This window comes from Idiomarina sp. ST10R2A5, assembly GCF_051842325.1.
Lineage (GTDB): Bacteria > Pseudomonadota > Gammaproteobacteria > Enterobacterales > Alteromonadaceae > Idiomarina > Idiomarina abyssalis.
In genome coordinates, this window is sequence record NZ_JBNIEX010000001.1 from 403,701 (window position 1) to 519,043 (window position 115,343).

General features: G+C 45.9%; 107 protein-coding genes, 1 tRNA gene and 1 riboswitch (2 of these 109 cut by a window edge). Of the genes, 41 read left to right on the forward strand and 67 right to left on the reverse strand.

Translation table 11 applies throughout. From position 1 onward, the window contains the following. The 3 genes in view from ACP7FG_RS02025 to rluC are tightly spaced (at most 15 nt apart) and all read right to left on the reverse strand, a layout consistent with a single transcriptional unit that may run on beyond the window. A protein-coding gene (locus ACP7FG_RS02025; protein ID WP_439225360.1) for a Maf family protein crosses the window boundary here: on the reverse strand, positions 1-589 show its 5' portion. The gene continues 8 nt to the left of window position 1, outside the view; only the first 589 of its 597 coding nucleotides appear in the window; it begins with the start codon at positions 587-589; its stop codon lies beyond the left edge, outside the window. Further along, on the reverse strand, positions 586-1,248 hold the full coding sequence (locus ACP7FG_RS02030) for an HAD-IA family hydrolase (RefSeq protein WP_439225361.1): 663 nt from the start codon (positions 1,246-1,248) through the stop codon (positions 586-588). Before ACP7FG_RS02030 ends, ACP7FG_RS02025 begins: the two co-directional genes overlap by 4 nt. A 15-nt stretch (positions 1,249-1,263) precedes the next feature. Continuing rightward, positions 1,264-2,211, reverse strand: a complete 948-nt coding sequence (gene rluC / locus ACP7FG_RS02035; RefSeq protein WP_439225362.1) for a 23S rRNA pseudouridine(955/2504/2580) synthase RluC — start codon at positions 2,209-2,211, stop codon at positions 1,264-1,266. A gap of 452 nt (positions 2,212-2,663) precedes the next feature. Between rluC and rne the strand changes: the two genes are divergently transcribed. Beyond that, complete coding sequence (gene rne, locus ACP7FG_RS02040) at positions 2,664-5,561, forward strand: ribonuclease E (RefSeq protein WP_439225363.1); 2,898 nt, start codon at positions 2,664-2,666, stop codon at positions 5,559-5,561. Between the two features lie 72 nt (positions 5,562-5,633). On the opposite strand, the gene ACP7FG_RS02045 is transcribed toward rne, so the two are convergent. The 11 genes from ACP7FG_RS02045 to gyrA form a co-directional block, all read right to left on the reverse strand. After that, positions 5,634-5,954 (reverse strand): ComEA family DNA-binding protein, encoded by a 321-nt coding sequence (locus tag ACP7FG_RS02045; RefSeq protein WP_439225364.1) that lies wholly within the window; start codon positions 5,952-5,954, stop codon positions 5,634-5,636. A gap of 108 nt (positions 5,955-6,062) precedes the next feature. Further along, on the reverse strand, positions 6,063-6,758 hold the full coding sequence (gene pyrF / locus ACP7FG_RS02050) for an orotidine-5'-phosphate decarboxylase (protein WP_439225365.1): 696 nt from the start codon (positions 6,756-6,758) through the stop codon (positions 6,063-6,065). Positions 6,759-6,761: 3 nt separating this feature from the next. Continuing rightward, positions 6,762-7,919, reverse strand: coding sequence for a lipopolysaccharide assembly protein LapB (gene lapB, locus ACP7FG_RS02055; RefSeq protein WP_439225366.1), 1,158 nt, complete (start codon positions 7,917-7,919; stop codon positions 6,762-6,764). A gap of 6 nt (positions 7,920-7,925) precedes the next feature. Beyond that, a complete protein-coding gene (locus ACP7FG_RS02060; RefSeq protein WP_054487637.1) occupies positions 7,926-8,186 on the reverse strand; it encodes a lipopolysaccharide assembly protein LapA domain-containing protein in 261 nt (86 codons plus the stop codon). A gap of 74 nt (positions 8,187-8,260) precedes the next feature. Continuing rightward, a complete protein-coding gene (locus ACP7FG_RS02065) occupies positions 8,261-8,542 on the reverse strand; it encodes an integration host factor subunit beta (RefSeq protein ID WP_054487634.1) in 282 nt (93 codons plus the stop codon). 37 nt (positions 8,543-8,579) lie between these two features. Then, positions 8,580-10,259 carry a 30S ribosomal protein S1 gene (gene rpsA, locus ACP7FG_RS02070; RefSeq protein WP_054487632.1) on the reverse strand — a complete coding sequence of 560 codons (1,680 nt, stop codon included), beginning with the start codon at positions 10,257-10,259 and terminating at the stop codon, positions 8,580-8,582. Positions 10,260-10,373: 114 nt separating this feature from the next. Further along, positions 10,374-11,066 carry a (d)CMP kinase gene (cmk, locus tag ACP7FG_RS02075; RefSeq protein WP_054488516.1) on the reverse strand — a complete coding sequence of 231 codons (693 nt, stop codon included), beginning with the start codon at positions 11,064-11,066 and terminating at the stop codon, positions 10,374-10,376. Positions 11,067-11,163: 97 nt separating this feature from the next. Beyond that, positions 11,164-12,453: a 3-phosphoshikimate 1-carboxyvinyltransferase gene (gene aroA, locus ACP7FG_RS02080; RefSeq protein ID WP_439225367.1), complete on the reverse strand. Its 1,290-nt coding sequence runs from the start codon at positions 12,451-12,453 to the stop codon at positions 11,164-11,166. Continuing rightward, the gene (hisC, locus tag ACP7FG_RS02085) at positions 12,446-13,549 is read right to left on the reverse strand and encodes a histidinol-phosphate transaminase (RefSeq protein ID WP_439225368.1); all 1,104 of its coding nucleotides are present in this window, start codon (positions 13,547-13,549) and stop codon (positions 12,446-12,448) included. The genes aroA and hisC overlap by 8 nt, the downstream gene beginning before the upstream one ends. Positions 13,550-13,580: 31 nt before the next feature. Continuing rightward, positions 13,581-14,666 carry a 3-phosphoserine/phosphohydroxythreonine transaminase gene (gene serC / locus ACP7FG_RS02090; protein ID WP_439225369.1) on the reverse strand — a complete coding sequence of 362 codons (1,086 nt, stop codon included), beginning with the start codon at positions 14,664-14,666 and terminating at the stop codon, positions 13,581-13,583. Continuing rightward, positions 14,663-17,302 (reverse strand): DNA gyrase subunit A, encoded by a 2,640-nt coding sequence (gene gyrA, locus ACP7FG_RS02095; RefSeq protein ID WP_222236935.1) that lies wholly within the window; start codon positions 17,300-17,302, stop codon positions 14,663-14,665. The genes serC and gyrA overlap by 4 nt, the downstream gene beginning before the upstream one ends. A 149-nt stretch (positions 17,303-17,451) precedes the next feature. Here gyrA and ubiG point away from each other — a divergent pair, with 149 nt between their 5' ends. From ubiG to ACP7FG_RS02125, 6 genes are all read left to right on the forward strand, one after another. Next, positions 17,452-18,180 (forward strand): bifunctional 2-polyprenyl-6-hydroxyphenol methylase/3-demethylubiquinol 3-O-methyltransferase UbiG, encoded by a 729-nt coding sequence (ubiG, locus tag ACP7FG_RS02100; RefSeq protein ID WP_439225370.1) that lies wholly within the window; start codon positions 17,452-17,454, stop codon positions 18,178-18,180. 3 nt (positions 18,181-18,183) lie between these two features. Then, on the forward strand, positions 18,184-18,867 hold the full coding sequence (gene gph / locus ACP7FG_RS02105; protein ID WP_054487618.1) for a phosphoglycolate phosphatase: 684 nt from the start codon (positions 18,184-18,186) through the stop codon (positions 18,865-18,867). A 271-nt stretch (positions 18,868-19,138) separates the two neighbouring features. Further along, positions 19,139-21,469 carry a class 1a ribonucleoside-diphosphate reductase subunit alpha gene (gene nrdA, locus ACP7FG_RS02110; protein ID WP_054487616.1) on the forward strand — a complete coding sequence of 777 codons (2,331 nt, stop codon included), beginning with the start codon at positions 19,139-19,141 and terminating at the stop codon, positions 21,467-21,469. A gap of 18 nt (positions 21,470-21,487) precedes the next feature. After that, a complete protein-coding gene (gene nrdB, locus ACP7FG_RS02115; RefSeq protein WP_199495148.1) occupies positions 21,488-22,621 on the forward strand; it encodes a class Ia ribonucleoside-diphosphate reductase subunit beta in 1,134 nt (377 codons plus the stop codon). A 3-nt stretch (positions 22,622-22,624) separates the two neighbouring features. Beyond that, positions 22,625-22,885, forward strand: a complete 261-nt coding sequence (gene yfaE / locus ACP7FG_RS02120; protein WP_278354976.1) for a class I ribonucleotide reductase maintenance protein YfaE — start codon at positions 22,625-22,627, stop codon at positions 22,883-22,885. 102 nt (positions 22,886-22,987) lie between these two features. Continuing rightward, entirely contained in the window at positions 22,988-23,254 is a 267-nt protein-coding gene (locus ACP7FG_RS02125) for a GrxA family glutaredoxin (protein ID WP_054487610.1), read from the forward strand. Between the two features lie 31 nt (positions 23,255-23,285). On the opposite strand, the gene hrpA is transcribed toward ACP7FG_RS02125, so the two are convergent. Further along, positions 23,286-27,203, reverse strand: a complete 3,918-nt coding sequence (gene hrpA / locus ACP7FG_RS02130) for an ATP-dependent RNA helicase HrpA (protein ID WP_439225371.1) — start codon at positions 27,201-27,203, stop codon at positions 23,286-23,288. A gap of 11 nt (positions 27,204-27,214) precedes the next feature. After that, positions 27,215-28,249: an isoaspartyl peptidase/L-asparaginase family protein gene (locus ACP7FG_RS02135; RefSeq protein ID WP_439225372.1), complete on the reverse strand. Its 1,035-nt coding sequence runs from the start codon at positions 28,247-28,249 to the stop codon at positions 27,215-27,217. A gap of 89 nt (positions 28,250-28,338) precedes the next feature. Between ACP7FG_RS02135 and ACP7FG_RS02140 the strand changes: the two genes are divergently transcribed. From ACP7FG_RS02140 to ACP7FG_RS02150, 3 genes are all read left to right on the forward strand, one after another. Further along, positions 28,339-28,575, forward strand: a complete 237-nt coding sequence (locus ACP7FG_RS02140; RefSeq protein ID WP_439225373.1) for a hypothetical protein — start codon at positions 28,339-28,341, stop codon at positions 28,573-28,575. Between the two features lie 62 nt (positions 28,576-28,637). After that, on the forward strand, positions 28,638-30,077 hold the full coding sequence (gene sbcB, locus ACP7FG_RS02145; protein ID WP_439225374.1) for an exodeoxyribonuclease I: 1,440 nt from the start codon (positions 28,638-28,640) through the stop codon (positions 30,075-30,077). Next, a complete protein-coding gene (locus ACP7FG_RS02150; RefSeq protein ID WP_439225375.1) occupies positions 30,055-31,686 on the forward strand; it encodes a GMC family oxidoreductase in 1,632 nt (543 codons plus the stop codon). The genes sbcB and ACP7FG_RS02150 overlap by 23 nt, the downstream gene beginning before the upstream one ends. 32 nt (positions 31,687-31,718) lie before the next feature. Here ACP7FG_RS02150 and ACP7FG_RS02155 read toward each other — a convergent pair whose 3' ends face one another. Together ACP7FG_RS02155 and ACP7FG_RS02160 are read right to left on the reverse strand one after the other, a co-directional pair. Beyond that, complete coding sequence (locus tag ACP7FG_RS02155; RefSeq protein WP_439225376.1) at positions 31,719-34,049, reverse strand: efflux RND transporter permease subunit; 2,331 nt, start codon at positions 34,047-34,049, stop codon at positions 31,719-31,721. Further along, positions 34,050-35,222 carry a WD40/YVTN/BNR-like repeat-containing protein gene (locus tag ACP7FG_RS02160; protein WP_439225377.1) on the reverse strand — a complete coding sequence of 391 codons (1,173 nt, stop codon included), beginning with the start codon at positions 35,220-35,222 and terminating at the stop codon, positions 34,050-34,052. Positions 35,223-35,384: 162 nt separating this feature from the next. On the opposite strand from ACP7FG_RS02160, the gene ACP7FG_RS02165 reads away from it, so the two are divergent. Beyond that, positions 35,385-36,734 (forward strand): DUF1329 domain-containing protein, encoded by a 1,350-nt coding sequence (locus ACP7FG_RS02165; protein ID WP_439225378.1) that lies wholly within the window; start codon positions 35,385-35,387, stop codon positions 36,732-36,734. 66 nt (positions 36,735-36,800) lie between these two features. Here the strand turns inward: ACP7FG_RS02165 and ACP7FG_RS02170 are convergent, their stop codons facing one another. Genes ACP7FG_RS02170 through ACP7FG_RS02180 form a run of 3 tightly spaced genes read right to left on the reverse strand, consistent with a single transcriptional unit; the run spans position 36,801 to position 39,235 of the window. Continuing rightward, complete coding sequence (locus tag ACP7FG_RS02170; RefSeq protein ID WP_439225379.1) at positions 36,801-37,670, reverse strand: NAD(P)-dependent oxidoreductase; 870 nt, start codon at positions 37,668-37,670, stop codon at positions 36,801-36,803. 2 nt (positions 37,671-37,672) lie between these two features. Next, the gene (locus ACP7FG_RS02175) at positions 37,673-38,461 is read right to left on the reverse strand and encodes a methyltransferase domain-containing protein (RefSeq protein ID WP_439225380.1); all 789 of its coding nucleotides are present in this window, start codon (positions 38,459-38,461) and stop codon (positions 37,673-37,675) included. Positions 38,462-38,473: 12 nt separating this feature from the next. Then, the gene (locus ACP7FG_RS02180; RefSeq protein WP_439225381.1) at positions 38,474-39,235 is read right to left on the reverse strand and encodes a Nif3-like dinuclear metal center hexameric protein; all 762 of its coding nucleotides are present in this window, start codon (positions 39,233-39,235) and stop codon (positions 38,474-38,476) included. A gap of 140 nt (positions 39,236-39,375) precedes the next feature. On the opposite strand from ACP7FG_RS02180, the gene ACP7FG_RS02185 reads away from it, so the two are divergent. Next, complete coding sequence (locus ACP7FG_RS02185; protein ID WP_439225382.1) at positions 39,376-39,795, forward strand: hypothetical protein; 420 nt, start codon at positions 39,376-39,378, stop codon at positions 39,793-39,795. A 60-nt stretch (positions 39,796-39,855) separates the two neighbouring features. Here the strand turns inward: ACP7FG_RS02185 and ACP7FG_RS02190 are convergent, their stop codons facing one another. The 11 genes from ACP7FG_RS02190 to ACP7FG_RS02240 form a co-directional block, all read right to left on the reverse strand. Continuing rightward, positions 39,856-40,113, reverse strand: coding sequence for a DUF3912 family protein (locus tag ACP7FG_RS02190; protein WP_054487590.1), 258 nt, complete (start codon positions 40,111-40,113; stop codon positions 39,856-39,858). An 84-nt stretch (positions 40,114-40,197) separates the two neighbouring features. Further along, positions 40,198-40,725, reverse strand: coding sequence for a DUF3833 domain-containing protein (locus tag ACP7FG_RS02195; protein WP_439225383.1), 528 nt, complete (start codon positions 40,723-40,725; stop codon positions 40,198-40,200). 1 nt (position 40,726) lies between these two features. Continuing rightward, entirely contained in the window at positions 40,727-41,233 is a 507-nt protein-coding gene (locus ACP7FG_RS02200) for a chalcone isomerase family protein (RefSeq protein ID WP_439225384.1), read from the reverse strand. 4 nt (positions 41,234-41,237) lie between these two features. Continuing rightward, complete coding sequence (locus ACP7FG_RS02205; RefSeq protein WP_439225385.1) at positions 41,238-41,738, reverse strand: DUF2878 domain-containing protein; 501 nt, start codon at positions 41,736-41,738, stop codon at positions 41,238-41,240. Beyond that, the gene (locus tag ACP7FG_RS02210) at positions 41,738-42,976 is read right to left on the reverse strand and encodes a class I SAM-dependent methyltransferase (protein WP_439225386.1); all 1,239 of its coding nucleotides are present in this window, start codon (positions 42,974-42,976) and stop codon (positions 41,738-41,740) included. Before ACP7FG_RS02210 ends, ACP7FG_RS02205 begins: the two co-directional genes overlap by 1 nt. A 21-nt stretch (positions 42,977-42,997) precedes the next feature. Next, positions 42,998-43,720, reverse strand: coding sequence for a DUF1365 domain-containing protein (locus ACP7FG_RS02215; RefSeq protein ID WP_278354964.1), 723 nt, complete (start codon positions 43,718-43,720; stop codon positions 42,998-43,000). Beyond that, the gene (locus tag ACP7FG_RS02220) at positions 43,717-44,991 is read right to left on the reverse strand and encodes an NAD(P)/FAD-dependent oxidoreductase (RefSeq protein WP_439225387.1); all 1,275 of its coding nucleotides are present in this window, start codon (positions 44,989-44,991) and stop codon (positions 43,717-43,719) included. The genes ACP7FG_RS02215 and ACP7FG_RS02220 overlap by 4 nt, the downstream gene beginning before the upstream one ends. Next, complete coding sequence (locus tag ACP7FG_RS02225) at positions 44,991-45,719, reverse strand: SDR family NAD(P)-dependent oxidoreductase (RefSeq protein WP_199494692.1); 729 nt, start codon at positions 45,717-45,719, stop codon at positions 44,991-44,993. Before ACP7FG_RS02225 ends, ACP7FG_RS02220 begins: the two co-directional genes overlap by 1 nt. Then, positions 45,716-46,150: a nuclear transport factor 2 family protein gene (locus tag ACP7FG_RS02230; RefSeq protein WP_054487575.1), complete on the reverse strand. Its 435-nt coding sequence runs from the start codon at positions 46,148-46,150 to the stop codon at positions 45,716-45,718. Before ACP7FG_RS02230 ends, ACP7FG_RS02225 begins: the two co-directional genes overlap by 4 nt. After that, positions 46,143-47,549 carry a deoxyribodipyrimidine photo-lyase gene (phrB, locus tag ACP7FG_RS02235; protein WP_439225388.1) on the reverse strand — a complete coding sequence of 469 codons (1,407 nt, stop codon included), beginning with the start codon at positions 47,547-47,549 and terminating at the stop codon, positions 46,143-46,145. The genes ACP7FG_RS02230 and phrB overlap by 8 nt, the downstream gene beginning before the upstream one ends. A gap of 2 nt (positions 47,550-47,551) precedes the next feature. Next, entirely contained in the window at positions 47,552-48,487 is a 936-nt protein-coding gene (locus ACP7FG_RS02240) for a YbgA family protein (RefSeq protein ID WP_439225451.1), read from the reverse strand. 145 nt (positions 48,488-48,632) lie between these two features. Between ACP7FG_RS02240 and ACP7FG_RS02245 the strand changes: the two genes are divergently transcribed. The 3 genes from ACP7FG_RS02245 (at position 48,633) to ACP7FG_RS02255 (ending at position 50,587) form a co-directional block, all read left to right on the forward strand. After that, positions 48,633-49,211 carry an LON peptidase substrate-binding domain-containing protein gene (locus tag ACP7FG_RS02245; RefSeq protein ID WP_054487571.1) on the forward strand — a complete coding sequence of 193 codons (579 nt, stop codon included), beginning with the start codon at positions 48,633-48,635 and terminating at the stop codon, positions 49,209-49,211. Between the two features lie 88 nt (positions 49,212-49,299). Next, the gene (locus ACP7FG_RS02250; RefSeq protein WP_439225389.1) at positions 49,300-49,920 is read left to right on the forward strand and encodes a sigma-70 family RNA polymerase sigma factor; all 621 of its coding nucleotides are present in this window, start codon (positions 49,300-49,302) and stop codon (positions 49,918-49,920) included. After that, complete coding sequence (locus tag ACP7FG_RS02255; protein WP_222236908.1) at positions 49,910-50,587, forward strand: ChrR family anti-sigma-E factor; 678 nt, start codon at positions 49,910-49,912, stop codon at positions 50,585-50,587. The genes ACP7FG_RS02250 and ACP7FG_RS02255 overlap by 11 nt, the downstream gene beginning before the upstream one ends. 45 nt (positions 50,588-50,632) lie before the next feature. Here the strand turns inward: ACP7FG_RS02255 and ACP7FG_RS02260 are convergent, their stop codons facing one another. The 7 genes from ACP7FG_RS02260 to thrS all read right to left on the reverse strand — a co-directional run bounded on the left by ACP7FG_RS02260 (position 50,633) and on the right by thrS (position 57,557). Continuing rightward, positions 50,633-50,929: an integration host factor subunit alpha gene (locus ACP7FG_RS02260; RefSeq protein ID WP_054487565.1), complete on the reverse strand. Its 297-nt coding sequence runs from the start codon at positions 50,927-50,929 to the stop codon at positions 50,633-50,635. 3 nt (positions 50,930-50,932) lie between these two features. Then, complete coding sequence (gene pheT / locus ACP7FG_RS02265; RefSeq protein WP_439225390.1) at positions 50,933-53,320, reverse strand: phenylalanine--tRNA ligase subunit beta; 2,388 nt, start codon at positions 53,318-53,320, stop codon at positions 50,933-50,935. A 13-nt stretch (positions 53,321-53,333) separates the two neighbouring features. Continuing rightward, on the reverse strand, positions 53,334-54,314 hold the full coding sequence (gene pheS / locus ACP7FG_RS02270) for a phenylalanine--tRNA ligase subunit alpha (RefSeq protein WP_011234641.1): 981 nt from the start codon (positions 54,312-54,314) through the stop codon (positions 53,334-53,336). Positions 54,315-54,437: 123 nt separating this feature from the next. After that, positions 54,438-54,791, reverse strand: a complete 354-nt coding sequence (gene rplT, locus ACP7FG_RS02275) for a 50S ribosomal protein L20 (protein ID WP_011234642.1) — start codon at positions 54,789-54,791, stop codon at positions 54,438-54,440. A 13-nt stretch (positions 54,792-54,804) separates the two neighbouring features. Next, complete coding sequence (gene rpmI / locus ACP7FG_RS02280) at positions 54,805-55,002, reverse strand: 50S ribosomal protein L35 (protein ID WP_054487561.1); 198 nt, start codon at positions 55,000-55,002, stop codon at positions 54,805-54,807. Positions 55,003-55,075: 73 nt separating this feature from the next. Continuing rightward, on the reverse strand, positions 55,076-55,621 hold the full coding sequence (gene infC / locus ACP7FG_RS02285; RefSeq protein ID WP_011234644.1) for a translation initiation factor IF-3: 546 nt from the start codon (positions 55,619-55,621) through the stop codon (positions 55,076-55,078). 19 nt (positions 55,622-55,640) lie between these two features. Further along, complete coding sequence (gene thrS, locus ACP7FG_RS02290) at positions 55,641-57,557, reverse strand: threonine--tRNA ligase (protein ID WP_439225391.1); 1,917 nt, start codon at positions 57,555-57,557, stop codon at positions 55,641-55,643. A gap of 168 nt (positions 57,558-57,725) precedes the next feature. On the opposite strand from thrS, the gene ACP7FG_RS02295 reads away from it, so the two are divergent. Further along, entirely contained in the window at positions 57,726-58,619 is an 894-nt protein-coding gene (locus ACP7FG_RS02295) for a DMT family transporter (RefSeq protein ID WP_439225392.1), read from the forward strand. Positions 58,620-58,688: 69 nt separating this feature from the next. Then, positions 58,689-58,898 carry a CPXCG motif-containing cysteine-rich protein gene (locus tag ACP7FG_RS02300; RefSeq protein WP_054487553.1) on the forward strand — a complete coding sequence of 70 codons (210 nt, stop codon included), beginning with the start codon at positions 58,689-58,691 and terminating at the stop codon, positions 58,896-58,898. Here the strand turns inward: ACP7FG_RS02300 and ACP7FG_RS02305 are convergent. Next, on the reverse strand, positions 58,892-59,500 hold the full coding sequence (locus ACP7FG_RS02305) for a riboflavin synthase subunit alpha (protein ID WP_439225393.1): 609 nt from the start codon (positions 59,498-59,500) through the stop codon (positions 58,892-58,894). The two genes, ACP7FG_RS02300 and ACP7FG_RS02305, sit on opposite strands and share 7 nt — an antisense overlap. Positions 59,501-59,530: 30 nt before the next feature. Here ACP7FG_RS02305 and ACP7FG_RS02310 point away from each other — a divergent pair, with 30 nt between their 5' ends. Continuing rightward, on the forward strand, positions 59,531-60,565 hold the full coding sequence (locus ACP7FG_RS02310) for a DUF3080 domain-containing protein (RefSeq protein ID WP_439225394.1): 1,035 nt from the start codon (positions 59,531-59,533) through the stop codon (positions 60,563-60,565). Between the two features lie 37 nt (positions 60,566-60,602). On the opposite strand, the gene ACP7FG_RS02315 is transcribed toward ACP7FG_RS02310, so the two are convergent. Next, positions 60,603-60,866, reverse strand: coding sequence for a hypothetical protein (locus ACP7FG_RS02315; RefSeq protein WP_054487548.1), 264 nt, complete (start codon positions 60,864-60,866; stop codon positions 60,603-60,605). A 214-nt stretch (positions 60,867-61,080) separates the two neighbouring features. On the opposite strand from ACP7FG_RS02315, the gene ACP7FG_RS02320 reads away from it, so the two are divergent. The 3 genes from ACP7FG_RS02320 to dbpA all read left to right on the forward strand — a co-directional run bounded on the left by ACP7FG_RS02320 (position 61,081) and on the right by dbpA (position 63,592). Further along, positions 61,081-61,157: transfer RNA gene (locus ACP7FG_RS02320), tRNA-Val, on the forward strand. A gap of 77 nt (positions 61,158-61,234) precedes the next feature. Further along, positions 61,235-62,116, forward strand: a complete 882-nt coding sequence (locus ACP7FG_RS02325; RefSeq protein ID WP_439225395.1) for a DMT family transporter — start codon at positions 61,235-61,237, stop codon at positions 62,114-62,116. 75 nt (positions 62,117-62,191) lie between these two features. Beyond that, complete coding sequence (gene dbpA / locus ACP7FG_RS02330) at positions 62,192-63,592, forward strand: ATP-dependent RNA helicase DbpA (protein WP_439225396.1); 1,401 nt, start codon at positions 62,192-62,194, stop codon at positions 63,590-63,592. 77 nt (positions 63,593-63,669) lie between these two features. Here the strand turns inward: dbpA and katG are convergent, their stop codons facing one another. Further along, positions 63,670-65,925 (reverse strand): catalase/peroxidase HPI, encoded by a 2,256-nt coding sequence (gene katG / locus ACP7FG_RS02335; RefSeq protein ID WP_439225397.1) that lies wholly within the window; start codon positions 65,923-65,925, stop codon positions 63,670-63,672. A gap of 233 nt (positions 65,926-66,158) precedes the next feature. On the opposite strand from katG, the gene ACP7FG_RS02340 reads away from it, so the two are divergent. The 7 genes from ACP7FG_RS02340 to ACP7FG_RS02370 all read left to right on the forward strand — a co-directional run bounded on the left by ACP7FG_RS02340 (position 66,159) and on the right by ACP7FG_RS02370 (position 76,185). Then, positions 66,159-68,984 (forward strand): TonB-dependent receptor domain-containing protein, encoded by a 2,826-nt coding sequence (locus tag ACP7FG_RS02340; protein WP_439225398.1) that lies wholly within the window; start codon positions 66,159-66,161, stop codon positions 68,982-68,984. 8 nt (positions 68,985-68,992) lie between these two features. Next, positions 68,993-70,162, forward strand: coding sequence for a M14 family metallopeptidase (locus ACP7FG_RS02345; protein WP_439225399.1), 1,170 nt, complete (start codon positions 68,993-68,995; stop codon positions 70,160-70,162). 105 nt (positions 70,163-70,267) lie between these two features. After that, entirely contained in the window at positions 70,268-70,876 is a 609-nt protein-coding gene (locus ACP7FG_RS02350; protein WP_439225400.1) for an outer membrane protein, read from the forward strand. A gap of 218 nt (positions 70,877-71,094) precedes the next feature. After that, positions 71,095-72,789 (forward strand): BCCT family transporter, encoded by a 1,695-nt coding sequence (locus tag ACP7FG_RS02355; protein WP_222236900.1) that lies wholly within the window; start codon positions 71,095-71,097, stop codon positions 72,787-72,789. A gap of 50 nt (positions 72,790-72,839) precedes the next feature. Continuing rightward, positions 72,840-74,696 carry a DUF294 nucleotidyltransferase-like domain-containing protein gene (locus ACP7FG_RS02360; protein WP_439225401.1) on the forward strand — a complete coding sequence of 619 codons (1,857 nt, stop codon included), beginning with the start codon at positions 72,840-72,842 and terminating at the stop codon, positions 74,694-74,696. Between the two features lie 2 nt (positions 74,697-74,698). Beyond that, entirely contained in the window at positions 74,699-75,436 is a 738-nt protein-coding gene (locus ACP7FG_RS02365) for a 3'-5' exonuclease (RefSeq protein WP_439225402.1), read from the forward strand. A gap of 140 nt (positions 75,437-75,576) precedes the next feature. Next, positions 75,577-76,185 carry a hypothetical protein gene (locus ACP7FG_RS02370; protein WP_224797497.1) on the forward strand — a complete coding sequence of 203 codons (609 nt, stop codon included), beginning with the start codon at positions 75,577-75,579 and terminating at the stop codon, positions 76,183-76,185. Here the strand turns inward: ACP7FG_RS02370 and ACP7FG_RS02375 are convergent. From ACP7FG_RS02375 to ACP7FG_RS02400, 6 genes are all read right to left on the reverse strand, one after another. Further along, entirely contained in the window at positions 76,182-76,442 is a 261-nt protein-coding gene (locus tag ACP7FG_RS02375) for a hypothetical protein (RefSeq protein WP_222236895.1), read from the reverse strand. The two genes, ACP7FG_RS02370 and ACP7FG_RS02375, sit on opposite strands and share 4 nt — an antisense overlap. After that, positions 76,443-77,618, reverse strand: coding sequence for a 2-methylaconitate cis-trans isomerase PrpF (prpF, locus tag ACP7FG_RS02380; protein ID WP_439225403.1), 1,176 nt, complete (start codon positions 77,616-77,618; stop codon positions 76,443-76,445). Between the two features lie 14 nt (positions 77,619-77,632). After that, complete coding sequence (gene acnD, locus ACP7FG_RS02385; RefSeq protein WP_224797499.1) at positions 77,633-80,227, reverse strand: Fe/S-dependent 2-methylisocitrate dehydratase AcnD; 2,595 nt, start codon at positions 80,225-80,227, stop codon at positions 77,633-77,635. Positions 80,228-80,308: 81 nt separating this feature from the next. After that, positions 80,309-81,433: a bifunctional 2-methylcitrate synthase/citrate synthase gene (prpC, locus tag ACP7FG_RS02390; protein ID WP_054487520.1), complete on the reverse strand. Its 1,125-nt coding sequence runs from the start codon at positions 81,431-81,433 to the stop codon at positions 80,309-80,311. Between the two features lie 78 nt (positions 81,434-81,511). Then, on the reverse strand, positions 81,512-82,390 hold the full coding sequence (gene prpB, locus ACP7FG_RS02395) for a methylisocitrate lyase (RefSeq protein ID WP_199494667.1): 879 nt from the start codon (positions 82,388-82,390) through the stop codon (positions 81,512-81,514). Then, positions 82,387-83,076 (reverse strand): GntR family transcriptional regulator, encoded by a 690-nt coding sequence (locus ACP7FG_RS02400; RefSeq protein WP_417435207.1) that lies wholly within the window; start codon positions 83,074-83,076, stop codon positions 82,387-82,389. Before ACP7FG_RS02400 ends, prpB begins: the two co-directional genes overlap by 4 nt. 307 nt (positions 83,077-83,383) lie before the next feature. Between ACP7FG_RS02400 and ACP7FG_RS02405 the strand changes: the two genes are divergently transcribed. Then, positions 83,384-84,937 carry a peptide MFS transporter gene (locus ACP7FG_RS02405; protein WP_439225404.1) on the forward strand — a complete coding sequence of 518 codons (1,554 nt, stop codon included), beginning with the start codon at positions 83,384-83,386 and terminating at the stop codon, positions 84,935-84,937. Positions 84,938-85,004: 67 nt separating this feature from the next. After that, entirely contained in the window at positions 85,005-86,321 is a 1,317-nt protein-coding gene (locus tag ACP7FG_RS02410; protein WP_439225405.1) for a M24 family metallopeptidase, read from the forward strand. Here ACP7FG_RS02410 and ACP7FG_RS02415 read toward each other — a convergent pair. From ACP7FG_RS02415 to ACP7FG_RS02425, 3 genes are all read right to left on the reverse strand, one after another. After that, on the reverse strand, positions 86,311-86,787 hold the full coding sequence (locus ACP7FG_RS02415) for a hotdog fold domain-containing protein (RefSeq protein WP_439225406.1): 477 nt from the start codon (positions 86,785-86,787) through the stop codon (positions 86,311-86,313). The two genes, ACP7FG_RS02410 and ACP7FG_RS02415, sit on opposite strands and share 11 nt — an antisense overlap. 92 nt (positions 86,788-86,879) lie before the next feature. Further along, complete coding sequence (locus ACP7FG_RS02420; protein WP_439225407.1) at positions 86,880-89,105, reverse strand: NADP-dependent isocitrate dehydrogenase; 2,226 nt, start codon at positions 89,103-89,105, stop codon at positions 86,880-86,882. An 89-nt stretch (positions 89,106-89,194) separates the two neighbouring features. Continuing rightward, complete coding sequence (locus tag ACP7FG_RS02425; protein ID WP_439225408.1) at positions 89,195-89,635, reverse strand: VOC family protein; 441 nt, start codon at positions 89,633-89,635, stop codon at positions 89,195-89,197. A 204-nt stretch (positions 89,636-89,839) separates the two neighbouring features. Here ACP7FG_RS02425 and ACP7FG_RS02430 point away from each other — a divergent pair, with 204 nt between their 5' ends. Then, on the forward strand, positions 89,840-90,061 hold the full coding sequence (locus tag ACP7FG_RS02430) for a hypothetical protein (protein WP_054487507.1): 222 nt from the start codon (positions 89,840-89,842) through the stop codon (positions 90,059-90,061). On the opposite strand, the gene ACP7FG_RS02435 is transcribed toward ACP7FG_RS02430, so the two are convergent. The 6 genes from ACP7FG_RS02435 to ACP7FG_RS02460 all read right to left on the reverse strand — a co-directional run bounded on the left by ACP7FG_RS02435 (position 90,054) and on the right by ACP7FG_RS02460 (position 95,644). After that, positions 90,054-90,770 carry a M48 family metallopeptidase gene (locus ACP7FG_RS02435; protein WP_439225409.1) on the reverse strand — a complete coding sequence of 239 codons (717 nt, stop codon included), beginning with the start codon at positions 90,768-90,770 and terminating at the stop codon, positions 90,054-90,056. The two genes, ACP7FG_RS02430 and ACP7FG_RS02435, sit on opposite strands and share 8 nt — an antisense overlap. Then, positions 90,754-91,581 (reverse strand): ion transporter, encoded by an 828-nt coding sequence (locus tag ACP7FG_RS02440; protein WP_439225410.1) that lies wholly within the window; start codon positions 91,579-91,581, stop codon positions 90,754-90,756. The genes ACP7FG_RS02435 and ACP7FG_RS02440 overlap by 17 nt, the downstream gene beginning before the upstream one ends. A gap of 11 nt (positions 91,582-91,592) precedes the next feature. Then, complete coding sequence (locus ACP7FG_RS02445) at positions 91,593-92,390, reverse strand: undecaprenyl-diphosphate phosphatase (RefSeq protein ID WP_439225411.1); 798 nt, start codon at positions 92,388-92,390, stop codon at positions 91,593-91,595. Positions 92,391-92,475: 85 nt separating this feature from the next. Continuing rightward, positions 92,476-92,856, reverse strand: coding sequence for an HvfA family oxazolone/thioamide-modified RiPP metallophore (locus ACP7FG_RS02450; RefSeq protein ID WP_054487499.1), 381 nt, complete (start codon positions 92,854-92,856; stop codon positions 92,476-92,478). Positions 92,857-92,937: 81 nt separating this feature from the next. Then, positions 92,938-94,278, reverse strand: coding sequence for a lysine-sensitive aspartokinase 3 (lysC, locus tag ACP7FG_RS02455; RefSeq protein WP_439225412.1), 1,341 nt, complete (start codon positions 94,276-94,278; stop codon positions 92,938-92,940). 95 nt (positions 94,279-94,373) lie between these two features. Beyond that, a riboswitch (Lysine riboswitch) is annotated at positions 94,374-94,550 on the reverse strand. Between the two features lie 44 nt (positions 94,551-94,594). After that, positions 94,595-95,644 (reverse strand): NAD(P)-dependent alcohol dehydrogenase, encoded by a 1,050-nt coding sequence (locus ACP7FG_RS02460; protein ID WP_439225413.1) that lies wholly within the window; start codon positions 95,642-95,644, stop codon positions 94,595-94,597. A gap of 136 nt (positions 95,645-95,780) precedes the next feature. Here ACP7FG_RS02460 and ACP7FG_RS02465 point away from each other — a divergent pair, with 136 nt between their 5' ends. Genes ACP7FG_RS02465 through ACP7FG_RS02475 form a run of 3 tightly spaced genes read left to right on the forward strand, consistent with a single transcriptional unit; the run spans position 95,781 to position 101,399 of the window. Next, the gene (locus ACP7FG_RS02465; RefSeq protein ID WP_439225414.1) at positions 95,781-98,693 is read left to right on the forward strand and encodes a diguanylate cyclase; all 2,913 of its coding nucleotides are present in this window, start codon (positions 95,781-95,783) and stop codon (positions 98,691-98,693) included. Continuing rightward, complete coding sequence (locus tag ACP7FG_RS02470) at positions 98,690-99,565, forward strand: MBL fold metallo-hydrolase (RefSeq protein WP_273022861.1); 876 nt, start codon at positions 98,690-98,692, stop codon at positions 99,563-99,565. Before ACP7FG_RS02465 ends, ACP7FG_RS02470 begins: the two co-directional genes overlap by 4 nt. A 19-nt stretch (positions 99,566-99,584) precedes the next feature. Further along, the gene (locus ACP7FG_RS02475) at positions 99,585-101,399 is read left to right on the forward strand and encodes a DUF885 domain-containing protein (RefSeq protein WP_439225415.1); all 1,815 of its coding nucleotides are present in this window, start codon (positions 99,585-99,587) and stop codon (positions 101,397-101,399) included. A gap of 1 nt (position 101,400) precedes the next feature. Here the strand turns inward: ACP7FG_RS02475 and ACP7FG_RS02480 are convergent, their stop codons facing one another. From ACP7FG_RS02480 to ACP7FG_RS02495, 4 genes are all read right to left on the reverse strand, one after another. Beyond that, the gene (locus ACP7FG_RS02480; RefSeq protein ID WP_439225416.1) at positions 101,401-102,795 is read right to left on the reverse strand and encodes a phospholipase D family protein; all 1,395 of its coding nucleotides are present in this window, start codon (positions 102,793-102,795) and stop codon (positions 101,401-101,403) included. After that, positions 102,792-103,961, reverse strand: coding sequence for a vWA domain-containing protein (locus ACP7FG_RS02485; RefSeq protein ID WP_439225417.1), 1,170 nt, complete (start codon positions 103,959-103,961; stop codon positions 102,792-102,794). The genes ACP7FG_RS02480 and ACP7FG_RS02485 overlap by 4 nt, the downstream gene beginning before the upstream one ends. Positions 103,962-103,969: 8 nt before the next feature. After that, positions 103,970-104,806 (reverse strand): AAA family ATPase, encoded by an 837-nt coding sequence (locus tag ACP7FG_RS02490; RefSeq protein WP_054487484.1) that lies wholly within the window; start codon positions 104,804-104,806, stop codon positions 103,970-103,972. A 65-nt stretch (positions 104,807-104,871) separates the two neighbouring features. Then, positions 104,872-106,803, reverse strand: coding sequence for a PAS domain-containing protein (locus ACP7FG_RS02495; protein WP_439225418.1), 1,932 nt, complete (start codon positions 106,801-106,803; stop codon positions 104,872-104,874). 101 nt (positions 106,804-106,904) lie between these two features. On the opposite strand from ACP7FG_RS02495, the gene ACP7FG_RS02500 reads away from it, so the two are divergent. After that, the gene (locus ACP7FG_RS02500; RefSeq protein WP_439225419.1) at positions 106,905-107,375 is read left to right on the forward strand and encodes a hypothetical protein; all 471 of its coding nucleotides are present in this window, start codon (positions 106,905-106,907) and stop codon (positions 107,373-107,375) included. Position 107,376: 1 nt separating this feature from the next. Here the strand turns inward: ACP7FG_RS02500 and ACP7FG_RS02505 are convergent, their stop codons facing one another. Then, the gene (locus ACP7FG_RS02505) at positions 107,377-108,444 is read right to left on the reverse strand and encodes an alpha/beta hydrolase (protein ID WP_439225420.1); all 1,068 of its coding nucleotides are present in this window, start codon (positions 108,442-108,444) and stop codon (positions 107,377-107,379) included. Between the two features lie 15 nt (positions 108,445-108,459). Beyond that, positions 108,460-108,783: a DUF3392 domain-containing protein gene (locus ACP7FG_RS02510; RefSeq protein ID WP_054487476.1), complete on the reverse strand. Its 324-nt coding sequence runs from the start codon at positions 108,781-108,783 to the stop codon at positions 108,460-108,462. A gap of 121 nt (positions 108,784-108,904) precedes the next feature. On the opposite strand from ACP7FG_RS02510, the gene xthA reads away from it, so the two are divergent. Continuing rightward, the gene (gene xthA, locus ACP7FG_RS02515) at positions 108,905-109,714 is read left to right on the forward strand and encodes an exodeoxyribonuclease III (protein ID WP_054487475.1); all 810 of its coding nucleotides are present in this window, start codon (positions 108,905-108,907) and stop codon (positions 109,712-109,714) included. Positions 109,715-109,738: 24 nt separating this feature from the next. On the opposite strand, the gene yfbV is transcribed toward xthA, so the two are convergent. Next, on the reverse strand, positions 109,739-110,173 hold the full coding sequence (yfbV, locus tag ACP7FG_RS02520; RefSeq protein ID WP_054487473.1) for a terminus macrodomain insulation protein YfbV: 435 nt from the start codon (positions 110,171-110,173) through the stop codon (positions 109,739-109,741). Positions 110,174-110,387: 214 nt separating this feature from the next. Between yfbV and ACP7FG_RS02525 the strand changes: the two genes are divergently transcribed. The 5 genes from ACP7FG_RS02525 to ACP7FG_RS02545 are packed head-to-tail and all read left to right on the forward strand — an operon-like array spanning position 110,388 to position 113,185. Next, on the forward strand, positions 110,388-110,861 hold the full coding sequence (locus tag ACP7FG_RS02525; RefSeq protein WP_234972451.1) for a PTS glucose transporter subunit IIA: 474 nt from the start codon (positions 110,388-110,390) through the stop codon (positions 110,859-110,861). Between the two features lie 20 nt (positions 110,862-110,881). Then, complete coding sequence (locus ACP7FG_RS02530; RefSeq protein WP_439225421.1) at positions 110,882-111,226, forward strand: arsenate reductase; 345 nt, start codon at positions 110,882-110,884, stop codon at positions 111,224-111,226. Continuing rightward, positions 111,223-112,353 (forward strand): succinyl-diaminopimelate desuccinylase, encoded by a 1,131-nt coding sequence (dapE, locus tag ACP7FG_RS02535; protein ID WP_439225422.1) that lies wholly within the window; start codon positions 111,223-111,225, stop codon positions 112,351-112,353. Before ACP7FG_RS02530 ends, dapE begins: the two co-directional genes overlap by 4 nt. Then, complete coding sequence (locus ACP7FG_RS02540; RefSeq protein ID WP_439225423.1) at positions 112,347-113,054, forward strand: M15 family metallopeptidase; 708 nt, start codon at positions 112,347-112,349, stop codon at positions 113,052-113,054. Before dapE ends, ACP7FG_RS02540 begins: the two co-directional genes overlap by 7 nt. After that, positions 113,027-113,185 (forward strand): DUF2897 family protein, encoded by a 159-nt coding sequence (locus ACP7FG_RS02545; RefSeq protein WP_439225424.1) that lies wholly within the window; start codon positions 113,027-113,029, stop codon positions 113,183-113,185. Before ACP7FG_RS02540 ends, ACP7FG_RS02545 begins: the two co-directional genes overlap by 28 nt. Here ACP7FG_RS02545 and purC read toward each other — a convergent pair. The 3 genes in view from purC to dapA are tightly spaced (at most 23 nt apart) and all read right to left on the reverse strand, a layout consistent with a single transcriptional unit that may run on beyond the window. Further along, positions 113,182-113,895, reverse strand: a complete 714-nt coding sequence (gene purC, locus ACP7FG_RS02550) for a phosphoribosylaminoimidazolesuccinocarboxamide synthase (protein WP_439225425.1) — start codon at positions 113,893-113,895, stop codon at positions 113,182-113,184. The genes ACP7FG_RS02545 and purC overlap by 4 nt on opposite strands. Positions 113,896-113,918: 23 nt before the next feature. Beyond that, entirely contained in the window at positions 113,919-115,007 is a 1,089-nt protein-coding gene (gene bamC / locus ACP7FG_RS02555; protein ID WP_439225426.1) for an outer membrane protein assembly factor BamC, read from the reverse strand. Continuing rightward, a protein-coding gene (dapA, locus tag ACP7FG_RS02560; RefSeq protein WP_199494646.1) for a 4-hydroxy-tetrahydrodipicolinate synthase crosses the window boundary here: on the reverse strand, positions 115,007-115,343 show its final stretch. The gene runs 554 nt beyond the window's last position; 337 of the gene's 891 nt are visible here — the last part of the coding sequence; its start codon lies beyond the right edge, outside the window; its stop codon occupies positions 115,007-115,009. The genes bamC and dapA overlap by 1 nt, the downstream gene beginning before the upstream one ends.

Below are 115,343 nucleotides of genomic sequence, written 5' to 3' on the forward strand. Positions count from 1 at the left end.
TATTTAGAGGGTTAATTTTATGAGTTCTCAGCATATCCAGTAAGGCAATGGCCGGTAACCCGATTAATGTGTTGGGATCGTTCCCTTTTAAGCTGTTGAATAAACTGATGCCCAGGCCTTCACTTTTAAAGCTCCCGGCACAGTCAAATGGCTTTTCCAGCTCAACGTAGCGCTCAATCTCTGTTTCAGTTAAGTGTCGAAACTCTACGTTAAAAGGCTCTACTCTCACTTCACATTGTTCTGTGGCCGTGTTCAGTACTGCCAGTCCAGTGTAAAAAGTGACGGTTTTGCCAACAAAGCCCAATAATTGCTTAACGGCATTCTCGGTATTACCGGGTTTTCCCAGAATCTGTCCGTCACAAACTGCAACTTGATCAGAACCAATAATAACGGCATGTTCATGAGTCATGAGCTCTTCAACTGCACGGGCTTTGGTTTCAGCTAAACGCCCTACCAACTGTTGTGGGCTCTCGGAAGTGATTGCAGACTCATCAATGTTTGGCTTAACAACCTCGTATTTCAAGTGCAGTTTATCTAAAATTTCACGGCGGTATTTAGAACCTGAACCAAGGATTAACGGTAATGTCATGGTCTCTCCTTTATAAGTTTGTCACTTAACTCTGTTAATGAGTCTACAACCAAAGCAGCGCCCGCCTCCCGTAATCTTTCGGCGTTATGTACACCAAAACTAACACCAACCGGATGCACACCTGCTGCCACCGCCATTTTCATATCATGAACCGAGTCGCCAACCATCACCGTTTGTTCCGGATGAGCTTTTAGTTCATCCATTATCTCGTAAAGCATTTGTGGGTCAGGCTTGCCCAAGGTCTCACTTGCACAACGGGAAGTCGCAAAGTAATGCTCGGTTTCACTTTCTGACCAGACTCGTTTTAGCCCCCTGCGAGCTTTACCCGTTGCAACGGCCAACTGAAAGCCCGAATGAGTCAACTGAGACAGGACATCTTTTGCATCATTGAATAATGGTGACGGTGTGGGGTTTAAATCGACATATTCATCACGATACTGAACTAGAAAACTATCCAACTCTACAGGGTTAAGCACACCAAACAGCTTTTCAATTGCAGGCTCAAGGCTCAAACCAATAATATCTCTAACGGCAACATCGGTTGGAACAGGCAAGCCGACATGCTGAGCCGTGTTTTGCATAGACGACACAATCCGGCCTATCGAGTCCATCAAGGTGCCGTCCCAGTCAAACACAATAAGTCGCTTATCGTACATCATTATAAGCTGTCCATATTATTGTGGCGTTAATTGCTTTAATGTTTGTTGTAAGTTGTCATCCAGCGGCGCCTCGAAAGCAACTTCTTTGTCCGTAACAGGATGCTGGAAGCGCAATTGCCAGGCGTGTAAAAACAAACGTTTTAAGCCAACTTGGGACATTGTGTTATCAAAATCCGCGTCACCGTACTTAGGATCCTTTGCTATAGGATGTCCGGCGTGCAGTGCGTGCACTCTAATTTGGTGAGTTCTTCCGGTAACAGGAGAAGCTTCTACTAATGTCCCTTCCTTATACCTTTGCTGGATACGAAAGCGGGTTAAAGAGGCTTTACCTTCCGCATCAACGCGTACAATTCGTTCACCGGACTTTAATGTGTTCTTTTTTAGCGGGGCTTCAACACTACGAACCCGCTTTTGCCATTGCCCTCGAACTAATGCCAGGTATTGCTTATTCATTTCTTTGTTACGCAACTGTTCATGCAAGTTTCGCAGCACAGAACGCTTTTTAGCAACCAACAACAACCCGCTGGTATCTCTGTCCAGTCTATGTACCAGCTCTAAGCTCTTTTCTTTAGGGCGTAAGGCTCTAAGCCCTTCAATTAGACCGAACTGCAAGCCCGAACCACCATGCACTGCAACACCTGAAGGTTTATTAATTAACATCAGTGCGTCATCTTCGTACAAAATGGCATGTTCAAGCGCCGCTACCTGCTCTAAATTAGCTGACGGTAAATCCGGGCGTTCGCTGACTTTAACCGGAGGGATACGAATAAGATCGCCTTCCTTTAGCTTATAATCAGGTTTTATCCGCTTTTTATTAGCGCGCACTTCACCTTTACGTACAATTCGGTATACCAATGACTTAGGCACACCGCGTAATTGCGCAATTAGGAAGTTGTCTATTCGCTGCCCCGACTCGTCTGCAGAGACGGTGTACCAGCGGACTTCTTGTTGTATCGTTTTCATAACGCCATTTTACCATCATCTGCAGGATTCAACAGAGAAATTGTTGCTTGTATTTTCAGTGGTTTTCATGAAATAATTAAGTGTCAAAGTCCATCGAAGATGGCAGACGAAGAATATATTTCGCGCAGTCGAAGTAACAGAGCGACGCATTATCCACATCAGCATACGGTTTTAAAGTTTAAAAAGAGACTTGCCCGAGATGTTGATGGCACGGAGAAGAACACAGCACATCGAACACGCTTTGTTTAATAATCGATTGCAGACGTAAAATTTAGCGACAATATGACACCGAACAGTTGGTGTTATCGGCACAGTCAAACTCATTTTAGTTACACGTTGTAGATGACGGGTAACGCAGGTCCCAAAGGGCCTGCAGCGACAGACGAATTCGATAATTGCACGATCGCCATAGGGGCGTGTCATATTGTGGCCCAAAGAATTGAGTCACAGTAATGAAAAGAATGCTAATAAATGCCACGCAATTAGAAGAATTGCGTGTAGCGTTGGTTGACGGCCAACGCCTTTACGATTTAGATATTGAAAGCCCTGGTCACGAACAAAAGAAAGCCAACATCTATAAAGGCAAAATTACTCGTATTGAGCCTAGCCTTGAAGCGGCTTTCGTTGATTATGGCGCTGACCGCCACGGCTTCCTTCCTCTTAAAGAAATCGCAAAAACCTACTTCCCACAAGGTTATACCTTCCAGGGCCGCCCGAATATCAAAGACGTGGTTAAAGAAGGTCAGGAAGTTATTGTTCAAATTGATAAAGAAGAACGCGGACAAAAAGGCGCCGCCTTAACCACGTTTATTTCTTTAGCGGGCAGTTATTTGGTACTTATGCCAAATAACCCTCGCGCAGGCGGTATTTCACGTCGCATTGAAGGCGACGAGCGCTCAGCACTTAAAGAGGCTTTATCAGAACTGAATGTGCCTAAAGAAATGGGACTCATTGTTCGTACAGCTGGCGTAGGGAAATCTAAGGAAGAGTTAGAGTGGGATTTAAACGTCTTACTTAACCATTGGGAAGCTATTAGTAAAGCCGCCGATGAACGCCCTGCCCCTTTCCTTATTCACCAGGAAAGTAATGTTATTTTCCGTGCTCTGCGGGACTACTTACGCCGTGACATCGGCGAAGTGCTTATTGATAGCCCGAAAGTATACGAGCAGGTACGCACACACATACAATTAATTCGTCCGGACTTTCTGCAACGAGTAAAACAATATGAAGGTGACGTTCCGCTATTCAGTCACTATCAAATTGAAAGCCAAATTGAATCAGCTTTTCAACGCGAAGTTCGCCTTCCGTCCGGTGGTTCAATTGTTATCGATCCGACAGAAGCCTTAACCTCTATCGACATTAACTCCTCTCGCGCCACTAAAGGCGGAGATATCGAAGAGACTGCCCTGCAGACTAACCTTGAAGCGGCAGAAGAAATTGCGCGTCAGCTGCGCCTTCGCGATGTAGGTGGCTTAGTTGTAATCGATTTTATTGATATGACACCTTCTCGCCACCAACGCGATGTGGAAAACCGCCTGCGCGATAGTCTGTCTCAAGACAGAGCTCGTATTCAGGTTGCCCGTATTTCACGGTTTGGCTTGATGGAAATGTCGCGCCAACGCCTGCGCCCATCACTGGGTGAGTCTGCAAACAATGTTTGTCCTCGTTGTAACGGTCAGGGAACCATACGTTCAAGTGACTCTTTAGCACTTTCAATCTTACGTTTGATTGAAGAAGAAGCGATTAAAGACAATACCATTCAGGTTCATTCACAGGTGCCAGTTGACGTAGCCACGTATTTGTTAAACGAAAAGCGTCAATCGGTTAACCATATTGAAAAACGCCATAACGTTAAAATCGTCATTATTCCAAACCATCACCTGGAAACACCGCATTTTGAAGTTTTACGAATTCGTGATGACGAAGTTCCTGAATCAGCAAGTTTTCAGTTGGTGCAAAAACCAGAGCAAACGGAGTCTACGGTTTCTATTACCCTGACCCAGGATAAAGCTAAGTTTGAGGAGCCAGCATTAAAAGGCCTTCAGGCTCCGAGCGCAGCGCCTACCCCAGCGCCAAAAGTTGAAGCTAAAAAACCAGCTCAACCATCATTACTGACTCGTTTGAAAGCTTGGTTCTCAGGTTTATTTGGTTCCGATGAAACAGAAAGCCAGGCCGAAGCAAATAAAAACAAACAAAGAACTTCGCAAAATCAACGGAATCAGCAACGTCGAGGCCGTAACCGTCGTTCTGGTAACCGTCAGCAACGGGGTCGCAACCAGTCTACAGCTAACAAGGATGAGCCTAGCAAAGAAGCGGCTTCTACAGCTGAAGATAAGTCGACCGATTCACGTGATGATGCGGGCACTCGCAACACACGTAACCGGAATGACCGCAGACGTCGTGGACGCAGTAATAAAGCAAACCAGACACCAAAAACTGAAGCGGCTAAGAACGATCAAGCGAGTACTGCGGCTGAGCCAGAAAAAGCCAAAGAGCCAAAAGCTCCTCAGGATAAGCCTCGCCGTCAGCGTAAACCTATTGAAAAGTCGGTTAGAGTTTCATCTGCCGGCGATACAGTAAAAGCAAAAGAAGCTAAGCAAGAGGAACAAAGTACTGAGCAGGTCAGTACCGACAATAGCTCTCAAAAGCAAACAGCGGCAAAAGAAAAGCCGGCACAGCAAAGTAGCTCCGGTAAAGCTGAAAACAAAGCCATTTCTGATAAGGTGCTTGATCCACGCATTCAGGCAGCTGCTGAACTCGTACAAAATCAGGCTCAGTCTAAAACAGCTGATGACGAAAAGCATGAAGAGCAGCCAACAGCTCCTCCGGTAGAAAAAGCTAAGCAGGAAAGCGTGGAGCAAGAAGAAAAGGCAAAAGAAGCTGTTTCCGATAATGCGCCTCAGCCTGAAGATAAAGCTGAAACGGCTGTTGAGAAAGCTGAAGCACCTACACCAGCAGAGCATGCTGATGCAGCTGAACCTGAAGCGTCTCATGAAGCGCCAAAGGCCAAGGCCGTAGAAGAAGAGCCAGCAAAAGAAGGCACTGAGCCCAAAGCAAACGAAGAAAAGAAAGGTCGGGATCGCTCTCGCCGTTCTCCTCGCCACCAGCGTGCTGCGGGTCAAAAACGCAAGCAACAAGGTAAGGCCGAGGCCGTTATACCAAACCGTTCTTTGAGCGGCTCATCCTTTTCGGCCATGACTAAAGCTACGGCAGTAGAGCGCACTGAAGATTTCAAAGCGCTACCTATTGCACAAGCGACCAGTCGCCAGGAGTTTACTAAGGACAGTCGTGTAGCGAGTATTTCTCAGGCTCGCTCCAGTTCTTATGCTGAAATGGCGAAATGTGACTAAGGGTATTTAAGCAACAAAAAAGGTCGGTAGTTATACGCTACCGACCTTTTTTTATCTCTGGAGTTTGACTTCTTACTGCTTAATAGTAATGAATGCGCGGTTTTTTTCTAAGGTTTTTGCGCCTATACCTTTCACATCAAGTAGTTGCTCAACTTCTGTAAAGCCACCTAATTGCTCACGTAACTCGATAATTTGCTCGGCTCGTTTCACGCCGACACCAACCAGAACGTCGGAAATTTCCTGAGCAGAGCCGGTATTAATGTTGACAGTTTTTACGTTGGTATCTTGCACTACTGGTGATGCTGTTGCTGTAACCGGCATTGGGCCCGCTTGTGCACCGCAAACCCAAAAGAGTGATGTTCCTAATAGTATGGATAATAATTTTAGCTTCATAGTATCTATTCCCTTTCGATAAAATCACTGCGTCACTGCAGTAGAGATACTATAGCCGAACTTTTTTACCATCTGGCGAGATTACGACATTACCAGGCGTTAAGTAGGTTACTCTCCTATGGAAGCCAGAATTTCTGCAACGGTCTCTTCAGGGTTTTCTGAGCGCGTGATAGGACGCCCGATAACCATATAGTCAACACCTGCAAGCATAGCTTCCTTAGGGGTCATTACTCGCTTCTGATCGTCCGTTGCACTATTGGCAGGTCTTATCCCCGGCGTAACCAGTTTAAATGATTCACCCAGTGCGTCTTTAAGCATGCGCGCTTCTTGTGCAGAGCATACCACACCGTCTAAGCCTGATTTCTGCGTCAACTTAGCTAAATTGAGTACCTGTTGTTCTGCCGTTACCTGAATACCAATATCAGCAAGATCTGCATCACTCATACTGGTCAGCACCGTTACAGCAATTAGCAATGGTGGGTTATCAAAAGGCTCGAGAGCATCTTTAGCCGCTTTCATCATGTCACTTCCGCCACTGGCGTGGACATTGACAATATCAACACCAATTTTAGCCGCCGAAGTGACAGCTTTAGCAACTGTATTGGGAATATCGTGAAATTTTAAATCCAGAAAGATGGAAAAACCTTGTTCTACTTGCTTGCGCACCCATTCAGGGCCAATAGAGGTAAACAACTCTTTTCCAACTTTAAGTCCAACTTGCCCGGAAGGAAGCCTGCTGACTAACTGGTCAGCTTCTTCTTGTGTCTGGCAATCTAAAGCTACATATATTTTCGGCAATGCCATGTCTTATTCACCATCTAGTCCAAAAATAGGTTTTGTTGTTGACCAACTCTTACAGGAAGGACAACGCCAATACAAAGTATGCCCTGAGAAACCGCAATGACGGCACTTATAATTTGGCCTCTGCACTATGTGTTCGTGCACCATTTTCTGCAGTCTACGAAGACTGTCACGGGCATTACCAACATCAGCGGCCCGGATGTGAAGCCCCATTAAATAATGGAACCCTCGCATCGTTGGATGCTGCTCTAACACCTGAGTCATAAAGTGCTCGGCATCTTCAATGCTTTGAGATTCGCAAATTTTTTCGGCCAGTGTAATTGCTGCCGTTATTCCGGCGTTTTGCTCGACACAAGTATGGAGAAATTCGATAAACGTATGAGTATCAGAAGTCTTTTCAAAAGCTTCTTCTAGCAACGGTATGGTTTCGCAAACAAACGACTTATCTTGTTCAAATACCCGGGTCAGATAATTAATAGACTCACTATACCGCCCTTCATTCATATAGATTTTACCAAGGGAAAGTACGGCGCGAACACAGTTATCATCATGTTTTAATGCTTTATTGTAATGCTTTATTTTACTGGTGGTATTGTCATCTAATTCAGCAAGTTCGCAATAAAGTTGCGCCAGAACCACTCGAGCCTCCGGGTCTTGCTTAGACAGCCGTAAGGCAATCTTTATGGCTTTATCCCACTCATGGGTAGATTCGTACAGCTCCAGAAGGTGCTTTTGGCTCTTTTCCCGAAACAGTTTGTAACTTTGCAAACCCGCAAACATCTGTTCAGCGCGATCGTAAATTCCGGCAGAAAGGTAATCTTTTCCTAACTCATACATAGCTGTTAAACGGTCGTGCTCGGATAAATTAGGAAGTGATGTCAGATTTTTATGAATTTTTATTGCCCGGTCTACTTCGCCCCGGCGACGGAATAGCTTCCCTAAAGTCCAGTGCGTTTCAATGGTTTCGCTATCAACATCTAATAGCTCAACAAATAAGTCTACAGCTTTGTCTGGCTGGTCTGATAATAAAAGGTTGATACCAGTGGCGTACTGTTTAGAAAATCGTTTTTGCTCTTTCCGCTCTTCTGTGCGAACACTGTTACGACCCATGAACCAGCCATAGGCAGCAGCAATTGGTAGAAGTAGGAAAAGAAGCTCTAGCATGAGCTATTAACTCTCTTTATCCAATTTATTGACGCGTCTAAGCAGGCGATTGTAACGATAACGCCAGGACAGACTCGACAGGAAAAGTAGGAGAATACCAACAACAAACCCGCTACCAAAAAAGATAGCCAGTAATGATGCAACAGCCATTTCAGTTTGCAGTACCAACAAATTCACAATAACAGTTTGTGGGTTCTGGGCACCAAAAGCCATTGCTAAAAGAAATATGAGTAATACAGGAATGAGAATAAGCAGCTTCTTCAGCATAATCGCTTACCTGTTAGTTATAAAAAAACGGCATGCCAGTATAGCATGCCGTTTTTATCAATCGAGCTTAAAAACTAACTTAACGTATCGACCCTCTCGCGAAGCTCTTTGCCCGCCTTAAAATGCGGTACATACTTACCGTCTAATTCAACGGCTTCACCCGTTTTTGGGTTACGACCTACACGAGGAGCCCGATAATGCAGAGAGAAGCTTCCAAACCCTCGAATTTCTACGCGCTTGCCTTGTGACAAGGACTGCACCATCTGTTCAAGAATTTCTTTTACCGAAGCTTCAACCTGCTTAGGAGGTAACTCGTGTTTCAAAGTTAACCTTTCAATCAGCTCTGATTTAGTCATCATTACCTCCTCTAATCAACTGCGTAAGTGCAGGAAATTATTCGTCGTCAGTTTTTGCAGCTTTAAAGGCTTCAGCCATTGCGCTGTTAAGACCGCCGCTTTCTTGCTGCTTGTTGACGCTTTCAACCGCTTCTTTCTCTTCTGCTTCGTCTTTCGCTTTGATAGACAAGCTCAGAGTGCGGTTTTTGCGATCAACGCCCATGAAGCGAGCTTCAATAGAATCACCAACGCTTAATTCAGTGCTTGCATCTTCAACACGCTCACGTGAGATGTCTGCTGCACGAACATAGCCTTCAACGCTTTCAGCTAATTCAACTTTAGCGCCTTTAGCGTCTACTTCAGTAACTGTACCTGTAACAATAGCACCTTTTTTATTGGCTGCCAGGTAGTTATTGAATGGGTCTTCTTCAAGCTGCTTGATACCTAGTGAAATACGCTCACGTTCAGCATCAACCTGCATAACTACAGCGGTAACTTCTTCACCTTTTTTGTAGTCACGAACGGCTTCTTCGCCAGTAGCGTTCCAGCTAATGTCTGACAAGTGAACCAAACCATCAATACCGCCGTCAAGACCGATGAAGATACCGAAGTCAGTGATTGACTTGATCTTACCAGTAACTTGCTCGCCTTTATTGTGGTTCTTCGCAAACTCTTCCCAAGGGTTAGGTTTGCACTGCTTAAGGCCTAGTGAAATACGACGACGTTCTTCGTCAATTTCCAGAACCATAACTTCAACAGTGTCGTCCAGGTTAACCACTTTAGAAGGATGAACGTTTTTGTTAGTCCAGTCCATTTCTGAGACGTGTACCAGACCTTCAACACCCTCTTCGATTTCAACGAAGCAGCCGTAATCAGTCAAGTTCGTAACACGACCAGTTAAACGGTGACCTTCTGGGTAACGGTTTGCGATATCTGCCCATGGATCTTCGCCTAATTGCTTAAGGCCAAGAGATACACGAGTGCGCTCACGATCAAACTTCAATACTTTAACAGTGATTTCATCGCCAACGTTTACGATTTCACTTGGGTGCTTAACGCGTTTCCAAGCCATATCAGTAATGTGCAATAAGCCATCGACGCCGCCTAAATCAACGAATGCGCCGTAGTCAGTCAGGTTCTTAACGATACCCTGAACTTCCTGACCTTCTTGCAAGTTTTCAAGCAGCTCTTCACGCTCTGCACTGTTCTCTTTCTCGATAACAGCACGGCGAGACACAACAACGTTGTTACGTTTTTGATCAAGCTTGATAACTTTGAATTCTAAATCTTTGTTTTCCAGGTGCGTTGTTTCACGTACTGGACGTACATCAACCAGTGAACCAGGCAAGAATGCGCGAACGCCGCCTAAGTCTACTGTGAAGCCACCCTTAACCTTACCAGAAATAATACCGATAACGGTTGCATTGTCTTCGTGTGCTTTTTCAAGCTGCAGCCATGCTTCGTAACGTTTCGCTTTTTCGCGAGACAGAATGGTTTCACCAAAGCCGTCTTCTACTGCATCAAGGGCTACATCAACTTCGTCACCGACGCTGACTTCTAATTCACCTTCTGCATTACGGAACTGTTCTGCTGGAATCGCGCTTTCTGATTTAAGACCCGCGTCTACTAAGACCAAATCTTTTTCGATGGCAACGATAGTACCTTTAACAATGGAGCCCGGGCGTGTTTCAACTTCCTTTAGGCTTTCTTCAAATAATTCTGCAAAATTTTCTGACATAGTGATTAACTTCGCTTATAAATAAGACGTCCACTGAACTTCCGTATACAGCGGGGTTATTAAAAAAGTCTGTTTGCTTCCTTACAACAGACGCCTAATTAAGGTCACATGACCCTAGCTAGCCTTTGAGAGTTTGCTATGAGCAAACATCAATACTTGTTCCAACACGTCGTCTACCGGCGTATCGGTGGAATCCAGATATAACGCATCCTCGGCTGGCTTTAGTGGGGCCACCGAGCGATTCGTATCTCGATCATCTCGTTCTTTTATTTCGTTCACTAATTGATCAATATTAGCATCAAAACCTTTTTCCTTCAATTGCTCAAAGCGTCGCCTTGCGCGCTCTTCGGCTGAAGCCGTCAAAAAGATTTTGGCATCGGCATCGGTAAACACAACGGTTCCCATATCGCGCCCATCGGCTACTAACCCCGGAAGCTCTTTAAAGCCACGCTGACGGCGAAGAAGCGCTTCTCGCACTCTTGGAAGAGCGGCAATTTTAGAGGCCATATTACCCACCTGTTCAGTTCGGATCGTCATGGTGACGTCCTCACCTTCAAGAATGATATGCGTTAACGAGCGTTCTTCTTCTGCTTCAAACTTCACGTCTAGGTGCGCCGCTAAAGCCACCAGACTTTCTTCATCTTCCGGCGTAAAATCGTGATGCAAAGCCGCTAATGCCAGCACGCGATAAATCGCGCCGCTGTCCAGCAAATGCCAACCTAGCTTCTCTGCCAGTAGTCGGCTTATCGTTCCTTTTCCTGCCCCACTCGGCCCGTCAATCGTAATGACTGGAATATGAGTTGCCATAAAATCCTCTAATTGCTCTGCATTACGCAGCATTTAGCCGCGCAATTATACGCATTTGTAAAAAAATTGCATTAATCAAAGTCAGCAAGTCTATGAGTTAACTGTGACAGAGCCGTGAAAACTCAGAGAAATAGTTGGGATAGGTCTTAGCGCAGCAATCCGGATCATTGATCGTAACGCCGGCAGGTGAGAACGCCGCAAGTGAAAAGCACATTGCCATGCGATGATCATCATAAGTATCAATACACGCGTGTTGCCAGTTCTTAATCGGTTCTATATAGAGGTAATCCCGCCCTTCTTCTACTAGGGCACCCAGTTTGCGCAATTCTGTTGCCATAGCGTACAGGCGATCGGTTTCTTTAACGCGCCAATTAGCCACATTACGAATGGTTGTAGGTTTATCAGCAAAAAGTGCTAATGGTGCAACCGTCATTGCCGCATCTGGAATATCGTTAAAGTCCTGATCGATGCCTTTGACTATTCCCGTTCCGGTAACTGTTATGCTGTTGTCCTGGTAAGCCACAGAGGCTCCCATTTGCTCTATTACCTCAGCAAAACGTTTATCGCCCTGTATCGAGTTTTTACCGACGCCTATTATCTCAACCGGACCTCGCCCTAATAATGCTGCAGCCATCCAGTAGGAGGCCGCACTGGCATCACCTTCTACCCAGTACTCTCCGGGCGACTGATAAACTTGTTTTCCGGCAATGACATAGCATTGAGGAGAGTCCTCTTTTACGGAAATACCAAAGTCCGCCAGCATTTGCAGAGTTAGGTTAATATAAGGTCGGGAAACCACCTCGCCTTTTAGCGTTAAGGTTGAATCACCGGGCAACAGAGGAAGCGCCATAAGTAACGCCGAAATAAACTGACTGGATACTGAGCCATCAATTTCAAACTTGCCCGGGGCTAAACCTTGTGAAATAGCGAGTGGTGGAAAGCCCGACTCGCCCAAGTAATCAATTGACGCTCCCTGCATTTGCAAAGCATCAACTAAGTGTTGAACCGGTCGTTCATGCATTCGGGCATCGCCCTTCAGAACCATAGGTGCCAGCTCTTCTTTTGCCGTCGCTGATAACACGGCAATAAGCGGTCGCATCGCTGTTCCAGCATTACCTAAATAAAGTTCAGAGGAAGCCTGACGCCAATGACCACCTAAACCCTCAACCTGAGTTGTAAGTTCATCGTCTTTAAAGCTAACACCCAGAGCAAGCAAAGCTTCACGCATACGACTGGTGTCATCACTGACCAGTAAATTGTGTAAGGTGACGGGAGTCTGGCATAAAGCGGCCATAAGCAGTGCCCGGTTAGCAATACTTTTTGAGCCGGGTAAAGTGACAGTACCGCGACAATGCTGTCGCGGCTCTAAATGAATAGAATTAGCCACGCAGCTTTTTCATTGCCTTAATAAAAGCCTGGTTTTCTTCAGGCAGGCCAATGCTGACACGTAAATGATTAGGCAACTCATAGCCACCAACAGGACGTACAATAACGCCCTCATGCAGAAGTTCGTCATAGAGCTTCTCGGCATCGGGCCCGACTTCTATGGTCAAAAAGTTACCATAAGAAGGAATGTAGTTAAGGCCTAATTCTTCACAAAACTCAGTTAGCTGCTTCATGCCCTGTGCGTTTAACTCAACGGCTTTTTGCAAATAGGCATGATCATCCAGTACCACTTCCGCCGCTTTAAGTGACAGCGAATTCATGTTGAATGGCTGGCGAATACGGTTAAGAACATCGGCTACGCTCTCATGACTTACGGCATAACCTGCGCGTAAACCGGCTAACCCATAGGCTTTAGAAAAGGTTCGGCTAACCACTAGGTTAGGGTAATCTTTTATCCACTCAACCGATGGCGCCCGCTCTTCTTCTGGCACATACTCGTAATAAGCTTCATCAAGAACCACGATAATATTTTGCGGTATTTTATCCATGAAGCTTTTCAGTGCAAAAGTCGATAAAAATGTACCCGTTGGATTATTGGGGTTAGCAATAAAAATCATCTTGGTTTTATCGGTAACGGCTTTAGCCATACCATCAAGATCATGGCCATAATCTACCGCAGGAACGGCAACAGGTTTAGCACCAATAGCCTGAGTAACTAACGGATACACCACAAACGCATGCTGAGAGAAAATAACTTCGTCTTTATCTGACACAAAGGTCCGAGCTAAAATCTCTAAAACATCGTTAGAGCCGTTACCCAAAGTTATTTGTTGCGTACCGACCTCGTTGAGTTCTGCCAGACGACTTTTAAGGTAATAACCGTTAGCATCGGGGTAACGCACTAAATCGGTTAACTCAGCCTCCAGAGCCGTTTTGACCTTTTCACTCAAGCCCAATGGGTTTTCATTTGAAGCCAGCTTAACCACGTGTTTTAAACCTAACTCACGCTGCAATTCGGATGTTGGCTTGCCCGCCTGATACGGACGTAATTGTTTAACTCCGGGATTAACCAGTTCTAATGCGTTGACTTCTGCCATAGCGATTCACTACCTTTTTTATTCTATTTATTTAGCCAAGCTTACGTTCAAAATCAGCCATATAACTTAGCAATGCTTCTACGCCTTCCACCGGCATTGCGTTATAAATACTGGCTCTCATGCCACCAACAAAGCGATGCCCTTTTAACCCTAATAAACCTTCCTTTTTAGCACCCGCTAAAAAGTCGGCATCGAGTTTGTCATCGGCTAACTGGAAAGGCACATTCATGATTGAACGGTAAGCAGGATTAATGTTGTTTCTGTAAAAATCTGAAGCATCAACAAAGTCATAGATAAGTTGGGCTTTACCATGGTTACGTTCGCCCATAGCCGCTAATCCGCCCTGAGCTTTTAACCACTTGAAAACCAACCCTGCCAGATACCAGGCAAAGGTATTGGGCGTGTTGTACATAGACCCGTCTTTCGCCTGGAGTTGGTAATCCATAATAGATGACACTTGCTTCTGCGGTTGACCCAAAAGCTTTTTATTGACGATAGCGATAGCAAAACCTGAAGGGCCTATATTCTTCTGAGCGCCGGCGTATATAACACCAAACTTTGAGACATCCAGGGGTTCAGAAAGGATATTTGATGACATATCAGCCACAATGGGTGCTTTAACGTCAGGGATCTCATGCAGTGCAATACCATCGACCGTCTCATTAGGACAGTAATGAAAATAGGCAGCATTTTCAGACAGTTTCCAGTCTTTTGGCGACTGAATCTCCTTGCCTTTAGCGCCTTCCTGAACTTGCCCGGCAATATTCACTCTGGAAACGAACTTTTCGGCTTCACGGATAGCAAAACCAGACCATATTCCTGTATCCAGGTAATCTACGGTGGCATCCGGTGACGCGATATTCTGTGGAACCGCAGAGAATTGACCACGCCCTCCGCCTTGTAAAAAGAGTACTTCGTAGTCGTCCGGCACATTTAACAGGTCGCGCAGGTCTTGCTCAGCTTCACGTGCCATATGGACATAAGCAGGGTCACGGTGGGAAATTTCCATCACCGATACACCCTGCCCATTCCAGTTCAATAACTCTTCCTGAGCTTGTTTCAACACCTCGACCGGCAACATTGCCGGTCCGGCAGAAAAGTTAAACAACTGGCTCATGACTCGTCGGAACCCTCTTGATTTTCAGAGCTATCCTCAGAAGAAACTTCGCCTTCCTCAGCAATGACTTCGCCGTCGATGAGAGACTCATCTTCGTCAATTTCATCAATGCGCTGCAGGCCAACCACTTTTTCGTCATCAGCTGTACGAATTAAGCGTACGCCCTGAGTGTTACGACCAACGGTTGAAACCTCATTAACACGCGTTCTGACCAGAGTACCTTTATTACTGATAAGCATGATTTCATTGCCATCAATAACTTCCATGGCGCCGACAACGGAACCATTACGCTCGCTGACCTTAATAGAGACAACACCTTTGGTAGCGCGGCTCTTAGCCGGGTATTCACTTAGCGGTGTACGTTTGCCGTAACCGTTTTCAGTCACGGTTAATACATTCGCTTCTTCCTCTTCGTATTCGCGAGGGACAATCAGTGATACAACACGCTGTCCTTCTTCCAAACGAATACCACGAACACCGGTTGCGGTACGACCCATTGAACGCACTTGCTCTTCCGCGAAGCGCACCACTTTGCCAGCGTCAGAGAACAGCATAATTTCGCCGCTACCGTCAGTGATATCAACACCAATCAGTTCATCGTCATCAACCAGGTTCAGTGCAATGATTCCGCCGTTACGAGGACGGGAGTACTCTGGTAATGGCGTTTTCTTAATGGTCCCTTTACGGGTAGCCATAACAACGAACTTATCTTCCGGGTAATCCCGTGTTGGCAGAATAGCGGTAATACGTTCGTCGGCTTCAAGCGGTAACAAGTTGACGATAGGCTTGCCTCGAGAAGCACGACTTGCCAACGGCAACTGGTAAACTTTCATCCAGTAAATACGACCACGGGTTGAGAAGCATAAAATGGTGTCATGCGTGTTCGCTACCCACAGTCTTTCAATAAAGTCTTCGTCTTTCATCTTAGTGGCGGCTTTACCTTTACCACCACGACGCTGAGCTTCGTACTCAGTCAGCGGCTGATACTTCACATAACCTTCGTGAGAAAGCGTCAGAACAACATCTTCTTCGTTGATTAAGTCTTCCATGCTGATGTCATGTGCAGCGGCGGTAATATCGGTTTTACGCTCATCGCCAAAGTTACTGCGTATTTCAACCAGCTCTTCACGAATCACTTCCATAAGTCGCTCTGAACTGTTCAGAATATGCAGCAGTTCAGCAATTTGTTCTAACAGGCCTTTGTATTCATCCAGAATTTTTTCGTGCTCTAAACCAGTCAGTTTATGCAGACGTAAATCCAAAATGGCCTGAGCCTGTTCTTCAGTCAGGTGATAGTTGTCACCCCGAATGCCGTATTCTTCAGGCAGATGATCAGGACGCGCGGCATCAACACCGGCGGTTTCCAGCATTGAAGCAACATCACCCAGCTGCCATGCGCGGGCAATTAGCCCGGCTTTAGCTTCAGCTGGCGTGGGTGAACGACGGATAAGCTCAATAATTTCGTCAATATTAGCCAGCGATATCGCCAGACCTTCCAGGATATGAGCACGTTCACGAGCTTTGCGTAATTCGTAGACTGAGCGGCGGGTAACCACTTCACGACGGTGGCGAATGAAGCAATCCAGCATATCGCGCAGGTTAAACAGACGCGGCTGACCTTTATCCAGGGCAACCATATTAATGCCAAACACAACCTGTAACTGGGTATTGGCATACAAATGGTTAAGAACAACTTCGCCAACATCGCCACGACGAATTTCAATGACGATACGCATACCGTCTTTGTCAGACTCGTCACGTAAAGCACTAATACCTTCAACGCGCTTTTCTTTAACCAGTTCAGCTATTTTTTCAATTAAGCGGGCTTTATTCACCTGATACGGAATTTCCGTAACAATGATGGTTTCTTTACCCGTTTTCTCGTCGACTTCCACTTCCGCCTGAGCGCGCAAATGAATACGACCACGGCCGGTTTTGTAAGCTTCGACGATACCGCTGCGACCAGAAATTGTTGCTGCTGTTGGGAAGTCCGGACCCGGGATGTATTCCATTAACCCTTCAACATCAATATCCGGGTTATCAATCATCGCCAGTGAGCCGTCAATAACTTCCGTCAGGTTATGAGGCGGAATATTAGTTGCCATACCAACCGCGATACCCGAGGAACCGTTCACTAACAGGTTGGGAACGCGGGTTGGCAATACATCAGGAATACGCTCTGTACCGTCGTAGTTATCGACAAAGTTAACGGTCTCTTTGTCCAGGTCGGCTAATAGCTGGTGAGCAATTTTTGCCATGCGAATTTCGGTATAACGCATCGCAGCGGCTGAGTCTCCGTCAACAGAACCAAAGTTCCCCTGACCGTCAACCAACATATAACGCAATGAAAAGTCCTGCGCCATACGAACAATCGTGTCATAAACCGCGCTGTCTCCGTGAGGGTGATATTTACCAATCACATCACCGACAACACGCGCTGACTTTTTATAAGGTTTATTAAAGTCGTTGCGCAATTCGTTCATTGCGAACAAGACACGTCTGTGTACAGGCTTCAGGCCGTCACGAACATCAGGTAAAGCACGCCCAACAATGACGCTCATGGCATAATCGAGATACGAGCTTTTTAGTTCGTCTTCGATATTTACCGGTGACACTTCTCTGGCTAGATCGCTCATAGTTTATTCCCTAAATATAGATCCGCATATTCATTGTTATTTTGATCCAATCATTGTACCCATCCCAAACGCGTCTCGCACCCTCTTTTTCTTATTCTTTGCCTGAGGTAGACTAGCCGCGTTATCCATCTCTTAAAGACGCATAATCTATGACCACCAGTCGCTCTAAAACTGAACAAAAAAACGTCGATCCGGAAGAGATCGCAAAATTTTCAGCACTCGCCTCGCGCTGGTGGGACCCGGATGGCGAATTTAAACCTTTGCATAAAATCAACCCGGTCCGGCTGGGCTTTATCGAAAACCATACCGAAGGACTCTTTGGTAAGAAAGTACTGGATGTCGGTTGTGGAGGTGGATTACTCAGTGAAGCCATGGCGGAACGAGGCGCTGAGGTCACCGGTATTGATTTGGCCGAGCAGTCATTAAAGGTGGCGCGTTTGCACGCATTAGAAAGTGGCCGCCAAATTGACTATCAATGCATTGCCGTTGAAACGCTGGCCGAACAAAACACCGACAGCTACGACGTAGTGACCTGTTTGGAAATGCTTGAGCACGTTCCTGACCCGGCTGCCATAGTACAAGCTTGCGCCAAAGCGGTTAAACCCGGAGGACTGGTATTTTTCTCCACTTTAAATCGTAATGTAAAATCCTGGTTGTTGGGTATTGTCGCTGCCGAGCATATTTTAGGCTGGGTACCGAAAGGAACTCATCAGCATCAACGTTTTATTCGCCCATCAGAACTTTTAAGTATGACCGATAAAGCCACTTTAGAAGATATCGCTATTAATGGCTTAATTTTTCATCCTTTAAAAGGCTTTGTACTTTCAGACAAAGATGTTGATGTAAATTACATTGTCGCTTTGAAAAAGCCGGAGTAATTAATGAGCTCCTCAGATAAAAGTTCTCCGGTAAAAGCTGTCCTGTTTGATTTAGATGGCACCTTACTTGATACCGCACCCGATTTAGGCGCCGCATTAAACGCGGTTTGCGAACAATACGAGCGCCCTGCTGTCACTGCTGAGGTGTTTACACCAGTTGCGTCCCATGGTTCCAGAGGCTTACTAAAATTGGCCTTTGATGACAATTACACACACATGGAAACAGAGCTGAGACACGCCTTCCTGAGTGCCTATAAGAATAATATCGCGACTCATACCCAACCTTACCCGGGTGTCTTAGAGCTACTGGCGGTATTACAGCGTGAGTCCATTAAAGTCGCTATAGTGACCAACAAGCCTGAACGCCTGACACACCTGTTATTACCGCACTTCCCTGAATTTGAAGCCATTGAAGTTGTGGTGAGCGGCGATACTCTCAGTGTCGCAAAACCATCGCCTGAGCCTTTATTCTATGCCGCTGAGAAACTGGGTGTTGAACCAACAGATTGCCTTTACGTGGGTGATGCCGAACGCGATATTGAAGCCGGCCGTAACGCCGGAATGGTCACTGTGCTTGCCGAGTACGGTTATATCAGTAACGAAGACCAACCCCAGCGCTGGCAGGCCGATTATCATATTGAATCTCCACTGGCATTGCTGGAGTTACTGGCTATCAACAACTCTTGATCTATTAACTTCTTTTAAAAGACAAAAAAATTATATAGAAAACTTTTCAGCGCAAACTCAGGCCAGTTAAAGGCTGGCAAAAAATCAAGATTCTGAATTCAAAATTATTCCGTTTTTACCGTTAAATTCACTTGATCGTATTGCCAGTTAGACCTAGCATACAGTTCATCCCAGACACACTAGATATTGTGTAAATATCGCTCTGTACAACTAATAAGCACTATATCTTGTGGCTACAAACCTATAACAAAAAGCTAAGAGTCGGCGCAAAATGAACGAACAACTTTATGTTACGAAACGCAGCGGCGAACGCGAACCGCTAAACCTCGATAAAATTCACCGAGTGATCATGTGGGCTGCCGAAGGACTGAATAATGTCTCAGCCTCTCAGGTTGAAATTAAATCTCACATTCAGTTTTACGATGGCATTAAAACTGAAGACATTCATGAAACTATCATTAAAGCAGCTGCCGATCTCATTTCGGAAGATGCGCCCGACTATCAGTATATGGCAGCGCGACTGGCTATCTTCCACTTGCGTAAACGTGCTTACGGTAAGTTTGAACCACCGCGTCTTTACGACCATGTGAAAAAAATGGTGGCCGAGCATCGCTACGATGAACACCTGATGGATGACTATAGCGAAGAAGAGTTCGATCAAATGGACGAGTTCCTTGATCACTGGCGTGACATGAACTTCTCTTATGCTGCGGTTAAACAGCTGGAAAACAAGTATCTGGTTCAGAACCGGGTAACGGGTGACATCTATGAAAGCGCGCAGTTCTTATACATATTAGTCGCCGCTTGTCTGTTTTCGGATTACCCGAAAAGCACTCGTATGGATTACGTTAAACGCTTCTACGATGCAGCTTCTGAATTTAAAATTTCTCTACCGACACCTATTATGTCAGGTGTACGTACGCCGACACGTCAATTCAGCTCCTGTGTTTTAATTGAAGCTGGCGATAGTCTCGACTCTATTAATGCCACCGCCAGTGCTATCGTAAAATACGTCTCTCAGCGCGCAGGTATTGGTATTAACGCGGGGCGTATTCGCGCATTAGGCAGCCCTATCCGTAATGGTGAAGCTTTCCACACCGGTTGTATCCCATTCTATAAATACTTCCAGACAGCCGTTAAAAGCTGCTCGCAAGGTGGTGTTCGTGGTGGCGCGGCTACCTTGTTCTACCCACTTTGGCACCTGGAAGTTGAAAGTCTATTAGTACTGAAAAATAACCGGGGTGTTGAGGAAAACCGGGTTCGCCACCTGGATTATGGTGTTCAATTTAACCGCACCATGTATCAGCGCCTGATTAAAGACGATTACATTACCCTGTTCAGCCCGTCGGACGTTCCGGGGCTTTACGACGCTTTCTTTGAAGATCAGGACGAATTTGAGCGTTTATACCAGCAATACGAACAGGATGAGAGCATCCGTAAAAAACGTATTAAAGCCATTGAGCTGTTTGGTCTGTTTATGCAGGAGCGTGCCAGCACCGGCCGTATCTATGTGCAAAACGTAGACCATTGCAACACGCATAGCCCATTTGACTCTAAAGTTGCGCCTATCCGTCAAAGTAACTTGTGTCTTGAAATTGCATTGCCAACTAAGCCATTAAGTCACGTAAATGACGAAGAAGGTGAAATAGCGCTTTGTACTCTGTCAGCCTTTAACTTAGGTAAAATTGAAAGCCTGAGTGAATTTGAAAACTTAGCAGACTTGGCCGTTCGCGCACTGGACAGCCTGCTGGATTATCAGGAGTACCCTGTTCCGGCAGCTTACAACGCCACCATGAACCGTCGTACTCTGGGTATTGGTGTTATTAACTTTGCTTATTACTTAGCCAAGCACGGTGTTAAATATTCAGACGGCTCTGCAAACGGCCTGGTTCACCAGACCTTTGAAGCTATACAGTATTACCTGATGCAAGCTTCAATGAATCTGGCTAAAGAAAAAGGCGCCTGCCCTAAATTTAATGAGACCACTTACTCTCAGGGCATTATGCCAACCGATACCTATAAGAAAGACCTGGACAAAGTGTGCGACGAACCACTGCATTTAGACTGGGATAAGCTCCGTGCTGACATTAAACAGCACGGTATGCGTAATTCAACATTATCCGCTCTAATGCCGTCAGAAACATCGTCGCAGATTTCTAATGCAACTAACGGTATCGAGCCTCCGCGGGGTTTTGTCAGCATTAAGTCGTCAAAAGACGGGGTAACTAAACAGGTTGTCCCTGACTACGAAAACTTAAAAGACAAATACGAGTTGTTATGGCAAATACCGAATAACAAAGGGTATCTTGAACTGGTTGGTATCATGCAAAAATTTGTGGATCAGACAATTTCTGCAAATACCAATTACGACCCGAACAAGTTTGATGCGGGTAAAGTACCGATGAAACAGCTTCTGCAAGACTTGTTAACCGCTTATAAACTGGGAGTTAAAACGCTCTATTATCACAACACTCGTGATGGTGCTGCTGACAACCAGTCCGACATTGCTGCACGTCAACGTGCCGACAAGCCTCAGGCCCAGAGCGCAGAAGTTATCATCGAAGAAGATGACGATTGTGCCGGTGGTGCTTGTAAAATTTAATAATAAGGATTTTAGCGAATGTCGTACTCAACGTTTAACCAAGAGCAGAATAACCCGTTAACGGAGCCTATGTTTTTAGGCAACTCCGTTAACGTTGCTCGCTATGATCAACAAAAACACAGTATTTTCGAAAAGCTTATCGAAAAACAAATCAGCTTTTTCTGGCGCCCTGAAGAAATCGATGTCAGCCGTGACCGTATCGACTTTAATAAACTGACTGCCAGCGAAAAGCATGTGTTTATTTCTAACTTGAAGTATCAGACACTTCTGGATTCGATTCAGGGTCGTTCGCCGAATATCGCGCTACTACCTATCGTATCCCTTCCTGAGTTAGAAACCTGGATCGAAACCTGGTCATTCTTTGAGACCATTCACTCGCGGTCATACACGCACATACTGCGTAACTTGTTTAGTGACCCCAGCGAAGTCTTTGAAGATATTGTCATTAACGAACAAATTAAGATTCGCGCTAATGACATCTCAAAGTACTACGACGATCTTATTTTTTACACTCAACTGCTACAAACCCACGGCGAAGGCGATATTGTCGTTGACGGTAAGACCTATACGGTCACTCAGCGCGAAATAAAGAAAAAGCTGTTTTTGTGCATTAACTCGGTTAACGCTCTGGAAGCTATTCGTTTTTACGTTAGCTTTGCCTGCACCTTTGCTTTTGCAGAACGAGAATTAATGGAAGGTAACGCAAAAATCATCAAACTGATTGCTCGCGATGAAAACGTTCACCTTACATCAACACAGCACATTCTTAATTTGTGGCAATACGGCGAAGACGACCCGGAAATGAAAGAAATTGCCGAAGAGCTTCGCGATGATGCCTACGAGATTTTCATGACAGCTGTTAAACAGGAAAAACAGTGGGCGCACTACCTGTTTAAAGACGGTTCAATGATAGGTCTGAATGAAAGCATGCTGTGCCAGTATGTCGAGTACATTGCCAACTTGCGTATGCAGGCCATAGGCTTTGATGCTCCATTTGAAAACCAGCGTTCTAACCCACTGCCCTGGATGAACAAGTACCTAGTATCAGACAACGTTCAGGTAGCACCACAAGAGTCTGAAATTACCTCTTACCTTGTTGGTCAAATAGACAGTGAGGTTAATGCCTCCGACCTTGGGGACTTTGATCTCTAAGCTATGGCCAACACCTTTAAAGTCAAAGTCAACGGCGGGCCCGAGCTTGCCGTTGATGCGACTGAAGGCACTTTACTCGAAGCCTTAGAGAAGCATCAGTTAGAAATGCATTACCATTGTCGTAGTGGTTTCTGTGGTGCCTGCAGAAGTACGTTAAAGTCTGGTAAGGTTCGGTACACAACCGAGCCGCTCGCCTATGTCAGAAAAGGCGATATTCTGCCCTGTTGTTGCGTTCCTGAATCAGATTTAGATATTGAGCACTAGCCTTATTCATTAAATCGATTGTGCCCATCGTACAGAAGAATTGTTAACCAGCTCTAAAATCTGGATAATGGCCGCAATCTATTTTTGCGAGAGAGGTATTTCATGTTTACAGTAATTTTTGGACGTCCGGGTTGCCCTTTTTGTGTTCGTGCCGTAGAAGTTGCGGACAAATTAAAAGCCGATATGGATGACTTTGATTATCGCTATGTCGATATTCACGCTGAAGGTATCAGCAAGGCTGACCTTGAAAAAACAGTCGGTAAACCTGTCCAGACTGTTCCTCAAATTTTTGTCGACGAACAACACGTTGGCGGCTTCACTGAGTTTGAAGCTTACGCAAAAGAAAACTTAGGGCTTTACACCGCCTAATTTGCGCTTACGAATTCATGTCTAGAGGCGGCTATTTAGCCGCCTCTATTGCTTGTTTAACCCGCTTTTCAGACACCGGATACTTGGTTCCCAGGGTTTGCGCAAAGAACGAGACTCTTAACTCTTCAATCATCCAGCGGATCTCGGCAACATCATCGGGAACTACCGAACCTTTATTTTCGTAAGCTTTCACCACCGCTTTATACTGCTCTTCAAGGTTAGCTAAAGTCAGTGTCATTAAGCGATCCTTATTAGGATCAACCGGCAGCTTTTCCAGACGTCGTTGAATGGCTTTGAGATAACGCACTATGTCGCTAAGCCGTTGACTGCCATAAGCGGAAACAAAACCCGCAAACACCAGGTTATCCAACTGGTCCTGAATATCGCCCCTAGACTGGATTTGATCCAGCGGAATTTTTCCTTTCAGTGCCTTTCGAACTTGTTGTGACAACAACAGGCATTGCTCGACTTCCAATGCGATTTTTTCAACGCGCTCATTCAAGTTTGCGCGTACAACGTCTTTGAGTTGCCCAAAACTTTGTTTATCTCTTAGCTTATTGCCCTGTTCTATCTGCTCCTGGATAAGGCCATCTACCGCTGCGGCGATACAATCCGCGATTAATGCGTCTACCTTGCCCCAGGGGTTAAAATACATGGCTAATTTAGCTTTGTTCGATAAAGACTTCTGCAAGTGCTTAACAGGCGATGGTATCTGTTGCAGCAGCAACTCCCGCACGCCGGTTTTATGATGCTGTTTTGCTTGCTCCGGGTTATCGAATAGCTGCAGTGCAACCTGACCTTTACCTTTGTTTATCAGACCGGGGTGAGCCTTGAGCTCAAAACCTTGCTGTCGCTCGGTAATCACCTCCGGTAAGTCATCAAAATCCCAGCTATCAACCTGTTCACGGCTAATATCATCACCGGCGGTTTTTTCTAAACGCTGCTGCACCTTACCGGATAACTGTTGTTGAAGACTTTGCAGGTCACGTCCCTGGCTGACCAGTTTCTTTCCATCAAAAATTTTAAAATTCATACGTAGGTGAGCCGGTAGAGAGGACTCATCCCAGTTTTCTTCCGGGACCGTCACACCGGTCATGCGACGCAGCTTAGTCGCCATAGCGTCGGTTAAACGCCCTTGCATAGGCTCCACATCAGACATTATCGCGCTAGCAAAGTTTGGCGCCGGCACAAAATTTCGGCGCAGGGCTTTTGGCAACGACTTAATTAAGTGAGCAATACGCTCTTCCCGTAATGCCGGAATGTGCCAGTCAAAGCCCTCAAGCTTAACCTGATTCAGAATACCCAGCTGGATATTCACACTGACACCGTCGTCTTCCGCGTTGGGTTCAAAATGGTAACTCAAGGGTAAGCGTAAGTTGCCTTGTCGCCAAAACTCCGGGTATTCGTTTTCAGTAATGTGCTCGGTTTCGCCGGCAATTAAATCATCTCGTTCAAAGAACAGTAATTTGGGCTCTTTCTTAGCTGCTTTGTGCCACCAGCCGGCCAATAGCTTTTCGTTATAAATCCCTTCTGGTATGGCACGGTCGTAAGCCTCAAATAAAACCTCCTCATCCACCAGAATATCCCGACGCCGAGACTTCGCTTCCAGAGCCTGAATATCGCTAATTAATTTCAAGTTATGTTGAATAAAAGGCAACTTGCGCGTTAGCTGGGAGTTAACTAAAGCTTCCCGTATGAAAATTTCCCGAGCTTTAACCGGTGCAACCGGCCCATATTGAACGCGTCGTCTGGGCACCAGGATAAGACCCAGCAAAGTTACTTGCTCATCAGCAATAACACTGCCTTTTTTCTTCTCAAAATGAGGTTCCAGGTACTGTTTTTTGACTAAATGAGAAGCCGCGTCCTCAACCCATAAAGGATCAATATCGGCATTAATTCGTGCGTACAATTTAGACGTTTCCGCCAGCTCTGCAGTAACAACCCATTTTGGTGGCTTACCAAATAAACCTGAACCAGGGAAAATATGAAACCGGCTTTGTCGGGTTCCCTGATATTCATGTCGATCTTCTTTAAAGCCTACCTGCGACAATAAGCCAGCAATTAAAGCCCGATGCACTTGCTCATAGGTAGCGGCTTCATCGTTAATGGATAAACCCATCTCCCGAACCGTTTGCCGACTTTGTGTATAAATGTCCTGCCACTCGCGCAGCCGCATAAAATGAATAAATTCACGGCCCATCTGTTTACGGAATTGGTTACCTGACAGCGCTTTTTGCTGTTCTTTTATATAATTCCATAAGTTTAAAAAGGCCATAAAGTCAGAGCTTTTATCACGAAAACGCTGGTGCCATTCATCCGCTTTTTGCTGTGCGTCGTGGGGACGCTCACGCGGGTCCTGAATACTCAGCGCGGCGGTAATTACGAGCATTTCTCTCACACAGCCATATTGCTGCCCCGCCAGCACCATTCTGGCTAATCTTGGGTCCAGAGGCAGTCGTGACAATTGTCGGCCCGTATCAGTTAACTGTGGACGCTCAGCTTTGCGCCCAGGCTCAATTGCGTGCAGCTCCTCCAGCAGGTTCAGACCATCTTTAACAAAGCGTTCATCCGGCTTCTGGACAAAAGGAAACTGGCGAATATCACCTAACCGTAACGCCGACATTTGCAAAATAACAGCTGCTAAGTTAGTACGAAGGATCTCAGGGTCGGTGTACTCCGGGCGCTGCAAAAAATCATCTTCGCTATAGAGGCGAATGCAAATACCCGGGCCAATACGCCCACAACGCCCTTTACGCTGGTTAGCACTGGCTTGAGAAATAGGTTCAATAGGTAAGCGCTGTACTTTAGTGCGGTAACTGTAACGGCTCATGCGCACGGTGCCCGGATCAATAACAAAGCGTATACCCGGAACCGTTAATGAGGTTTCTGCTACGTTTGTGGCGATAACCACTCGGCGTTGACTGTGCGCCTGAAACACCCGATTCTGCTCATGCGATGACAAACGCGCATACAGAGGAAGAACCTCTGTACTTCGCAACTTCAAATCGCCAATAGCTTCTGCATAGTCGCGTATTTCCCGTTCGCCACTGGCAAAAATAAGAATGTCACCTTCACTTTCGCGCTGCAGCTCTTCTACCGCTTCACAAACACCCTGAAGTACGTCTGCATCAGCTGCTTTCCCGTCGTCTTTGGGCGGTCGATACCGAACCTCCACGGGGTAAGTTCGCCCGGTTACTGTCAACACGGGCGCGTCATGAAAGTGCTTTGAAAAACGCTCAGTTTCAATGGTTGCTGAGGTAATAACCAGTTTAAGATCGCGTCGCTTAGGCAATAACGTATGCAGTACACCCAACAAAAAGTCGATATTAAGGCTCCGTTCATGAGCCTCATCGATAATAATGGCATCGTATTGTAATAACAGTGGATCTTGCTGCAATTCAGACAACAACATGCCATCGGTCATCAGCTTAATTGCCGTGGTTGGTGCCGTCTCATCTTGAAACCGTATTTTGTAGCCAACCTGAGTTTTATTGTGGTCCTGCAGCTCCTCACCAATACGGGCGGCTACACTGCGTGCGGCTAAGCGTCGGGGTTGCGTGTGACCTATAGTCCCTTTCCGGCCATAGCCCAGTTCCAGCAACATTTTCGGTAACTGGGTGGTTTTACCCGATCCGGTTTCGCCGGCAATAACCACCACCTGATTCTGTTCAATGGCCGACTTAATGTCATTACGCTGCTGAGCAACCGGTAATTCGTCCGGGTAACTAATATGAAACTTTTGCTGTTGCCGCTCCAGATACTCCAGCTCGGCAGTTTCAATATCGGCAGCTATCCGCTCCAGCACCTGTTGCTGTCGTTGCTCGTTTTTAATTTTGCTCAGACCACGCAAACGGCCGCGCAATAGCGCGGCCTGACGTGTTGTACATTGCTCTAATTGTGTCTGAAACTTCTCAACAAAAGGGTTACTGTGCGATTTTTGACGACTCATAGACTCCGAACTTATTCATCCTCGTTATAAATAGCGACTTCCGCTTTATCCTCACCTTTAAAATAACCCCGGTACATGCCTTCGGTATTAAATGGCATCGCAATATTACCCTGAGCATCAATAATTATGACACCACCGGTACCGCCGGCATCCTGCAACACACCATGAATAACTTCATCGCCCGCGTCACTCACCGAAAGCCCTTTATATTTAACTCGAGAGCAAATATCGGCAGCCACGTGGAAGCGAATAAAATACTCGCCGTGTCCGGTAGCCGAGACAGCACAGCTGTCATTATCAGCCCATGTACCAGCACCAATAATCGGGGAATCCCCTATTCTACCATAACGTTTAGCCGTCATGCCTCCGGTTGACGTACCGGCACTCAACAGTCCGTCTTTATCAACCGCAACAGCCCCAACCGTTCCGTATTTGTAATCAATATCCAGGTATTCCCAGGCCTGTTGCTCTGGCTGTTCACTTTTCCTAATGGTTTCCTTGGCTTTCTGTAACTGCTTATAACGATGCTCGGTATTAAAGTAACTGTTCTCTACCTGCTCCAGTCCCTGCTGGCGAGAAAACTGCTCTGCGCCTTCACCACTTAGCATCACATGCACAGACTCTTCCATTACTTCGCGGGCTAATTCTATTGGACTTTTTACCGTCTTCACACCCGCAACTGCCCCGGCGTTACCGTTCAGACCTTCCATCAGTGAAGCGTCAAGCTCATGTTCTTCGTCCCAGGTATAAACGGCGCCTTTGCCAGAGTTAAAAAGTGGTGAGGCTTCCATTACCTGAATAGCGGCAATAACGGCTGTGGTACTGTCACCGCCTTCTTTCAATACCTTTCTGCCGGCTTCTAACGCTTCTGTCAGTTTATCTTTGTAGGCTTGTTCCTGTTCAGCGGTTAAATTGGCCCGGGTAATTGTTCCGGCTCCGCCGTGAATGGCCATGGCATATTCAACATCGTGATCATCAGCGTGCGCCGGTAACAACGATCCAAACGCAGCAGCGGTAAGTAATGCAGATAAATAGAGTTTTTTCATCTCGACCTCGGTTTTATTGTTATAGGCTAGACTGTTAGTAATAGCATAGTCGCAGGAAACTACCGAACTGACAACGAGGAGATTTTCAGATGCCGACTTATCACGTTGAATACACACACTTAGGCGATAAACAGCAAATAACACTGGAAGTTGACGGCAACTCATTAGGTGACGACCAGGAGTTCAGAGACGCTATTGCACAACGGTTAGCTGAACGTATATTACCCCACGCCGAACTCGCTTTTCGTCATGAAGATGAGCGCACTCTCGAGCAGAAACTGAATAAAGCCTACGATGTTCAAGTGAACAAAATTGAAAGGCAGTGAGTGGCTGAATTTCTTCTTGTCCTCGTGCTATAGTTTTCTTTTTCCGCTGAGCAGTTAGGCTTATGGCACAAAACGAACAAGAAACTTTTTACTGGCACGATTACGAGACATGGGGGGCTAACCCATTAGTCGACCGCCCCGCACAGTTTGCCGGCTTGCGCACAGATGCCAATTTTAACGTTATCCGTCGGCCGTTAACGCTTTACGCTCAGCCTACGCCAGACTTTCTGCCTAACCCGGAAGCCACCTTAATTACCGGTATTACGCCACAGCTTGCACTGAAACAAGGTGTCGGTGAAGCCGAATTCAGCAAAGCCATAGCAAAAGAGTTTCAGCAGCCCAATACCACCATTATTGGTTACAACAATATTCGCTTTGACGACGAAGTCACCCGTTTATTGTTCTATCGTAATTTTTACGATCCATACGAGTACAGCTGGCAAAACGGCAATTCACGCTGGGACTTAATAGATGTGGTGCGCGCCTGCTTTGCGCTGCGCCCTGACGGTATTAACTGGCCGGAAAATGCCGACGGACAGCCCAGTTTAAAACTGGAGCACTTAAGTGTTGCTAATAACATTGAACATGGTCAGGCGCACGATGCTATGTCGGACGTTTATGCAACCATCGGCCTGGCGAAGCTTATTAGTGAAAAGCAACCTAAACTCTGGCAATGGGCCTACAGTATTCGCCGTAAACAAAGATTACTGAATCTGTTTAACTGGCAGGCACCCGAACCTTTGGCCCATGTTAGTGGGTTTTATGGTACAGCAAACCGCTATTTGTCGGCCATACTGCCGCTGGGCTTTCACCCTAAACAGAACAATAATGTCATAGCATGGGACTTGCGCGTTTCCCCTATGGATTTTGCTGAGAAATCAGTCGAGGAATTAACCGCTTTAACTTACACCAGCCGCAAAGAACTCGATGAACAAGGACTTAAGAAAAGTGGATTACAAAATATTCATTTGGGTCGCTGTCCTTTCTTAGCGCCCATTAAAACCATTTCTTCTGAGGCAGCAAGTAACGCAACGTTAGATACAGCAGCTATTGAAGCAAACGCCAAATGGCTGCAGGAAAACAGCGACTTCCGCGACAAACTCATGCAGGTGTTCGAACAAACAAAAGAGTTCCCGCCCAGAACAGACGTTGATCACCAGATATACGATGGCTTCTTCTCCCCCCAGGATAAAAAGCATATGGAGATTATTCGCTCATCTGAACCTCAGCAACTGGCTGGGCTGGAGCTGGACTTTCAGGACAAGCGCATGCCGCAGTTGTTACTGCGCTACCGGGCAAGAAACTACCCTTCAACGCTCACGGACAAAGAGCTGAACCAGTGGCGTCAATTTTGCCAGCAACGCTTAGTAGAGCCACCAGAAGGTATGTTGTCTGCTGAGGAGTTTGCGCTCAAACTTGAGGACTTGGCTAGCCAGCATCAGGAAGACACGCATAAACTGCGTTTATTAAAGTCTCTGTATGACTACGCCGCTTCCCTGTAATAACACCGAGTCCTTTGACTACATTATAGTCGGTGCCGGCTCTGCCGGCTGTACTTTAGCGAACAGATTAACTGAATGTGGCAGGTACAGCGTTTTGCTATTAGAAGCGGGAGCCTCTCATGGCGGTCTGTTCTCAGATATGCCGTCTGGCTTTGCGCGCTTTATGCACAGCCGAAAATTCAACTGGCTTTACCGCAGTCAAAAAGAGCCTCAACTCAATAACGAAAAAGGCTGCTATACCCCAAGAGGAAAGATGCTGGGTGGAAGTAGCGGCATCAATGCCATGATATACACCCGCGGCCTGGCAAGTGACTATAACGCCTGGGCTGAACTGGGGAATCACGGCTGGAGTTATAGCGACCTGCTTCCCTACTTTATAAAGAGTGAAAATAACAGTCGCGGTCAGTCAAAGTACCATGGTGACAACGGACCATTGTCGGTATCTGATGTAGCGCCGTACTATAGTGTATCTAGACAATTTTTAGAGGCCTGTGATCAATACGGTTTAACGGCTAACCCGGACTTTAACGGCTCTCAACTTGAGGGGCACGGTGCATACCAGTTTACGATTAAAGACGGGAAACGATGCAGTGCATACCACGCTTACCTCAAACCGGCTTTAGCTCGCACAAACTTAACCGTGTTATCTGGTTGTTTAACCGAGCGCGTGCTGTTTTCAGGTAAACAGGCCACAGGCGTTTGCTACCAGCAAGGCAGAAACCGCTATATAGCGAATGCAGAGAAAGAGGTCATCCTTTGTGCTGGGGCATTTAACTCTCCTCAAATTCTATTACGTTCGGGTATTGGCTCCGCCGAGCAATTAACTAAGTCCGGAATTGAGTTAGTTCATGAAAACTCTGCTGTCGGCAAAAACCTCCGGGAGCACGTTGATATCAGTATTCATTGTAAGAACAACGCCAAAGACGGACTAACTCTTACACCCTGGAGTTTAGTGAAGCTATCAATTCCTTTTGTGAGCTACCTATTCACAAAGAAAGGTCAGTTAGCCCATTCTCTGGCTGAAGTCGGTGCGTTTTACTGCTCGTCCGGCAAAGTGCAGGAGCCGGACATTCAAGTTCACTTGCTGCCGGTAATGTTTAACGACAGCGGCTATGACTGGACACCAACCTTAAAACAAGGTTTTACCTGTCATGTGTGTTTATTAAGGCCGGAGTCCCGCGGGGAAGTTAGACTGAACCCGGAAAACGCTTTTGGCAAACCGCTCATTACTTATGGTTTTTTAAAAGAAGAAAGCGACAAGAAAGCCTTAATTAACGGTATAAAAAAAGCTTTTGAAATACTAAAGCAACCCGCTTTATCAAAGCATCATGGTGGGTTTATATTCCCCAGCCCAGAACTTAGTGACGACCAACTTTTAAAGCAAATTAAGTCAAAATGCGGACTTATCTACCACCCGACAGGAACCTGTAAAATGGGGCCTGAAAATGACAACGAAGCTGTCGTTAGCCCAGAGTTAAAAGTAAAAGGTGTTGAACGGCTTCGGGTCGTGGATGCATCCATTATGCCCCGTGTTATAAGTGGTAATACGAACGCCCCCACCATCGCTATAGCAGAAAAAGGCGCCGACTTAATAAAAGCCGACGCCTGATAAAACCGCTCGTGAGTTTGTCAGTGACTAGCTCAGCTGTTTTTATTCCCCACTCGGAATAAACGAGCCAGTGCAGGAATAAGAATAAGCGCACCCAGCATATTCCAAAGGAACATAAAGGTTAACAGTATGCCCATGTCCGCCTGGAACTTAATGGGTGAGAATATCCAGGTTGCAACACCAATGGCCAGCGTGAGGCCAGTAAAGCCTACTGCTTTGCCAGTGTTGTCCAGCGAGTGCTTATAGGTATCCTGCAGCGACATGCCCTGCTCCAGACCTTCTTTCACCTTACTGTAGATATAAATGCCGTAATCGACACCAATACCAACCCCTAAGGCAATAACCGGTAAGGTCGCAACTTTAATACCAATGCCTAATACCGCCATCAGACCCTGACTCATTACCGTAGTGAAAGCCAGAGGCAGAACAATACAGGCAACCGTACGAATACTGCGGAAAGTAATAAAGCACAGCAAAACCACAACGCCGTATACCCACAGCAGCATTTTATTCTGAGCCGCTTCTATAACCGAGTTTGTTGCAGCTTCTATCCCGGAGTTACCAGCCGCCATTAGCAGCTCTAAACCCTCCTGCTGATACTTCTGGTTAAAGTTATTAACCGATGCAACAACGTTTTCAAGCGTTTCGGCTTTGTGATCATCCAGATAGATAATCACCGGAGCCATTGAGCAGTCGTTATTAATAAGCCCGTCGGGAATGCGACTTAACGACGCATTAATCACGTACTGATTCCGGTTTAAGCTGAACCACTTCAGGTTACCTTCGTTAATACCGAACATACCCATTTTAGAAACGTAAACCACAGACTTAACGTCCTGAACGCCGCTGGTGTTTTCCATATGCCAGCTAAAACGTTCCATCAACTCGAGGTTGTCATAGGCAATGCACTGCTCTGGAGCCGATGCCGCCATAACAACAAAGATGTCGGTACTGGAACTGTAGTTATCAACGATAAAGGCATTATCCTGATTATAACGACTGTCAGGACGAAGCTCTGGCGCCCCTTTGTCCAGGTCGCCGATAGCTATGTTTTGGCTGTTAACCAGACCCCAGGCAAGCATAACAAGTGCAACACCTAGTGCTGAATACGCCCACTTAGGTTGAGTAAACTTAGCAAAGAACTCAAATAATGGATGACGTTCGCCTTCAATCTTCTTCTGATAAGCCAAGCCGTTATCGGATGTTCCCAGATAAGACATCAGGATAGGCAGCAAACCAAGGTTGGTTAACACAACAACGGCTACACCAATACTTGCTGCAATAGCCAGTTCCTTAATCACTTCAATATCAATAACCATTAAAGTAGTAAAGCCAATAGCATCACTGGCTAAAGCCGTTAGCCCCGCTATGTACAAACCGCGGAACGCTGCCCGCGCAGCAGCAACTTTATCAAGTCCGGCTACCCGGTTAATACCAATGGCATTAATAATTTGCACACCATGGGAAACCCCAATGGCAAAAACCAGGAACGGAACCAGCATAGAATACGGATTAATGCCGCTTCCTATGAGTTTGATGATTCCTAACTGCCATATTACGGCAATTATGGAGCAACTCAGCACCATAAAGGTGCTACGCCAGCAGCGGCTGTAGAAATAAAGCATGATGAGCGTGATAGCAATTGCCAACAGGAAGAACAAGCCAACCTGCTCCGCACCTTCAATCAAGTCACCAATTAGCTTGGCAAAGCCGGTAATATGAATTTCAATGTTGTCGCTTTGGTATTTGTCACGAACCAGGGTTTCCAGCTTTTCCGAAAACTGCTGATAGTCCAGCTTTTCACCGGTATCTGGATTAACCTCATCAAGCGGCACATAAACAATAGTGGATTCAAAGTTGTTGGCAACCAGGTTGCCCACTTCACCCGAGCGCAAAACATTCGTTCTTAACTGCTCTAATGACTCTTCGCTGCCATCGTAACCATCGGGAATGACCGGGCCTCCGACAAAACCTTCTTCAGTAACTTCCATCCAGCGAACATTTGGCGTCCATAAGCTTCGTAGCCCGGAACGGTTTACGCCGGGGATGAAAAATATTTCATCGGTAATTTGCTGCAGCTTCTGTTGAAACTCCTGATCAAAAATATCTCCGTCTTTATGCTCAACAGCAACCCGAACCACGTTGCCTAAACTGGCCAGATCATCCTGATAGTCAAAGTAGTTCTGAATAAAAGGATGGTTGGTCGGAATCATTTTTGTCAGGCTGGCGTCAGGACGCACCTGCGAAGCGTGATAGCCCAAAAACAATGTCAGTAACAGAAAGACAATTAACCAGGGAGCCCGTACCGTGAATAATAGTTTCTCCAGCAGTCCTGCCGACTTATTCGCACTCGGATTATCCATTTACTGCGCTCCTTGTTGCGTTGCTAAAGCTTCTTCTTCGGTTATTTTGGCGGGCCAGTGCAGCAAACCGCTGCGCCCGGTCATGATCCACTCGCCGTCACTCACTTCGATAATATCAGTCATGACTGAACCACTAGGATGAGTTCTGTTCGTTACATTCAGTTGTTCATCAACTTCAAGGATAGTTCCTGAGTGGCCTACAATAAGTTGTGTTCCTGACTCAGTCGTTGTACCAGCCGACAAGTTAACTCTGGTGCCTGTGTCTATGGTAGTGAAGCTCTGGCCTTTATCTTCAGAAACAAATGCGTTTCCTCGCAGCCCATAAACCCATAGCCTGCCCTCGGTATCAACATGACCACCGAACAGCGAACCACGGTAAGGCGAGTTCAATGTTTCCCAGCTCTCTCCGCCATCATTGCTGGCAAATGCCAAACCGGACTCGCCCATAATATAAAGATCATCGCCTTGTCCGAAAATAGCATTTAAGTGATAGCCATTGGGGTTTTCCAGTCGATGAGAAATCACTTGCCAACTTTCACCACCATCTTCAGTTTTCAGAAAAGTTCCATAGGCTCCAATTGCTAACGCTTCACGTGCGTTTTTAGCGTAAAGATCTAAAAATGGTTTGCTTGGACCTTCTTCTTCGGCAACCTCGATGTTACTAATTTGAAATTGCGCCTCTTCAACTTGCCATTCGAGCTCGCCAACAACCTCTTCGTCATCGCTCGATTCAATTTTCTCGTTTAATTTAGCAATACGCTTTTCATAATAGTTCTTTTCAAGCTTCATAAGCTCGAAACCATCGAACTGCCGTTTCCAGCTATTACCGCCATCTTCAGTTTTAATAATGACACCGTGATGCCCGGTTCCCCAACCAATTTGTTCATTGGCAAAGCCTACACTGGTTAATAGTACACTGGTATCAACATCAGCTTGTTGCCAGTCGCCGCCCTCTTTCCATAGAATGTTGCCATGCGCGCCAACCGCGACTAGACGCGGTCCGACAGTTGTCACCTCAATAAGTACTTCGCTTTTAATTCTGTCTGATGACAATGCTGGTGCACTGATCACTTCGTAATCAGTTATTGTTGTTGTGTCGCCTTCCTGTGCAAGCACTGTGGTACTAAAAATAGCCCCCAACAACACCCCTAATGGGGTTAAAGACAAGCGCATGGAACCTCCCGGGTACTAAAAATGTCATAGGATTGTATAAGCTCAAGAATATTTGAAAACCTTTTTTCGTTAAATTCGTGCTTTTTTTCGTTAAAGTATTGCTTGAGAGGTCAGTCCTCTGGCAAAGTGATGTTGGAAAGTAGAACAACAAGGAAAATTATAATGAATAAACTGATGCTAAAAGCTGGCGTATTCGCCATGTCGGTGATTTCCGCGAGCGTTGCGGCTAAAGTATCACCAGAAGAAGCCGCTCGGCTCGGTCAGGATTTAACCCCTATCGGTGCTGAGAAAGCAGCTAACGCTGATGGATCTATCCCTGCCTGGGATGGTGGTTACTCTGATAAGTCGGTCGATGTTGTTCGCGGTAATAACCCATTTGCCGATGATAAACCGTTATTTACCATCACCCACGACAATCTGGATGAGCACAAAGAACATCTTAGCGAAGGTCAAATCGCAATGTTTGAGAAGTACTCAGACTATAAGATGAACGTTTATCCAACTCGTCGTACAGCAACTTATCCGGACGAACTGTGGCCGAAAATCAAATCAAATGCAAAAAATGCAGAAATGGTTGCCGGTGGTAACGGTGTCGAGAACTTCGATACAACCATTCCGTTTCCTATTCCGGAAAATGGCTTAGAAGCAGTATGGAACCATATTACACGCTACCGTGGTGGCGCAGTAACACGTAACATTGCTCAGTTCCCGGTATTATCAAACGGTAATTACACGACTGTCGAGTTAAAAGAGACACTGGTGTTCCCTGAGTATCTAAAAACCGGACGTCAGGAAGCTGACGACAACGTTCTGTTTTACTTTATGCAGGAAGTTGAAGCTCCTTCTCGTTTAACCGGTACTGTACTTCTGGTACATGAAACCATTAACCAGGTCAAAGAAGGTCGTCGTGCATGGATTTATAACGCCGGTCAACGTCGCGTTCGCCGTGCGCCTAACGTAGCCTACGATGGACCAGGTACAGCAGCTGATGGTCTTCGTACTTCAGACAACCTGGATATGTACAATGGTGCTCCGGACAAGTACAACTGGGAATTAAAAGGGAAAAAAGAAGTTTATATTCCTTACAACAACTACGAAATTATGAATCCTGAGCTGGATTATGACGACATTATCAAAGCAGGTCATATGAATCAGGACTTAATTCGTTACGAAAAACACCGTGTTTGGATTGTTGAAGGTACCCTTAAAGATGGCGAACGCCATATCTACTCCAAGCGTACTATGTACCTGGACGAAGATAGCTGGACAGCTTCTTTGGTTGATCACTATGACGGACGTGGTGAACTATGGCGTGTTGGTGAAGCTCTGAATACTCAGTTCTACAACCAGGACGTACCATGGATGGCCGCAGAAGCATTGTATGATCTGGACTCAGGTCGCTACATCTCGCTTGGTCTGGGTAATGAAGAAAGTACTTACATGGAATGGGATATTTCTCCAAGCCGTGATGACTTCAGTACTAACGCATTACGCCGTAAAGGCTTCCGTTAAGTTTTAAAACTTAACCAAATAAAAAGGAGGCAAATGCCTCCTTTTTTTCTTCCTGAAGTAATATCACTACTTTTCCAGGCGAGCCAAAAGGCTTGAAGTATCCCAACGGTTACCACCCATTTTTTGAACATCTGCATAGAACTGGTCAATTAGTGCTGTCGCAGGCAAAGAAACTCCCTGCCGATCCGCTTCAGCCAGCGCAATTTTCAAGTCTTTGCGCATCCAGTCCACTGCGAAACCATGCTCATAGTGGTTATCCCACATAGTTTTATAGCGGTTTTCCATTTGCCACGAACCTGCGGCACCCTTGCTAATGGCGGAAATAAGCTTATCCGGATCAAGCCCAACCTTACGTGCTAGTTGAAGACCTTCCGATAACCCTTGTAGTACACCGGCAATACAAATTTGATTAACCATTTTTGCCAGCTGGCCGCTACCTACAGGACCCAGTAACTGGCGAGTTTTTGCATAACATTGGAATAATTCATCTGCGGCAGCAAACGTTTTATCACTGCCGCCGACCATTGCCGTTAAAACGCCATTTTCAGCACCAGCTTGTCCACCTGAGACCGGTGCATCAAGAAAGCTCCCCTCTTTTTCTTTTACCGCCAGCTCTAATTCCCGAGCCAATTCTGCAGAAGCCGTTGTATGGTCAATAACCACTGCACCGGGTTTTAATTTTGAGAGCAGGCCGTCGTCACCATAAAAAACACTGCGAACATCGTCGTCATTTCCCACACAAACCATGACAAAATCGGCGTTTTTAACCGCCTCTGCTGGCGTTTCCCCGTAGTTCCCCGAGAATTCCTTTGACCATTTTTCTGCTTTAGCTGTGGTGCGGTTAAATACGCTAACGCTGTGCCCGGCATTTTGTAAATGTCCCGCCATGGGGTAGCCCATAACACCTAAGCCAATAAATGCGCACTGCTTTCCCATATTCACTCCTCCTGAAAGTTTGGCTTTTCGATAAGCCAGTGCTGGTAACGTCCCAACTCGCGATAAGGGGATGTTTGGTTGTATTTCATCTCAAGTGACAGTAACTCATCAAACCGTTGTTGATCGTCTAAGTTTCGTAAGTAATCGTGAAAACATCTAACCCCCGTTTTCTGCCTGACTTTTAGTTTGTTGTCTTTCAGGTAGTCATCCACTTTTTCTGGCACAACGGGGTTTTGGGGGCTTAAACGAACGGTCTTCTTAACTTTTAATCCCCGTTCTATGTAATCAAAATTTCCATAAACGGCATTAGCAAATAGTTGAGCGTGATGATTATAAAACATGAGCGAAAGCCTGCCACCGGGCTTCAATAATGACGCCAGTTGCTCAATAGCAACCTCAGTGTCCGGCAGCCATTCCAGCACCGCATGACAAAGAACAATATCGTACTGAACGAGCGGCAGCTGATTAACCAAATCGTTTAAACTGGCCGTAATATACTGACACTGACCTCCCAAGCCTGCGGCTTTATGTCTTCGGGAAGCTTCTTCAACCATGTCCGTTGACAGGTCAGAGTGCACAACGGTAAAGCCTTTTTCCTGGAACCATTGGTTTACCTGACCTAAACCGGCACCAACATCCAGCACAGAGCATGGCTCACTCGCCAGTAGAGAGGCTAAATCGCGTTTAAGCACCTCAACTCTTAACTGGCCTTTTGTGGTGTCGTAGATTGATTTAGAGAATTTTTGGCTTATACCGCTAAAGTCCCCTCTTTCTTGCTTCTTTCTGTTCATTTAGCGCTTCTCTTAAGCCGGACTATCGATATCAATGAACTTAACCTCAAGTTTGAAGTGTTCAGCTAAATGCTCCCCCAGCGCTTTAACACCGTAACGCTCAGTAGCGTGGTGCCCGGCCGCAAAGAAGGCAACATTCTGTTCACGGGCACTATGAATGGTCGGTTCTGAAACCTCACCTGTAATAAAGGCATCAACACCCAGTTGGGCAGCTCTATCAATAAATCCTTGCCCACCGCCAGTACACCAGGCAACCTTTTCAATTTTATGTCCCCCTGTGACACGGCAAACCAACTGCCGTTTTAACTTCTCCTCCAAATGAGCTGCCACCTCGTCATCGAGCATAGGTTGTTCTAAACGACCTGTGACCAGAGGGCATGCGGGATCAGAAGAGTCGACCGCACCATCGAAATGCCAACCCATTAATTTTGCCAGTTGGGCGTTATTGCCAAGCTCAGGGTGAACATCCAGAGGCAAGTGATAAGCAAACAGGTTGATGTCATTATTCAACAACTGTTGTAACCGTCGTTTCTTCATACCTGTTACCTCGGCAGGCTCACCTTTCCAAAAGTAGCCATGATGAACAAGTATTGCGTCGGCTCCTTCAGAAACGGCTCTATCAACCAAGGCTTGGCATGCCGTAACCCCGGTAATAACTTTGCTTATTTCGGTCTTGCCTTCGACCTGTAAACCATTCGGGCAGTAGTCCTTAATTTGGTTACTGTTTAATAGAGTATTAAGGTAGTTTTGTAACTCGTTTCTTGTAATCGACATAATTAAAAACCAAATTCACTGTGCAAATAGGCTTAAGTTTACCCGAAATTAGACAATAATCCGAAAAAACGGTATAAACGAAGGGTGAAGTATTTTTATACAAACCTTTTAAAACAAACCTTGAATAAAGGAACAATTGAATGAGCAAACTGGATAAAGAAAAGGTACTCGCTGAATATACCGAAGCTTATCAAAAGGCTCACGGTAAAAAGCCTAAGATTGAAAGCAGCAACGGCTGGTACAGCGTTGACGGTGGTAAAAATGTGCGCCTGGCACAATTAGCAGATGAAGCTAAAGCTCTGGGTAAAGAGAAAAAGTCAGCGCCTAAAAAATCTGAAGCTAAGAAGTCTGAACCCAAAAAGACTGAAGCCAAGAAACCGACCGCGAAAAAAGCTGAGCCTAAGAAAAAGGCTGATAAAAAACCTGCCGCTAAAAAATCGACAGCGAAGCAGTCACCGGCTAAAAAATCCAGTTCTGGCGGCTTAACCGCAAAAGAGTTATGGAAGCAAAAATTGGAAAACAAAGGAGGTGATTGCCGCTTGCCTCGTGGTACAGCGTAAATCCTAACCCGAAAAGCAAAAAGCGACCCTAAGGTCGCTTTTTTTGTTTATCTTTTTTGTTTACAAAACATCGGGGTTCTTACCCGCTACGCGGTCAATCGGCACCTTGATTTTACGATAACGATGCACTAAAAAGTCACTGCGTTTAAATATTACCTGCTCAGAGCCAAACTCGGCCTGAGAAACAAGAAACCGTTCGTTATCCAATGTTTTTACGACTATCCCTAACTTCCCCTGATGCGGACCACGCTTAATAAAAACCGTCTGCCCTTGTATGCGGGGGTTATTGTAAGAAAATGTCGGATAATTTATTGCCACTGCAGCTTCCCTAAACCTTTTAAGGCTTGACCAATACTCTGGATTATACTCCTATTATCGGTCGCTGACAGAGATTCTTGATATTTATTTCTTACCAATATAGAGCGTGATCTCTCCAACCGGGAAGCCCCACTTGGACATATCCGTTCGATTGATCATATTGTTTTCATCAATCAGATAAAGCCAGTCATCCAGTGTCAAAACCATGGGTTCACCATCAACCTCTACTTCTAGCTGATAGCCCCAGTTTAATACGTTACCCGCAGTCGTCCCTCTGGCTACGCCCTTTACATCATCTGCGCGCCCTTCGTAACTGTTAGGCCCTGTTTTTGTTATACGCCAAACGCGGCGCTCTTTACGACCATCGGCATAGGTAAAATGTTCATCAAGAACACCTTCATTACCCTCCCATGTGCCGGTCATAGTCACTTCAAAACGCTGAATAACTTCGCCGCTATAGTCCTGAACCATGCCATAAGCTACAAGCTCACCATTAAAAAATTCTTCCAGTTTTAATTCTGGTTTTTCACTCTTATAAGCACCAATTCCGGTAGAGCAAGCGGACACTAAAAAAAGCAGAACGGTTACCGCTATCACTTTAAATAACTGCATACTATTTCTCTCCAATCAATTCGTTTCTTTCCGAACGAAAACGGCTGTTTTCAGATAACCAAATGGCTAAAAACTGTTCTGTGAACTCTTTGTCTTTAATGGTTCCCAGGAGTTTTTCGCCTTGATAAAACTCGGCAGATCCCTCTTCATCTTCAACCAGTAAGAGGCAGTCTCCTTCTTTTATATTCGGCCAAATTGAATCTAATTGCGCTAACCAGTCTTTGTGCTTTTCACGGTCAAGCTCCAGCTTCTGCCATTCTTCTTCTGTCGTTTCTATTAAGTCTTTCGCTTTAATGTCGCGCAGGTACTCTAATAACAGCGCTTGACGCTCATTCTTTTCATAATTCCCTGACGGGCTGAACAAGGTCGCATCGTAAACATCCCAGAAATAGACACTTAACCGGGTCTCTCCAACCTTACTGAAGTTACCAGGCACCGACTTCGCGCATTCAGCAGCGAAAAGGTTGACGCTGAAAAGCGCCAACAAACCAAATAATGTAAACCTCATAACTTCACTCTCCCGACTCTTTTTTGGGTGACATGGAGAAAACAAAGTAGGCCATCATTAATCCCCATATGACCGCATAACAGGCAATGACCAGCGGCATTGAATCAATTGTGGCGGCGTTCAGTTTAACACCTGCTACATAAGTGACAGGCCCGGATACAGCACCAACCAGAACCGCAAAAATAGGTTTCGGAGCTAACCAATCCAGAGCAACCGGCGCCATTGATGAAAAGCCAAGCCACAACATGGCTAACCATAAAGGGAAGTAACCGCCGGCAAAATCAATCACCCCCAGGCTTATACTTATGGCTTCCAGTAACAGTCCAACTGCGAATAAGCGCAGAATTAAAGTCCAGCTGACTTTGACAACTCCAACGCTATAAACAAACTGCAATGCCAACAGAACACCGCTAAGAACGATATAACTGTCACGACCCGCCACAGCGCTAAACCACAACGCATTAAAAAGAACGAAGCTGACTATTTTGTGCTGAATAGAATTCATTAGTAAGCCTGCGCTTTGCTGGCCGTAACCTGAACAACAGAAACTCGCTGTTCAAGAAAGCCGCCTTCACAATAGCTAAAATAATAATTCCATAACCGCGAGAACCGCTCATCGTAGCCAAGTTCTTCCAGTTCCTTCTGGTGGCTGTTAAAACGTTCTTCCCATTGTCTTAGTGTTTTCGCGTAACTTAGACCAAAGTCATGTACATCACGAACAACTAAGTCGGTATAACGCGTAAATAGCTGAGTCATCTGGCTTAACGAGGGCAAAAAGCCTCCTGGAAAGATGTGTTTCTGGATAAAATCGACGGAGCGCGCGTACGATGCCGCACGCTGATCAGCAATAGTTATAGCCTGCAATGACATTTTCCCATCTTCTTTTAAAAGCTTGTTGCAGGTACGGAAGAAGGTTGGCAAATACTCTTTGCCAACGGCTTCTATCATTTCAACGGAAACCAACTTGTCATACTGCCCTTCCAGGTCCCGGTAATCTCGTTTTAGCAATTCAACTTTATCGGAGAGACCAGCAGCCTCAACCTGTTCTTTAGCGTACTGAAACTGCTCTTCTGATATCGTAGTTGTAGTAACCCGGCAGCCATAATGTTTCGCAGCGTAAACTGCCAGACCACCCCAGCCGGTACCTATTTCCAATAAATGATCGTCAGGTTTTAATGCCAAAGAGTCACATAAGCGCTTCATTTTATTACGTTGCGCCTGCTCTAAAGAATCAGCCGCATCCAGGAACAATGCACTTGAATACTGCATCGCTTCGTCTAGAAAGCGGGTATAGAGTTCGTTACCCAGGTCATAGTGAGCTGAAATATTCTTTTTAGCCTGGCCTTTATGATTCCGGTTACTCCAATGCTGGTATTTATTAAACGGAAAAGTTAACCAAGCCAGGCGAGTTTCCAGTTTATCCAGCGCCGGTAAATTGCGTGCAAAAACCCGGATCACAGCGGTTAAATCGGGAGTATCCCAGTGCTTATCGATATAAAGTTCGGCTGCACCAATACTTCCCCCGGTTACCAGGCGACGATAAAAAGAAGAGTCCTTAACATCAATTTCAGCGCTAAGCTCTTTATCGGCATGACCAAAGGTATCAATGAACGTGCCTTTTTCTTTTATCGTTAGCTGGCCATATTCCAAATGCGCTAATAATTTAAATGCGATAGTTCGGAATAATTTATCCCACACGCCGTATTGAATAGGCGCCACCATAGTCGTTTCACCACTGGACATACAAACTTGCCTTCTGATTATTTAACTACCAGGGTTTCCGTAAAATGGAACCCGCTTGATAAAAAGCTTTAACGCCTGCCAATAAATGCCACCAATAATTTTTATGGCCATGAAAGGTGTTGTTCTTAATACGCGGTAAATCGCACTACGGTTTAGCGGTTGCCGATTTAATTTCATTCCGGCAACAAAATCTTTGTTTTCCTGGTGAGCACTTAAAATGATTTTTAAGCTCTCATTAGGCGGGGTAATCTCCCAATGGTAAGTCATATCCATTGGGTTAAAAGGTGAGACATGAAACTGTTTCGTTGTTTTAGGCGAGTCTTCCGATAAATCAACTAAATAATAATGGCGTTGCAGCCATGGAGTATTACTAACTTCAGCCAGCATATAAGTAAATTCACCGGTTTCCTGCTGAAGAAAGTAAAAGTTTACCGGGCTAAAGAAAATGCCAAAAGTTCGTATATTACCCACAAAAAAAACATGACCGGTTAACGTTTTTCCAGCGAGGGAGGACATTTTCTTCAACGCCGCCTGATGCAGGCTGCCCTCTTCATCTTTCAGGTAATCTTTTCGACGAAACCACAAAGGGGCAAAACCTTTACATGACATCCAGCGGCTTAAACGATGGACGTCGTCGAGCTCAGATAAATCGATACACCACTGCTGGAACTTATAGTTAAATGCGTGGTGCTTAGGCCGATGCCTTACGTGAAAAACATCGCCCCAATAAATTACGCTGTTCATGAGTTTTCAATTGCCGCGGCATTTAGCCTGTTAACAACATCTATAGCACTTCTGACACCATCCTCATGGAATCCGTTATACCAATAAGCGCCGGCAAAATGGGTGTTATTTTTACCACAAATAAGATCACGCTTAGCTCTTGCTTTTAAAGATGCCACCGAATATTGAGGGTGATCATAGGTGAATTCCTCAATTATTTTTTCTGGGTCAATAGCCGCAGTATTGTTTAATGTGACACAAACCGTCTTATCACACTGCAACCCCTGCAGAATATTCATATTGTAAGTAACAGAGCTCGGTTGCATTGCTGCTGCCTCTTCTTCACGCAGAAGGTAGTTCCAGCTCGCCCAGGCACGCCGGTTCTTCGGTAGTAATTTTTCATCGGTATGAAGAACGACATCATTTGGACAGTACTCAATAGCCCCCAGAACGTCTTTCTCTGCTTCTGTTGCATCATGCAGCAAAGCCAAAGCCTGATCACTGTGACAGGCAAATATCACTTCATCAAAAAACTCTTCTTTCCCGCTACTGAATACTAAAACAACCTGTTCTTTCTGCCGCTTTACTGTCACGATCTCACTGTTTAAGTGAATGCTTTCCTTAAAGGGTTCTGTCAGCCTTGGTATATAGGCATGAGAGCCGCCCACCAGGGTATGCCATTGAGGCCGGTCACTGACATTGAGCAAACCGTGATTATTAAAAAAGCGCAGGAAGAACCCGAGGGGAAAATCTCTAGCATCTGCAAGGCTTGCCGACCAAATGGCTGAAACCATCGGCAGCAAATAGTATTCAGAAACAGGCGCCGGAATATCATGTTCAGTCAGAAACTCCGATAAGGTAACATTATCAAGATCATTGACGTCGCCTTCTAATGCCTTTTTGGCCGCCTCGTTGAACTTAAGAATGCCCTTTAGAAGTCGATAAAATGACAAGCTGAACAAGTTTTTTCGCTGCGCGAACAAGGTATTCAAATTATGGCCGTTAAACTCCAACCCTGATTTCGGGTCGCGCACACTAAAGCTCATTTCAGTATCCCGCCACACGACCTTTAGTTCGCTTAGTAAGCGTTTGAACCTTGGATAAGTTTTATCATTAAAAACGATAAATCCGGTATCAACAGCAAACATATTACCGTTAATTTTTATATCACGAGTACAGGTATGGCCACCAATGTAATCATTCTTCTCATAAACGCTAACCTGATGCTCTTTACTCAAATAATAAGCGCTTGTTAAACCCGCAATACCACTTCCTATAACGGCTATATTCATTACTGCTGCTTCCTTGCCATTTGTTCTGATAATTTAACTTGAATGCTTTCGGGTAAAATTGACATGAATTTCAAAAGGCTGCTGAAGAGCCACGGGAATGCGATATCCCGCTTACCCTTTTTAATTCCTTTAATGATTGCCTGAGACGCAAATTCAACATCAACGCGCATCGGCATTTCAAAATCATTGGCATCTGTCATTGGTGTTTTAACAAAACCTGGAGACACTGTCTGAACCTTAATTCCTTTAGGCTTTAAATCCACTTCCAGGCTTCTGGCAATATAATGCATTGCTGCTTTAGAGCCACCGTATGCCTGAGCTTTGGTGAAAGGCAGAAGACGAGCCAGGCTGTCGACAATAACCAGATGTGCTGAATCGTTAAACTGTGGCAACAAGGCTTCTACACAATTCATGGTGCCAAAAACATTAACTTTAAATACGCGCTCAAACATGTCCGCATCAAACTCTGCAACATTCAGGTACTCGCAGACACCCGCGCATAATATGGCGACATCAATGTTTTCGACTTCTTTTAGCGAAGCCTTGGCAGACTCTTTATTGGTAATATCAAAAGCGGCACACGATATTTGTTCAGGGTATTGCTTCTGCAACTCACTAAGAGCCTCGTTATTGCGGCCGCAAACGACAACCATGTTCCCGTCGGCTGCATAGTCCAGCGCAAGCTGCCGGCCAATACCTGAGGAAGCACCCGTAATTAAGACTTTCATTCGTCTGTCAGCCTCTGTTTAATTTTATCAATAACATAACCGACCAGAGGCACGTGCTCGTATAGCATGGCGCCGAGGTCATAATAATCTCGTTGCTCTCTAATTTTGCCATCTTCAAAAGTCAGGTAAGAAACCCCCGGCAGAATAATTTCCATACCGTTAGCTAATTTAGGGTGCGCATAACGCATTTGCCAGGCCAGAAAAGCTTGCCCCTCACCAACACACTCATCATCAAATGCGAAGTGGCAATATTCCACATTCTCCATTGTGTGCTTTAAATACTTACGAAAATCCTCTAGCCCAACCACATGCTGAATAGGATCAGTAAAGGAAATTTCCTCGTGATAGAGATCATCTAAGTCGTCGAGGTTTTCGGTTTTTAGCTCGTCGTAAAAGTCTTTTAACTTTTCAACTAATTCACTGTTATCCATTTTTCACCTGCTTAAACGTTGTTAAGAATCGCTCTCGAGCAAACTTATGCTCAACTACGGGTTCGCAATAGTTATTACTGCTTTGTTGCTGAAGCCAACTATGAGGCCAGTGAATATACTTTGTTGGTACTTCCTTAAGCTCGTGTACCCATTTACGAATGTATTCCCCTTCAGGATCAAACTTCTCACTTTGTTTAACAGGATTGAAAACTCTAAAATACGGAACTGCATCGGTACCAACCGAAGCGCTCCATTGCCAGCCGCCATTGTTTGCCGGAAAACTTCCGTCAATCAAATGCTGTATAAAAAAAGCTTCGCCTTTTCGCCAGTCCACTAGTAGATCTTTTACCAGAAAATTAGCTGTAATCATCCTTAAGCGGTTGTGCATCCAACCACTTGATGTCAATTGACGCATTCCGGCGTCAACAATTGGGTATCCTGTACGGCCCTCACACCAACGTTGAAAGGCATCACTGTCGTCTAACCATTGAATACTATCGGTTTCAGCCTGAAAACTTTCACCCTTAGATAAGCGTGGCACAAAATACATAAGATGCTGATAAAATTCGCGCCAGGCTAACTCAGTAAGCCAGGTATCTGCTCCTGACGGCAGCCCAAAAGGAAACTCCGGGGAAAACTGATGCAGCGCACGTGCCGCGGTTTGCGGGCCTACAACACCCAAGGCTAAATAAGCAGAAAGTTTTGAGGTGCCACTTTCCGCCGGTATGTCTCTGGCGCTTTTATACTGCGATACACTATGGCCAACAAACTGCCCTAATTTACCCAAAGCTTCTTGCTCTCCTGCACTCCAGTCAGACGAATCCTTACCTTTAAAAGGAAGCTCCGGAAGTCCTTTGGCTTTTACCCTGGTGTAGGGGGTAATTTTTAAGGGGCCATTTTGCCCTAGTTCGCTGACAACTTGCCGCCAACGTCGGTTAAAAGGAGTGAATTTCTTATAATAACCACCCTGCTGCGTCCTGACTTGTCCGGGGGCAACCAGTAAATTTCCATGGTAAGTTATAAGTTCGATATCATCGTTGCTGAGTACAGCTTCTACCGCTGCGTCCCGACGTTTTTCATCCAGCGCATACTCTGCGTTAATATGAACCCGCTTAACTTCATGTTCACGGCAAAACTGCCTAAGCGCCCCCGGAACCTGGCTGAATTTTGGAACCAACCTGACTTCAAGCTCAATTCCGTTATCTGCTAAGTCTTGTTGTAAGCTTTTCAGATTACGCCAAAGAAAATCGACTTTTATTGGTGCCCAGTTATGGTTATCCCAAGTTTCATAACAGGCAAAAAATACAGCAACCGGCGCTTCATCACTTTTACAGGCATGAAGTAACGCTGGGTTATCTAACATTCTCAAGTCACTACGGAACCAAATTGCTTCACGCATTTTTATAGCCCATAACGTAATTTTAAATCTTCAGGGTACGGTTTCAGGTACCACTGACCTTCCAGGTACTCTTTTGGAAACTCTCTGAGATAATGTCGTATTAGTGTGAGTGGGGACATTAGCGGTAAAATACCGTCATGGTACTGAAGAATTATGTCGCTCAGTTCTTCCCTGCGTTGCTGTTCAAGATCGGCTTTGAAATAGCCCTGAATATGTTGAAGTACGTTGGTATGGTTTTTACGCGACGCCGGTTTAGCTAAAGCGTCCATAACGTCGATAATGTATTGTTCAGCAAAAACCTCATCAATAACATCCTGCTCACCCAGACGTTTGCCCAGTTCACGGTAAGCTTGCTGGTTGTGAGCCAGCAACAGCAACTTGCAACTTTGGTGAAACTGCAAAAGCCGATGTTTTGAAAGGTTATTCCTAACTTCTTTCCACTGATTAAAAACATAGACGCGCATAACGAAGTTTTCGCGCAAGTGAGGGTCATTCAACCGCCCGTCTTCTTCTAAAGGTAACGCCGGATTATTCTCCTTAAGCCGGGCTGCAAAAATACCCATTCCCGCTTTTTGCGCATGGCCGGTTTCGGGATCATACAACTTAACACGCTCCATACCGCAACTGGGCGACTTAGCACAAAGAATATAGCCACTCAGCTCATCAACTTTAACCTGAACCTTGTCAGCAAAAGTCGCTAAGTCTTTTGTTACATTTTGCCCCGTCTTAGGCACCACCGCTTGAACAGTATCGTGCTGTTCAAGTCTAATGGTTGGTCTGGGCACCGGCATTCCTATTCCAACCTCCGGACAAAAACGTACAAGCTGAATGTGTCGGCTTAGCTCATCGACACAGAAAGAAGATTTTTTATGTCCCCCATCAAACCTGACTTCGTCACCCATCAAACAGGAACTGATACCAACCTTTAGTTTCACAATGTTATCCTTATTCACGTTTCCTGATGATAACCTACGGTATATCGCTAAAAATAGTTTGTCATTTACAAGATAAAAAAGATCCAACAAGACCCGCGCCGACGTAATGTTTGTTAAATGTTCAAAGTCGCTAACCAAATGAGGTTATATGCAGCAGTATCAGCAGTTACCGCTATTCCCGCTCACAGCGCATATAATGCCGGGCGGGCGCATGAAACTAAAAGTGTTCGAGCCTCGCTATACTCGGTTAGTTAAAGAGTGTCTGCAGAACGACAGCGAATTTGTTGTAGCCATGTTCAATAATGAACATGCCGCGACATCTGCTGACTATTTGCTGCCTTATGCAACCACAGTGAAAATCATTGACTTTGAACCGCGAGATGACGGCTTATTAGGTATTACCGTTGAAGGCAAAAACCGGGTTCGAATCGATGAACACTGGTCGGAAAATGACAAGCTCAGGTTTGGCAAAATTGAATACCTTGAGAACTGGCCGGAACTTGCGCTTGATGCAACCTCAAATAAGTTAAAGACCCGGCTTCAAGAAGCTTTTGAAACCTACCCGGAACTTTCTGAACTGCTGCCTGACCTGGGCTACGAAAATCTTGATTGGATCTGTTCTCGTTGGCTTGAAATACTGCCATTGGATGTTTACACCAAACAAGAACTTATTCGATGCGAAAATTGTCTTAAAGCAAAGGAATATCTGCTAGACTTAATTCGTTAATTGAATAAATATTCTGCCATCCGGGTGATCTTTTTTTTTAGCACCCCGTAATAGTTAGAACTAGTGAACAAAAGTAGCAGGTCTAATTATGCAAATGATGTCAGAAAGAACATCGACTCGGGGGTCTATGACTACCACCCAGACAGACGCTGCAGATAGAGCAGCGGAACTGCTGGCAAAGATCGCAGAAAATAGAAGTCGTGCTGCCTTTAGTGAACTTTTCAGGCAATTTGCACCAAAACTGCAATCCTACGCTACAAGACAATTTGGTAATGAACAAACCGCTATGGACTTAGTCCAGGAAACCATGACAAACGTCTGGCATAAAGCGCATTTGTTCAAGCCTGACCGTGGTTCACCTTCTACATGGATATTTACCATAGCGCGTAATATTCGTTTTGACTTACTCCGTAAGAACAAAAAACGTAAAGACGATATTAGTGCCGATGAACTATGGCCTATCCTCTCTGAACAAAACGACAGTCTCGATGACGGTTATGCGTTAGATCATGATGTGTTAATGCAGGAAATTTCGTTTTATTACGCAAAACTGCCTGACGCACAACGCGTTGTTATAGAAAAGATTTATATTGAAGGCAAGTCCCAACAAGAAGTATCCGATGCACTGGGAGTGCCTTTAGGGACAATTAAGTCCCGTACTCGTCTAGCATTAAAAAAATTGAAAGAGTTGATAGTCGATGATAATTAAATCACATCCAGGCGAAGGCCTTTTATACCAGTACGCTGCAGGTGACTTAAGTGCAGCGATGACCCTTGTCGTTGGGACACACATCGATATGTGTAAAGCATGCCGTCAAACAGTGTGTGAAATTGAACAAAAGCTGTGTGAAGAAAACCTGGATACTCTTGTTAGTGTCGCCAGCACTACCATGAGCAAGTCTCAGTGCGATCAAATGCTTGAAGCTATCTTTGCGTCTTCAGCATGTAACAAGCAGACTCGTCAGCCAAATGAGATACTTTCTCTGGAAGGTCGTCGATTCACTCTGCCCCGCACTTTAGCTCACAATAGCCATCGTATTGGTGAATGGTCTAAGCTGGTCGGAAAACTCTGGAGAGCACCTTTGACGTTGGATAACGGTAACCAAACTAACCTTATCTATATGGCGCCCGGTGCAAAAGTGCCTGAGCATACGCACAAAGGTCAGGAAGCGACATTGGTCATTGATGGCGTTTTTAACGATGAGAAAAATGAATACAGAGATGGTGATTTTATTTTGTTGGATCCAAGCAGAACGCATACACCGGAGACACAGGATGAAGATTGCTTAACTCTGGCAACATTAGATGCACCACTGCATTTTACTTCTGGCATCAGTCGTTTATTAAACCCCTTTAGCCAGTTGTTCTTTCGCTAATTCAAGTAATAAAATTTAGTACCTAAATACGAAAAGAGCCTGAAGTTAACCTTCAGGCTCTGCGTTTTCTACACGGCTTTTAAATTTTTGCCCGGGTTTAAAAGTAACCACGCGACGCGCCGAAATTGGAATTTCTTCACCCGTTTTAGGATTACGGCCAGGGCGCTGATTTTTGGTTCGCAGTTCAAAGTTGCCAAAACCTGACAACTTCACTTGCTCCCCTTTTTCCAAAGCAACTCTGATTTCTTCAAAAAAATCTTCAACCAACACTTTGGCATCTTGTTTACTAATACCGTATTTGTCGAACAGTACTTCCGCCAATTCTGCTTTGGTCAGCGCCATAGTTTAATCCCTCAATGTTGCATTAAACTCACTCTTTAATGTCTCAATAAATTTCGTCATAAGCTCAGTGACTTCGGCTTCTTCAAGCGTCTTGTCGCTGTCTTGTAATGTCACAGACAGTGCCAAGCTCTGCTTATCTTCTGGTACACCATCGCCGACATAAACATCAAACAAGTTTAGGTCAACTAACTGTTTTACGCCAACATTTTCCATCGCAGCTATCAGCTCACCCGCCGCAATCTGCTTATCAACGACGACAGCAAGGTCCCTGCGAATGGATGGATAGCGAGAGACGGGCTTTGCCAACGGTAAAGGTCGTTGAGTCACGGCTGATAACGACAACTCGAAAACAAAGGTGCGTTGATTAAGACCGAGAGCCTTATCAAACTTCGGATGTAAAGCACCGATGTCACCAACTTTTTCAGAGCCATGGTAAATAGCCGCCGACTGCCCCGGATGCAAAGCCGGGTTTTGCGACGCAACAAACCGAAATTCAGCTGAATTACCCGTTTGAGCTAACAGGGCTTCGACATCCCCTTTCACGTCATAAAAGTCAACGCTACGATCACCTTCAGACCAATGCTCTGAATGCGCTTTACCAGACCGTATACCGCTGATTACCGCTTCCTGACGAACGCCATTTTCTGCCGACTCATCGGGGATAAAACGTAACCCCGTTTCAACAAAAGCTAAAACAGCCTGTTGACGCTTCTGGTTATGAGCAACGGCGCCGACTAAGCCCGGCCACAAGCTCACACGCATAGAAGACATATCCACTGAAATTGGGTGTGGCAAGGTCAGTGCTGCAGTTTCATCAAACATTAGCGCCTGGTGTTTAGGATCAACAAAGCTGTAAGTTATTGCTTCCTGATAACCACGGCAGACCATTGCATCAATCAGTTTGTGAGTACTAAGCTCGCCTTCTTTACGCTCTGTCATGCGCAGTTGAGCTGCAGGAGGCGCTGCCTGAATTGAGTTGTAACCGTAGATACGGGCAACTTCTTCAATCAAGTCTTCTTCTATACTCAAGTCAAAGCGGTATGAAGGAATACCGACTTGCCATTGCTGGCCGTCAAATGAAACATCAAAGCCTAAACGCTCTAAAATTTCGGTAACGCTATCATCAGCAATGCTAACACCTAGTACTTTTGCTAAGCGGCTAATTCTTAGTGTGATATCCGAGCGTTGTGGTAAAAACTCTTCAGCCACCGCTTCGGTTACCGGCCCCGCTTCACCACCGCAAATTGCCAACAATAATTCTGTGGCTCTCTCCATAGCAGCGCGCTGCAACTGAGGGTCTACGCCGCGCTCGTAACGATGCGAAGCGTCGGTATGCAAACCATAACGGCGGGCTTTTCCTAAAATAGCATCCGGTGCGAAGAACGCACTTTCCAGAAAGATGCTCTGGCTGTTTTCAGTAACACCGCTGTTCTTACCACCGTAAACACCAGCCATTGCTAATGCTTTTTTATCATCAGCAATAACCAGGGTATCCTCATCCAACTCAACTTCTTGATCATCAAGCAAAGTAAGTTGTTCTTTAGACTGGGCTAAGCGAACCGTTATGTCGCCCTCTAACGCATCTAAGTCGAACGCATGCATTGGGTGGCCCAGCTCTAGCAACACGTAGTTAGTGATATCAACGACCGGATCAATGCTGCGAATACCACTACGTCTTAATTTCTCTGTCATCCAGACAGGCGTTGGACGCGTTAAATCTACACCCTTAACAACCCGGCCTAAATAACGCGGACATTGCTCTGCAGCCGACAAAGTAATACTTAGTACATCACCAATAGTCGCTTTCACTTCGCTGCTTTGTGGTGCTGACACATCCATACGATTCAACACACCCACCTCACGCGCTATACCTCTAATACTCAGGCAGTCACCACGGTTAGGTGTTAAGTCAATATCGATACTGTTGTCATCAAGCTGCAGGTACTTACGATAATCTTCGCCTACCGGAGCATCTGTTGGTAGCTCGATAATGCCTTCATGTTCATCAATCAGGCCTAACTCTTTAAACGAGCACAGCATGCCGTGAGATGGCTGACCACGCAGTTTTGCCTTTTTGATTTTGAAGTCGCCGGGTAAAACTGCACCGACTTTAGCGACAGCAACTTTAATGCCCTGGCGGCAGTTCGGCGCACCACAAACAATATCAACAGGCTCGCCTTCGCCAACGTTGACTTTGGTAATTTGTAGTTTATCTGCGTCCGGGTGAGGACCACATTCAATCACTTCACCAACGACGACAGTATGGAATTCATCGGCAACCGGCTCAACAGCATCTACTTCAAGACCTGCCATGCTGAGCTGTTCACTCAATTCATGACTGCTGATGTCGGGGTTAACCCATTCCCTTAACCATTGTTCACTGAATTTCATTGCTTACTGCCCGTTAGTTGAATTGTTTGAGGAAACGCAGATCGTTCTCGAAGAACGCACGTAAGTCATTCACGCCGTAGCGCAACATGGTAAGACGTTCAACGCCCATACCAAACGCAAAGCCGGTGTATTTTTCCGAATCAATGCCTACCGCCTTCAATACGTTTGGGTGCACCATGCCGCAACCTAAAACTTCTAGCCATTTACCGTCTTTACCCATTACATCAACTTCTGCTGAAGGTTCGGTAAACGGGAAATACGACGGTCTGAAACGCACCGTCAGCGATTCTTCGAAAAAGTGATTCAGGAAATCTTCTAAAATTCCTTTTAATTGCGTAAAGCTGACGTCGGTATCAACCATTAACCCTTCGACCTGGTGAAACATCGGGGTGTGAGTCTGATCGTAATCGTTCCGGTACACACGGCCCGGAGAAATGATGCGCAATGGAGGTTTTTCATTCTCCATAGTACGAATTTGCACACCTGAGGTTTGTGTACGCAGCATTGTTGAGGGAGTGAAATAAAACGTATCGTGATCAGCACGCGCCGGATGATTCGCAGGAATATTCAGCGCATCGAAGTTATGAAAACCATCTTCTACTTCCGGACCTTCTTTTACGCTAAAACCTAAGTCACCGAAAAACTGTTCAATACGACGAATAGTCTGAGTAACCGGATGCACACCACCTACTGCTGAATGCCGTCCGGGCAGAGTAACGTCTATCCGCTCCGCTTCCAGCTTTTGTGCTAACTCAGCCGCTTTCAATAGTTCTTTACGAGCATTGATACTCGTCTGAACTTGCTGTTTGGCTTCGTTAATTTTCTGTCCGGCTTCCCGACGTTCAGACGGATCCAGCTTACCCAAGCCTTTCAAAAGCTCGGTAAGCTGCCCTTTTTTGCCCATATACTCGACGCGGACTTCGTCTAACGCAGTCGGTGAATCTGCGGCCGCAATGGCCGATTCAGCCTGCTCAACAATTTGCTCTAGCTGCATCGTATCCCTCAACAACACAAGATAAATAATAAAGGCGCTATAATAGCGAATTTTCAATGAAAAAGGGAGCCAATTGGCTCCCTTCTGAATCTGTTTATTCTAACCAATAAAGGTCTTGAATAATTACAGTGCGCCTTTTGCTTTCTCAACCAAAGCGGCAAAACCGTTTTGATCATGAACAGCGATATCGGCTAAGATTTTACGATCGATTTCAATAGATGCTTTTTTCAGACCATTGATAAAGCGGCTGTAAGACAGACCGTTTTGACGAGCCGCAGCATTGATACGAACAATCCATAATTGACGGAATTGACGTTTCTTGTTGCGACGGTCACGGTATGCGTATTGACCTGCTTTAGTTACTGCCTGGACCGCTACGCGATAAACGCGACTACGGGCACCATAATAACCTTTCGCCTGCTTCAGGACTTTTTTGTGACGCGCTCTCGCGATTACACCACGTTTTACTCGTGCCATTTGCTATCTCCCCTTATGCGTACGGTAACATGCGAGCGACTAATTGAACGTCGGCCTCATGGACCATGTTCTTCGCGCGAAGCTGACGCTTACGCTTAGGGCTCTTCTTAGTCAGAATGTGACGCAAGTGAGATTGCTTGCACTTAAAACCACCAGAAGCAGTCTTCTTAAAGCGCTTGGAAGCGCCTTTGTTCGATTTCATTTTTGGCATGAAATTAAACTCCGCATTGTTGATAAAAGTGTGAAAGGGTGAGCCTGACAATCAGACTACTTGTAAACCACGATCACTTCTTGTTGGGTGCCAAGACCATAATCATCTGGCGCCCTTCGGCACGTCTTGGGAACGACTCAACAATTGAGATTTCTTCTAAATCGTTTTTAACGCGATTCAGCAATTCAATGCCCAACTCTTGGTGTGCCATTTCCCGGCCACGGAAACGGATAGTGACTTTGGTTTTGTCACCTCCCTCGAGGAAACGACGCAGGTTGCGCAGTTTTACCTGGTAGTCGCCCTCATCAGTACCAGGTCGGAACTTAACTTCCTTAACCTGAATCTGTTTCTGTTTTTTCTTCTGCTCTTTCTGTTCTTTACTCTTTTCAAAGAGGAACTTGCCGTAATCCATCAATCGGCAGACGGGTGGTTCTGCGTTAGGGCTCATCTCCACCAAATCAACACCAGCTTCTGCTGCTGCATCAAGAGCCTCGTTAATACTGACGACACCAGCTTGTTCACCATCGGTTCCGATTAAGCGAACTTCATCAACGCCTGTAATTTGTTCGTTGATACGGTTTTTATCTGCAGCTTTCTGAGTTCTTTTTCCGCCTTTAATGGTTTATTCCTCCAAACAATTAATCAATTTTGCGAGTACGGACTTCGTCCTCTACACGAGTAATGAAGTCTTCTAACGGGAATTTGCCCAAGTCTTCACCACCACGTGTACGTACCGCAACCTCACCAGCTTCGACTTCTTTATCGCCGACAACCAGTAAATAGGGAACACGTTTTAATGTGTGTTCACGGATTTTAAAGCCTATCTTCTCATTTCTCAAGTCGGCTGATGCACGAATTCCCTTTTCGTTCAGGGTTTTGACAACTTTTCGCACATAATCGCTTTGATTATCCGTGATATTCATTAACACAACTTGCGTTGGCGACAACCACAACGGGAAGTGCCCTGCGTACTCTTCAATGAGAATACCCATGAAACGTTCAAGTGAGCCCAAAATAGCGCGGTGAATCATAACTGGCGTGTGTCGCTCGTTATCTTCGCCCACGTAAGTCGCGCCTAAACGTCCTGGCAACGCAAAATCAAGCTGTATTGTACCACATTGCCAAGCTCTGCCCAGACAATCGAACAAAGTAAATTCTATTTTCGGGCCATAAAAGGCACCTTCACCCGGTAAATAAGAAAAATCAATGTCATTATTTTTCAAAGCCTGAGCTAGTGCAGTCTCTGAGCGGTCCCATGTCGCATCATCACCTAAGCGCTTTTCAGGGCGGGTTGAAAGCTTCACATCAATGTTCTCGAAACCAAAGGTTTTGTAGGTTTCGTACACCATCCTGATACAACCCGCGACCTCTTCCTGAATCTGCTCTTCGGTACAAAAAATGTGTGCATCATCTTGTGTGAAACCACGAACACGCATCAGACCATGCAAAGCACCTGAAGGTTCATTACGGTGACAACTGCCAAATTCCGCCATACGTAACGGTAAGTCGCGGTAAGACTTTAAGCCTTGATTAAAAATTTGAACATGGCCCGGGCAGTTCATCGGCTTTACTGCGTATTCCCGGTTTTCCGATGAAGTGGTGAACATCAGCTCAGAGAACTTTTCCCAGTGGCCCGATTTTTCCCACAACACCCGGTCCATCATCATTGGACCTTTCACTTCCTGATATTCGTACTCGCGCATTTTTTCGCGAATGTAGGTTTCTAACTCACGGAAAATAGTCCAGCCATTGTGATGCCAAAACACCATACCCGGAGCTTCTTCCTGCCAATGGAATAAATCCTGAGCTTTAGCAATTTTACGGTGATCGCGCTTTTCTGCTTCTTCCAAACGCTGCAAATAGGCTTTTAACTGCTTCTTATCTGCCCAGGCCGTACCGTATATACGCTGCAGCATTTTGTTGTCAGAGTCACCACGCCAGTATGCGCCGGCCATTTTCATAATTTTAAAATGTTGGCAAAATTTCATGTTTGGCACATGAGGGCCACGACACATGTCGACGTATTCTTCGTGATGATAAAGCCCCGGGTTGGCATCGGTTGGGATGTCTTCGTCCAGGATCTCTATTTTATAAGGTTCATGGCGTTCTACGAAAGTTTCACGGGCTTCTTTCCAACTGACCTTTTTCTTAATAACGGCATATTCCGTTTTAGCCAGCTCTTTCATCCGCTTTTCAAGCTTTTCCAGGTCTTCCTGAGTGAAAGTGTGATCAACGTCGATGTCGTAGTAAAAGCCATTATCGATGACCGGACCAATAGCCATTTTCGCATCTGGCCACAGCTGTTTTACCGCGTGCCCCATTAAATGAGCACAAGAGTGACGAATAATGTGTACGCCGTCGTCATCTTTTGGTGTCACAATTTCAATGCGAGCGTCGTGCTCGATGACTTCACAGGCATCAACCAGCTCACCGTCAATACGGCCAGCGACCGTTGCTTTAGCAAGGCCAGCGCCAATATCGGCAGCCACTTCCATAATGCTTACGGGTTTATCGAATTCGCGTTGACTTCCGTCAGGGAGAGTAATTACAGGCATGAAACTTCCTTTCCAACCAGTGGTGACACCTACCAAGTGCCACGTGCTCTATTTTTGGTTTTAACTGTTCTATAGAAAAAACCTACGAAATTTTTTGCGTTCGGTACCATCGAACGCGAGACGCTACTATAATCGACCGCTTACATTTGAGCAACCGCCGAGCCTGTTTTGACATCAGACATTGCCGGAGAATTGACCGGGCAACTTGCCGCTTTATTGGCCGCCAGTTTTTGGGCTGTCGCCACGCTGCTGTATCACCGCGCCGGTAGTCATTTCTCGCCCTTACAAATGAATTTGGTTAAAGGCGTCATTGCAACTCCCCTGCTTTTGATTGTGAGCCTGTTACTAGGTAACTCGCTGGAACTCAATTCCGGCCTTTGGTTACTTGCCCTAAGCGGCATTATAGGTATTACCATTGGCGACAGTTGTTATTTTGCCGCTCTGCGCCGTTTAGGCCCCTGGCACGCTATGTTACTGGAGTACCTGGCACCGCCACTGGCTGCATTCATGGCCTGGTTATTCTTGAATGACGGTCTATCCACCATTGAAATTACCGGTGCAGTCATAACCTTAAGCGGCGTTCTGTGGGTCGTTACAGAAAAAGCCCCTGACAAACAACCTGCGCTTTCGTTATCCGGTATCTTTTTCGGTTGCGGCGCGGCGCTCTGTCAGGCCACCGGGTTAGTCATGGCTTTTGCGGTACTAATGCAGTCGAATGTTAACGCTATTGATGCGGCATTTGTGCGTCTTGCCGCAGGGTCTTTGTTGCTTGCCATAATTGTCGGGCTTTCAAAGCGAGGCGCGTACAACGCAATCATAAAACAAGTTCGCTCTATCAATCCGTTGCCACTGCTCGGCGCCATTGTATTCGGTACATTTCTGGCTATTTGGCTACAGCAAATTTCAATCGCCAATATCAACCCGGGCCTTACCCAAACCTTGCTATCTACCGCACCACTCTTTTTAATACCGATATCTTTACTGAAAAAACAACGAATTACCCCACGTTCTATAGCCGGAGCCCTAATCTCATTGGGCGGAATCAGTATTTTATTTCTATAGTAAGACGTAGAACCTTATTTCGTTGAGGATGCGAGGATAAACACTGACATCCCGGCAAAGGAGTTACCAATGAACGAAGAAAACTTACAAAGTGTGTCGGTGAAATGCCCGCACTGTGGTCACAATACTTTTTTGGATATTGACGCATCGGAGGGAAATCAGGACTATCAGGAAGAGTGTTCCGCCTGCGGTGACCTCATTCATGTTCAGTTACAGGTTGATGAAGTTAACCAACAGGCGCGCGTTAAAGTAGACGGCAACGACGAACAGTTTTACTGACGTTTAGCCAGCACCCGCTCAACGGTTTCAACAATAGTGATGGTTTGCTGATCAAGTTCAATGTTCAAACTGTCACCCACCTGCGTTGATTCTAAGTTGGTTAAGCGCAACGTTTCAGGAATTAAGTGCAGACTAAAGTAATTTGCGTCTACCTGACCTACCGTCAAACTCGCTCCATTAACTGCAATAAACCCTTTGGCAAACAAATACGGCGTGTATTGCTCCGGGAGTTCTATCCACATAGCGACATTATTGCCGGACGTATCAATTTTAGCCACTTTGCCCTGACAATGAATATGACCGGAAACCGCGTGCCCGCCAATTTCATCGCCTACTTTAAGCGACCGCTCCAGGTTCACCGTATCCCCCTCGCTTAACAACCCCAGGTTCGTTAATCGCAAAGTTTCATCAATAACGTCAAAGTGCACCTGGGTATCATTAAACTCAACCACAGTTAAACAGCAACCATTTATCGCAATACTTGCACCAATGGCCAAATTTTGTAGAAATTGAGGTTCAGTTTTAATGACCAAGTGTCGAAAAGATCCTTGGTCAGAGACTGAAAATATCGTAGCTTGGGTTTGGACAATACCGGTAAACATCGATAAAACCTTGTTGCAAGGAATAAAATAATGAAGCGAAGTGTACTGATTTTCAGGCCTTTTGGCTATGTGTTAGTGGTCTTAGGATTATCTGCCTGCTCAGATGATCCCGGACTAACAGAGTACGCCGATAAGCTGAATAACCAAGTTCACAGTACACTCAACCTGCCTGCTCAAACGATACAGGCACCTAAGCCTCAACTGCAGTACCCTGCTAAACGCGATTTAACGCATAATATTGAGCGAACCAGCATGGGGTTACTGGACAGTCTGCAGCTTAATCATTGCCAGTTAGGCCAGTTGATTGCCGAAAACAACAGCTCGCTGGGCAGGCTAAAAAATGGATTCAGCCGCTACCATGCTGACCTGACAATGATTCAGGCACTCAATGAATGCATTGAACACCCTGATTCAACCGGCGTTAAAGACAAATTAAAAGAAGCTCTGGCGCATAAAGAGTCACAGCTTAAGAACAGCCTGGCGAACGCCTTTGCCCGCGACGACGGGCTCAGAAAAGCTCTGTCAGTAGGCAATAATTCGTTACCCAAAATACACGTTACCGAATACAACTACGCGGTAAATGCACTGGAACGTTTCACCCGCATACTGGAACGCTGGAGCTACACAAAAAAAGCGGATGACCCGGCAGAACTCATAAAAATGCTTGGCCGTTTAGAGCGTAGTAATTACCTTCCCGACCTTTACCGCACTATGCTGGACTACTCCTATAAATTGGAGAAAATGACCGAACTTCTGCCTGAAATTCCGCAATCGGTTTACTGCCAAAATGACCAAGTACCCGATAAAGCTCTGGAGCTGAAAAAAGCTTTTAACGCCATTTATATTGAAGAAATGCAAGGCGACATAGCGGAAATTATCGAACAGCATCAGCGTTTACTGATGACTCTTGAAAGTCTCGAAGGCATAGCACCTCAGCCCGAGTTAAAGACCTACATTGCAGAGTTGGGTACGCTCAGTAAAAAGCTCACCGATGCATCAGTGCATTTTGTTCGCCCGTGGCAGAGGTTTTACAGTGCCTGTGACTTTACGCCGGGCCTGGATTAAACGTAGCTGACTCAATTTACTGGCGCCGACTTTACGCTTACAGATGCCATATTTTAGTCAGACTGGGGTGTGGCTTACCTTGCTCTTTTTCATGAATTTCATTGATAACGTAGCGTAAACCAAGAAATACCCAGAGCCAGAAAGCCGCAAACAGTGTACCAACCATAATAACGATGACCGATGAACGCATCAAAATATCCACATGCAGAATATTAAACCCAAGCTGCGCGATGATACCCGCTATTCCGGCAAGAAAAAGAAGCCCGGCAAACGCCCGTATTACTCGTAAAAAATTTAACATGAAACCTCCTGAGTCTTTGCCGATTTCCCCCCTATCCCCTTTTATTGAAGCCGAAAAAGAAAATTTGAGCAAATTCAACGGGACTTAAGCGCAACACCTCTGGCTCTGTATTGAATAGAATTTCGACAAACAAATGGGTTTCATAAAAAATCACTTGCACCTGTTAGCGCAAATCACTAATATACCGCCCGTCTTAACGACACTTCTAAAATGTGCGTCCGTAGCTCAGTTGGTTAGAGCGCTGCCTTGACATGGCAGAGGTCGGTAGTTCGAGTCTACTCGGACGCACCATTTGAAAATCTCTCTCAAGTCTTCTAAATTCAATACTTTCAGCACGTTAAACTTTTCACATAGAAGTTGACTCATGCATGACTAATTCGGGCATCATACTGGTAGCGTCAGCGGCGCTTTTCTGGGGTTTGTCGGGCGGAATTGCCGGTATTCTCATCAACAATGACTGGGATGCCCTGTTAATCTCTTTCTACCGCGGCGCAATTGGATTAGTATTTGTGCTTATTTGGCTGGCACTGAGTCCTCGATACAGCGGTCTGGCCAATAGTCGGTTATGGCTATGGGCCGTCATTGCAGGGCTGGGTGTAGCCGGTAACTTCGGTTTTTACTTCTTTAGTATTTCCGAAAGCAACGTTGCGGTTGCTGCAACCCTTATGTATTGCGCGCCAATATTTGTTTACCTCATTTCTTTTGCGCTCAAGCTGGAAAGCCCAACGCTCGTAAAATGGGCAGCAATTGCGTTAGTTATGGTGGGTGTTGTGCTGCTGACCCGTGTTTATCAAATGGAAGGGAACAGTATTACCCTGCTGGGTGTGGCAACGGGGTTACTCTCAGGACTGTCCTTGGCTCTTTTTATCTTCGGCTTTAAATACGCCACTCAGCACGGCAGCCCGCAGGCCATTCTTAGCATTGCTTTTTTAACCCTTGTTGTGGTGCTGGGTGTTCTGATAGATCCGGCAGAAGCAGCTCAGGTGCCAGGTTCGGTCGACTGGCCCCTATTTGCCATTATTGGGGTGCTTGGCGGCGGTGCATCCTTTATTTTGTATCTTATTGGCTTACGAAGAACACCACCGGCCTTAGCCTCTATTGTGGCCACAATAGAGCCCGTCACGGCTTCGCTTTTCGGCGTAATTGTTTTAGGTGAAATACTGGCTTACTCACAAGTATTAGGCATGCTGCTTATTCTTGTCACTGTCACTGCTTTGGGTGTTTATTCCGGTAAAGAGTCTTCTGATTAAACGGATTATCGCACTACCTTTTGTCCAAAGCCTGTTACAATACGCCAAGAAACTTAAACCGAAAGTAGCCTCTTAATGCCTGACCAGACTCCAGCAAAAACAGCCGAAATTACTCAATTTAATCAGCTAGACTTAGCGCCAGCCTTAATCTCCAGACTGAATGAAATTGGTTATGAACAAATGACGCCAGTTCAGTCATTAAGCTTGCCAGTTATTCTGGATAATGCGGATGCGGTTGTACGAGCCAATACCGGTTCAGGAAAAACAACGGCTTTTGCGCTGGCTCTGCTGTCCAAGTTGAATACTAAAAGCTTTGCCCCACAGGCGTTAGTGCTTTGTCCTACACGCGAATTAGCTCATCAAGTTGCCGAAGAAGTTCGTAACTTAGCTAAATCTATGACGAACATAAAAGTATTAACCTTATGTGGTGGAGAGCCAAGCCGCATCCAGACAAGCTCTCTTGAGCATGGCGCTCATGTACTGGTTGGAACTCCCGGACGTGTACTTGACCACCTTGAGCAACGAAATGTTGATTTGTCCGCGCTGAACACCTTTGTTCTGGACGAGGCTGACCGTATGCTCGAGATGGGGTTTCAGGAGAGCCTGAGCGCTATTGTTAAGCATATTCCTAAAGCGCGACAAACCCTGTTATTTAGTGCGACTTATCCAAAGAATATCGCGGCTTTGGCTGAGCAGGTAACAACCAAAGCGACCAATATTAATGCGATTCAGGAAGCAGCAAGACCCAGAATTAAACAACACTTTTATGCAATGAACAACGAAGACAGCGCACAACTGGTTATGAGCGTGTTAACGGAGCAGCAGCCAGAAAACTGTCTTGTTTTTTGCAACACAAAGAACGAAGTTAAGGACATACTCAGTACGCTGCAGGCAAATAAATTCAGCGTGTTAGCTTTGCATGGAGAGCTTGAACAAAAAGACCGTGATCAGGCAATTATACAATTCAGTAACGGCAGTGTGCGGGTACTTGTAGCAACCGATGTCGCCTCTCGCGGGTTAGATATTGCTGAGCTCGACTTGGTTGTTAATGTTCATATGGCTCACGATTTAGATACCCATACCCACCGTATAGGCCGTACCGGCCGTGCCGGAAAAGAAGGTATGGCTATAACCTTAGTTTCCGCACAGGACGACTATAAAATGCGACTGCTGGAAGAGACTTTCGCCGAGCCCATTCAGATACAATCTGCACCAAACTTACCTGGCATTAAACCTCTGAAAGCGACTATGACAACGCTGCAAATAAGTGGCGGAAAGAAAGATAAGTTAAGACCAGGTGACATTGTCGGAGCACTAACCAGAGACGATGTTCTGAGTGCAGACGATATTGGAAAAATAAAGCTGGAAAGTACGTTTGGTTTTGTTGCCGTACATTCTCGTTTGGCAAAACACGCATTAGGTCTTATTAGTAACAATAAGATAAAGGGTAAGAAGTTTCGCGCAAAACTGCTTTAAATAATTCAGAGAATAAATAAAAAAACGGTGGCGTTTTACCGCCACCGTTTTCACTTCTACTTTCCTGAGCTCAGATTTTATTTCAGATCAAAACGATCTAACTGCATGACTTTCGTCCATGCCTGAACAAAGTCACCAACAAACTTCTGGTCTGCATCACTCATTGCATAAACTTCTGCAACAGCACGCAATTCAGAGTTCGAACCAAAAATCAGGTCAACCGGCGTTGCTGTATATTTCTGCTCTCCGGTTTTACGGTCGTAACCTTCGTAGATAGCTTCATTGTCCGATGACTGCTTCCATTCGTTATCCATGCTTAGCAGGTTAACGAAAAAGTCATTACTTAATGTACCCGGCTTGTCAGTAAACACACCATGGTCACTGCCATCATAGTTAGCATCTAAAGTACGCAAACCACCGACTAATACAGTCATTTCCGGTACGGTTAAGGTTAACTGGTCAGCTTTATCGACCATGTGCTGAGCTGGCGGCACTCGGTTACCTTCAGCATAATAGTTGCGGAAGGCATCGGCTTTAGGTTCAAGGAAAGAAAACGAATTAACGTCGGTCATTTCCTGAGACGCGTCTGTGCGGCCCGGCTCAAACGGAACGGTCACATCATAGCCAGCGTCTTTCGCTGCTTTTTCAATAGCCGCTGCACCACCAAGAACAATAACATCAGCTAACGACACTTGCTTGTCGCCTGATAGCTCATCATTAAAGTCTTCCTGAACACCCTTCAATGTATTTAGCGCTTTCTTAAGTTCAGTTGGGTTATTCGCTTCCCAGCTCACCTGAGGCTCTAATGCAATACGAGCGCCATTAGCACCACCACGCATGTCAGTACCGCGGAAGCTTGATGCCGATGCCCAGGCTGTACGTACTAACTGAGGGACAGAAAGACCAGAGTCCAGAATTACCGCTTTAAGCTGCTCAATTTCACCATCGTTAATCAGCTCAAAGTCCACTTCAGGGATAGGATCTTGCCATAGAAGATCTTCCTGCGGAGCCATATCGCCAAGATAACGCTGCTTAGGACCCATATCACGGTGTGTCAGCTTGAACCAGGCTTTAGCAAAGGCCAATTCAAACTCTTTAGGGTCTTCGTGGAAGCGCTTAGCGATTTTACGATACTCAGGGTCCTCTTTTAATGAGAGGTCTGTCGTAAACATAATAGGCGCATGGCGTTTACCTTCAACGTGCGCGTCCGGCACCAGTGCTGACGCCTGACCGTCAACAGGGATCCACTGAATAGCGCCTGCAGGACTCTTTGTCTGTTCCCACTCAAAACCAAACAAGTTATCCAGGTACTGAGTTGTCCATGCGGTTGGATTCACTGACCACGCACCTTCTAAACCACTGGTGATGGTGTCTTCAGCATTGCCCTTGCCACATTTGTTTTTCCAGCCCAGCCCCTGCTCTTCAACGCCTGCGGCGGCAGGTTCTGCACCTAAGCAGTCTTCTGGCTTGTGTGCGCCGTGCGCCTTACCAAAGGTGTGTCCGCCGGCAATTAAGGCGACCGTTTCTTCGTCGTTCATTGCCATACGGCCAAAGGTGTCGCGTATATCTTTTGCTGCCAATAACGGGTCAGGCTTACCGTTTGGTCCTTCAGGGTTAACGTAAATTAAGCCCATCTGAACAGCTGCCAGAGGGTTTTCAAGTTCACGATCCCCTGAGTAACGTTCGCCACCGCCTAGCCATTCTTTTTCAGGCCCCCAGTAAACAATGTCGGGTTCCCATGCATCTTCGCGTCCACCGGCAAAACCGAAGGTTTCAAACCCCATAGATTCAAGTGCAACGTTACCGGTTAACACCATTAAATCAGCCCAGGAAATATTCTTTCCATACTTCTGCTTAACCGGCCACAATAGGCGGCGCGCTTTATCCAGACTGACATTATCCGGCCAGCTGTTCAAAGGTTCAAAACGTTGCTGAGCGCCTGCGGCACCACCACGGCCGTCCTGAACCCGATAAGTTCCGGCTCCGTGCCAGGCCATACGAATAAAGAAAGGACCATAATGCCCATAATCGGCCGGCCACCAGTCCTGATCCGATGTCATTAATTCTTCAATGTCTTTTTTGACTTGCTCTAGATCAAGCTGACTGAAAGCCTCAGCGTAATCAAAATCATCGCCATAAGGGTCTGACTCCGGGCTGTGTTGACGTAGAGGCTCTAAATTGAGCTTATTTGGCCACCAAAACTCGTTCGACTTAGGCTCATGAGAGTTCATCTCGTAAGATGGGTTTTCCTGGGCATTGGCAACACCCGATCCCACGGAAAGCGATATCGCAATCGTTACAGTAGAAAGTAAAGGTACTGTTTTATTAAACATGATTAATTACCCTTTTTGTTAGACACAGTAAGTGCGCTATTAATATAGACTAAACGCGGTGTTTTTGGGGGCTCAGATAGATTCGAAAAATAGATTGAGCTAATCGGATAGTCAGCTTTAACGACAAGAATGATTTGAAAAGTGTTAAGAAAGGTTAAAGATTAAGGTAAAAACGAAGAACCGCATATATACCTATTACAGAGTCATTTGTTAATACGGTGTGGGTTTTCATCATGATTAAATACAAACAAAACTACTTAACACTCTGCTTGTGTACTGCCTTAACGTCTTTTGCCTTTTCCGCGCAAATATCTGCAACTCCCCTTCAGCAGGAAGAAAATGAAACAGACGAAGAGTCTATGGAAAAAATTACCGTTATTGGTAGCAATATCAGCGGCGCTCAGGCAGCCGGAAGGCTTCCTGTTACTACCCTGAATGCGGACGACATAACCAATACAGGCGCGGTAACCGGAGACGAACTGCTCCGCTCTATTCCCCAAATTGGCGACATTAGCTTTAATAATGAACGGGCAATTGGTGGTGTTAACGACGCCCGTGGCGATGTCGCCTCAATTAACTTAAGAGGTATAGGGACCGGTAATACATTAACCTTACTGAACGGCCGTCGACTGGTTCTTCATCCGGGCACCCAGACTGAAAATTTCGTGCCCGTCACTACCGTCAACTCAAATACCCTACCGGTTTCTGGTTTAAGACGGCTGGAAGTGCTTCGGGACGGTGCTTCCGCTCTTTACGGGACTGACGCTGTAGCCGGTGTCGTAAATTATGTTTTGAAAAAAGATACCACTCAAAGCCAGTTAAAACTCAATGCGGGAAATGCCGCTGGTACCTCAATGCAGCAATACTTGGTCAGTGGTTCTACCGGGCTGTTCTTTAACGATGATAAAAGCCATTTAAGTCTCTCTTTCGCTTACTACACCCGCGACGAGATAGGCGCTAACGAACGTTCCTACTCAGCCAGCGAAGACCGTCGCTTTAATGACAGAATACCGGACGAGTTTATAGGCGACACACAACTGGATAACCGCTCATTGTCCAGCCCCTGGGCCATTTTTGACGGTGAAAACATCGGCCGCTTTCATATACGCCCGGAATCTATGGGTGAATGCTTCCAGAGCTTATCCGACGGTGTATGTGCCGCCGAAGGTTCTATCCCAAGAGACATGCGCTATGACTCGGCTCTTGAGGATCAGAGCATGACCTCTGCAATTGATCGAGCGAATTTGTTTGCTTATTTTACCCACAAACTTTCACCGGGTCTGGAGTTTTTCGGCGAAGCTTTATATTACGAAGCCATCTCGAAGCGTCGGCGAGAACAAAACGCTAACTTAACCGCACAGCGTTTTACCATAAGTGAAGACGCTGCATACAACCCTTTTGGCGAAACCGTCACTCTGCGTAACATCCGCCCAATGGATGTTGGCCCCAGAAGGATTGAAGTCGAAGACTCTAGTTACCGCGTGCTGGGAGGGTTAAAGGGTTACTCAAATCAATGGGAGTGGGAATCAGCCTTGCTTTATTCCCGGGCTGACACTCTGGATACCGGATACAACAGAATTCGGGTTAGTGCACTGCAACAAGCGATTAACTCAACCAATATCGACGAAGCTTATAACCCTTTTATTGGTGGAGATCCAAATAATTTAAATAGCGGAACCTCAGTCTATAATTCACCGGAGGTGATAGCCGGACTGACCGAAGACATTACTCGTGACAGCTCTACCGAACTTGCTCTTTGGGACTTTAAACTGTCCAATCCCGCATTGGCAAACTGGTATGCCGGAGATATAGGCATTGCCGCCGGTGTTGAGTATCGTTACGAATCTTACGCTGATGATCGTCACCCCCTACTTGATGGTTCTAATCCATTTTACGATCAAATTACCGGCGAACTAATGACAAACTCGGACGTACTGGGTAGCAGCTCAACGCCCGATGCTGAAGGAAGTCGCAATGTTTTTTCGGCCTACGCCGAACTCTTAGTCCCCTTGCATCAAACCTTCGATATGCAGTTAGCATTTCGTTATGAAAAGTTTTCTGATGTAGGCAGCGTCACCAAGCCAAAAATTGCGCTTAGCTGGTTGCCTGCTGAATGGCTGCAGCTGCGTGCGTCCTATTCCGGTGGTTTCCGCGCGCCTAACCTGCCTCAGGTAGTTGAGGAAAGCGTCTCCCGCACCAATACCAGAACCGATCCGGTAATCGACGATCGCTATGGGATAACTGAAGTTCGGGGCGGTAATAGTGAGCTTACTCCTGAAGACGATGAGATTTATAACTTTGGTATTGCGGTTACACCTTTTGAAAATTTCCTTATTACGATAGACCGCTGGACGATTGAGCAAGAAGGCGTTGTTGGAATTTTAAATAGCCAGACTCATCTACTTTACGATTCCCTGTTACGCTCACAAGGCGAATCTAACCCTGCAGTTATACGCAACGACGACTTAGAAGTGGTTTACGTCAATAACCAATACGATAACTTAGAGGTTCGTGAAATTTCAGGGACAGATATAAGTATGAGCTACGAAGTAAATACGGAAGCACTTGGACGGTTTAACCTGTCTGTAAATGCCGCTCATTTGCGTAAATTTATGCAAACACCTGACCCAATAAGTGCCATTGTTTTAGAGGCACAAGAAAACGGTAACCCTGCGGTGCCTATTGACATACCGGTGGTTGGCGCCGGTGACTTAAGACAGATAAACGGTAACCCCAAATGGCGTTCCTTTGCTCAGCTTAACTGGGATTTAGGGAACTGGGGCGCAGGCATTCGGGTCAACTATATTGATGACTTTTATGAAACAAGCGTAACAACATCTTCAGGTGAAATGATGCCAATTGATAGCTGGACAACAATGGATATCTACCTTGATTACCACTTTACTCAGAAGTCTCTTGATGGCTTAAGCCTGCGGCTAGGCGCACGTAACCTTGCAAATAAAAAGCCCCCAATTGCAGATGAAAGCTTTGGTTACTTTTCCGATGTTCACTCGAACCGTGGGCGCTATACATACGCAACCTTATCATGGGCATTTTAGGAGAATAGATGCTTTCACTGGCCAGTGTCGCGTTATTTAGTCAGTTATCGCTTCAACAACCTGAGGAAGTAGACAGAGAGCCGAAGGACTGCTCTTTTGAGAAAGTCGATTTTACAACCAACTTCGCTGTCGGCCGTCTGCATCATTGTGAAAAAACCGATGAAAACCACTACAGTCTGTACCTTGAGCCAGAAAGAGAGAAAATTAATCCTAGTCCTTGGTATGCCTTTGCCGTCGAGAACCTGACTGAAGAGAGTCAAACCATTGATATCACACTGGTCGCCAGTGAAGGGGTATCTCGTTATAAGCCTAAACGCAGCGCAGGAGACGATATGTGGCATCCCATCCCCTTCTCGGAAGGTGATGGCTGGCTTCAGTTTGAGCTGACGCTATCGGCGCAAACAAAAGAGCTTATCGCCGGGCAGGAGATCATCGATAACGTCCATTACATTGAGTGGCTTAGTAGCTTAATTAAAGAGCCGCAACAATCGGAAGTTATTTCTCTGGGGGTTTCTAGTGAAGGCCGCAACTTAGCGGCCTTAGAACACAAAGTGAAATCCAGCGACAAGTGGATAATACTTATTGGCCGTCAACACCCGCCAGAGGTAACTGGAGCACTTGCCCTGCTCCATTTTGGTGAGCTTTTATTCAGCGACGAAGCTTACGTGGTTAAGTTTCGTCAAAAGTACAATATATTACTGGTTCCTAACATGAACCCGGACGGCGTCTATCATGGCAACTGGCGGTTAACCGCAGCTGGCATCGATATGAACCGCGACTGGAAAAACCAAACGCTTCCGGAAACCCAGGCCTTAACCAACTACCTTGAAAAGCTCGTAGAAAACGGTGGTCAAATAGAGTTTGCGATAGACTTTCACTCCACTCACCGTAATGTCTTTTACACTATGCCTAAAGACTATGAGTCACCAAGTGGTGTCCCTTTAAGAAACCCACAACGAGTTTATGACTGGATTGAAGAGATAGCCGAAATGGTCGATTCAGTGGAACTCGAATATCGACCGGGTGACCATCCTGAAAGCGGTGTTTTTAAACAATTTATAGCTGATGAATTCGCCGCTCACGCCGTCACCTATGAAGTCAGTGACAGCGAAGACCGAAATAACATTAAAAGAGTTGCGGAAGCCGCTCTCATTTCCCTGGTGAACCGCCTAGATTAAAGGTTTCGTAAAGTTCATTGCTGCCTGTCGTTGGTGTCGCTATTTTTTAACGCAGGGTAGCCATTTGGTTATCTCTGCTTAGCGACTCTCAACAAAGGAAGTATTATGAAGAAAACATTAATTGCAATTGCATTGATTGGAACTTCAACTAGCGCATTAGCGGATTCTCCTAACTGGAATAAGCTTCAGGCTTCGTACATTGACACCGATATCGAAACGCCCATTGACGAAGATATCTCAATGGACGGATATGCCGTATCGGGGTCACTATCGCTGAATGAGTCCATTTTTATCTTGGCTAACTTCGACTCTGTTGGCGATGAATCGGAATTCGGCGATGTCGACTTAGACTCGCTTAACGCCGGCATCGGGTTCAATCATGGCATCACAGAGTCCACCGATATTTTCGCAACCGTCACCTACGAAAAGCTTGAACTTGTAGGCTCTGTTGACGACATCGGCTCTGAGTCATTTGATGAATCTGGATACGGTGCAGGATTAGGTGTTCGCTCAATGATCACAGACTTTTTTGAGTTGTCAGTAAAAGCTGATTACCTGGACATTGATGATGAAAATGCCATTCGTTACGATGCTTCAGCATTCTTTCATTTGACTGAAAACCTGTCTCTTGGGGTTGGCTACAAACTTTACGATCTCGATGAAATTGATCAGGACATTGATACTGTCGCAGCAACAGTCCGGTACAGTTTTTAATACTACGATGATTCCCCTAAACGCTGACGTGCGCCTCGGTATAGCGCACGTCAGTATCCTTCCTAATTAAATTTAATTCTCTAATCTATTATTTTTACAGCAAAAAACCGATCTAACTTTGAGAAATCTGCGTAGCTCTCTATACTCTAGTAATGAATTTAGAATAAACGTTTAAATTCAAGGCGGTAAAATGCCTACTTCTATAAAGGGGAGAGCTAATGTCCAAAAAAGAAGAAGAAGTGCTCCGCGGAGATAAAGATCTCGAGCGTGAGCGTAAAGCTAACGACCCAATGATTCCTGATGGTGAAGTCAATCCAATCAATACCGATTATCAAGTAGGACAAGACAACGTTGTGATGAAATTCGGGCCTTTTGGTCTAGATTTTCATAATCGCGTATTTGCCATTTCAGGACTGGCAATTGTTGCCTTTGTCTTCATAACCTTAATGTTTCAAAATCAGGCTGAACCTGTATTTACAAGCACCAAAGACTGGCTGACAGCCAATCTCGATTGGTTCTTTATTGGAGCGGCCAATATATTTGTAATCCTGTGTTTGTTTCTAATTTTTTCCCCGCTCGGTAATGTCCGTCTGGGGGGTACCGAGGCCAGCCCCGATTTTTCTTATTTAGGCTGGTTTTCTATGTTATTTGCCGCCGGTATGGGCATCGGACTCATGTTCTATGGGGTTTCCGAACCAATAACCCACTTCAGTACCGCCCTGGCTGGTACTGAAACAAATGCCGACGGTATACGCACCGACTGGGCACCTCTTGCTGGTGCCGGTGGCGATGAAGCCGCGGCAATGAAGCTGGGCATGGCTGCTACGATTTTCCACTGGGCACTGCACCCATGGGCAATCTATGCGGTACTAGCGCTAGGGCTCGCTTTATTCTCTTTCAACAAAGGGTTACCGCTTACTATTCGCTCAATTTTCTACCCTATTTTGGGTGAGCGGGTATGGGGCTGGCCAGGTCATATCATCGATATTGTAGCCATACTGGCAACCTTGTTTGGCTTAGCAACGTCACTTGGCTTGGGTGCTTCCCAGGCAGCGTCCGGCTTTAATTTCTTGTTTGGCTGGAGTGAGGGAACCACAACACAGGTTCTGCTAGTTATCGGTATTACCGCTGTCGCACTAGTATCCGTGCTTGCAGGACTAGAGTCTGGCGTTCAGCGTTTATCGCAAATCAACATGACATTAGCCGCGATTTTAATGTTGTTCGTCATTATTGTTGGTCCGACGGTCGCGATTCTGACTGGCTTTGTCGATAACCTCTATAACTACGTTGTAAACTTACCGGCCTTGTCCAATCCAGTTGGTCGTGAAGACTTAAACTTTTCTCAAGGCTGGACGTCTTTCTACTGGGCCTGGTGGATAGCATGGTCACCATTCGTGGGGATGTTCATTGCCCGTGTTTCACGGGGGCGTACTGTACGTGAATTCTTGATCTCAGTGCTGCTAATACCGTCTATAGCCTGTGTTTTTTGGATGAGTGTATTTGGTACCGCAGCTATTGAACAGTTTTTAGCTGGGGCCGAGAAAGTCGCGGAGGTTGATTTATCATTACAGCTGTTTGTGATGTTAGATGGCTTACCATGGACAGGCATTACCTCATTCGTGGGGATTATCCTTGTTATGGTTTTCTTCATTACCTCCTCTGATTCCGGTTCACTGGTTATCGATACCATCAGTGCCGGCGGTAAAGTCGAAGCGCCAGTACCTCAGCGTATCTTCTGGTGTACCTTTGAAGGGTTAGTCGCAATTGCCCTGATACTGGGCGGTGGTTTAGTTGCACTACAAGCCATGGCCGTTTCAGCGGGCTTACCTTTCACTCTTGTTCTGCTGGCCGCGTGTGTCGCAGTCATTCAGGGCTTGCGCTCTGAACCAAGAGTTGGTAAAACCACAAAATAACCTACCACGAGCGACACCTCTGGGTGTCGCTCACTTTCTAAGGTGCTTATATGGAAGCTGAGCACGTCGAAATACTGAACTTCTTACGCAAATATTCTCCATTTAATGAGTTACCGGAAGAAGAGCTTCAATTAGCCGCTAAGAACACGTCAGTAGCATACTTCAAAGCAAAGACTCAGATATTAGAGTTTAATCAGCATATCGACTCTCTGCATGTCGTCAGAAGTGGGTCTATTGAGACCTACCACAAAGACGGTTCGCTGTTTAACCGGCTGGACGAAGGTGGTTTTTTCGGTGAAGCAGGTTTACTTCGTAAAGGCCGTGTCCGCTTTCCGGTCAGAACCATTGAAGACACATTACTTTACTACATTCCGGGCGAGCTCTTTAATCGCTTTTATGACGAATACGACTCTTTTGCCGACGCGGTGGAGGTTGAAGAACAACGCCGTGTTAGCCATGCGGTAAAAGAACACGAAAACCGCAACCGCACATTATCAGCCCGCGTCGAAACGTTAATTACACGCGAGCCTGTGGCCATCGACAAAAACGCATCAATACGTGAAGCCGCTGGTTTAATGACCGATGAGAAAGTATCGTCATTGCTTATTTACGACGGCGAAAAACAAGACAAACCTGTTGGCATAATCACCGACAAAGACTTGCGTAAACGTGTACTCGCCGTAGACAGAGATGCTTCCAGTCCGGTCTCTGACATCATGTCTGAAAATTTGATTTTCATTCAGCATAACAACCGCGTTTTTGAAGCGTTTTTAACCATGCTACGTACCAACCTGCACCACTTACCGGTATTACGCCAGCAGAAAGTGGTCGGCGTTATTGCTTTGTCTGACGTCGCACGACATGAATCGCAAAGTAGCTTATATGTTGTTTCCAGCATTTTTAAGCAAACCAGCATTGAAGAGCTCTCGCAGCTGGTGCCTGACGTGCATAGAAGCTTTGTGCGTATGGTGGAAGAAGACGCCAACTCACGCATTATTGGCTCGGCCATGGCTACTATTGGACGCAGCTTCAAACAGCGCCTATTAGAGTTAGCCGAAGAAAAATACGGACCGCCGCCGGTTCCCTACTGCTTTCTGGCGCTGGGTTCCATGGCTCGCGACGAACAAACCGTTGTGACGGATCAGGACAACGCCATGGTGCTGGATGACAGTTTTGATCCCAAACTACACGATGAATATTTTCTTAATATCGCGCAGTTTGTTTCCGATGGCCTGAATGCCTGCGGTTACACCTACTGCACTGGCGATATTATGGCAACAAACCCAAACTGGCGGCAGCCTCTTTCTAAATGGAAGCATTACTTTACCGACTGGATAGATAACCCATCGCCCGAAAAGTTACTGCAGTCCTCCATATTTTTTGATCTGGACGGTGTGGGTGGTGAAACCCGTTTCGCTAAAGAGCTGAATCAGCTTATTCGCAAAAAAGCACCGAAGAACAAACGATTCCTTGGCTCTATGGCTCGTAATGCATTGAATCGAACACCGCCGTTAGGCTTTTTTAAAGACTTTGTGATGGAAAAAGACGGCAAGCATCGTGACAGTATTAATACTAAGCGCCGTGGCACCGGTCCGGTTGCTGACTTGATTCGGGTACATGCTCTGGCCATTGGTGCGCAACGGCAGAATTCCTTTGCGCGGTTAGAGGAAATAATTGAGGCCAACGTTCTGCCGAAAGGTCGCGGCCCTGATTTACGCGACGCGCTTGAACTCATTTCTATGGTGCGAATTCGTCACCAGGCTTTAGCATTAGAAGCCGGAGATCCCCCCGATAACAATGTCGCACCGGAAGACTTATCAGATTTTGAGCGTAAAAACTTAAAGGACGCTTTTCAAATTCTTAGCAACGCGCAGAAATACCTGCGTTATAAGTATTCCGGGGCCTGATAATGTTGTATCTGCCGCCGGATGCTGAGAATAAACAACAGAAAAGCACCATTGACTGGCCAAAACGTTTTCAGGAGCTGGCCAAAACAGCCAAATACCCTGCCCTGAAAAAATACTATGAGGCGGGTATAGCTAGCAGCAGCTCTCCTATTAGCCATGTCCCTATGGTCGCAGTCGACTTTGAAACCACCGGGATGAACCCCGATAAGCACGGCATTATTAGCATTGCTGTTATACCCATGACGCTTGACCGAATCCACATGAGTCAGGCAAAACAATGGATTGTTAAGCCCCGAAGGCTACTAACCAATGAGTCAATTACCATTCACGGTATAACACACAGTGCCATTGAAAGAGCTCCCGACTTTTCCGAAATTATCGACCCGTTATTAGAAGCCGTAGCCGGAAAAGTTTGGGTGGTGCATTACAACGGCATAGAGCGCCCGTTTCTACAAGGTGCCTTTAAAGAGCGCCTAAAAGAAAGCATTCATTTTCCACTGATAGACACCATGGAAATTGAAGCGCGCTTTCATCGCCAGAAACGCAGTTTATGGGACAAGTTAACTGGTAAAGAGCGGGTGTCTATTCGTTTAAGTGATAGCAGAGATCGCTATAACCTGCCCTTCTATGCACCGCACGACGCTATGACTGACGCTCTTGCCTGCGGTGAGCTCCTGCAAGCACAAGTTGCTCACCACTTTTCAGCTGAAAAGCCTATTGGAGATATTTGGTTGCCTTAACTTCCAAACAGGAAGCTGTAATCTCTGTTACTAATGTTTGAGTCATAAGTTTACGTAAAAGTACTGGCATGTGCCTTTAATTCATGGCAGGTTTTAATGACTCATATAATTAAAATTAAACATTATCTAATGGTCTAAAAATGAAAAATATTCTTTTTCTTACGTCAATTGCCGTCGCAAGCTTTGCACCCTTTATCAGTTCTGCCCAGGTAGTAAAGCCTGCTCCACGCGTTAGTACTCAAGCTCAGGCTGAGTTTTTTGCGGCAATTAACGAGCACTGTGGCAACTCATACGCTGGCGAAGTAACGGTTGATACCCCTGCAAGTGAGGGCTTTGAAGGCCCGTTGATTATGCATGTGCGCAAGTGCGGTGATACTAAAATTGAAATCCCGTTTCACGTTGGGGACAACCATTCGCGCACCTGGATCTTAACGCAAACAGGGTCTGGTATTAGTCTTAAACATGATCATCGCAAGCAAGATGGCAACTATGATCCTTTAACCATGTACGGTGGTCATACTGTTGATAAGGGTCACTCGACAGCTCAATCTTTCCCTGCTGATGCTTACTCAAAAGAACTATTTATTGAACTGGGAGTGCCGCAGTCGAATACCAACATTTGGCAAATGTATATCCACGATGACACATTTACCTATCGTTTAATTCGCGAAGGCAGAGAGTTTCGGGTTGATTTTGACTTAACAGAAACCGTTGATACGCCACCAACACCCTGGGGCTATGCTGATTAATCTGAGTTTCTATCGCTCCAATGAGTATTTTCATTGTCGCGCTCTTCTTTTTCCATGAGCACTAAAGTGAGATAAATCTTAGTAGGCAGCGATAAAATAACGCCAATGGCGTTCATCGCTGCCCCTAAAATATACCCACGAAAGCCAATGTCATCATTGCCGAAGGTAACAACCAACACCACGTGACCTAATAATATTAGGCTGATGCCGGTGATCATAGCGGCTTTGAGCAGTTTGGCCTGCGTGGCGTCCTTCATTTACAGTACGTCACCAGGAATGCGAACCTTTCCTTCCATTAAGACCCGCGCGCTGCGGCTCATAATGGCTTTAATAGCAGTCCATTGGCCATTCACTTGTTTACATTCAGCACCGACTTGCAAGGTACCCGACGGGTGACCAAAGTTCACCATAGTACGGTCTTTGCCACCTGCAGCTAAGTTTACGGTAGTACCAGGAATTGCGGCGGCAGTGCCAATAGCAACAGCAGCGGTTCCCATCATGGCGTGATGCAATTTTCCCATCGACATCGCCCTTACCAGCAAGTCAACGTCATCGGCTTTAATGACCTTACCACTGGATGCCGTATAGTCTTTCGGCGCTGCGACAAAAGCCACTTTTGGGGTGTGCTGACGGTTAGCCGCTTCTGCAACATTACCAATTAGCCCCATTTTTACCGCGCCATAGGCACGAATGGTTTCAAAGCGTTCCAGAGCTTCCGGACTGCCGTTAATGACTTCCTGCAACTCAGTGCCGTCGTATCCAATTTCTTCTGCATTAAGAAAAATGGTCGGAATACCAGCGTTGATCATCGTTGCTTTTAATGTGCCAATGCCAGGAACCTCTAGATCATCAATAAGGTTACCGGTCGGAAACATTGACTCACCATCCGCTGATGGATCCATAAACTCCACCGGCACTTCAGCCGCCGGAAAGGTGACACCGTCCAGAATAAAGTCACCGGTTTCCTGCACTTCACCATTGACCATAGGCACTTTATTGACAATGGTTTTACCAATATTGGCCTGCCAGATACGAACTTCGCACACACCATTTTCAGGTATACGCTCTGCGTCAACTAAACCATTAGCAATAGCAAAAGGCCCTACGGCTGACGATAAATTGCCGCAGTTACCGCTCCAGTCAACAAAAGGCTTATCAATAGATACCTGACCAAACAGGTAGTCTACGTCATGGTCTGGTTGCTCGCTTTTAGAGACTATAACCGTTTTGCTGGTGCTGGAGGTAGCACCACCCATGCCGTCCGTATGCTTAGCATAAGGATCCGGACTGCCGATTACGCGCATCAATATAGCGTCACGCACAGCGCCCGGCTGTTGAGCCGGCTCGGGTAAGTCCTGCAGACGAAAGAAAACCCCTTTTGAGGTCCCGCCACGCATATAGGTGGCGGGAATTTTAATTTGTGGTTTATGCATCGTTTTAGAACCCCTTAGCTTGCTTCTGCTTCTAAAAAGTCCTGAGCAAAACGTTGTAATACACCACCGGCTTCATAAATTGATACTTCTTCTTTGGTGTCTAAGCGGCACTGTACCGGCACTTCTTCACTGTCACCATTGGCACGATGAATGACTAAAGTCAGTCTCGCACCAGCTTCCGGCGTACCTTTCACATCAAAGGTTTCAGTACCATCAATATTCAGCGTTTTACGGGTTGTGCCTTCTTCAAACTGCAACGGCAATACACCCATACCAATTAAGTTGGTACGGTGAATGCGCTCAAAGCCTTCGGCAACAATGACTTCAACACCGGCTAAGCGCACACCTTTTGCAGCCCAGTCGCGTGACGAGCCCTGACCATAATCAGCACCAGCCACAATAATAAGCGGCTGTTTGTTCTCCATATAGTGTTCAATAGCTTCCCACATGCGCACGGTTTTACCTTCAGGTTCAATTCGTGCCAGCGAGCCCTGAATGACTTTACCGTCTTCGCCTTTCACCATTTCATTAAACAGTTTCGGGTTAGCAAAGGTCGCGCGCTGCGCTGTTAAATGGTCGCCACGATGCGTTGCGTAAGAGTTAAAGTCCTCCTCCGGCACACCCATTTTCGCCAAATATTCACCGGCGGCACTGTCAGCCATAATAGCGTTTGACGGTGACAAGTGGTCAGTGGTGATATTGTCGCCCAGCACCGCTAACGGACGCATACCTTTCATGGTGCGCTCTGCAGCTAATGCGCCTTCCCAATATGGCGGACGGCGAATATAGGTAGTTTGCGGGCGCCAGTCGTACAACGGGTTGTTCTTCTCACCGTAGTCAACTGACAGATCAAACATCGGGTCATAAACCTTACGGAATTGCTCAGGTTTAACGCTCTGTTTCACAATGGCATCAATCTCTTCATCGCTTGGCCAGATATCTTTCAGCGTTACCGGATTACCGTCCGGGTCAATGCCCAATACGTCTTTCTCAATATCAAAGCGAATAGTACCCGCTATGGCGTAAGCTACGACCAATGGCGGGGAAGCCAGGAACGCCTGCTTAGCATACGGGTGGATACGCCCGTCAAAGTTACGGTTACCAGACAATACCGCCGTAGAGAATAAATCACGGTCAATAATTTCCTGCTGTATTTTAGGATCCAACGAACCACTCATGCCGTTACAGGTGGTACAGGCAAAGGCGACTACGCCAAAACCTAAATCTTCCAGTTCAGGCAACAGTTCCGCTTCTTCCAGATACATTTTGACCGTCTTAGACCCTGGAGCCAGCGATGATTTTACCCATGGCTTACGGGTTAAGCCCAGCTTGTTCGCGTTACGAGCAATTAGGCCGGCAGCAATCATGTTGCGTGGGTTACTGGTATTGGTACAGCTGGTAATGGCTGCGATAATCACCGCGCCGTCAGGCATTTTGCCTTCTTCCGGGTTCTCAATGTGTTTCGCAACACCACGCTCAGATAGCTCCGATGCAGGTAACAGCGAATGCGGGTTCGAAGGCCCGGCCAGGTTACGCTTCACTTTGGATAAATCGAATTTAAGTACCCGACCATACTCCGCAGACTTTAAGCTGTCCGCCCACAACCCGGTTTCTTTGGCAAAGTGCTCAACCAATTCTACCTGGTCATCGTCACGCCCGGTCAGCTTCAGATAATCAATGGTCTGATCATCAATATAGAACATGGCTGCAGTCGCGCCGTATTCCGGTGTCATATTTGAAATGGTTGCACGGTCGCCTACCGTTAAGGCTTCTGCACCTTCACCATAAAATTCCAGATACGCACCAACAACACGCTCTTTACGCAAAAACTCGGTCATTTCCAACACTAAATCGGTACTGGTAATGCCCGGTTGCAGCTTGCCGCTAAGCTCAACGCCTACAATATCAGGCAAGCGCATGTAAGATGCTCGCCCAAGCATAACGCTTTCCGCTTCCAGACCACCTACGCCCACAGAAATAACACCTAAGGCATCAACCATTGGCGTATGGCTGTCAGTACCCACACAGGTATCAACAAAAGCGACATTGTCGCGAACCTGCACCACCGGAGACATTTTCTCCAAATTTATCTGGTGCATAATGCCGTTGCCAGGAGGAATGACATCAACGTTTTTAAACGCTGTTTTGGTCCAGTTAATAAAGTGAAAACGATCGTCGTTACGACGGTCTTCAATAGCCCGGTTCTTCTCGAAAGCATCTTTATCAAAACCGGCGTGTTCCACGGCTAGTGAATGGTCAACAATCAGCTGAGTTGGAACCACAGGGTTTACTTTGGCAGGGTCACCGCCCTTTTCTGCAATAGCGTCACGCAGGCCGGCTAGATCAACCAGCGCCGTCTGGCCCAGAATGTCATGGCAGACAACGCGAGCCGGAAACCAGGGAAAGTCGTGTTCTTTTTTACGGTAAATCAACTGTTCCAGCGACTGCGTCAGGATATCCTGAGGGCAGCGGCGAACTAAGTTTTCAGCTAGTACACGAGAAGTGTATGGCAGGCGCGCATAAGCGCCGGGTTCAATCGCATCCACAGCAGCTTGAGCATCAAAGTACTCGAGCGTGGTACCAGCGAGTTTTTTACGGTATGAAGTCATGAGTTACCACTTATCGTCATCGTTAAACGAAAAAAGGAGCAGTAGATAACTGCTCCTGTACAAATATCAGTTCCAATCGGATTAGCGCTCTTCTAAAGCTGGAACTTTGCGCGGCTCTGGGCCCGTATAATCAGCACTTGGGCGAATAATACGGTTGTTAGCGCGCTGCTCTTTCACATGAGCGGTCCAGCCGGTCACACGTGACATCACAAAGATTGGTGTGAACAGTTTGGTTGGAATGCCCATGTAGTGATAAGCCGAGGCATGGAAGAAGTCCGCGTTCGGGAACAGTTTCTTCTCGTCCCACATGACTTTTTCACAACGCACTGAAACGTCGTATAAGCGGCTATCACCCACTTCTTCAGACAACTTCTTAGACCAGGCTTTAATCACATCGTTACGCGGGTCAAAGTCACGGTAAATGGCGTGGCCAAAGCCCATGATTTTCTCTTTGCGTTCAAGCATGCCTTTCAGCTTCTGCTCAGCATCATCAGCATCTTTCATGCCTTCAATCAGCTCCATTGCCGCTTCGTTTGCACCGCCATGAAGTGGGCCGCGTAATGAACCAATAGCACCGGTTACACAAGAGTGAATATCTGACAAGGTTGACGCACAAACGCGAGCCGTAAAGGTTGATGCATTAAACTCGTGCTCAGCATACAGAATTAATGAGGTATTCATTACTGCCGCATGCAGCTCTGAAGGTGCTTTGTCGTGCAACAGACGCAGAAAGTGAGCACCAATAGATTCTTCTTCAGAATCAGTATCAATACGAACACCATCGTGAGTAAAGCGGTACCAGTACAGTACAATACCCGGGAAAGTCGCGAGCATGCGTTCAATGTGATCGTCCGCTTCATCAAAGCTTTCTTCTGTTTCCAGGTTGCCCAGCATAGAACAGCCGGTACGCATAACGTCCATTGGGTGCGCTGACTTTGGAATACGCTCAAGTACGTCTTTGACTTCCTGAGGTAAGGTGCGCAGTGACTTCAAACGCTTTTTATAGTCTTCTAACTGCTGTTTATTGGGCAGCTCGCCTTTCGCTAAAAGGTAAGCCACTTCTTCAAAACTGACTTTTTCCGCCAGTTCAGAGATGTCATAACCACGGTAGGTTAAACCTGAGCCGCTTTTACCAACAGTACATAGTGCGGTTTCTCCGGCTGACTGTCCGCGCAAACCTGCGCCGCTTAGTTTCTTCTCTGCCATAATGTTGTTCCCTTCTTAATTTTACAAAGTCTTTTGTATTCGATATTTCACCTGACGTGAGCGTCAGGCTACGTCGTATTATTTCTTAAATAACTGGTCCAATTTTTCTTCAAAATCGTGATAGTTCAAAAAGTCATACAACTCTGAGCGAGTCTGCATGTCATCTACAACGGCTTTCTGATCACCGTTCTCTAAAATACTATTGTAGACGTTCAATGCGGCTTTGTTCATTGCCCGGAAAGCACTCAGAGGGTAAAGAACAATTTCCACCCCAACATCGGCCAGTTCCTGTTTATTAAACAATGGGGTTGCACCGAATTCAGTGATATTCGCCAGAACCGGCACGTTCAGCGCTTCGCTGAAAGCTTTATACTGGTCAAGTGTATGGACAGCTTCTGCAAAAATGGCATCAGCACCAGCATCCACACAGGCCTGAGCACGTTCAATAGCGGCTTCCAGTCCTTGTTGTTGTAGTGCGTCGGTGCGCGCCATAATCAAAAACTGGTCATCAATACGCGCATCAACCGCCGCTTTAACGCGGTCGACCATTTCTTCCTGAGTGACAATTTCTTTGTTTGGACGGTGTCCGCAGCGCTTCTGAGCCACCTGATCTTCAATGTGCATTCCGGCAGCACCGGCACGCGTCATTTCCTGAACGGTACGGGCAATGTTAAATGCTCCGCCCCAACCTGTGTCAGCATCAACTAACAGAGGTAGATCGGTTGCTGCAGTAATACGACGAATGTCTTCACAAACATCATTCAACGACGTCATGCCTAAGTCAGGCAAACCAAAAGACGCATTCGCCACACCGGCACCAGACAGGTAAAGCGCTTTATGCCCAACCTTCTCTGCCATCATTGCTGTGTAGGCGTTAATGGTGCCAACAATCTGTAAAGGATTTTCGTCGGCAATAGCTTGGCGCAACTTAGCGCCCGGGCTTGTCATATGAGTCATGATGTTTCCTTTTGTGTTTGTAACCGTAATTCAATATTCTTACGAGACGCGCCAATATGGCGGCGCATGAGCAGATCGGCCAATTCCCCATCGCGGTTAGCAATAGCGTTAATAATGGCTTTGTGTTCATCGAAGGCACGCGAAACTCTTGGACCATTCATTCCCATTTGTACTCGATACATACGGACAAGATAGTAGAGTTCGTCGCAAAGCATATTAATTAAATACTGATTTTTACTGCCGAGTATAATGCGATAATGAAAATCGAGATCGCCGGCTTCCTGATAGTAACTTTCACCTTCACGAACCCGCTGAGTTTCCAGGTGCTTATCGAGTAATTGCCGTAACTCATCAATTTCACTTTCCGGCATTTGTTCTGCCGCTAAACGACAGGCCAGACCTTCCAGCTCTTCGCGTATTTGATACAACGAAATTAAGCCTTCCGGTGACAAGGTAACCACTCTGGCACCTGCGTTCGGAATTCGTTCAATAAGATGGCAACGCTCAAGTCTCGCTAAAGCTTCACGCAATGGCGCTCGGCTAACATTAAAACGTCTAGCCAGCTCAGGTTCACTAATTTTTGAGCCCGCTGCTATATCCCCTTCCACAATAGCGCGCTGTATTTCAAACAGAACTCGGTCTGAAGAGGTAATGGCTGAACGTTCTAAAGGACTGACTATTTGCATTAATTGTCGACAGTAATTATTGATTGCTCTATTTTCCATGAAAATAACGCTATTAGCAAGCTAGCATGAACTAAATTGTCGACAATATTAGTGTGTTCACCTTATCCTCAAAAATATTCCTTAAGCTGTCGAACTCTGTCAGTTCCGGCGGAGAAACAGCTCAAAAACCGAGTATTTCGTCGTTTTCGGTTTTATTTATCAGTCTTCGCTAGTAAAGTAAGGCCACTTTTTCCGACTTAGACCAAAGTCGAATGAGCTACTAATAACGCTAACTATTTAATATTAAATAACAAAATGGATAACAAGAATGGATCCAACAAAAATAGTCGATAAAGATTCAAGCTTTTTCGGACAGCCAGGGGGCTTACAGACCCTGTTCTTTACCGAAATGTGGGAGCGCATGAGCTACTACGGTATGCGCGCGCTACTCGTTTTATTCATGACCGCCAGCTTGCAAGAAGGCGGTATCGCCTTAACTGTTGCCTCTGCAACCGCTATCTACGGTCTATACACCGGTGCGGTCTATTTCATGGGCTTACCCGGCGGTTGGATTGCTGACCGTTTATTAGGCGGTCAGCGCGCAACCTGGTACGGCGGCATCATTATTATGCTGGGACACATTGTCTTGGCCATACCGAGTGAGGCTGGCTTCTTCGTTGGTATGATTTTGGTGGTACTTGGCACAGGTTTATTAAAACCCAACATTACCGCCATGGTTGGTCAGTTATATAGCTCCAACGATGACCGTCGTGATGGTGGTTATACCCTTTATTATATGGGTATCAACATCGGTTCTATCATCGGTTACATCGTTACTGGTTACCTTATGGAAAATGCTGGTTACCATTGGGGCTTTGGGGCCGCTGCTGTCGGTATGGCGTTCGGCCTTATTCAGTACAAACTGACTAAACCTAAACTTGGCGATGTTGGAGCGAAACCACCTAAACCTCTGGGTCCTAAAGCAGCAAAACGCAGCTGGGGAGTTATCTGGCTCTTATTAGCTGGTTTAGCAGTTTACACATTTTTAGCATTGAATGACTACGTTACTTTAGACCCAACGCTGATTGCTGGTAACGTCGCAGTTATTTTCACTGTTATCTTTTTTGTGTATTACCTGTCCATATTCCTGTTTGGTAAGTTGACCAAAGATGAAATGAAGCGACTCGGTGCCCTATTTCTGGTCTGTATTGCCTCAACCATGTTCTGGGCAGGCTTCGAGCAGGCAGGTTCATCGTTCAACCTATTTGCTCGCGACTTAACGGATCGCATGGTCGGTGACTTTGAAATTCCTACAACCTGGTTCCAGTCACTTAACTCTATCTTTTTGGTCGCGTTGTCACCGTTTTTCGCTGCGCTTTGGATTAATCTCAGCAAACGCATGATCAATCCATCGTACGGTTTTAAAAGCGCGATTGGCCTTATCATTATGGCGACCGGCTTCATTGTCATGTTCTTTGCGTCGCAAGCGGCCGCTAGCGGCTTAAAAGTAGCACCTTACTGGTTGGTTGCAGTGTACTTTATTCACACCGTTGGTGAGCTTTGCTTAAGCCCGGTAGCGTTAAGTGCGGTCAGTAAACTATCGCCAAAACGTATGGCCGGACAGTTAATGGGCGTTTTCGTTCTGACTTATGCCATGGGTAATGTGATTGCGGGTCTTCTGGCAGGTGGTCTTGACCCGGAAAACCCACAGGCAATGCCTGAACTCTACTGGACCATTTTTGTGTTCGGTGTGAGCGTTGGTGCGGTTGTATTCGTATTAGCTCTGTTTACCCGTAAATGGGAAAAGCTGGCGCCGGACGATGGCGAAGACGAGCACCCGGGTGCAGTTATCGATGCCAACGAGCCCGTTGGTAAGCCTTAATTCACTTCTTTGTGAAAAGCTGATAGAAAGGGACCTTCGGGTCCCTTTTTTATTATCGGTCGCACTTATGCTAAAACAAATTATTTTACTGGTTAGTCTCACCTTTGGCGCGGTATTTTCCACCAACGTATTTGCAGATACTATAAGCCCACTCCCCCTTAAGCAGCGTGCAGAAGTTGTTGATGAGCTTCTTCAGCAGCGTGTTCAAAAACTGCTCCCGGAGCTAATGCGAAAAGCTGACATAGATATGTGGGTATTGATAAGTCGCGAGTACAACGAGGACCCGGTACTTAAAACCTTCCTGCCCAGCGACTGGTTGTCAGCCAGACGAAGAACAATTCTGCTTATTCATGACCCGGGTGAAAATGAGAGTCTGGAGACCCTGGCAATAGCCCGCTACGACGTTGGCGAGGTGTTTAAAAGCGCATGGAACCCGGAACAACAGCCAGACCAATGGAAGCGTCTGGCTCAAATTATTGCAGAGCGTAACCCAACCTCTATCGCAATTAATCAATCGAAATATTTCGCTCAGGCTGACGGCATTACAGCCACGGATAAAGAGCTTTTTATGGCTGCTTTACCCGATAACCTAGACAGTAAAATTGTGAGTGCTGAACCGCTTGCTGTTTCCTGGCTTGAAAAGCGAATAGAAGCAGAACTGCCCTATTATCGTCATGCCGTTAAGCTTGCTCACCAAATTATCGCTGAAGGTTTCTCCAGCAAAGTGATCTCGGTTGGTGAAACGACCACAGAAGATCTTCAATGGTGGTTCCGTGAACGTGCGGCACAAGAGAACCTGCCGGTTTGGTTCCATCCTTCCGTGAGTGTACAACGTATCAATGACCCTCAACCAGGGCACCCGCGTTCAACAGGCGTCACCATTCAACGCGGCGACTTATTGCATGTAGACTTTGGCATTACCTACCTGCGTTTAAACACCGATACTCAACAACATGCTTATGTTTTAAAAGAAGACGAGTCCGACGCACCTGATACCCTAAAACAGGCATTAGCTAATGCCAATCAACTACAAGATATTTTGACAGCCCAGTTTGAAGAGACACGTTCTGGCAACGAAATATTACTTGCAGCGTTAGAGCAAGCTAAGGACAAAGGCCTGGAGCCTATGATTTATACCCACCCTATTGGGTATTACGGCCATGGCTCAGGCCCTACCATTGGTATGTGGGATAAACAGCACGCTATATCAGGAGGAGGAGAATACCCATTATTCTCCAATACGGCCTATTCTATAGAACTTAATAACAAAACCACATTCGAGAATAAAACCATCACCATCATGCTGGAAGAGGATGCATTTTTTGATGGTGACGATGTTAGCTACTTAAACGGCAGACAGCAGTCCTTTCATCTTATCGACTAGGCTTTTCTGACACATAAATAGTAATGTGCCCGGCGGCTACAACAGTGCCGTCGTTGCGCTTAGCTTCTACCGATATTGGCTGATCGCCCGGTTGCCAGGTGGACTCTGAGCTTGTTGCTTCTATGGTCACATCACTATCGGTTTTGGCCAAATACTGCACATTCATACCTTTCGGCAGCCAACGCAGATGCTTAGGAATGGATGCTTCTGCTACAGCCCCCATCGCCATTTCCATGCCGTTGCATACCGCAATGGCGTGCACCGTACCAATATGGTTCTGGACTGCTTTTCGTTTCTTAAACGTCAGCTGACAAAGGTTAGGCTTTAATTCAGTAATAAGCGGCTTAATCGTTTTAAAATAAGGCGCTTTTCGGGCAAACATTGCCGAAAAAACCTGACGTCCAAAAGGCATTTTTAAGCAGCGTTCGTACAAATTAATAAGGTAGTTGCTACTGGCCAAAATCATGACTCCAAATAGATTGGTAACAATTTGTCGATATAAAAAAAGCAGGCCGAAGCCTGCTTCTTACACTTATCGCCTAATTTATAATGTGTAAATTATAAGCTGGCAAGCGTTTCATTTAATACAGAACAAGGGCGCATTGCTGCTGATACCTTATCGGTATTTGGCTGATAATAACCACCAATGTCCACTTTAACGCCCTGAACCTTGTTCAGTTCATCGATAATTGCCTGCTCGTTACCAGACAGTTTCTCAGACAGTTTACTGAAACGCTCTTTCAGTTCGGCGTCATCGCTCTGGTTAGCCAACGCTTCAGCCCAATACATTGCCAAGTAAAAGTGTGAGCCACGATTGTCTATCTCACCCACTTTACGTGACGGTGATTTGTTCTCTTCCAGGAACTTAGCCGTTGCGACATCCAGGCTATCTGCCAGAATTTGCGCGCGGTTGTTATCAAAGGTACGGCTTAGGTGCTCAAGAGACGCAGCTAACGCCAAAAACTCACCTAAAGAGTCCCAACGTAAGTGATTCTCTTCAACAAACTGCTGCACGTGTTTAGGCGCTGAACCGCCGGCACCAGTTTCAAACAAACCACCACCGTTCATTAACGGAACAATTGACAGCATTTTCGCTGACGTGCCCAGTTCCAGAATTGGGAACAAGTCCGTCAGGTAGTCACGCAGTACGTTACCGGTAACAGAAATGGTGTCCTTGCCTTCTTTAACACGCTGTAGCGTGTGGCGAGTCGCTTCAACCGGCGCCATGATCTGAATGTCCAGACCATCGGTGTCGTGCTCTTTCAGGTACTCTTCCACTTTCTTAATTAACTGAGCGTCGTGAGCGCGGTTGCTGTCTAACCAAAATACTGCAGGCATACCGCTTAAGCGTGAACGGTTAACCGCTAACTTAACCCAGTCACGAATCGGTGCGTCTTTTACCTGACACATGCGCCAGATATCACCTTCTTCAACGTGGTGTTCGAACACAACATCGCCGGCTTTGTTAAATACTTTTACTGTACCCTTTGCCGGAATTTCAAAGGTCTTGTCGTGAGAACCATACTCTTCAGCTTTTTGCGCCATTAGGCCAACGTTAGGTACGGTACCCATAGTTGCCGGATCAAAGGCGCCATTTTCTCTACAGAAATTAATGGTTTCCTGGTAAACACCTGCGTAGCTACGATCCGGGATCATTGCTTTAGCATCTTGTCGGCTGTCGTTCTTATCCCACATTTTGCCTGAGTCACGAATCATTGCCGGCATTGATGCGTCAATGATGATGTCACTTGGTACGTGTAGGTTTGTAATGCCCTTATGCGAGTTAACCATTGCCAGTTCCGGCTGTTTTGAATAAACCGCTTCCAGGTCTGATTCAATTTCAGCACGCTTGCCTGAACCAATTTTTTCCAGTTTGTTGTAAAGGTCACCAATACCGTTACTTGCGTCAAACTCAATTTCTTTCATAACGTCAGCGTGCTTTTCCAATACGTCTTTATAGAAAACACGTACCGCATGACCAAACATAATTGGATCAGAGACTTTCATCATGGTGGCTTTTAAGTGCAGTGACAATAATACGCCCTGCTCTTTAGCAGCTGCAGTTTCTTTCTCAAAGAACGCCTGCAATTGCTTTTTACTCATCGTTGCAGCGTCAACTACTTCACCTGCCAGTACGGGTACCGATTCTTTCAGTACTTTTTGCTCACCGTTGCTCTCAAAAACAATTTTAAATGTATCATCTGCCGAGGAGGTTACCGATTTCTCACTGCTGTAGAAATCGCCGTCGTTCATGTGTGCAACGTGCGATTTAGAATCCTTAGACCACTCGCCCATGCTATGTGGGTGTTTCTTCGCGTAATTTTTTACAGCACTTGGTGCGCGACGATCAGAGTTACCTTCACGTAATACCGGGTTAACCGCACTGCCCTTCACTTTGTCATAACGAGCACGAACGTCTTTTTCTTCATCAGTTTGTGGGTCAAACGGGAAGTCAGGCAGCTTATAACCTTGTTCCTGAAGCTCTTTGATGCAGGCTGTCATCTGCGGGATAGATGCACTGATGTTTGGCAGCTTAATAATGTTTGCTTCCGCTGTCTTCGCCATTTCACCCAGTTCAGCTAAAGCATCTGACTGACGTTGTTCTTCGCTCAGGTACTCCGGAAACTGCGAAATAATACGACCAGCTAAAGAAATATCACGAGTTTCAACTGAAACACCAGCTGCCTTAGTAAATGCTTCAATAAAAGGCAGAAACGAATAGGTAGCAAGGCGCGGTGCCTCGTCCGTTTCAGTATAAATAATCTTTGCTTTATCAGTCGACATAGTCATTCCTATTTATTGGACCAAAGTAAAAATCTATTAGCTTACTTATGTAATTTTGTGGCGCAGATTATAGAGGATCTGGCTCTGAATTACCATTCACCCGTGTTTTCCATAGAGGCCCACGGCTCTTGTGGCGGCAAGTTATCACCTTTTTGCAGCAGCTCTATTGAGATATTATCCGGCGAGCGTACAAAGGCCATGTGTCCATCTCTCGGAGGCCGGTTAATAATGACGCCGTTATCCATCAGTTTTTGGCACAACTCATAAATATTCTCGACTCGAAACGCTAAATGGCCAAAGTTACGGCCGCCGCTATAAGTTTCCGGGTCCCAGTTGTAGGTCAACTCCATCATCGGCGCCTGTTCTTTTTTAGCGCGCTCAACGTCACCCGGTGCAGCTAAAAAGACTAAAGTGAAACGGCCTTTGTCTACCTCCTTCCGTCTAACTTCCTGCAATCCCAATAAATCACAATAGAAATTCAAAGATTGTTCTAAGTCGTGCACCCGCACCATGGTGTGTAAATATTGCACTTTCTAATCTCCTTCCTGCTCAATAAGGGCTTCATCACCTCGTTCAATAAGGTCGAAACAGCGTCCAAATTCTTCCGGCCTTCCAAAATACGGGTCTGGCACCGGCAATGGTTCATCACTGTTTTCTATTTTTCTTACCTTTCCTTGATTTAAGTTAAAGATACATTTAATATGCATTTATTAGATGCATTAGGAATGTCTCTTATGAAACCACGTAAACTATTACAAACCTCTAACACTTCTATGGTGGTGTTTTTATTACTTTCAATCGTCGTTTTTTATCTGGCCTGGTTCCAGGAAGAAAACTTACCTTTGATGCTGTTAGTTTTCTTGCATTTGTCACAGGTAATCTTAGCCGGTTTGTTCAAAGTGGCTTATGTATTTAGATTGATAGCGCAGAATCAATTAGGGGAAGAACTCAGATAAACTGGTTGGTCAGTTTTTTTCGCTCACGCCAGTCAGGAAGAAACTCATCCATGAGTGCGTAAAAGCGCGCGTTATGATAACGCTCAAACAGGTGTGTTAGTTCATGAACCACTACGTACTCAAGGCACTCGACCGGTTTTTTAACCAGTTCCAGGTTCAACCATATCTTTTTGCTGCCTATATTGCAGGTACCCCAGCGGGTTTTCATCGCCCTGATACCGAAACCGCTGCTGTAAACTCCCATTCGCGGTTGCCAGATACCCAGTAAGGCTTCAACTTCGCGGGTAATTTGTTCCCGGTACCAACGATCCAGAACCTGTTTACGCTGAACTGCATCGTAATGTGGCAAAGAAACCAGCTGCAGTTTATTATCGTTCAAGCTAACAGAGGCACCACGCTTTTTAAGTGCAATATCCAGTGTGTACACTTTTCCCCAGAACTTATGCTCTTCACCTGATACAAACTGAAGTTCTGGCTGTACCGGTTGCATCGCAATTCTTTCCCGTTGCTTTATCAACCAGTCATGACGCTCAAACAACCAGCTTTCAATCTCATTCAACGAGCACTGCTTAGGAGCCGAAACTTCAACATCACCCGAGGGCGCACGCACCCTCAAGTACATATTCTTAATCCGCTTACTCTTAACCGTAACGGGAATATCGTTAATGAGCAGCTTTGCGCTGTATAAACTTTTACCTTTTTTCGGCATTTTGCTGAGCCACTATCAGTTGCTTTAATTCCCGAATTTCCTGCTGTAAATCAGTTATAGAAGGTTTTTTATCTCCGAGCTCTTTAGCCTCATTTTCCTGGCCAAGCTCAACCTTACGACCCTCTTTATCCATGACGTTAATCACAATACCTATAACCATGTTTAAAAACGCAAAAGCAGTCAGGAAAATAAAAGTCATATAGTAAATCCAGCTCCAACCATAAACTTCCATGGTTTCATACTGAATATCCGTCCAGTCTTCAAAGGTCATCACCCTGAACAGCGTAAGCATTGAAGTGGCAATGTTATCCCATAAGAACGGGTTGATGTCGGCGAACAAGTAGCTACCAACTGCCGCATAAATATAGAAGATAATAAACATCAGCAGTACAACGTAACCCATCTGGGGAAGCGCTTTTAGCAAGGAGTTTATTAAGGTTCTAAGCTCAGGAATAATGGATATCATCCTAAGTACTCGGAAAATCCGGACCAAGCGCGCCAGCAAGGCAAGTTCAGAGTCATTGATTGGAATAAGACTGACCAATACGACCAGGGTGTCAAACACATTCCAGCCATCTCTAAAGAAGGCTTTTTTATTTTCTTCGGCAATAAAACGAATGGTAATTTCAATTAGAAAAAACAGCGTTATAAAAAGGTCTAAACCATACGTCAGGCTATTAGCAAAAGCGGGTAACTCGTAGGTTTTAGCGCCAATTTCCAAAGCCGAAATAATGATAACGGCAACCACCAGCGCTTCAAAAATCTTGTTACTTTTAAGCTGAAACAACTGCTTTTTAATGTTTTCGTACATAAATTAACGACTCAGAAGAATAACAAGTACAAGACAACCGCCAGGACTAAACGGTAGATAACGTAGGGCCACATACCGAACGCATTAAGCCACTTCAGGAAAAAGTGAATAGCGGTAATGGCAGTTAAAAACGACACAACGCCACCAACCAAAAAACCTAACCAATCTACGGCAATGGACTCTGAGGCTATGGTTAATAGCTTAATCAACGCAGCAGCAGCGGTAATTGGAATGGCCATAAAAAATGAAAACTTTGAAGCTGACTCTCGGTTTAACCCTAAAAACAAACCCGCGGTTATGGTAGCGCCTGAACGAGAAGTGCCCGGAATCAGTGCTAAAGCTTGAGCGAGTCCAACAATAATCGCATCTTTAAAGCAAATGTCCTGCAAGGTTCTGCTGCCGCGGGCGAAGCGATCGGCAACAGCCAAAAGTACAGCGAAAACAACCGTGGTAGTGATGATAACCCCCACAGCTCTTAGCGCAGTGTCTATGTAATCCAGTAGCAGTATACCCGCAATACAAGCAGGTATAGTTCCAACAACAACAGCCCAGCCTAAGCGGCTTTGTCCGACATGTTGGCGAGCAGCGATAGAACGAAGGCCATCGACAAAAAGTTCAGTGACATCTTTGCGAAAATAGAGAATGACAGCAAGCAAAGTACCGACATGAACGGCGAGATCAAAGCCTACCCCCTGATCTTCCCAGCCAGTAAGTATTGGCATCAAAATTAAATGAGCAGAACTTGATATTGGAAGAAACTCTGTTATCCCCTGGATAATGCCAAGGATGATCGATTGTAAGAAATCCATTAAAAATGCTCGCCTTCATTCTGCTCAAATAGAAAGCGAGCATTATAGTCAGTTTCGTCGCTAGAACGAAAGTAAGATTAAGTGATTAAGCGCCACATTTACCTTCGCCGCACTTACCTTCACCACATTTCCCTTCTTCCGACTTTTCTGATTTTTCACCTTTTCTCTCGGCCTTTTCTTTCTTCATTTCTTCGCCGCACTTACCTTCACCGCATTTTCCTTCACCACACTTGCCTTCTTTGGCCTTTTCCTTTCTCTCTTTCATTTCTTCTTTGGATTTTTCTTTCATTTTCTCTTCGCCACATTTTCCTTCACCGCATTTCATTTCTTGTGGTTGAGAAACCTCATAGCCCGAAGAAAGCTCCGTTGCTTCAAAAGGGTTTGCCTGAGCAGCGCCCATGCTCATTGCTGAAGCGACAGATAAGGCCGAAGTAATAGCCAGAGTTTTTGATGTCAGTTGTTTCATAATAATTACCTGAATTTGTTTGTGAGAGTCCTTTTAACTGTAGTTTATTTTTACAATAAATAGACAGTTATTTACATATTATTAACTCAATATTCTATCATGCAAGGTTCGGATCACATTCTCACCCTCACTATCTTCTACCAGAAAGCAAAGGTTATGCTCGCTCGCCCCCTGGCAAATCAAACGCACAGCATAGTCATTCACTGTGTTAAAAGTGAGTTGGCTAATATGAGCATCTCGTCCAATGCCGTTTCCAATAATAGCCACCAGCGATAACCCCGTTTCAATCTCTACGCGGCAAAACTGCTCAAGCTCCTCTAAAGCAGCAGCCGGTAATAACGCTTGTCCATTTGCAATGCTTCCGCCTTCATCCAAAGTCAGCGCAATGCTCACTTCTGAGGTTGTGACCAAATCCACACTGACATTATAGCGCGCCAGTATTTCAAAAAGTCGCGCCAGGAAACCGCTCGCATGCAACATGCTCAAACTATGAACGGTTACTAAAGTCTGATTCCGGCGAAGTGCAACCGCTCGTACGTCAGGCCGTGTTGTAGGATTTGCGGATATATACGTACCACCGGCGGCTGCATTCTGACTACTGCCAATGAAAACCCGAATTGAGTTTTTTATAGCTGGTGCCAGACTGGATGGGTGCAAGATCTTAGCTCCAAAAGTTGCTAACTCTGCCGCTTCTGAGAAACTCATTTCGGCTATAGCCCGGGCGCTGGAACAGATTCTTGGGTCTGTTGTGTAAATTCCCGCAACGTCCGTCCAAATTTGTAAATCCGTTGCATTAAAACCTGCTGCTAGCAAGGCGGCACTATAGTCGCTTCCCCCGCGACCTAAAGTCGTTGTCTGAGTTTTATCATCTGAGCTAATAAACCCCTGAGTTACCCACACACACCCGGAGTCCAACTTCTGCTTCTGCTCAAGACAATGTGACTTAGTTGAAACTTCATCCGGTTGCGCCCGGCCAAAAGCGCTGTTTGTTTTCAGCAGTTGCCGCGCATCCAACGTATCCGATAACAAGCCTTGTTCATTTAGAACGCAAGAAAACAAAAGACTCGAGCAACGCTCACCAAAGCTTAATAACTCATCCCGCCAGGCGGCCCAGTTTGCTATTGCTTTTTGACAGTGAGACTCCAGTTCATCATGTAACTGAGACAAGGATAGTTCCAGAGCACCGGAGCTCTTCAGTTTTTGCTGAATAGAGGCATGAATAGTATAAATTTCATTTCGCAGAGATTCTGTTTGCTTACCCTGTTTATCAGCTATTTCTGCCAGCCGATTCGTGACTCCGGCGCAGGCACTAACAACGACCAGACGAATAGAGGGGTTATTCTGAACAATTTGGGCACAGCGTAGCATTGAAGGATAATCGGCAACGCTCGTACCTCCGAACTTAGCAACAGTAAAAGACACAGTTTTCTCCTGAACATAACAACATAAGTGTTCGGAGAACTCAGGTTTTGCAGAGTAAGTGGCGAGATTAACTTAATAGCCAATAGGCAAATGCAAACACCAGAAGCTCTCCACCCTGAAGGTGACAGTTGTGGGTGTTCAAACCCTGCAACCGGCAACATTGCCGCCAAATGACTATGCTACCTCGGCGTAATCCCCCTCCCCTTCGACTCAAACCCGGTTTTGGCAACCTAAGTTCGAAAGTTCCTGGTGTACGCACCTCTTCTTTGTGCAAATTAGACCACGCCCGACAAAGCGTGGTCAATTTATTTACTGACTAAGACTGCTTTAGCGAGTTCATATCAATTACAAATCGATACTTCACATCTCCTTTTTTCATTCGTACAAAGGCATCGTTGATGTTCTGGATATCCAGCATTTCAACATCGCAATGAATAGAGTGTTCGGCACAGAAGTCGAGCATTTCCTGTGTCTCAGGAATGCCACCAATTAAGGAGCCAGCAAGTACCCGGCGTTTCATCACCAGCGCTCCGGCTTGTAATGCAGGGTCAACCGGCTCTAACAGACCCACTAGAATGTGCGTACCATCGACTTTTAGACAGTTAATGTACGGATTGAGATCATGCTGTACCGGCACGGTATCCAGTAAAAAATCGAAGGTCTCTGCTGCCGCTTCCATTTGTTTATCATCAGTTGAGATAATCACATGATCTGCGCCCTGCTTTTTAGCTTCGGACACTTTGCTTTCTGAGCGCGTAAAAATAGTGACTTCAGCTCCCATGGCTTTAGCAAATTTAACGCCCATATGTCCCAGGCCACCCATTCCGATGACACCTACCTTGTGCCCTTTTTGCACACCAAAGTGGCGCAATGGTGAATAGGTTGTAATACCGGCACACAGGAGTGGCGCTGCTTTTGCCGGATCCAATTTCTCTGACACCCTAACCACGAAGCGATCACTGACGACTATCTTCTCGGAGTAACCACCATAAGTAATGCTTTTATCGTGTAAATCTTCTCCGTTGTAGGTTGGTACCATCCCATTAAGGCAATATTGTTCCAGACCTTTTTCACAAGAAGAGCACTCGCGACACGAGTCAACCATACAGCCAACACCAACTGTGTCTCCCACATTGAAGTCCTTAACATTATCGCCTACTGCCGTGACTTTACCGATTATCTCATGGCCGGGCACAACCGGGTATATGGTGCCTCCCCAGTCATTCTCTGCATAGTGAATGTCGGTATGGCAAACACCACAATAGGTTATGTCGATAGCAACATCATCGTTACGTAACTCACGACGTTCTATAGCATGAGGTGCTAACTTAGAATTTTCTGATTGTGCTGCATAGGCTTTCGTCATTTATCGCTCCTTTGAATTATTGTCTCTCACTAATGTACTCATTAACTGATTTTTTAGATTGTCGACTCTAGAGTTATTGCAACCCACTCGGCGACAACATACCATCCAATAATACTGTTTAATAAATAGATGACTTATGAAGTACACACTATTTTCGCTGTTAGCTGTATTTTTCTGCATTAGCTCTCCGGGAAGCTCAGCCGCAATCTATGAAAAAGAGGCTACTGGTGAACAACGGCCGCTCAACGACTACTTAGTTCGACACTGGGAAACCCGTGATGGATTACCCCACAACTCAGTCAATGAACTTATTCAAGATGACAAAGGGTATCTTTGGCTGGCGACCTGGCAAGGGCCCGCACGCTTTAATGGCCGACGGTTTGATATCTATGACAACTTACGCGAGACCGGCTTACCCGATATAGGAATGTATACTGCCGCCTACAGTGATTGTGATAGCAGCATTTATGTTGCAGGCAGCCGGGGAGGAATAGCCCGTTTCTATGATGGGCACTGGGAAGCACTTGAGTCCGCCCCACCTTTTGTGAACCACTTATTTACTGATGATAACTGTAACCTTTGGGTCTCAACTTCAGAGCTTGGTCTGCTCGTTTATAAAAACAATCAACGCACCGCACAATTTACGACTAACCATGGTCTAAATTCCATGTTTGTCTATGAGTCGTTGGTCGATAGCCAGGGCAACTTGTGGGCAGCCACCAATAAAGGGCTTCAGGTAAAAAAAGTCGGGAAGGCTCGCTTTGAAACTATTACTGCCATTCCTGAGCGGTTAGTCACCGCCCTACTTGAACTGCAAAACGGTACTTTACTGGTAGGCACGGAAAATGGGTTGTATCAGCAAAAGGTAAATACCGAGTTCGAGCGTACACTTCCCGAAATTGACAGAAGAATCAGTACCCTGTTTCAGTCGCCTGACAAACAACTTTGGCTGGGAACCTATCGGGACGGGCTCATTCGCATTAGCGATAAATACGGTATAGAAATTTTCGATACCAGCGAAGGTCTGCCTAATAATCATGTATTGGATATTATTCAAGACAGAGAAGGCAGCTTTTGGGTCTCAACTCACGGTGGACTGGTTCAGTTCAGAGATGCACTTTTTTCGACTTATACAAAAAAAGACGGGCTTACCGGTAACTATATCAGAGCCATAGCAGAAAGTGACAAGAGTGAAATCATCGTTGGTTCCAGCAATGGTGTTTCAGTTGTAGGCGAAACGGGAGTTTCTGCCCTGGCTCCTGACACCCCATTAAACGAGCAGTCGGTATTATCACTGGCGTATGATGATACGCAACAACTCCACATCGGAACATACACTGACGGCCTTTATATTTGGGACGGAGAGAGAATTGTCCGGCACTTTGACACTAATAACTTATTAAAAGCGGACGAAGTTCGTCAAATTGAGCTTGACCCTAAACTGGGGAAATTCCTGGCTACACCTTTGGGCATTACGCATTTGTACCAAAACTCCGAAGGGCAATGGGTATCCCAACATATTTCTCAAGAAGATGGTTTAACCAATAATTATACGACCTCGTTACATCTCGATAAAACAGGCAGGCTTTGGGCTGGTTCAGCGCGTGGTGTGGTTAGTATTAATATCGTCGCCAAAAATGATGCATTCGATTACCAAATCACTCCTGTTGACTTAACCGAACTGAACAATGCCGAACTGGCTTTTCATATTACCGAGCATTCTGGTTACCTATGGATGGCAACCGATCGCGGACTTATTGCTCATAACCTTGGTAAGAACACTTGGAAAATTTTCAACCGTGACCAAGGCTTGCCCTTTGATAACTTTATGTCCGTGGCTTTCGACGGCAATGGTAATCTCTGGCTGGGCTCAAACCGTGGCCCGGTGATGATTGAACATGATTCTTTTACTAAAGTGTTAGCAGGACAGGCAGACAAACTTAATGTTCAGCGCTTCAGTGAAGTCGACGGTCTTGAGAGTGCTCAAATAAACAGTGGTGGTCCATCCATGCTCCAGGCCCGAAGTGGAAGCATTTGGCTGGCAACCAGCAATGGTGTTTCAGAGGTTGATCCGAAAACGATTACGGAAATTGGGAACCTTCCTCCTGAGGTTAATATTGAGTCAGTAAAAGCCGACGGTGAAACAGTCATCTTCGGAGAGAAACTGAGTGCTGAAACGGACCGAATCGTGTTCGAATTTGTTGCTCCCGGTTATCTTATGGCCGAACAAATTGACTATCAGGTACGCTTGGTTGGCTTTGACGAAAATTGGGTGAATAAAAACTCTCTTAACTCTGCAGAGTACACGACTTTGCCAGCCAACGATTATATCTTTCAGGTTCGGGCCAGGTATCCCGGTGGTCAATGGAGTCAACCCGACTATTTTGCTTTCCGGCAGTCGGCTCATATCTGGATGCAGGCATGGTTTTGGATTGTTGCCTCTTTAGCTGTTGCGCTTTTAGCATTGGTTGGCGTAAAAGCACGCCTTAACCAGCATAACCAGACACGGCTGCGACTGGAAAAAATGGTTAAAGAGAAAACAGCTGACTTAGAGACCATGGCACGGCAGGATCCATTAACGAATCTTGGAAACCGCCGCGCCTTTGATGAACGCCTGCAACATGAGCTAAGTCGCTGCAGACGCGACGGAACCTATTTAAGTTTAGCTATCCTTGATGTCGACTACTTTAAGGATGTCAACGACCACTACTTACATACTGTCGGCGATAAGGTGTTGGTAAGAATCGCGGAGGTCCTGCGCGATGAAATCAGAGACATTGATTATGTCGCTCGTTGGGGCGGTGAAGAGTTTGCCGTACTAATTACGAACTCAGAGCTTGAAGTCGCCAAGGAAGCCAGTGAACGAATGCGTGAGCGGATAGCTGCAACACCATTCAACGATCTTGTTGAAGACATGAAGATTACCGTTAGTATTGGTGTTGCCAGTAGTTTTCACTATGCTGATCATGCTGGTTTACTCGTTGCAGCTGATCAGGCTCTTTATCAGGCAAAAAGTGCCGGTCGCAACCGAATGGAGTCAAAACCATGAATAAGCATAACTCAATAAACGTTGAAGCTTTTCTTGATAACGACAGCGAAACCTTCAGTTACGTTGTCTTTGATTCGGATGAAAAAGATGCCGTTATTATCGACCCTGTGCTCGACTTTGATTATCCCTCGGGTAAAACCTGTACTAACGGCGCACAACGCATTTTAGACTTTATTCACACAAACAGTCTAAATGTTGCCTGGATACTGGAAACGCATGCGCACGCTGACCACTTAAGTGCCGCTCCTTTTTTAAAAAAGCAACTCAATGCGCCTATCGCCATCGGCGAACATATTACGGATGTGCAGAAAATATTTAAGCAGGTCTATAATCTTGAAAAAGAGTTTCTGCCTAATGGGGAGCACTTCGATAAACTGTTAAGTGACGGAGAGACCTTTCAGGTAGGGTCAATGAGTTTCCGTGTAATACATACACCAGGCCACACTCCTGCTGATATTGCTTACGTTGTGAATGAAAACAAAGTCTTTGTGGGTGATACATTATTTAACCCGGACGTGGGAACTGCTCGCTGTGACTTCCCCGGAGGCAGTGCCAATACTTTGTATCAGTCTATTCAAAAGCTTTTCCAACTGGACGGTACAACGGACGTTTACATTTGCCACGACTACCCTCCTGAGGGGCGCGAGCATCAATGTAAAACCACGATACAAGAACAAAAACAAAACAACATCCATGTCGGCGGACAAGCCAGCGAAGAACAGTTTGTAAAATGGAGGGAAGAGCGCGATGCAACACTGGATATGCCGCGACTTATCATTCCTTCCATTCAAGTTAATATTCGTGCGGGTCAAATGCCCCCGGCAGAAAGCAATGGTACTGTTTACCTAAAAGTCCCTTTGAACCGTTTATAACTGCAAGCAGGTACTTAAAATGATGAACAAAACCACTCTCGCTATTTCACTATCACTATTGTTAGCTGGTTGTGGCCAGCCACAGCAAACAGAAACAGCATCAGACAGTCAAACAAGCTCAGTCAAACAAACGTCTCAAACCGAAGAACTGCAAGAGATCTATAAGAATTACTTTGACGAACAACTGAAGCTAAACCCGTTATTAGCGACTTATATTGGTGACAATCAATATAATGATGAATTGCCGAACTTCTATTCAGAAGAACACCTTGAAAAATTACTCGCTTTAGAAAAAAGCTACTTAGAGAAAATTAAAGGCATCAATGCCGAGCAGCTCCCCCGCTCAGAGCGGATCAGTTATGAAATCTTCAAGCGAAACAGGGAACTGGCCATTGAGGGCGCTCAATATCCTGAGCATTTGTTACCTATCAACCAGTTTTATAATATCGCCGGTCGTCTGGCAATGCTGGGCTCTGGCACATCGGCTCAACCATTCAATACAGTAGAAGACTACCGTGCATGGGCCAGTCGCATGAAACAAATCCCCCGACTTTTCCAGCAAGCTATTGAGAATATGAAAGTTGGCGTTAAACAAGGCATTGTTCAGCCGCGCGTTTTAATTGAGAAAGCCATTCCCCAAATTGATGCACAAATTACCGAAGACGTTACGCAAAGCATCTTTTGGCGTCCGGTAAAAGATTTACCTGAGGACATCGCAAATACAGACGCCAAAGCAATTCGTGAAGAATACCGCGATGTTATCGCCAATACCGTCATGCCTGCGTATCAAAAACTCAGTGATTACCTCAGTAATGAGTATTTACCGGAGACTCGTACAGACAGTTTCGGCTTGGGTCAATTGCCCGGCGGTACTGAGTGGTACAAGTATAAAATTAAGGCTAACACTTCTACTGAGTTAAGCGCTGATCGTATTCACAATATTGGTTTAGATGAAGTAGCCCGTATTCACGGTGAAATGCGCGACATCATGGAGGAAACCAACTTTGAAGGCGACTTACAGGCCTTTTTTGAATTCATGACGAACGACGAACAATTCATTTACGATAGCAGAGACGAAATGGTCGAAGACTACCGGTCCTTGCGAGGTACTGTTGATGAAGTCGTTGGCGAGCTGTTCGATATCTTTCCTCAGGCTGAGTACGAAGTGCGTAAAGTTGAGGAATTTCGTGAGCAGTCGGCAAGTTCAGGTTCTTACCAGGCCGCACCTACTGATAACTCGCGACCAGCAATTTTCTACCTGAACACTTACGACTTACCATCACGCCCCAATTGGGCAAAAACGGCGCTATTCCTGCACGAGGCAGCACCGGGTCATCATTTCCAGATATCCATTCAGCAAGAATTGGAAGACTTACCCCGGTTCCGGAAGTTTGGCCGGGAAACGGCCTACACTGAAGGCTGGGGGTTATACTCGGAAGCGTTAGGCTACGATATGGGGCTCTACGATGACCCTTACCAGCGTTTCGGACAGCTGGCTGCAGAGTTGTGGCGCTCTATACGCTTGGTCGTTGATACAGGAATTCACGCTAAAGGCTGGAGCCGTCAACAAGTACTAGACTACATGTATGACAACGCCCCGGTTGCAGAAGCTCGTGCGGTATCAGAGGCAGAGCGCTTTATGGCGTTACCCGGTCAGGCTCTGGCCTACAAAATTGGTCAGCTAAAAATTAGCGAGCTGCGCCGCGATGCTGAGAGAAAGCTGGGTAATAACTTTGATATTAAAGCTTTCCACCGTGTGGTTCTTGAGGACGGTGCTGTTCCACTGACCGTACTGGAGCGCAAGGTGAAACGTTGGGTTGCTCAGCAACTGTAGTTTAAAGCAAGTGATCAACCGGCAAACGGGCGGTTAACCAAACCGCCAAGCGCCGCCAAATACCGGCTCCCGGCTCCTTATAAAGCCTAAGCGCCGGTATTTTACTTTTATCCAGCCAATACAGCTTATAAAAACGATTAAGCCTCGCTTCGTAAGTGCGCAACGGTAATTCATGCTCAAACATTGCGTTAATTCGTTCTGCCATCTCTACCGACTCTATTAACAAGCCTGACTCTGTATTGATCTGAGCTGATCTCGGATCAAAATTAAACGAACCGACAAACACTCTCTTAGCGTCAACGGTTACTGTTTTCGCATGCAGGCTTGAGGCAGAGCGTCTAAAATATGGCCTGACATCTTTACGCAGACGCTTCTCTTCTGTTCGGCGCAACTCAAATAGCTGTACCCCTGACAGTAATAAGCGTCGGCGATGACGCTGGTAACCAGCATGTACTGCCGGTACATCGGTTACTGCTAACGAATTAGTCAGGACCCGAACCTTAACCCCCTGCTCCGACAAATTCTCGAGTTCTTTAACGCCAGCAGGTGTCGGAACAAAGTAGGGAGAAACCATCACAATTGAATGCTGCGCTGAGCCCAATGTCTTTGCTAGTTGTTGCGTAACCAGCCGTTGAGGCTTGCTATTTAACTGAGCCTTTAAAGGGTCATCACTGACCACAATGGCAGGCGCTTCATACCAACGCTCGGAATCTTTGTCCGGAAAATTATTCAAATGTTCGTCCGACAGAACAAACTGCTTTAAATCCTGCAGTTCAGGATGCTTTTGGAATCCGGACCAAATATCCTCAAATAGTCGTTTTTGGTTGCCCGACTTTATTGAACTGACCGGCACCGACAAAAGACAATTCCAATAGTGTTGCCAGTCCTCAAGAAGCTTATTAACAACCTCACCTTTGGCAATAACATCAAGATCGGAAAAGAGTTGACCGGCATGGGTGCCAAAATACTCATTACCAACGTTGCGCCCACCTACAATGCCAACTTTTCCATCGACCAGTAAGGCTTTATTGTGCATCCGTCGATTCATTCGCTTAAAGTCGGTAAGCCAGTTAAGCCAGCGCCAACGACGATGCGTAAAAGGGTTAAACAGTTTAATATTAAAATTGGTTCGGGAGGATAAGTCTCGTAATAGCGGCTCTAACGGTTTGCTGTGTAAATCATCCAACAACAAATCAATGCGCACGCCCCTCTCGGCGGCATCTAATAACTCTTTTAGCAACGTCAAACCGCTACTATCCGGGCGCCACAAATAGTATTGCAAAGCAATATGGTATTTTGCCTCACGTATTAAACGGACTCTGGCAATAAGCGCGCGATGCGCATCGCTTAAAAACTGAAACTTATTATCGGCAGAGGCCGCAAGTAAAGGAGTCATTTTATGCCACTTATTGCCCGTTCCAGACCGTCAAGAGTCAGCGGGTACATTCTGCCTCCGACTAAATCATTTATCATGCGCACCGACATGTAATACCGCCAATGCTCTTCAGGCTGCGGGTTGAGCCAGGCCACTTTTTCGAAGTGCTGAGTTAAACGGTTCATCCAGGCTTCGCCGGGTTCCTCATTCCAATGTTCAACACTGCCACCTGGGTACGCAATTTCATACGGACCCATGGTTGCATCACCGACAAATAGCAATTTGTAATCCTCACCATATGTCTGGATCAACTGCTCGGTCGGAATTTGCTCCTGCCGACGTCTGGAGTTCTCTCGCCAGACACCTTCATAGACGCAGTTATGAAAATAAAACAACTCCAAATGCTTGAACTCATTTTTTAACGCTGTGAACAATTGCTCACATTGATAAACATAATCATCCATTGACCCACCAACATCCAGCAACAAAATAATTTTAACCGCATTATGTCGCTCAGACTGCCACTGCAGATCAAGTAAACCACCTTTTTTTGACGTAGCTTCAATGGTGCTTTTTAAGTCAAGTTCGCTAGCCGCACCAGTGCGCGCAAATTGCCTTAGCTTTCTAAGAGCCATCTGAAAGCCGCGTTGCTCCAGTCTGGCGTTATCATCAAGGTCACGAAACTCGCGTTTATCCCACACTTTGGCCGCACTTCGATTACGATTGCCATCCTGGCCTATTCGAATACCTCCGGGATGGTAACCATAAGCACCAAAGGGCGATGTTCCTCCGGTACCAATCCATTTCGAGCCTCCCTGATGACGCTTCTGTTGTTCCTTTAAGCGTTCGTGAAAGGTTTTCATTAACTCATCCAGACTACCGAGTTGCTGTACCTTTTTCTTTTCTTCTTCGCTTAAGTTTCGTTTCAGTGCGTTTTCCAGCCAGTCCTTAGGTATCTTATCGGTCACATCGACATTAGCGACCTTATCCACATATTCGCTGAATGCACGATCAAACTTATCGTACTGAGACTCATCCTTGACCAGAATAAGCCGGGACAAATAATAAAACTGCTCGACGTCAGCAAAAGCCAGGTTAGCCTTCATTGCGCTGAGCAAATCCAGCCATTCGGTAATGCTGGTTTTAAGCCCATGCCGGCGCAGAGTTTGAAAAAAATCAATAAACATAACGCGGTTTAGCGCCGTTGGATGCGAGCGTATTCAGCTAAGCGCTCGACATCCTGTTCATGCTTGAGTAAAGCGCCTGACAGAGGCAATAAACCGCCTTGCTCACGGCTTTTTCGTAGTGAATTCGCGTCAATATCTTCCACAAGCAAAAGTCGCAGCCAGTCCAGCAATTCAGACGTTGAGGGCTTCTTTTTCAATCCGGGAACGTCTCTTAACTCAAAGAAAAGTGCCAAAGCAGTATCAAGTAAATTCTTGTGCAAGTTCGGAAAGTGAACATCAACAATGGCTTTTAACGTGTCACTGTCAGGAAACTGAATGTAATGAAAAAAGCACCGACGTAAAAACGCATCCGGCAGGGCTTTTTCATTATTCGATGTTATAAGCACAATAGGACGTTGCTGCGCTTTTATCTGTTCACCTGTTTCGTAAACATGAAAGGCCATTTGATCCAGTTCGTGCAGTAAGTCATTAGGAAACTCAACATCGGCTTTATCAATTTCATCAATAAGCAGAACCGGACGCTTTTCTGCTGTAAATGCCTGCCAAAGCTTACCAGGACGAATATAATTACTGATATCGTGGACTTTATCGCTACCCAGCTGGCTATCACGTAACCGCGATACAGCGTCGTATTCATACAAGCCTTGCTGTGCTTTTGTGGTTGATTTAATAGACCATTGCAGCAGCTCGGTATCTAATGCTCTCGCTAACTCTTCAGCCAGGCGCGTCTTCCCGGTGCCAGGCTCACCTTTTAATAATAACGGCTTTTCTAACGTCACCGCGGCATTGACGGCTGTTGCCAGTTCCTGCGAAACGACATACTGAGAACTGCTACTAAACTCCATTCTTGGATCCCTTAATTCAGTGAAAACTGCGCCTATGGTACAACAGGCATCAAGGGTTGTGCCAATCAGCGAGCTTTTCTGCTCTGCAGCTCAGTAAATCTTTGAAGAACCTTTGCAATATCTGCCTTAACAAATGGTTTGGTGACATAATCATTCATTCCGGCACGCAACGCCTGAGTCCGGGTCTCAGGGTAAGCATCGGCAGTTAAAGCAATAACATAGGGCTGATGGATGTCCATTTCGCGCAGCACCCGAGTTGCTTCCATACCGTCCATATGCGGCATATGAAGGTCCATAAACAATACATCGTAGTTTCTTGCCTGCATCATCTTCAGCGCATTCTGTGCGTCGCTTACCAGCTCAACATTCTGATTCAGAGACAACAGCATCTCCTTTATTATCAGCTGATTTATTTTATTATCATCGACAACCAAAACTTGCACTTTGGGTAAAGGTGGCATCTTCTCAGTCTTTGGTTCATTCGCTCCTGCGATCTGAACCGTCATGGGCAGACAAAGGGTGAAACAAGAACCGTGATCAGGTTTGCTATCAACCTGAATGGTACCGCTCAATAATTGTACAATATTGCGAACAATAGCCAGTCCAAGTCCACTTCCACCTTCCGGCCGGTTAAAGCCATCCTGCTCTTGCTCAAACAATTGCCATATCCGCTGGGTATCATGGATCCCCTTCCCTGTATCCTGGACTTTTACAACCAGTTCCCCTTCGTTTTTCTTGTTTTCGTAGCCTTGCCAGCTTGCGCTGACAGAAATGGAGCCATTTGTAGTGAACTTTAATGCGTTACTGACCAGGTTACTGACAACCTGCGCCACCCGAGCCTGATCCATTAACACGCTTTCCGGAATGTCTTCGCTAACATCCACAATAAAGTCTAACTCTTTGTCCTTTATCGGTTGCTCAAACAAACGAATAACATGGTGTAATACCCTGACTGGAGAGTGCACTCCTAAAGTCACCTTCAGTTGCCCTTCTTCTGCCCGGGTTAAATCAAGTACGTCGTTCAGTGTGGTCAACAAGTAGTCACCACTGTTCTTAATAGTAGCAAGCAACTGCTGCTGGTGAGAGTTGAGGTTCGTCGATTCTAACACTGAAGCTATACCCAGTATGCCATGCAGTGGAGTTCTAATTTCATGAGACATATTGGCTAAGAATACATTTTTCGCATGTGCAGCCCTGCGGGCATCGAGTTCCGCTTTTTTCTGTTCAGTCACGTCGGTAACGGTACCCGTGTAACGAATCGCCCGGCCTTCACTATCGCGCTCTATAATCTTTCCCCGATCCAGAACATAAACCCAATGCCCTTCTCTATGTCTTATCCGATGCGTACTCTCGTAAAAGGGGGTAATACCGTCCAGGTGGTCTTTAATGGCTTGCCAAACGCCATCGTAATCTTCCGGATGCAAACGACTTGACCAGCTTTCTACATTTGCCTCCAGTTCATTCACCTCCCAACCAAACATATTGGCCCAGCGTTTATTAAAAATTGTGACTCCCGTTTGCGGATTCCATTCCCAGGTGCCCAGCCGCGTTGCATCTAAAATGAGTTGTAACCGGTTACGTTCCATTTCCAAGGCTATTTGCAATTGTTTACGCTCAGTGATGTCGATTAAATAACCATACAGATGGTTAGTGCCATCTTCATGCTGCATTACCACTGTGGTATCGGATACCCAGACATCCTGCCCGTTAACATGCTTTACCCGATAATCCTGATGCGTTATTGAGCCACCGGACTCTTTCCCTAAAAGAACTTCCACCTCATCCATAACGCGTGGAAGATCATCCTGATGAATCAGATCACGATATTCTATTTCTCGTCTTTCTAATCTTTCCTTCTTATAGCCCAGCAGACTTTCAATGTTGTCAGACACAAAAAGAACCGGCCAGCCAGGAGAGTCCTCCCATACAAATAGGCTTAAGCGGCTGCCCACGTTCAGCAGGGCCGCTAAATTTTCATTAGTTACAGGTGTTGTCATCAACTTAGACTCTCTTTAGAGGCTTTACTTCGACCAGTTTGCCGCACTAGCAACTTGGTGTACACTGGCAAAAACAATAACATAAAAACAACGATACCCGGATGACCCAGGCAAACGTCAATGAATGGCAAACAGCGCTACTAAAGCAGGTTGATCAACTCATAGAGTTGGCTAAGACTCGTTTACCTGCCAGACAACAGCCCACCATCCGCGGCCCCGAATACTGGCAGCGTTTTGCTAAACATCACTACGTAAGAGCGGCTGATTTATTGAAGGCCGGAAACGGTTTTGAAGCTGCGAAGCATTTCCGTAGAGCGGCGCTTTTTGGTCACAGCAAAGCGATGTTATATTTAGGACAAATGTTTTTGCAAGGTAAAGACTTACCTGAAAGTGTCTTTCACGCCTGCTGCTGGCTAACACTGGCGGATAGAGCAGGAGAGGTTGAGGCGGAGCAAATTATTGATAATTTGCTCCATAAACTGACCGCTAGAGAATTAAACAGCGCCCGTCAATTGGCTGCCGAGCGCTTTGAGCAAATCTGTGAGGCCAGCTTCGACGTCCATGGTCTGTAGCTTAAGGATGCCACAGCTTAGTTTTTTCACGAAGCTTGCCACTGGCTACCCAGTCCTGAAGCTGATCCGCCATGCGTTTGCCCGTATCAACCGCTTTTTCCCAGTAATCGATACGAGTCTCTGCATCCAGACTCGCAAAATCTGTTCTGTCTGGAATTTTTCCATAAGGTAAAGACTGAATGAAGTCTTCCGATGGTGTAACAAATACTACGTTAGGCCATTTTTTCCCGGTAGTCCGCCGCCAACTCAGACGTTTATCGAACCAACCAGGAATTGCTTCGCGGTGGAAGTGAGGATAAAGCACCAGACCATTAACTTCTGACAAATCTAAATCGAAATGGTAGTCAGTGATCCCGCCGTCACGGTATGTTCCTGTTGGCGCTCCCGGAATGTCGGTAACACCGTCCAACACCAGAGGAATTGAACCTGTCGCTAACAGAGCCGACTGAAAGTTTTCATGGGTCAGCTCAACGTGGTGTGTCGGCAAGTCGCGCCAACCTCGCGAAAAGCTAAGATCCGATTGCGGGTGATGAAAAATAACTCGCTCGTAAAACCGCCCTAACCACCGACGATTTAAGCCATTAGCAAAAGCAGAGCTTAACAAACCCAGCATTTGTTTCTTTGTTTCAGCGGCCGTCCAACCCCGGCAGCGAGCAACAATAAAATGGTGCCGCACCGCCGACTGACCTAAAATTTCAGTTACCGCCTGCTCCGGGACATACTTGGCCAATAACGCTTTTGCTTCGCTGGTTATCTCGTCCCTGTCAGGTTTCGCGCTGTAAGTCTGAGTTCTGTATAAACGACAGAATAAGTCACTGGCTGCAACCGGGTCCTGCTGCCCAAGCGCCGCAAAACGCCAGGCTCCGGCTGAAGTGCCCAGGGTGTTCAGTGGTTCTTTTTTGTCTTTAAAAAACTCACCAAACATCCACCGGTCCAGCCCCTGAAGCACAAACCACTTAGGTCCGCCGGAAGCGCCTAATAATAAGCCGACATCGTCAGCGGCAAGCCCCTGCTCCTGTATATGCTGATAAGCCGAGGCTCCAGCCTTTATGTCAATCCAATCTGTCATACCACCTTCCCAGGCTTATAGTTGTCGTTTTCTTTCTGCGAGGAACCCCAGCAAGAATAATATTCCAATAGTGCTAACCGCCAGCAAATGAAGCGGAATAAGACTTAACCATCCGGCTAAAACCGGTGTGAACCAAACGGTTAACCAACCATACCCAAAAGCACAAACAAGAATAAAGGCCATTGTACGGAACACAAAGTGCCAGTGGCCCACTTGCCTTTTCACCATACGGTTAACTTCGGCACCATAGATGACCAGTAATGTGGCAATAATCATCATGGCTAACTCGTAAAAATGCGGGCGAATCATTAAGCCCAGATTATTTAGCACATTCTGCATGCTAATACCCCTCTCAAAATCGTCGCCCGAGTATACGAATTTTCTCGAGCGTTCGCATCCCAAGTTTGCCTTTTGCTGTGTTATCCTACGACAATAAAGAGGCTTATTTATAGGACGTTCAATGAAAATCATCTCATTTAATATCAATGGTATACGCGCACGTCTGCACCAGCTGCAAGCGTTAATCGATAAACATCAACCTGATGTCATCGGCCTTCAGGAAACTAAAGTCCACGATGACCAGTTTCCGTTAAAAGACGTAGAGGCAATGGGTTATCACGTCATTTTCCATGGGCAGAAAGGCCACTACGGAGTAGCAATGCTCAGTAAAAAGCCTCTGGAAAACCCTCAGTTTGGCTTTCCTTCTGACGACGAAGACGCCCAGCGCCGAATGATTATGGGTGACTATCAACTTAACGACGGTAGTTATGTGCGCATTTTAAACGGTTATTTTCCTCAGGGAGAAAGTCGCGATCACCCAACCAAATTTCCGGCAAAAGAGAAATTCTATCAGGACTTAATGAGCTATCTGGATAACGACCTTTCTCCGGAACAACCTGTCATTGTTATGGGTGATGTGAACATTTCCCGCATTGACCTGGACATTGGTATTGGTGAGAACAATAAAAAGCGTTGGTTGAAAACCGGCAAGTGCAGCTTCCTACCAGAAGAGCGTGAGTGGATGCAAAAGCTCATGGACTGGGGCTTTACAGACACCTACCGCAAACTAAACCCAGATGTGGATAACCAGTTTAGCTGGTTTGATTATCGCTCTCGTGGCTTTGACGATAACCGCGGACTGCGGATTGATCTTATTCTCGCCACACAAACATTGGCAACAAAGTGCGAGGACAGCGGCATAGACTACGAACTCAGGGGTATCGAGAAGCCTTCCGATCACGCGCCTGTCTGGTCAACCTTTACAGTCTGATTAACACATTGCCGCCGGTTGATATTAATGTTCTTCCGGCGGTAATGTTTCCAGCGCTTTGCGCAAAATAATTGCGAGATCCATATACTCCGGCCCTTTTTTACCTTGTGGATGGCACTCAACGCCTTGTTTTCTTAGCTTGTCTCTTAATTCTTTATACCAATGACGCAACGAAGGCTTTAGTAGTTGTCTCGAACGCCACCCCAGCCAGTATAATCCCTGCAACGGCAGGCTTAGCATAATTAAAGACAGCATAAATCCCGGAGCCAGTTGTTCTTCTGGCATAAATTGCCAGGTTAATGCTGCATTTAAAACAGCAATGGCCGGAGTCCAGCTAATGGCCTTGCGTGTCACCGGTATAATTCTCGATTCAGCCATAGCGGCAACAACTGAATGATGAGGCCATTTATCGGCATACACCTTTCCATCTCTTAAAACAGCAAAAAATGAACGACTCATGATGACCTCTTTGCCAAACCTGATGTAATTATAAACGATTACCTGTCTATTGTACGATATTCGCACTTTCGATATTATCTTTATTTTTCATGTACTTGCAGCCTTACAACCGCGTAGTGCACAAAGATATCCACAGTTAATGTGGATACAGTTGCAGCCAGCCTTTAGCTTTGCCACTATACTACCTGAATTAGTCAGTAGCATGGTGTCAGCAGTGACAACAAGTAAGCTTCCCATTCTCTATGCGCCGATAACCGGACGCATTATCACAGCGCAACCTTCTCCACCAGTATGCCAGCATGGTTTGCTCGGTAAAGGCGTTGTCATAGAAATGACCGGCAGTACCTTGTATGCGCCGGCTGATGGCGAACTAACCCAGATAAGCAGTAGTGGCGATTACTTGTCTTTACGTCTGAATGACACCTACTCTCTACAGTTAATCACAGGTTCAGGCGATGCCTTCGGAACCCACCCGGCTTTGACCGTACTTTGCCGTGAACAAAGCCAGGTTAAATGCGGCGATCCTCTGGTTAAGATTAACCAATCGTTGCTGCGCAGTTTAAAGCCCGTGCAACAACGGCTTGCGGTTCTCATTTGTTCGCTCGGTCCTGAACAGATAACTGAACCCTTTGACTGGCTGCAATCCGGACTCGTTACCGCAAAAGACAGTCCACTTATTACTTATTAACACCGACAGGAGCTGTACCTATGTTGCGCGTTTATGGCATAAAAAACTGCGACACCGTTAAAAAATCACTTAAATGGTTAGATAAAAACAAAGTCGATTACGAATTTATTGACGTTCGGCAGCAGCCATTACAAAAAGAAACGGTAAACGCCTGGTTACAGCAACTGCCCGCAGAATCTCTGCTGAACAAACGCAGCACCAGCTGGCGCAACCTGTCTGATGAGCAAAAGGCTCTCGAAAACGCAGATGCTATAGCTGAATTAATTGCCGAACAACCAACGCTGTTTAAACGACCTCTGGTTCAGTCCGGCCAGGCAGTTCATTGCGGCTTTAATGAAAAACTCTGGAGCGAACGCTACTTATGAGTTCAGAGACACTAAAACTTGCTCATGAGCTCATTTCCCGCCCCTCGATTACACCAGAAGATGAAGGCTGCCAGCAGCTTATCGGTGAAAGGCTCGCAGCGTTGGGATTTGAGCTCGAATCCATGATCTTTGAGGACACAACCAATTTATGGGCGCGTCGTGGTCAGGGCCGTAAACTGTTTTGTTTCGCCGGACACACCGATGTGGTTCCTCCTGGTGATGTTAACGACTGGCAATTTCCGCCGTTCCAGCCAACGGTTCATAATGGCTACCTCTACGGGCGGGGTGCAGCCGACATGAAAGGCAGTTTAGCTGCAATGATCACGGCTACCGAACGCTTCGTAAAGGATTACCCTGAGGTTGATGCTGATATTGGTTTTTTGATCACCAGTGATGAAGAAGGCCCTTTTATTAACGGAACCAAACGAGTTATAGAAACACTGCAACAACGCAAAGAAAACATCGACTGGTGCATTGTTGGTGAGCCCTCAAGTACCGAAACTCTAGGAGACATTGTTAAAAATGGTCGCAGAGGCAGTTTAACCGGCGACTTAACGGTATTAGGCATACAAGGACACGTTGCTTACCCTCATTTGGCGAAAAATCCGGTGCACGATCTTGCCCCCGCGCTCAGTGACTTAATTCAGGAAGAATGGGACAAAGGCAACGACAGCTTTCCGCCAACAACCTTTCAGGTATCGAACATTCAGGCCGGAACCGGTGCAGGAAATGTGATACCTGGACGTATTGAGACACAGTTCAACTTCCGCTTCTCAACTGAACTGACCGCGGACAAAATTAAGCAGCGGGTTGAGGCAATTCTCAATAAGCATTCATTAAAATACAAACTGCAATGGAAGCTTAACGGACCACCGTTTTTAACCGATTCCGGCGCGCTTGTAGAGGCCGTTCAGTCTGCCATTGAGCATGAGTGTGGCTTTTCGACAACCCTCTCCACCGCTGGTGGTACTTCCGACGGACGTTTCATTGCGCCGACCGGAGCTCAGGTAATAGAACTTGGCCCCGTCAATGCCACCATTCATAAAGTGAACGAATGCGTTAAAGCCAGTGATTTAGATAAGCTCAGCGAAGTGTATTATCGCTGTATGGAGAAGCTACTATGTTGAGTAGCAACCAGCTTACGGGCGCCTCTGAAACACATCTAACTGCGGTAGACGGGCATAAACTTCACCCGGATGCCGCACAAGCTTATCTTGCTATGCAGAAAGCAGCGGCCACTAATGGAATTGAGCTCGCTATTGCCAGCGGGTTCCGTTCACTGGACAGGCAGCTCTCTATCTGGAATAGAAAATGGCGAGGCAAGTTGCCACTATTGTCGAAAGACGGTGAGCCATTAGATGTTGCTGCCTTAACCGATAGCGAAAAAATGCACGCTATTTTGCACTGGTCTGCATTACCTGGCAGTAGCCGACATCACTGGGGAAGTGACTTCGATATCTATGACCCTCGCCCATTTCAAAGCAATGAGCTTAAATTACGTTTAGTACCGGCAGAATATACGGATGCGGAAGGCCCCTGTCATACACTTTGGCAATGGCTGACTCAACATGCTCACGAAAGCGGCTTCTTTTTTCCTTACGCCCGTTACCAGGGAGGCGTTGCACAAGAACCATGGCACTTAAGCTATCGTCCGGTGTCGAAGGAGTGTTATCAACAACTAAGCCTTGAATTACTGGCCGAAACCATCAGTTCGCTTGCTATTGAGGGAAAGCTCATAATACTGGAAAATCTTGAGCAAATTAAAAAGCAGTATGTAGACACAATAACGGAGGATGACGGATGGACGAATATTTGGTGTGGTTACTGATACTGCTAGTACTGGGTGTCGTTATCAGCAATATTATGGTCTTAAAATATACAGCGAAGTTTAAATGGCCTGGTACGAAATCGTCTAAAACCGAAGGCGACTCCGACCAGGTACCCGATAAAAAAGACTAACCCAGCTTCACGCCCAGACGTTTAGCAACTTCCCGGTACGCTTCAACAACGCCGCCTAAGCCCTGACGAAAACGATCTTTGTCGAGCTTTTCACGGGTTTCAGCGTCCCACAAGCGACAACCGTCTGGAGTGAACTCATCACCCAGCATGATTTGCCCGTCAAACACTCCAAATTCAAGTTTGTAATCAACCAGCAGCAAACCTGCATCGGCAAACAAAGCTTTAAGTACGTCGTTCACTTTAAACGTCAGTTCTTTCATCTTTTCAATTTGCTCTGCCGTTGCCCAACCGAAGGCCTGAATGTGATATTCATTAACCATAGGGTCGTGTAACGCATCGTTTTTCAAAAAGAATTCAAATGTTGGTGGATTAAGCTCTTTACCCTCTTCAACACCTAAACGGCGAACCAGAGAGCCAGCAGCGACGTTACGAACAACACATTCAACCGGAATCATATCCAGTTTTTTCACCAACGAATCGGTATCGTTTAAGCATTCGTCCAACTGTGTCGGAATACCGGCTTCTTCTAATTTAGCCATAATAAAGTGGTTAAATTTGTTATTTACCATTCCTTTATCATCAAGCTGTTCGACCTTTTCACCGTCGAACGCTGAAGTGTCATTACGAAACTCCAGAATAAGACGGTTAGGATCGTCGGTATGATAGACCGTCTTTGCTTTACCCCGATACAGTTCACTGCGTTTTTCCATGAATCTTTCCACTCGCGCTTAAGTTAAAGTTTGCTTTGCTGTTTAACAGCTGCTTTAAAGGCTTCAAATACTTTGTTCATCCATTCATCCGAGACAAGTTTATCGTCTTTATAAACCGTAACCGATGTATTCTCGCCGTCATCCAATAACCAGAATTCGTACTCACCTTCAGCTATACCAAGGTTTTCATAGTCATCGCCGCCGATAAACAGGAAGCCACTACCCGGTTCACTATACTCAACAAAGTAAGTGCCTGATTCACGGTTTAAGTCGTCAACTTCGAACCCAATTTCTTCCAGAGCGAGGTTAACCAGTGGCCATGCTTGATCGAAGTTATCTTCAACCACAAATATAGAGTGACCTTCAGCCGCTTGTGATAAACGAGTATCAATTCCTTCTGCTTTATTACGGGCAACAGCCAATTGCTGCTTACGGTTCACTTCAGAAATAATAGCGTTTAATAAATCGGTTTCCAGGTTTCGAACAATGAGTGGAGCAACCACTTTCTCTTCACCACCAACGACTTGGGTGAAGTCATTAACATTTACCCGCAAACTTGTCGTACGCTTGTGAGGCTCTGTTTCCTGAAGCAACTCGTAACGAAATGTCCTTTCTAACTCACTGTCGCTTTCACCACCAAAACCAAGAAAGCCGCCTTCTCCATCAATTGTTTGCTGAATGGTCATTTGCTCAGTTAACCAACGGTTCTCGTTAACTTCTTGCCATTCAAGGTTACGGCGCTTCAGAACATCTCGCGCTGACTGACGAACAAATTCAGCAACTGAATCACCCATGCCATCGACAACGTCAAAATACACCCGAGTTTCTGTTTCAGTTTCTAACACGCGACTTCCTAAACCCAGAGGACGAACTTGCTGAGGGGCAGTAATGTTAACCCGGTGGCCAATAGGAGCTTGTGCAATATCGGTTTCAGGAATTCGATACTTACTTCCTTTTTCCGGCTGTTCCAGGTCCCCCGGAATATTCAGTGCTGAAGTCGGCTGAATATTCACATACTCAAACCCGCCACTTGCACGTTCTTTTTCTACCGAAGAACAACCTGTGATAACTGCGGCAGCTAAGCCCATATACGCAAGGCGAGACAATTTCATTAAGACTCCTGAATATTCAATAGATTTGCTTTTTGCAACACTGACTCAATCAATTGTTGATTCTGTTCTTCCGGAGGAGTCAGAGGCAGTCGATAGTTTGCACTTACCCAGCCCATTAACGCTAAAGACCATTTAACAGGTATTGGGTTGGATTCAACAAATAACATATTATGCAAAGGTTCCAGCTCAGCATCGATTTGATTAGCCCGCTCGGTATCACCTGAAACTGCAGCCGTAACCAGTTCTTTCATTTTGGCAGGGACAATATTGGCAGTAACACTAATAACGCCATGACCACCCGCAAACATAAATTCGCGTGCTGTCGGATCATCACCG

Coding starts and splice junctions, on each gene's coding strand:
- acnD (WP_224797499.1), bottom strand. CDS start 80,227: ATGACTTCATACCGTAAAAAACTCGCTGGTACCACGCTCGAGTACTTT.
- ACP7FG_RS02340 (WP_439225398.1), top strand. CDS start 66,159: ATGATTAAATACAAACAAAACTACTTAACACTCTGCTTGTGTACTGCC.
- ACP7FG_RS02510 (WP_054487476.1), bottom strand. CDS start 108,783: ATGCAGAATGTGCTAAATAATCTGGGCTTAATGATTCGCCCGCATTTT.
- ACP7FG_RS02375 (WP_222236895.1), bottom strand. CDS start 76,442: ATGAAGGACGCCACGCAGGCCAAACTGCTCAAAGCCGCTATGATCACC.
- ACP7FG_RS02260 (WP_054487565.1), bottom strand. CDS start 50,929: ATGGCGCTGACCAAAGCAGAATTGGCGGAAGTACTGTTCGACAAATAC.
- yfbV (WP_054487473.1), bottom strand. CDS start 110,173: ATGAGTCGTTCATTTTTTGCTGTTTTAAGAGATGGAAAGGTGTATGCC.
- ACP7FG_RS02125 (WP_054487610.1), top strand. CDS start 22,988: ATGTTTACAGTAATTTTTGGACGTCCGGGTTGCCCTTTTTGTGTTCGT.
- ACP7FG_RS02210 (WP_439225386.1), bottom strand. CDS start 42,976: ATGTCCAGTGGTGAAACGACTATGGTGGCGCCTATTCAATACGGCGTG.
- ACP7FG_RS02460 (WP_439225413.1), bottom strand. CDS start 95,644: ATGACGAAAGCCTATGCAGCACAATCAGAAAATTCTAAGTTAGCACCT.
- ACP7FG_RS02480 (WP_439225416.1), bottom strand. CDS start 102,795: ATGACTCCTTTACTTGCGGCCTCTGCCGATAATAAGTTTCAGTTTTTA.
- ACP7FG_RS02220 (WP_439225387.1), bottom strand. CDS start 44,991: ATGAATATAGCCGTTATAGGAAGTGGTATTGCGGGTTTAACAAGCGCT.
- ACP7FG_RS02300 (WP_054487553.1), top strand. CDS start 58,689: ATGAACGAAGAAAACTTACAAAGTGTGTCGGTGAAATGCCCGCACTGT.
- ACP7FG_RS02315 (WP_054487548.1), bottom strand. CDS start 60,866: ATGTTAAATTTTTTACGAGTAATACGGGCGTTTGCCGGGCTTCTTTTT.
- ACP7FG_RS02410 (WP_439225405.1), top strand. CDS start 85,005: ATGCTAAAACAAATTATTTTACTGGTTAGTCTCACCTTTGGCGCGGTA.
- ACP7FG_RS02345 (WP_439225399.1), top strand. CDS start 68,993: ATGCTTTCACTGGCCAGTGTCGCGTTATTTAGTCAGTTATCGCTTCAA.
- pheT (WP_439225390.1), bottom strand. CDS start 53,320: ATGAAATTCAGTGAACAATGGTTAAGGGAATGGGTTAACCCCGACATC.
- ACP7FG_RS02135 (WP_439225372.1), bottom strand. CDS start 28,249: ATGAAAAAACTCTATTTATCTGCATTACTTACCGCTGCTGCGTTTGGA.
- ACP7FG_RS02475 (WP_439225415.1), top strand. CDS start 99,585: ATGATGAACAAAACCACTCTCGCTATTTCACTATCACTATTGTTAGCT.
- bamC (WP_439225426.1), bottom strand. CDS start 115,007: ATGAAATTGTCTCGCCTTGCGTATATGGGCTTAGCTGCCGCAGTTATC.
- ACP7FG_RS02440 (WP_439225410.1), bottom strand. CDS start 91,581: ATGTACGAAAACATTAAAAAGCAGTTGTTTCAGCTTAAAAGTAACAAG.
- ACP7FG_RS02500 (WP_439225419.1), top strand. CDS start 106,905: ATGACCCAGGCAAACGTCAATGAATGGCAAACAGCGCTACTAAAGCAG.
- sbcB (WP_439225374.1), top strand. CDS start 28,638: ATGGCACAAAACGAACAAGAAACTTTTTACTGGCACGATTACGAGACA.
- ACP7FG_RS02185 (WP_439225382.1), top strand. CDS start 39,376: ATGAGCAAACTGGATAAAGAAAAGGTACTCGCTGAATATACCGAAGCT.
- ACP7FG_RS02310 (WP_439225394.1), top strand. CDS start 59,531: ATGAAGCGAAGTGTACTGATTTTCAGGCCTTTTGGCTATGTGTTAGTG.
- ACP7FG_RS02485 (WP_439225417.1), bottom strand. CDS start 103,961: ATGTTTATTGATTTTTTTCAAACTCTGCGCCGGCATGGGCTTAAAACC.
- gyrA (WP_222236935.1), bottom strand. CDS start 17,302: ATGAGCGATCTAGCCAGAGAAGTGTCACCGGTAAATATCGAAGACGAA.
- rplT (WP_011234642.1), bottom strand. CDS start 54,791: ATGGCACGAGTAAAACGTGGTGTAATCGCGAGAGCGCGTCACAAAAAA.
- dbpA (WP_439225396.1), top strand. CDS start 62,192: ATGCCTGACCAGACTCCAGCAAAAACAGCCGAAATTACTCAATTTAAT.
- ACP7FG_RS02420 (WP_439225407.1), bottom strand. CDS start 89,105: ATGTCGACTGATAAAGCAAAGATTATTTATACTGAAACGGACGAGGCA.
- ACP7FG_RS02155 (WP_439225376.1), bottom strand. CDS start 34,049: ATGGATAATCCGAGTGCGAATAAGTCGGCAGGACTGCTGGAGAAACTA.
- hisC (WP_439225368.1), bottom strand. CDS start 13,549: ATGGCAGAAGTCAACGCATTAGAACTGGTTAATCCCGGAGTTAAACAA.
- dapE (WP_439225422.1), top strand. CDS start 111,223: ATGAGTTCAGAGACACTAAAACTTGCTCATGAGCTCATTTCCCGCCCC.
- ACP7FG_RS02435 (WP_439225409.1), bottom strand. CDS start 90,770: ATGCCGAAAAAAGGTAAAAGTTTATACAGCGCAAAGCTGCTCATTAAC.
- ACP7FG_RS02045 (WP_439225364.1), bottom strand. CDS start 5,954: ATGAAGCTAAAATTATTATCCATACTATTAGGAACATCACTCTTTTGG.
- ACP7FG_RS02060 (WP_054487637.1), bottom strand. CDS start 8,186: ATGCTGAAGAAGCTGCTTATTCTCATTCCTGTATTACTCATATTTCTT.
- ACP7FG_RS02175 (WP_439225380.1), bottom strand. CDS start 38,461: ATGAACAGAAAGAAGCAAGAAAGAGGGGACTTTAGCGGTATAAGCCAA.
- ACP7FG_RS02215 (WP_278354964.1), bottom strand. CDS start 43,720: ATGAACAGCGTAATTTATTGGGGCGATGTTTTTCACGTAAGGCATCGG.
- gph (WP_054487618.1), top strand. CDS start 18,184: ATGAGCTCCTCAGATAAAAGTTCTCCGGTAAAAGCTGTCCTGTTTGAT.
- ACP7FG_RS02225 (WP_199494692.1), bottom strand. CDS start 45,719: ATGAAAGTCTTAATTACGGGTGCTTCCTCAGGTATTGGCCGGCAGCTT.
- ubiG (WP_439225370.1), top strand. CDS start 17,452: ATGACCACCAGTCGCTCTAAAACTGAACAAAAAAACGTCGATCCGGAA.
- ACP7FG_RS02545 (WP_439225424.1), top strand. CDS start 113,027: ATGGACGAATATTTGGTGTGGTTACTGATACTGCTAGTACTGGGTGTC.
- ACP7FG_RS02150 (WP_439225375.1), top strand. CDS start 30,055: ATGACTACGCCGCTTCCCTGTAATAACACCGAGTCCTTTGACTACATT.
- ACP7FG_RS02415 (WP_439225406.1), bottom strand. CDS start 86,787: ATGATTTTGGCCAGTAGCAACTACCTTATTAATTTGTACGAACGCTGC.
- prpB (WP_199494667.1), bottom strand. CDS start 82,390: ATGACTCATATGACAAGCCCGGGCGCTAAGTTGCGCCAAGCTATTGCC.
- ACP7FG_RS02540 (WP_439225423.1), top strand. CDS start 112,347: ATGTTGAGTAGCAACCAGCTTACGGGCGCCTCTGAAACACATCTAACT.
- ACP7FG_RS02445 (WP_439225411.1), bottom strand. CDS start 92,390: ATGGATTTCTTACAATCGATCATCCTTGGCATTATCCAGGGGATAACA.
- ACP7FG_RS02200 (WP_439225384.1), bottom strand. CDS start 41,233: ATGAGGTTTACATTATTTGGTTTGTTGGCGCTTTTCAGCGTCAACCTT.
- hrpA (WP_439225371.1), bottom strand. CDS start 27,203: ATGAGTCGTCAAAAATCGCACAGTAACCCTTTTGTTGAGAAGTTTCAG.
- purC (WP_439225425.1), bottom strand. CDS start 113,895: ATGGAAAAACGCAGTGAACTGTATCGGGGTAAAGCAAAGACGGTCTAT.
- prpF (WP_439225403.1), bottom strand. CDS start 77,618: ATGCATAAACCACAAATTAAAATTCCCGCCACCTATATGCGTGGCGGG.
- nrdA (WP_054487616.1), top strand. CDS start 19,139: ATGAACGAACAACTTTATGTTACGAAACGCAGCGGCGAACGCGAACCG.
- ACP7FG_RS02490 (WP_054487484.1), bottom strand. CDS start 104,806: ATGGAGTTTAGTAGCAGTTCTCAGTATGTCGTTTCGCAGGAACTGGCA.
- thrS (WP_439225391.1), bottom strand. CDS start 57,557: ATGCCTGTAATTACTCTCCCTGACGGAAGTCAACGCGAATTCGATAAA.
- ACP7FG_RS02405 (WP_439225404.1), top strand. CDS start 83,384: ATGGATCCAACAAAAATAGTCGATAAAGATTCAAGCTTTTTCGGACAG.
- pyrF (WP_439225365.1), bottom strand. CDS start 6,758: ATGGCATTGCCGAAAATATATGTAGCTTTAGATTGCCAGACACAAGAA.
- ACP7FG_RS02365 (WP_439225402.1), top strand. CDS start 74,699: ATGTTGTATCTGCCGCCGGATGCTGAGAATAAACAACAGAAAAGCACC.
- ACP7FG_RS02205 (WP_439225385.1), bottom strand. CDS start 41,738: ATGAATTCTATTCAGCACAAAATAGTCAGCTTCGTTCTTTTTAATGCG.
- xthA (WP_054487475.1), top strand. CDS start 108,905: ATGAAAATCATCTCATTTAATATCAATGGTATACGCGCACGTCTGCAC.
- ACP7FG_RS02495 (WP_439225418.1), bottom strand. CDS start 106,803: ATGACAACACCTGTAACTAATGAAAATTTAGCGGCCCTGCTGAACGTG.
- ACP7FG_RS02470 (WP_273022861.1), top strand. CDS start 98,690: ATGAATAAGCATAACTCAATAAACGTTGAAGCTTTTCTTGATAACGAC.
- pheS (WP_011234641.1), bottom strand. CDS start 54,314: ATGCAGCTAGAGCAAATTGTTGAGCAGGCTGAATCGGCCATTGCGGCC.
- ACP7FG_RS02165 (WP_439225378.1), top strand. CDS start 35,385: ATGAATAAACTGATGCTAAAAGCTGGCGTATTCGCCATGTCGGTGATT.
- rpmI (WP_054487561.1), bottom strand. CDS start 55,002: ATGCCAAAAATGAAATCGAACAAAGGCGCTTCCAAGCGCTTTAAGAAG.
- ACP7FG_RS02140 (WP_439225373.1), top strand. CDS start 28,339: ATGCCGACTTATCACGTTGAATACACACACTTAGGCGATAAACAGCAA.
- yfaE (WP_278354976.1), top strand. CDS start 22,625: ATGGCCAACACCTTTAAAGTCAAAGTCAACGGCGGGCCCGAGCTTGCC.
- cmk (WP_054488516.1), bottom strand. CDS start 11,066: ATGGCAACTCATATTCCAGTCATTACGATTGACGGGCCGAGTGGGGCA.
- rluC (WP_439225362.1), bottom strand. CDS start 2,211: ATGAAAACGATACAACAAGAAGTCCGCTGGTACACCGTCTCTGCAGAC.
- rpsA (WP_054487632.1), bottom strand. CDS start 10,259: ATGTCAGAAAATTTTGCAGAATTATTTGAAGAAAGCCTAAAGGAAGTT.
- ACP7FG_RS02450 (WP_054487499.1), bottom strand. CDS start 92,856: ATGAAACAACTGACATCAAAAACTCTGGCTATTACTTCGGCCTTATCT.
- ACP7FG_RS02505 (WP_439225420.1), bottom strand. CDS start 108,444: ATGACAGATTGGATTGACATAAAGGCTGGAGCCTCGGCTTATCAGCAT.
- rne (WP_439225363.1), top strand. CDS start 2,664: ATGAAAAGAATGCTAATAAATGCCACGCAATTAGAAGAATTGCGTGTA.
- ACP7FG_RS02305 (WP_439225393.1), bottom strand. CDS start 59,500: ATGTTTACCGGTATTGTCCAAACCCAAGCTACGATATTTTCAGTCTCT.
- prpC (WP_054487520.1), bottom strand. CDS start 81,433: ATGGCAGAGAAGAAACTAAGCGGCGCAGGTTTGCGCGGACAGTCAGCC.
- phrB (WP_439225388.1), bottom strand. CDS start 47,549: ATGCGTGAAGCAATTTGGTTCCGTAGTGACTTGAGAATGTTAGATAAC.
- ACP7FG_RS02180 (WP_439225381.1), bottom strand. CDS start 39,235: ATGTCGATTACAAGAAACGAGTTACAAAACTACCTTAATACTCTATTA.
- ACP7FG_RS02245 (WP_054487571.1), top strand. CDS start 48,633: ATGCAGCAGTATCAGCAGTTACCGCTATTCCCGCTCACAGCGCATATA.
- ACP7FG_RS02160 (WP_439225377.1), bottom strand. CDS start 35,222: ATGCGCTTGTCTTTAACCCCATTAGGGGTGTTGTTGGGGGCTATTTTT.
- ACP7FG_RS02030 (WP_439225361.1), bottom strand. CDS start 1,248: ATGATGTACGATAAGCGACTTATTGTGTTTGACTGGGACGGCACCTTG.
- serC (WP_439225369.1), bottom strand. CDS start 14,666: ATGAGCCAGTTGTTTAACTTTTCTGCCGGACCGGCAATGTTGCCGGTC.
- ACP7FG_RS02230 (WP_054487575.1), bottom strand. CDS start 46,150: ATGGATAACAGTGAATTAGTTGAAAAGTTAAAAGACTTTTACGACGAG.
- ACP7FG_RS02255 (WP_222236908.1), top strand. CDS start 49,910: ATGATAATTAAATCACATCCAGGCGAAGGCCTTTTATACCAGTACGCT.
- ACP7FG_RS02430 (WP_054487507.1), top strand. CDS start 89,840: ATGAAACCACGTAAACTATTACAAACCTCTAACACTTCTATGGTGGTG.
- ACP7FG_RS02065 (WP_054487634.1), bottom strand. CDS start 8,542: ATGACTAAATCAGAGCTGATTGAAAGGTTAACTTTGAAACACGAGTTA.
- ACP7FG_RS02250 (WP_439225389.1), top strand. CDS start 49,300: ATGCAAATGATGTCAGAAAGAACATCGACTCGGGGGTCTATGACTACC.
- ACP7FG_RS02465 (WP_439225414.1), top strand. CDS start 95,781: ATGAAGTACACACTATTTTCGCTGTTAGCTGTATTTTTCTGCATTAGC.
- lapB (WP_439225366.1), bottom strand. CDS start 7,919: ATGCTAGAGCTTCTTTTCCTACTTCTACCAATTGCTGCTGCCTATGGC.
- katG (WP_439225397.1), bottom strand. CDS start 65,925: ATGTTTAATAAAACAGTACCTTTACTTTCTACTGTAACGATTGCGATA.
- ACP7FG_RS02355 (WP_222236900.1), top strand. CDS start 71,095: ATGTCCAAAAAAGAAGAAGAAGTGCTCCGCGGAGATAAAGATCTCGAG.
- ACP7FG_RS02370 (WP_224797497.1), top strand. CDS start 75,577: ATGAAAAATATTCTTTTTCTTACGTCAATTGCCGTCGCAAGCTTTGCA.
- ACP7FG_RS02325 (WP_439225395.1), top strand. CDS start 61,235: ATGACTAATTCGGGCATCATACTGGTAGCGTCAGCGGCGCTTTTCTGG.
- ACP7FG_RS02360 (WP_439225401.1), top strand. CDS start 72,840: ATGGAAGCTGAGCACGTCGAAATACTGAACTTCTTACGCAAATATTCT.
- ACP7FG_RS02400 (WP_417435207.1), bottom strand. CDS start 83,076: ATGCAAATAGTCAGTCCTTTAGAACGTTCAGCCATTACCTCTTCAGAC.
- ACP7FG_RS02530 (WP_439225421.1), top strand. CDS start 110,882: ATGTTGCGCGTTTATGGCATAAAAAACTGCGACACCGTTAAAAAATCA.
- ACP7FG_RS02195 (WP_439225383.1), bottom strand. CDS start 40,725: ATGCAGTTATTTAAAGTGATAGCGGTAACCGTTCTGCTTTTTTTAGTG.
- nrdB (WP_199495148.1), top strand. CDS start 21,488: ATGTCGTACTCAACGTTTAACCAAGAGCAGAATAACCCGTTAACGGAG.
- ACP7FG_RS02350 (WP_439225400.1), top strand. CDS start 70,268: ATGAAGAAAACATTAATTGCAATTGCATTGATTGGAACTTCAACTAGC.
- ACP7FG_RS02170 (WP_439225379.1), bottom strand. CDS start 37,670: ATGGGAAAGCAGTGCGCATTTATTGGCTTAGGTGTTATGGGCTACCCC.